The sequence below is a fragment of the Qipengyuania algicola genome (genome assembly GCF_042492175.1).
GTDB lineage: Bacteria > Pseudomonadota > Alphaproteobacteria > Sphingomonadales > Sphingomonadaceae > CAJXSN01.
The window spans coordinates 2,047,453-2,158,266 of record NZ_CP170453.1 but is presented as its reverse complement, the minus strand read 5'-3'; the positions used below and the strand labels follow the sequence as shown (position 1 = coordinate 2,158,266).

113 protein-coding genes and 1 other RNA gene (2 of these 114 cut by a window edge) are annotated in these 110,814 nt (G+C 63.1%); 59 read left to right on the top strand and 55 right to left on the bottom strand.

Annotated features, from left to right (window positions below; translation table 11 throughout):
• The 7 genes from ACFCW2_RS10225 to ACFCW2_RS10195 form a co-directional block, all read right to left on the bottom strand.
• Positions 1–2,455, bottom strand: partial view of an autotransporter domain-containing protein gene (locus ACFCW2_RS10225; protein WP_379546158.1) — the 5' portion only. 875 nt of this gene lie to the left of the window's left edge; 2,455 of the gene's 3,330 nt are visible here — the first part of the coding sequence; the start codon lies at positions 2,453–2,455; its stop codon lies beyond the left edge, outside the window.
• 200 nt (positions 2,456–2,655) lie between these two features.
• Entirely contained in the window at positions 2,656–3,330 is a 675-nt protein-coding gene (locus tag ACFCW2_RS10220; protein WP_379546157.1) for a retropepsin-like aspartic protease family protein, read from the bottom strand.
• Between the two features lie 89 nt (positions 3,331–3,419).
• Positions 3,420–4,367, bottom strand: coding sequence for an NAD(P)/FAD-dependent oxidoreductase (locus ACFCW2_RS10215; protein ID WP_379546156.1), 948 nt, complete (start codon positions 4,365–4,367; stop codon positions 3,420–3,422).
• Between the two features lie 3 nt (positions 4,368–4,370).
• Complete coding sequence (gene egtD, locus ACFCW2_RS10210) at positions 4,371–5,357, bottom strand: L-histidine N(alpha)-methyltransferase (RefSeq protein ID WP_379546155.1); 987 nt, start codon at positions 5,355–5,357, stop codon at positions 4,371–4,373.
• On the bottom strand, positions 5,357–6,613 hold the full coding sequence (gene egtB, locus ACFCW2_RS10205; RefSeq protein ID WP_379546153.1) for an ergothioneine biosynthesis protein EgtB: 1,257 nt from the start codon (positions 6,611–6,613) through the stop codon (positions 5,357–5,359). Before egtB ends, egtD begins: the two co-directional genes overlap by 1 nt.
• Positions 6,614–6,750: 137 nt before the next feature.
• Complete coding sequence (locus ACFCW2_RS10200; RefSeq protein ID WP_379546152.1) at positions 6,751–8,124, bottom strand: class II 3-deoxy-7-phosphoheptulonate synthase; 1,374 nt, start codon at positions 8,122–8,124, stop codon at positions 6,751–6,753.
• Between the two features lie 129 nt (positions 8,125–8,253).
• The gene (locus ACFCW2_RS10195; protein WP_379546151.1) at positions 8,254–11,205 is read right to left on the bottom strand and encodes a M16 family metallopeptidase; all 2,952 of its coding nucleotides are present in this window, start codon (positions 11,203–11,205) and stop codon (positions 8,254–8,256) included.
• Positions 11,206–11,285: 80 nt separating this feature from the next.
• On the opposite strand from ACFCW2_RS10195, the gene ACFCW2_RS10190 reads away from it, so the two are divergent.
• From ACFCW2_RS10190 to ACFCW2_RS10135, 12 genes are all read left to right on the top strand, one after another.
• On the top strand, positions 11,286–11,867 hold the full coding sequence (locus tag ACFCW2_RS10190; RefSeq protein ID WP_379546150.1) for a NifU family protein: 582 nt from the start codon (positions 11,286–11,288) through the stop codon (positions 11,865–11,867).
• A gap of 19 nt (positions 11,868–11,886) precedes the next feature.
• On the top strand, positions 11,887–12,495 hold the full coding sequence (locus ACFCW2_RS10185) for a malonic semialdehyde reductase (RefSeq protein WP_379546148.1): 609 nt from the start codon (positions 11,887–11,889) through the stop codon (positions 12,493–12,495).
• 31 nt (positions 12,496–12,526) lie between these two features.
• Entirely contained in the window at positions 12,527–13,225 is a 699-nt protein-coding gene (gene tsaB / locus ACFCW2_RS10180) for a tRNA (adenosine(37)-N6)-threonylcarbamoyltransferase complex dimerization subunit type 1 TsaB (RefSeq protein WP_379546147.1), read from the top strand.
• On the top strand, positions 13,222–13,677 hold the full coding sequence (locus ACFCW2_RS10175; protein WP_379546146.1) for a GNAT family N-acetyltransferase: 456 nt from the start codon (positions 13,222–13,224) through the stop codon (positions 13,675–13,677). Before tsaB ends, ACFCW2_RS10175 begins: the two co-directional genes overlap by 4 nt.
• Positions 13,678–13,835: 158 nt before the next feature.
• Entirely contained in the window at positions 13,836–14,273 is a 438-nt protein-coding gene (locus ACFCW2_RS10170) for a MucR family transcriptional regulator (protein ID WP_379546145.1), read from the top strand.
• A gap of 134 nt (positions 14,274–14,407) precedes the next feature.
• On the top strand, positions 14,408–14,830 hold the full coding sequence (locus ACFCW2_RS10165; RefSeq protein WP_379546144.1) for a Fur family transcriptional regulator: 423 nt from the start codon (positions 14,408–14,410) through the stop codon (positions 14,828–14,830).
• Positions 14,820–15,755 (top strand): lysophospholipid acyltransferase family protein, encoded by a 936-nt coding sequence (locus tag ACFCW2_RS10160; RefSeq protein ID WP_379546142.1) that lies wholly within the window; start codon positions 14,820–14,822, stop codon positions 15,753–15,755. The genes ACFCW2_RS10165 and ACFCW2_RS10160 overlap by 11 nt, the downstream gene beginning before the upstream one ends.
• A 35-nt stretch (positions 15,756–15,790) precedes the next feature.
• Complete coding sequence (miaB, locus tag ACFCW2_RS10155) at positions 15,791–17,155, top strand: tRNA (N6-isopentenyl adenosine(37)-C2)-methylthiotransferase MiaB (protein ID WP_379546141.1); 1,365 nt, start codon at positions 15,791–15,793, stop codon at positions 17,153–17,155.
• A gap of 117 nt (positions 17,156–17,272) precedes the next feature.
• Positions 17,273–18,307, top strand: coding sequence for a PhoH family protein (locus ACFCW2_RS10150; RefSeq protein ID WP_379548969.1), 1,035 nt, complete (start codon positions 17,273–17,275; stop codon positions 18,305–18,307).
• Complete coding sequence (gene ybeY / locus ACFCW2_RS10145) at positions 18,308–18,796, top strand: rRNA maturation RNase YbeY (RefSeq protein ID WP_379546140.1); 489 nt, start codon at positions 18,308–18,310, stop codon at positions 18,794–18,796. It begins immediately after the preceding gene.
• 17 nt (positions 18,797–18,813) lie between these two features.
• Complete coding sequence (locus ACFCW2_RS10140; RefSeq protein ID WP_379546139.1) at positions 18,814–19,743, top strand: hemolysin family protein; 930 nt, start codon at positions 18,814–18,816, stop codon at positions 19,741–19,743.
• A gap of 74 nt (positions 19,744–19,817) precedes the next feature.
• Positions 19,818–20,702: a LysR substrate-binding domain-containing protein gene (locus ACFCW2_RS10135; RefSeq protein WP_379546137.1), complete on the top strand. Its 885-nt coding sequence runs from the start codon at positions 19,818–19,820 to the stop codon at positions 20,700–20,702.
• Here the strand turns inward: ACFCW2_RS10135 and ACFCW2_RS10130 are convergent.
• The 4 genes from ACFCW2_RS10130 to ACFCW2_RS10115 form a co-directional block, all read right to left on the bottom strand.
• Positions 20,638–21,606 carry an alpha/beta hydrolase family protein gene (locus ACFCW2_RS10130; RefSeq protein ID WP_379546136.1) on the bottom strand — a complete coding sequence of 323 codons (969 nt, stop codon included), beginning with the start codon at positions 21,604–21,606 and terminating at the stop codon, positions 20,638–20,640. The two genes, ACFCW2_RS10135 and ACFCW2_RS10130, sit on opposite strands and share 65 nt — an antisense overlap.
• 127 nt (positions 21,607–21,733) lie before the next feature.
• Positions 21,734–22,612 (bottom strand): hypothetical protein, encoded by an 879-nt coding sequence (locus ACFCW2_RS10125; protein ID WP_379546134.1) that lies wholly within the window; start codon positions 22,610–22,612, stop codon positions 21,734–21,736.
• Positions 22,613–22,677: 65 nt separating this feature from the next.
• On the bottom strand, positions 22,678–23,790 hold the full coding sequence (locus ACFCW2_RS10120; RefSeq protein WP_379546132.1) for an acyltransferase family protein: 1,113 nt from the start codon (positions 23,788–23,790) through the stop codon (positions 22,678–22,680).
• Positions 23,791–23,798: 8 nt separating this feature from the next.
• Positions 23,799–24,260: a peptidylprolyl isomerase gene (locus ACFCW2_RS10115; RefSeq protein WP_379546130.1), complete on the bottom strand. Its 462-nt coding sequence runs from the start codon at positions 24,258–24,260 to the stop codon at positions 23,799–23,801.
• A gap of 133 nt (positions 24,261–24,393) precedes the next feature.
• Here ACFCW2_RS10115 and mgtE point away from each other — a divergent pair, with 133 nt between their 5' ends.
• The 3 genes from mgtE to ACFCW2_RS10100 are packed head-to-tail and all read left to right on the top strand — an operon-like array spanning position 24,394 to position 27,076.
• On the top strand, positions 24,394–25,857 hold the full coding sequence (mgtE, locus tag ACFCW2_RS10110; RefSeq protein ID WP_379546128.1) for a magnesium transporter: 1,464 nt from the start codon (positions 24,394–24,396) through the stop codon (positions 25,855–25,857).
• A 38-nt stretch (positions 25,858–25,895) separates the two neighbouring features.
• Positions 25,896–26,654, top strand: a complete 759-nt coding sequence (locus ACFCW2_RS10105) for an SDR family oxidoreductase (RefSeq protein WP_379546127.1) — start codon at positions 25,896–25,898, stop codon at positions 26,652–26,654.
• Between the two features lie 32 nt (positions 26,655–26,686).
• The gene (locus ACFCW2_RS10100; RefSeq protein WP_379546125.1) at positions 26,687–27,076 is read left to right on the top strand and encodes a DUF1489 family protein; all 390 of its coding nucleotides are present in this window, start codon (positions 26,687–26,689) and stop codon (positions 27,074–27,076) included.
• 7 nt (positions 27,077–27,083) lie between these two features.
• On the opposite strand, the gene ACFCW2_RS10095 is transcribed toward ACFCW2_RS10100, so the two are convergent.
• Genes ACFCW2_RS10095 through ACFCW2_RS10080 form a run of 4 tightly spaced genes read right to left on the bottom strand, consistent with a single transcriptional unit; the run spans position 27,084 to position 30,844 of the window.
• A complete protein-coding gene (locus tag ACFCW2_RS10095; RefSeq protein WP_379546123.1) occupies positions 27,084–27,899 on the bottom strand; it encodes an SDR family NAD(P)-dependent oxidoreductase in 816 nt (271 codons plus the stop codon).
• Positions 27,896–28,585, bottom strand: a complete 690-nt coding sequence (locus tag ACFCW2_RS10090; RefSeq protein WP_379546121.1) for a DsbA family oxidoreductase — start codon at positions 28,583–28,585, stop codon at positions 27,896–27,898. The genes ACFCW2_RS10095 and ACFCW2_RS10090 overlap by 4 nt, the downstream gene beginning before the upstream one ends.
• Before the next feature lie 14 nt (positions 28,586–28,599).
• Complete coding sequence (nudC, locus tag ACFCW2_RS10085) at positions 28,600–29,511, bottom strand: NAD(+) diphosphatase (RefSeq protein WP_379546119.1); 912 nt, start codon at positions 29,509–29,511, stop codon at positions 28,600–28,602.
• A complete protein-coding gene (locus tag ACFCW2_RS10080) occupies positions 29,504–30,844 on the bottom strand; it encodes a serine hydrolase domain-containing protein (protein WP_379546117.1) in 1,341 nt (446 codons plus the stop codon). The genes nudC and ACFCW2_RS10080 overlap by 8 nt, the downstream gene beginning before the upstream one ends.
• A 105-nt stretch (positions 30,845–30,949) precedes the next feature.
• Between ACFCW2_RS10080 and ACFCW2_RS10075 the strand changes: the two genes are divergently transcribed.
• Entirely contained in the window at positions 30,950–31,174 is a 225-nt protein-coding gene (locus ACFCW2_RS10075) for a hypothetical protein (protein WP_379546116.1), read from the top strand.
• Between the two features lie 17 nt (positions 31,175–31,191).
• On the opposite strand, the gene ACFCW2_RS10070 is transcribed toward ACFCW2_RS10075, so the two are convergent.
• Complete coding sequence (locus ACFCW2_RS10070; RefSeq protein ID WP_379546115.1) at positions 31,192–32,232, bottom strand: A/G-specific adenine glycosylase; 1,041 nt, start codon at positions 32,230–32,232, stop codon at positions 31,192–31,194.
• Positions 32,233–32,261: 29 nt separating this feature from the next.
• Here ACFCW2_RS10070 and ACFCW2_RS10065 point away from each other — a divergent pair, with 29 nt between their 5' ends.
• The 4 genes from ACFCW2_RS10065 (at position 32,262) to ACFCW2_RS10050 (ending at position 37,889) form a co-directional block, all read left to right on the top strand.
• Positions 32,262–32,834 (top strand): DUF721 domain-containing protein, encoded by a 573-nt coding sequence (locus ACFCW2_RS10065; RefSeq protein WP_379546113.1) that lies wholly within the window; start codon positions 32,262–32,264, stop codon positions 32,832–32,834.
• On the top strand, positions 32,831–33,580 hold the full coding sequence (locus ACFCW2_RS10060; RefSeq protein WP_379546111.1) for a DsbA family protein: 750 nt from the start codon (positions 32,831–32,833) through the stop codon (positions 33,578–33,580). Before ACFCW2_RS10065 ends, ACFCW2_RS10060 begins: the two co-directional genes overlap by 4 nt.
• 124 nt (positions 33,581–33,704) lie before the next feature.
• A complete protein-coding gene (locus ACFCW2_RS10055) occupies positions 33,705–34,457 on the top strand; it encodes a thioredoxin domain-containing protein (protein ID WP_379546109.1) in 753 nt (250 codons plus the stop codon).
• 9 nt (positions 34,458–34,466) lie between these two features.
• Positions 34,467–37,889, top strand: a complete 3,423-nt coding sequence (locus ACFCW2_RS10050; RefSeq protein ID WP_379546107.1) for an AAA family ATPase — start codon at positions 34,467–34,469, stop codon at positions 37,887–37,889.
• 32 nt (positions 37,890–37,921) lie between these two features.
• Here ACFCW2_RS10050 and ACFCW2_RS10045 read toward each other — a convergent pair whose 3' ends face one another.
• The 5 genes from ACFCW2_RS10045 to rpmF form a co-directional block, all read right to left on the bottom strand.
• Complete coding sequence (locus tag ACFCW2_RS10045; RefSeq protein WP_379546105.1) at positions 37,922–38,494, bottom strand: MerR family transcriptional regulator; 573 nt, start codon at positions 38,492–38,494, stop codon at positions 37,922–37,924.
• A 4-nt stretch (positions 38,495–38,498) separates the two neighbouring features.
• Positions 38,499–38,798: an integration host factor subunit alpha gene (locus ACFCW2_RS10040; RefSeq protein WP_379546103.1), complete on the bottom strand. Its 300-nt coding sequence runs from the start codon at positions 38,796–38,798 to the stop codon at positions 38,499–38,501.
• 128 nt (positions 38,799–38,926) lie between these two features.
• Positions 38,927–39,892: a beta-ketoacyl-ACP synthase III gene (locus ACFCW2_RS10035; RefSeq protein ID WP_379546101.1), complete on the bottom strand. Its 966-nt coding sequence runs from the start codon at positions 39,890–39,892 to the stop codon at positions 38,927–38,929.
• The gene (gene plsX / locus ACFCW2_RS10030; RefSeq protein WP_379546099.1) at positions 39,889–40,974 is read right to left on the bottom strand and encodes a phosphate acyltransferase PlsX; all 1,086 of its coding nucleotides are present in this window, start codon (positions 40,972–40,974) and stop codon (positions 39,889–39,891) included. Before plsX ends, ACFCW2_RS10035 begins: the two co-directional genes overlap by 4 nt.
• 48 nt (positions 40,975–41,022) lie before the next feature.
• On the bottom strand, positions 41,023–41,202 hold the full coding sequence (gene rpmF, locus ACFCW2_RS10025) for a 50S ribosomal protein L32 (protein WP_379546097.1): 180 nt from the start codon (positions 41,200–41,202) through the stop codon (positions 41,023–41,025).
• Positions 41,203–41,404: 202 nt separating this feature from the next.
• Between rpmF and ACFCW2_RS10020 the strand changes: the two genes are divergently transcribed.
• Positions 41,405–41,803 carry an MAPEG family protein gene (locus tag ACFCW2_RS10020; RefSeq protein ID WP_379546095.1) on the top strand — a complete coding sequence of 133 codons (399 nt, stop codon included), beginning with the start codon at positions 41,405–41,407 and terminating at the stop codon, positions 41,801–41,803.
• Between the two features lie 165 nt (positions 41,804–41,968).
• On the opposite strand, the gene ACFCW2_RS10015 is transcribed toward ACFCW2_RS10020, so the two are convergent.
• Together ACFCW2_RS10015 and ACFCW2_RS10010 are read right to left on the bottom strand one after the other, a co-directional pair.
• Positions 41,969–42,610, bottom strand: a complete 642-nt coding sequence (locus tag ACFCW2_RS10015; protein WP_379548968.1) for an MBL fold metallo-hydrolase — start codon at positions 42,608–42,610, stop codon at positions 41,969–41,971.
• A gap of 62 nt (positions 42,611–42,672) precedes the next feature.
• A complete protein-coding gene (locus tag ACFCW2_RS10010) occupies positions 42,673–43,356 on the bottom strand; it encodes a LexA family transcriptional regulator (RefSeq protein WP_379546093.1) in 684 nt (227 codons plus the stop codon).
• A 98-nt stretch (positions 43,357–43,454) separates the two neighbouring features.
• Between ACFCW2_RS10010 and ACFCW2_RS10005 the strand changes: the two genes are divergently transcribed.
• Both ACFCW2_RS10005 and ACFCW2_RS10000 read left to right on the top strand, forming a co-directional pair.
• The gene (locus tag ACFCW2_RS10005) at positions 43,455–43,643 is read left to right on the top strand and encodes a hypothetical protein (RefSeq protein WP_379546091.1); all 189 of its coding nucleotides are present in this window, start codon (positions 43,455–43,457) and stop codon (positions 43,641–43,643) included.
• On the top strand, positions 43,633–44,001 hold the full coding sequence (locus tag ACFCW2_RS10000; RefSeq protein ID WP_379546089.1) for a hypothetical protein: 369 nt from the start codon (positions 43,633–43,635) through the stop codon (positions 43,999–44,001). Before ACFCW2_RS10005 ends, ACFCW2_RS10000 begins: the two co-directional genes overlap by 11 nt.
• Positions 44,002–44,004: 3 nt before the next feature.
• Here the strand turns inward: ACFCW2_RS10000 and ACFCW2_RS09995 are convergent, their stop codons facing one another.
• The 3 genes from ACFCW2_RS09995 to cysS are packed head-to-tail and all read right to left on the bottom strand — an operon-like array spanning position 44,005 to position 46,772.
• The gene (locus ACFCW2_RS09995) at positions 44,005–44,943 is read right to left on the bottom strand and encodes a D-2-hydroxyacid dehydrogenase (RefSeq protein ID WP_379546087.1); all 939 of its coding nucleotides are present in this window, start codon (positions 44,941–44,943) and stop codon (positions 44,005–44,007) included.
• Between the two features lie 10 nt (positions 44,944–44,953).
• Positions 44,954–45,310: a hypothetical protein gene (locus ACFCW2_RS09990; RefSeq protein WP_379546085.1), complete on the bottom strand. Its 357-nt coding sequence runs from the start codon at positions 45,308–45,310 to the stop codon at positions 44,954–44,956.
• 31 nt (positions 45,311–45,341) lie between these two features.
• The gene (gene cysS, locus ACFCW2_RS09985) at positions 45,342–46,772 is read right to left on the bottom strand and encodes a cysteine--tRNA ligase (protein WP_379546083.1); all 1,431 of its coding nucleotides are present in this window, start codon (positions 46,770–46,772) and stop codon (positions 45,342–45,344) included.
• A 104-nt stretch (positions 46,773–46,876) separates the two neighbouring features.
• Between cysS and ACFCW2_RS09980 the strand changes: the two genes are divergently transcribed.
• Positions 46,877–47,419, top strand: a complete 543-nt coding sequence (locus ACFCW2_RS09980; RefSeq protein ID WP_379546081.1) for a hypothetical protein — start codon at positions 46,877–46,879, stop codon at positions 47,417–47,419.
• Between the two features lie 57 nt (positions 47,420–47,476).
• Here the strand turns inward: ACFCW2_RS09980 and ACFCW2_RS09975 are convergent, their stop codons facing one another.
• The 5 genes from ACFCW2_RS09975 to ACFCW2_RS09955 all read right to left on the bottom strand — a co-directional run bounded on the left by ACFCW2_RS09975 (position 47,477) and on the right by ACFCW2_RS09955 (position 51,858).
• Complete coding sequence (locus ACFCW2_RS09975; protein ID WP_379546079.1) at positions 47,477–48,139, bottom strand: nitroreductase; 663 nt, start codon at positions 48,137–48,139, stop codon at positions 47,477–47,479.
• Positions 48,140–48,292: 153 nt separating this feature from the next.
• Entirely contained in the window at positions 48,293–48,565 is a 273-nt protein-coding gene (locus tag ACFCW2_RS09970; protein WP_379546077.1) for a hypothetical protein, read from the bottom strand.
• A 27-nt stretch (positions 48,566–48,592) separates the two neighbouring features.
• Positions 48,593–50,410, bottom strand: a complete 1,818-nt coding sequence (gene cobT / locus ACFCW2_RS09965; protein ID WP_379546075.1) for a cobaltochelatase subunit CobT — start codon at positions 50,408–50,410, stop codon at positions 48,593–48,595.
• A 7-nt stretch (positions 50,411–50,417) separates the two neighbouring features.
• Positions 50,418–51,071, bottom strand: a complete 654-nt coding sequence (gene fsa / locus ACFCW2_RS09960) for a fructose-6-phosphate aldolase (protein ID WP_379546073.1) — start codon at positions 51,069–51,071, stop codon at positions 50,418–50,420.
• A gap of 88 nt (positions 51,072–51,159) precedes the next feature.
• Positions 51,160–51,858 carry a DUF4197 domain-containing protein gene (locus ACFCW2_RS09955; RefSeq protein WP_379546071.1) on the bottom strand — a complete coding sequence of 233 codons (699 nt, stop codon included), beginning with the start codon at positions 51,856–51,858 and terminating at the stop codon, positions 51,160–51,162.
• Positions 51,859–51,913: 55 nt separating this feature from the next.
• On the opposite strand from ACFCW2_RS09955, the gene ACFCW2_RS09950 reads away from it, so the two are divergent.
• From ACFCW2_RS09950 to ACFCW2_RS09935, 4 genes are all read left to right on the top strand, one after another.
• Complete coding sequence (locus tag ACFCW2_RS09950) at positions 51,914–54,079, top strand: primosomal protein N' (RefSeq protein WP_379546069.1); 2,166 nt, start codon at positions 51,914–51,916, stop codon at positions 54,077–54,079.
• An 11-nt stretch (positions 54,080–54,090) separates the two neighbouring features.
• The gene (locus ACFCW2_RS09945) at positions 54,091–54,732 is read left to right on the top strand and encodes a glutathione S-transferase family protein (RefSeq protein ID WP_379546067.1); all 642 of its coding nucleotides are present in this window, start codon (positions 54,091–54,093) and stop codon (positions 54,730–54,732) included.
• Positions 54,733–54,818: 86 nt separating this feature from the next.
• Positions 54,819–55,478: a hypothetical protein gene (locus tag ACFCW2_RS09940; RefSeq protein ID WP_379546065.1), complete on the top strand. Its 660-nt coding sequence runs from the start codon at positions 54,819–54,821 to the stop codon at positions 55,476–55,478.
• Positions 55,479–55,546: 68 nt separating this feature from the next.
• Positions 55,547–57,115, top strand: a complete 1,569-nt coding sequence (locus ACFCW2_RS09935) for a cryptochrome/photolyase family protein (protein WP_379546063.1) — start codon at positions 55,547–55,549, stop codon at positions 57,113–57,115.
• Here ACFCW2_RS09935 and ACFCW2_RS09930 read toward each other — a convergent pair.
• The 3 genes from ACFCW2_RS09930 to ada all read right to left on the bottom strand — a co-directional run bounded on the left by ACFCW2_RS09930 (position 57,112) and on the right by ada (position 59,389).
• Complete coding sequence (locus ACFCW2_RS09930) at positions 57,112–57,858, bottom strand: isocitrate lyase/PEP mutase family protein (protein WP_379546061.1); 747 nt, start codon at positions 57,856–57,858, stop codon at positions 57,112–57,114. The genes ACFCW2_RS09935 and ACFCW2_RS09930 overlap by 4 nt on opposite strands.
• A gap of 113 nt (positions 57,859–57,971) precedes the next feature.
• On the bottom strand, positions 57,972–58,358 hold the full coding sequence (locus ACFCW2_RS09925; protein ID WP_379546059.1) for a nuclear transport factor 2 family protein: 387 nt from the start codon (positions 58,356–58,358) through the stop codon (positions 57,972–57,974).
• Complete coding sequence (gene ada, locus ACFCW2_RS09920) at positions 58,355–59,389, bottom strand: bifunctional DNA-binding transcriptional regulator/O6-methylguanine-DNA methyltransferase Ada (protein ID WP_379546057.1); 1,035 nt, start codon at positions 59,387–59,389, stop codon at positions 58,355–58,357. The genes ACFCW2_RS09925 and ada overlap by 4 nt, the downstream gene beginning before the upstream one ends.
• Positions 59,390–59,469: 80 nt before the next feature.
• On the opposite strand from ada, the gene ACFCW2_RS09915 reads away from it, so the two are divergent.
• Positions 59,470–61,137 (top strand): trypsin-like peptidase domain-containing protein, encoded by a 1,668-nt coding sequence (locus tag ACFCW2_RS09915; RefSeq protein WP_379546055.1) that lies wholly within the window; start codon positions 59,470–59,472, stop codon positions 61,135–61,137.
• A gap of 270 nt (positions 61,138–61,407) precedes the next feature.
• Here the strand turns inward: ACFCW2_RS09915 and ACFCW2_RS09910 are convergent, their stop codons facing one another.
• Positions 61,408–62,238 carry a TauD/TfdA dioxygenase family protein gene (locus tag ACFCW2_RS09910; protein WP_379546053.1) on the bottom strand — a complete coding sequence of 277 codons (831 nt, stop codon included), beginning with the start codon at positions 62,236–62,238 and terminating at the stop codon, positions 61,408–61,410.
• A gap of 195 nt (positions 62,239–62,433) precedes the next feature.
• Here ACFCW2_RS09910 and ACFCW2_RS09905 point away from each other — a divergent pair, with 195 nt between their 5' ends.
• The 8 genes from ACFCW2_RS09905 (at position 62,434) to ACFCW2_RS09870 (ending at position 69,850) form a co-directional block, all read left to right on the top strand.
• Positions 62,434–62,988 (top strand): F0F1 ATP synthase subunit delta, encoded by a 555-nt coding sequence (locus tag ACFCW2_RS09905; protein WP_379546051.1) that lies wholly within the window; start codon positions 62,434–62,436, stop codon positions 62,986–62,988.
• A gap of 11 nt (positions 62,989–62,999) precedes the next feature.
• Positions 63,000–64,529, top strand: coding sequence for a F0F1 ATP synthase subunit alpha (gene atpA / locus ACFCW2_RS09900; protein ID WP_379546049.1), 1,530 nt, complete (start codon positions 63,000–63,002; stop codon positions 64,527–64,529).
• A 122-nt stretch (positions 64,530–64,651) separates the two neighbouring features.
• On the top strand, positions 64,652–65,521 hold the full coding sequence (locus ACFCW2_RS09895; protein WP_379546047.1) for a F0F1 ATP synthase subunit gamma: 870 nt from the start codon (positions 64,652–64,654) through the stop codon (positions 65,519–65,521).
• 45 nt (positions 65,522–65,566) lie between these two features.
• The gene (locus tag ACFCW2_RS09890; protein ID WP_379546045.1) at positions 65,567–65,926 is read left to right on the top strand and encodes a hypothetical protein; all 360 of its coding nucleotides are present in this window, start codon (positions 65,567–65,569) and stop codon (positions 65,924–65,926) included.
• A gap of 19 nt (positions 65,927–65,945) precedes the next feature.
• Positions 65,946–67,403 (top strand): F0F1 ATP synthase subunit beta, encoded by a 1,458-nt coding sequence (gene atpD / locus ACFCW2_RS09885; protein ID WP_379546043.1) that lies wholly within the window; start codon positions 65,946–65,948, stop codon positions 67,401–67,403.
• Between the two features lie 144 nt (positions 67,404–67,547).
• Positions 67,548–67,817 (top strand): ATP synthase F1 subunit epsilon, encoded by a 270-nt coding sequence (locus ACFCW2_RS09880; protein ID WP_379546041.1) that lies wholly within the window; start codon positions 67,548–67,550, stop codon positions 67,815–67,817.
• Complete coding sequence (locus ACFCW2_RS09875) at positions 67,814–69,133, top strand: O-antigen ligase family protein (protein ID WP_379546039.1); 1,320 nt, start codon at positions 67,814–67,816, stop codon at positions 69,131–69,133. Before ACFCW2_RS09880 ends, ACFCW2_RS09875 begins: the two co-directional genes overlap by 4 nt.
• A gap of 9 nt (positions 69,134–69,142) precedes the next feature.
• Positions 69,143–69,850, top strand: coding sequence for a glutathione S-transferase family protein (locus tag ACFCW2_RS09870; RefSeq protein ID WP_379546037.1), 708 nt, complete (start codon positions 69,143–69,145; stop codon positions 69,848–69,850).
• A gap of 31 nt (positions 69,851–69,881) precedes the next feature.
• Here ACFCW2_RS09870 and ACFCW2_RS09865 read toward each other — a convergent pair whose 3' ends face one another.
• Together ACFCW2_RS09865 and glmU are read right to left on the bottom strand one after the other, a co-directional pair.
• On the bottom strand, positions 69,882–70,508 hold the full coding sequence (locus ACFCW2_RS09865; protein WP_379546035.1) for a hypothetical protein: 627 nt from the start codon (positions 70,506–70,508) through the stop codon (positions 69,882–69,884).
• Complete coding sequence (gene glmU, locus ACFCW2_RS09860) at positions 70,505–71,866, bottom strand: bifunctional UDP-N-acetylglucosamine diphosphorylase/glucosamine-1-phosphate N-acetyltransferase GlmU (protein WP_379546033.1); 1,362 nt, start codon at positions 71,864–71,866, stop codon at positions 70,505–70,507. Before glmU ends, ACFCW2_RS09865 begins: the two co-directional genes overlap by 4 nt.
• An 86-nt stretch (positions 71,867–71,952) precedes the next feature.
• Here glmU and ACFCW2_RS09855 point away from each other — a divergent pair, with 86 nt between their 5' ends.
• The 3 genes from ACFCW2_RS09855 to ACFCW2_RS09845 all read left to right on the top strand — a co-directional run bounded on the left by ACFCW2_RS09855 (position 71,953) and on the right by ACFCW2_RS09845 (position 74,936).
• On the top strand, positions 71,953–72,633 hold the full coding sequence (locus ACFCW2_RS09855) for an HAD-IA family hydrolase (protein WP_379546031.1): 681 nt from the start codon (positions 71,953–71,955) through the stop codon (positions 72,631–72,633).
• A 149-nt stretch (positions 72,634–72,782) separates the two neighbouring features.
• On the top strand, positions 72,783–73,712 hold the full coding sequence (locus tag ACFCW2_RS09850) for an SDR family NAD(P)-dependent oxidoreductase (RefSeq protein WP_379546029.1): 930 nt from the start codon (positions 72,783–72,785) through the stop codon (positions 73,710–73,712).
• 84 nt (positions 73,713–73,796) lie between these two features.
• On the top strand, positions 73,797–74,936 hold the full coding sequence (locus tag ACFCW2_RS09845; protein WP_379546028.1) for a hypothetical protein: 1,140 nt from the start codon (positions 73,797–73,799) through the stop codon (positions 74,934–74,936).
• Between the two features lie 168 nt (positions 74,937–75,104).
• Here ACFCW2_RS09845 and ACFCW2_RS09840 read toward each other — a convergent pair whose 3' ends face one another.
• The 4 genes from ACFCW2_RS09840 to ACFCW2_RS09825 are packed head-to-tail and all read right to left on the bottom strand — an operon-like array spanning position 75,105 to position 78,181.
• Positions 75,105–75,470 (bottom strand): DUF2794 domain-containing protein, encoded by a 366-nt coding sequence (locus ACFCW2_RS09840; RefSeq protein WP_379546026.1) that lies wholly within the window; start codon positions 75,468–75,470, stop codon positions 75,105–75,107.
• Positions 75,470–76,201 (bottom strand): serine O-acetyltransferase EpsC, encoded by a 732-nt coding sequence (epsC, locus tag ACFCW2_RS09835; protein WP_379546024.1) that lies wholly within the window; start codon positions 76,199–76,201, stop codon positions 75,470–75,472. The genes ACFCW2_RS09840 and epsC overlap by 1 nt, the downstream gene beginning before the upstream one ends.
• A gap of 52 nt (positions 76,202–76,253) precedes the next feature.
• Complete coding sequence (locus tag ACFCW2_RS09830; RefSeq protein ID WP_379546022.1) at positions 76,254–76,871, bottom strand: ATPase; 618 nt, start codon at positions 76,869–76,871, stop codon at positions 76,254–76,256.
• A 17-nt stretch (positions 76,872–76,888) separates the two neighbouring features.
• Positions 76,889–78,181, bottom strand: a complete 1,293-nt coding sequence (locus ACFCW2_RS09825) for a heavy-metal-associated domain-containing protein (protein ID WP_379546020.1) — start codon at positions 78,179–78,181, stop codon at positions 76,889–76,891.
• A 69-nt stretch (positions 78,182–78,250) separates the two neighbouring features.
• On the opposite strand from ACFCW2_RS09825, the gene purM reads away from it, so the two are divergent.
• The 3 genes from purM (at position 78,251) to ACFCW2_RS09810 (ending at position 81,092) form a co-directional block, all read left to right on the top strand.
• Positions 78,251–79,369: a phosphoribosylformylglycinamidine cyclo-ligase gene (purM, locus tag ACFCW2_RS09820; RefSeq protein WP_379546018.1), complete on the top strand. Its 1,119-nt coding sequence runs from the start codon at positions 78,251–78,253 to the stop codon at positions 79,367–79,369.
• Positions 79,370–79,418: 49 nt separating this feature from the next.
• Positions 79,419–80,330, top strand: a complete 912-nt coding sequence (locus ACFCW2_RS09815; RefSeq protein ID WP_379548967.1) for a formyltransferase family protein — start codon at positions 79,419–79,421, stop codon at positions 80,328–80,330.
• Positions 80,331–80,453: 123 nt separating this feature from the next.
• Positions 80,454–81,092, top strand: coding sequence for an NAD(P)H-dependent oxidoreductase (locus ACFCW2_RS09810; RefSeq protein WP_379546016.1), 639 nt, complete (start codon positions 80,454–80,456; stop codon positions 81,090–81,092).
• 122 nt (positions 81,093–81,214) lie between these two features.
• Here ACFCW2_RS09810 and ndk read toward each other — a convergent pair whose 3' ends face one another.
• The 5 genes from ndk to ACFCW2_RS09785 all read right to left on the bottom strand — a co-directional run bounded on the left by ndk (position 81,215) and on the right by ACFCW2_RS09785 (position 84,433).
• A complete protein-coding gene (gene ndk, locus ACFCW2_RS09805) occupies positions 81,215–81,637 on the bottom strand; it encodes a nucleoside-diphosphate kinase (RefSeq protein ID WP_379546014.1) in 423 nt (140 codons plus the stop codon).
• Between the two features lie 108 nt (positions 81,638–81,745).
• Complete coding sequence (locus tag ACFCW2_RS09800; protein WP_379546012.1) at positions 81,746–82,333, bottom strand: hypothetical protein; 588 nt, start codon at positions 82,331–82,333, stop codon at positions 81,746–81,748.
• Between the two features lie 8 nt (positions 82,334–82,341).
• Positions 82,342–82,779 (bottom strand): DNA polymerase III subunit chi, encoded by a 438-nt coding sequence (locus ACFCW2_RS09795; RefSeq protein WP_379546010.1) that lies wholly within the window; start codon positions 82,777–82,779, stop codon positions 82,342–82,344.
• Entirely contained in the window at positions 82,776–82,928 is a 153-nt protein-coding gene (locus ACFCW2_RS09790; RefSeq protein ID WP_425589487.1) for a DUF2256 domain-containing protein, read from the bottom strand. Before ACFCW2_RS09790 ends, ACFCW2_RS09795 begins: the two co-directional genes overlap by 4 nt.
• A gap of 44 nt (positions 82,929–82,972) precedes the next feature.
• Positions 82,973–84,433, bottom strand: a complete 1,461-nt coding sequence (locus ACFCW2_RS09785) for a leucyl aminopeptidase (protein ID WP_379546008.1) — start codon at positions 84,431–84,433, stop codon at positions 82,973–82,975.
• A gap of 138 nt (positions 84,434–84,571) precedes the next feature.
• Between ACFCW2_RS09785 and ACFCW2_RS09780 the strand changes: the two genes are divergently transcribed.
• The 4 genes from ACFCW2_RS09780 (at position 84,572) to rsmA (ending at position 90,483) form a co-directional block, all read left to right on the top strand.
• Positions 84,572–87,007: an LPS-assembly protein LptD gene (locus ACFCW2_RS09780; RefSeq protein WP_379546006.1), complete on the top strand. Its 2,436-nt coding sequence runs from the start codon at positions 84,572–84,574 to the stop codon at positions 87,005–87,007.
• A gap of 168 nt (positions 87,008–87,175) precedes the next feature.
• Positions 87,176–88,528 (top strand): peptidylprolyl isomerase, encoded by a 1,353-nt coding sequence (locus ACFCW2_RS09775; RefSeq protein ID WP_379546005.1) that lies wholly within the window; start codon positions 87,176–87,178, stop codon positions 88,526–88,528.
• 24 nt (positions 88,529–88,552) lie between these two features.
• Entirely contained in the window at positions 88,553–89,554 is a 1,002-nt protein-coding gene (gene pdxA / locus ACFCW2_RS09770; protein ID WP_379546004.1) for a 4-hydroxythreonine-4-phosphate dehydrogenase PdxA, read from the top strand.
• A 107-nt stretch (positions 89,555–89,661) separates the two neighbouring features.
• A complete protein-coding gene (gene rsmA / locus ACFCW2_RS09765) occupies positions 89,662–90,483 on the top strand; it encodes a 16S rRNA (adenine(1518)-N(6)/adenine(1519)-N(6))-dimethyltransferase RsmA (RefSeq protein WP_379548965.1) in 822 nt (273 codons plus the stop codon).
• 186 nt (positions 90,484–90,669) lie between these two features.
• Here the strand turns inward: rsmA and ACFCW2_RS09760 are convergent, their stop codons facing one another.
• Complete coding sequence (locus tag ACFCW2_RS09760; protein WP_379546002.1) at positions 90,670–92,769, bottom strand: malate synthase G; 2,100 nt, start codon at positions 92,767–92,769, stop codon at positions 90,670–90,672.
• A 150-nt stretch (positions 92,770–92,919) separates the two neighbouring features.
• Between ACFCW2_RS09760 and ACFCW2_RS09755 the strand changes: the two genes are divergently transcribed.
• From ACFCW2_RS09755 to ACFCW2_RS09740, 4 genes are all read left to right on the top strand, one after another.
• A complete protein-coding gene (locus tag ACFCW2_RS09755) occupies positions 92,920–94,131 on the top strand; it encodes a hydrolase (protein WP_379546001.1) in 1,212 nt (403 codons plus the stop codon).
• On the top strand, positions 94,128–95,141 hold the full coding sequence (locus ACFCW2_RS09750) for an arginine N-succinyltransferase (RefSeq protein ID WP_379545999.1): 1,014 nt from the start codon (positions 94,128–94,130) through the stop codon (positions 95,139–95,141). The genes ACFCW2_RS09755 and ACFCW2_RS09750 overlap by 4 nt, the downstream gene beginning before the upstream one ends.
• Before the next feature lie 114 nt (positions 95,142–95,255).
• Positions 95,256–96,503 carry an N-succinylarginine dihydrolase gene (locus ACFCW2_RS09745; protein WP_379545997.1) on the top strand — a complete coding sequence of 416 codons (1,248 nt, stop codon included), beginning with the start codon at positions 95,256–95,258 and terminating at the stop codon, positions 96,501–96,503.
• A 147-nt stretch (positions 96,504–96,650) separates the two neighbouring features.
• Positions 96,651–96,899, top strand: a complete 249-nt coding sequence (locus ACFCW2_RS09740; RefSeq protein WP_379545995.1) for a hypothetical protein — start codon at positions 96,651–96,653, stop codon at positions 96,897–96,899.
• A 252-nt stretch (positions 96,900–97,151) separates the two neighbouring features.
• Here the strand turns inward: ACFCW2_RS09740 and ssrA are convergent.
• Positions 97,152–97,495, bottom strand: a transfer-messenger RNA (tmRNA) gene (ssrA, locus tag ACFCW2_RS09735).
• A gap of 399 nt (positions 97,496–97,894) precedes the next feature.
• The gene (gene mscL, locus ACFCW2_RS09730) at positions 97,895–98,314 is read right to left on the bottom strand and encodes a large conductance mechanosensitive channel protein MscL (protein WP_379545993.1); all 420 of its coding nucleotides are present in this window, start codon (positions 98,312–98,314) and stop codon (positions 97,895–97,897) included.
• A gap of 184 nt (positions 98,315–98,498) precedes the next feature.
• On the opposite strand from mscL, the gene ACFCW2_RS09725 reads away from it, so the two are divergent.
• The 5 genes from ACFCW2_RS09725 to ACFCW2_RS09705 all read left to right on the top strand — a co-directional run bounded on the left by ACFCW2_RS09725 (position 98,499) and on the right by ACFCW2_RS09705 (position 102,157).
• Entirely contained in the window at positions 98,499–99,104 is a 606-nt protein-coding gene (locus ACFCW2_RS09725) for a LemA family protein (RefSeq protein ID WP_379545992.1), read from the top strand.
• Positions 99,101–99,913, top strand: coding sequence for a TPM domain-containing protein (locus ACFCW2_RS09720; protein ID WP_379548964.1), 813 nt, complete (start codon positions 99,101–99,103; stop codon positions 99,911–99,913). Before ACFCW2_RS09725 ends, ACFCW2_RS09720 begins: the two co-directional genes overlap by 4 nt.
• Positions 99,914–100,588 carry a TPM domain-containing protein gene (locus ACFCW2_RS09715; protein ID WP_379545990.1) on the top strand — a complete coding sequence of 225 codons (675 nt, stop codon included), beginning with the start codon at positions 99,914–99,916 and terminating at the stop codon, positions 100,586–100,588.
• 170 nt (positions 100,589–100,758) lie between these two features.
• Positions 100,759–101,331, top strand: coding sequence for an NUDIX hydrolase (locus ACFCW2_RS09710; protein WP_379545988.1), 573 nt, complete (start codon positions 100,759–100,761; stop codon positions 101,329–101,331).
• A 31-nt stretch (positions 101,332–101,362) separates the two neighbouring features.
• Positions 101,363–102,157 carry an SDR family oxidoreductase gene (locus tag ACFCW2_RS09705; RefSeq protein ID WP_379545986.1) on the top strand — a complete coding sequence of 265 codons (795 nt, stop codon included), beginning with the start codon at positions 101,363–101,365 and terminating at the stop codon, positions 102,155–102,157.
• 210 nt (positions 102,158–102,367) lie between these two features.
• Here ACFCW2_RS09705 and ACFCW2_RS09700 read toward each other — a convergent pair whose 3' ends face one another.
• From ACFCW2_RS09700 to ACFCW2_RS09690, 3 genes are read right to left on the bottom strand one after another with little or no spacing between them, the layout of a single operon-like run.
• Complete coding sequence (locus ACFCW2_RS09700) at positions 102,368–102,607, bottom strand: PspC domain-containing protein (protein ID WP_379545984.1); 240 nt, start codon at positions 102,605–102,607, stop codon at positions 102,368–102,370.
• Positions 102,604–102,741, bottom strand: coding sequence for an enoyl-CoA hydratase (locus tag ACFCW2_RS09695; RefSeq protein WP_379545983.1), 138 nt, complete (start codon positions 102,739–102,741; stop codon positions 102,604–102,606). Before ACFCW2_RS09695 ends, ACFCW2_RS09700 begins: the two co-directional genes overlap by 4 nt.
• Positions 102,742–102,786: 45 nt before the next feature.
• On the bottom strand, positions 102,787–102,897 hold the full coding sequence (locus ACFCW2_RS09690; RefSeq protein WP_379545982.1) for a recombination protein F: 111 nt from the start codon (positions 102,895–102,897) through the stop codon (positions 102,787–102,789).
• Between the two features lie 235 nt (positions 102,898–103,132).
• Between ACFCW2_RS09690 and recF the strand changes: the two genes are divergently transcribed.
• On the top strand, positions 103,133–104,218 hold the full coding sequence (gene recF / locus ACFCW2_RS09685) for a DNA replication/repair protein RecF (protein WP_379545981.1): 1,086 nt from the start codon (positions 103,133–103,135) through the stop codon (positions 104,216–104,218).
• 139 nt (positions 104,219–104,357) lie between these two features.
• On the opposite strand, the gene ACFCW2_RS09680 is transcribed toward recF, so the two are convergent.
• Entirely contained in the window at positions 104,358–105,098 is a 741-nt protein-coding gene (locus ACFCW2_RS09680; RefSeq protein ID WP_379545980.1) for an arylesterase, read from the bottom strand.
• Positions 105,099–105,148: 50 nt separating this feature from the next.
• On the opposite strand from ACFCW2_RS09680, the gene ACFCW2_RS09675 reads away from it, so the two are divergent.
• Positions 105,149–105,862, top strand: coding sequence for an ABC transporter ATP-binding protein (locus ACFCW2_RS09675; RefSeq protein WP_379548963.1), 714 nt, complete (start codon positions 105,149–105,151; stop codon positions 105,860–105,862).
• On the top strand, positions 105,862–108,396 hold the full coding sequence (locus ACFCW2_RS09670) for an ABC transporter permease (protein ID WP_379545979.1): 2,535 nt from the start codon (positions 105,862–105,864) through the stop codon (positions 108,394–108,396). Before ACFCW2_RS09675 ends, ACFCW2_RS09670 begins: the two co-directional genes overlap by 1 nt.
• Before the next feature lie 4 nt (positions 108,397–108,400).
• Here ACFCW2_RS09670 and ACFCW2_RS09665 read toward each other — a convergent pair whose 3' ends face one another.
• Together ACFCW2_RS09665 and ACFCW2_RS09660 are read right to left on the bottom strand one after the other, a co-directional pair.
• A complete protein-coding gene (locus tag ACFCW2_RS09665; protein ID WP_379545978.1) occupies positions 108,401–108,955 on the bottom strand; it encodes an MOSC domain-containing protein in 555 nt (184 codons plus the stop codon).
• A 107-nt stretch (positions 108,956–109,062) separates the two neighbouring features.
• A protein-coding gene (locus ACFCW2_RS09660) for a TonB-dependent receptor (RefSeq protein ID WP_379545976.1) crosses the window boundary here: on the bottom strand, positions 109,063–110,814 show its 3' portion. The gene runs 876 nt beyond the window's last position; 1,752 of the gene's 2,628 nt are visible here — the last part of the coding sequence; the start codon falls outside the window, past its right edge; its stop codon occupies positions 109,063–109,065.

The following is a 110,814-nucleotide window of genomic DNA, read 5'->3' as shown; positions in this document are numbered from 1 at the left end:
CCGCAACACCCAGGCGGGTGCCCACCGACGCGCTCTCATACGAACCGTTGATCGCAGCACGCGGTGTGCCGGTGATCGAAAGCGATCCGCCAGCAGCATTGCCCATCAGCGACAGACGATCCGTCACGCCCAGCGTCAATGCACGGCTCTGACGCTCCTGCATCGTCGATCCCTCGCTGTTAAAGCTCGGGGCAAACGACGTAAGCGTGCTGGCCAGCGTGTACGGGTCCATCAGATCGACGCTGCCGAAGACATTCGACAGATTGTCATATCCGCCCGCCGCACGGATCTCGTCGAGACCCTTTGCAAACGAGTTCGCGATGGCCGCGTCGCCTGCGGACAGAGACGGGGTCGCCGTGCCCACGAAGTTCAGCAGGCTACCTGCTTCCAGCGTCACGCGGACGGTGTTGGCAAAGTAATCGACATTCGCGCCGAGGTTGCCGAGCAGGCTGACCACTTCGCCGAATTCACCGATCACACCGTCACGGGCGCGGGCAATAACGAAGCTCTGACCGTCAACCGGCTTGGCTGCAGCCGCCGGACGCCGGATGAACAGTGTACCACCATCGGTCGGAGTGCTCGACAGCGACAATGCGCCGAGGACACGGATCGAGTCGTTCATCGTATCGTTGACATCGACCGAGAAAACGCTGGCCGAGGTCAGGATCAGGTTCCCGTCGAAGACGAGATTGCCGTAAGCGGCGGTACCGCCTCCGTTGAAGAACGGATCGCGTGTGCCCGGAGCAAGCAGTGCTGCGCCGACAGTCGAGAATGCTGCCTGGAAACGACCGGTTCCGTTGACCACGCCGGCGCCGAACAGGAAGTCATTCGCCGAGATCACACCCTGGTTCGACGTGATGCCGCCGATTTGCGTGTAATCGCCGAGGATCGACAGGTTACCCATCGAGCGAACCAGCAGTTCTGCCTCACCCCCGATGTTAAACTTGTCGATTTCGTAGGACGAGCGGACCGAAGTCGCACCCGCCTGATCCAGCGTCACTTCGAAATACTGCGGACGCACACCATTGGCAGGATCGGCCGAGATGTTGTTCGGCACAAAATTCGTTGTTCCCGGGCCGTTGCGGACCTTCAGGAACGTGCCGTCGGCAACCACCTGCGCGACGGCATCGAAGGTGCCGCATGTGCTGAGGAAACAAACGTCGCCCCAATTGCCGCCATCACCGCTGATCTCCGCACCTAGGGTAGAAGGTACGCCGTTGACCAGATCGCCATCGATCTCGACCATGTAGGACGGATCGAGCTGACGGACCCAGTGACGGCTGTCGCTCCAGTTACCATCGCCGCCCTTGGTGGTGGCAAAGGTGTATGGGTTATTGGCGACGATAACCTGCCAGAAGGTGTGGAGCGGCTGATAGAAGCTGACCGTACCGAAGCTGCTGAAGACCTGTGCGCCAAAGAAGCGCGAGCCGCCCGACAGGACGCCGGCCACTACTGGGGTATCCCACTTCTGGTCGACGATCAGCGGACCACCGGAGTCGCCGCCCGCGGTCGAAGATTCGCGCGGAAGCGGAACGTCGTCGGCACCCCAGATACCAAAATCAAATTGGCCAAGGCTCGGATCGTAGGGTCGCTGGTCGGAGAAGCTGGTCCAGTACAGTTCCTGCGGAAGATCGCCGAACGGCTGCCCAAACAGGAACGTGTTGCGATCATCGAACGAGCCGAGGAACGAGACGAAGTTCTCACCAGCGCGGCGACGCCAGTCGATGCCCTGTGTATCACCGTCGAAGCCATTACCCGAACGACCATAACCGGTCACCGTGACATGCTCCTGACCGCTCAACGGCGTGAACAACAGCGCCCACTTCGGAATATCGAACGCCGGAGTATCCAGCGTAGCAATCGCGATATCGGCCTGAAGGAAACCAAAGCTACCCTCTGCGAGCGAACGCTCGTCATACCAGATGTGCTCAACGTTATAGACGTTCTGGTCAGTGAGCGTCTGACTGCCAGCATTCAGATAGCCAATAAAGCTGCCAAGCGTGTCATCGTTGAAGCCAAAAGCAATGTCGGTGCCGCCGGTCGGGTTGCCGTAACTGTCAGCGGCGCGGCTGTTCACGCAGTGAGCAGCGAAGATAACCATACGCGGGTTGACAAGCGAACCCGTGCAAAGACCGAAGCCGCCAGTGGGGCTCGCAGCCAGCATCTGGCCGATGCCGTTTACGCCAGTGTTGTCGAGCACGCCGGCGGGCGCCGGCAGGTTCGGATCGATAACGCCGGGAACGACCTTACGATAGTTCTCGACCTGGAAATCGGTTGCCTGTGCACCAGTATCGAAAACCGGTTGGGCAGGTGTGTTCACGACCGATGCCTGATCAGGCGCGATGCGGAACTGGCTTTCGTCAACTTCCTGAGCAAGTGCAGGTGCAGTTACGGTAATTGCCGCGACGGAAGTGGCGGCAAGGAGGCTACGGCGCAGCCCGGTGGCAGTCATCATCTGATATTCCCCTAATATTCAACTTGCCAAACCATCCGCTTCCGACGACTCGGCAAGACCCAAGGACGTTCACCTTACGGTTTATTCATCTTTTGGAAAGCCCCTCGAACAGCAATTTCTTGCAAAAGTAGTGTGCTAGTTATCGTTTTGTTGCGCTGCACAAATTTTCCGCATGTGCGAACGTCGCGGGAGCAGCGCTGCTAAACCCCGGTGACCAGCTCCGGCTGAGGGTTGTTGGGAGTCAGGATCAGGACGTTATCCTCTACCCGCCAGCCGGCCAACCTGCTCAGCAGGTTCATGCCGATGACATTGGTTTCACCCAGATTGGGCGCGATCACGGCATCCAGCCCGCTTGCAGCGACATTGCCGAAGCGCATTTCATCGATACTGGTCATCGACACAGTGATCGTGCCATTGGCTGTCGTCATCTGGACCGGCAGGCGCTGACGGTTCGGCTCCAGCCCTGCCGCCTCTGCTGTTGCCTGCGATATGGCCGTCAGCGTGGCCCCGGTATCGACCAGAAAATCGGCCTCCACGCCGTTGACCTGCGCCGTCAGCCAGAAATGGCCATCCTGCGCCAGCGGGACCCGCGTCTCCTCCCCCACAACCGTCTGTTCGGGCAGGCCCATGCCCGGCATGGCAATATCCAGCCGGGGATCGAGCCGGGCAACCTGCAGAACAACGGTGACCAGCACCCCTACCAGCACCAGCGTGCTGCCGGTGCGGACCAGTCTGCCGAGCGGGATCTGCCGACGGATCATCACCGCGCCCAGCCAGCCCACCAGCATCGCGCCCACCGCCAACATGAGCAGCTGGGATTGCGGGATAGCCGCAATTTGCTCGGCGGCACTATCGAATAGGGCTTTCAAATCCATCGCCCACGCATCCTAATCGCCGAGGTCTGGCGTATTCATGAATGATGTCGCCCACATTTGAGTGCCTGATGTACGAAAGTGCGTGCCACTTAACCCTCGATCGTCCGCGCCAAACTATCGCCGGAAACCCACGCGCCTTCGACACGCGGATTGGCTAGCCAGTCACCGCAAACACCCAGGCCTTTGTCCTTGTCCCATAGCATAGGCGAGGCGTTGCCTCCGTTTGCGGGCTTCTCCGCCATGGCATAGCGCCAGCGATGGGCTGCGCTATGCACGGGAACGCGCTTGGGAATCCCTGCCAACTCGCAGAACCGCGCCAGCAAAGCGACGGCGGCGGTTTCGGGGGCGAGCTCCAGAAATGTCTGCGACCATTGCGGCGAGGCGTGGATAACCCAGTGCTCGCCAGCGTCCCGTCCCGGCTTGGACGCGCCGCGCGCCGCCCATGCAATGTCGCTGTCTTGAAACACGTCGTTCAAAGGAAGCTTCTCTGCAAAGCTCGCCATCAGTGCCCAGCAGGGCTGCGATGTGCTTGCCGCGGCTTGCCCGGACCAGTCGGGGGCCGCTTCCGCCAGAAGATCGGCGGCCTGCTCGGCGGGAATGGCGACGACGACCTGCGCGAATTGCTCCGCCGGGCGGTCGCCCTCGAAGCTCAACTGCCAACATATGTCATTGCGTGAGAGCGTTTGAACGCGGGTGCCCCAATGCACTTTCAGCGCCTCGGCCATACGTCGGAGCGGCGCATTCATGCCGGGCGTGCCAACCAAAGCCTCCTTGCCGGCCGCCGGCCACGATGCGACCGCGCCGGCTTTCCGCCAATTGGCAACTGCCTCAATAAAAGCGGGATCACGCACTGTGAAATATTGCGCTCCGTGATCGAAACGCACGGTTTTCCCGTTTACCTCCGCCCGCCGCGTGGCCATCCGTCCGCCGGGACCGCGCCCTTTGTCGAACAGAACGACGGAGCGACCGCTCGCGGCCAAACGTGTGGCGCAGGCGAGTCCGGCCATGCCGGCACCAATGATCGCAATATCGCTCATGGCCTAGGGCGCTGTGCGCGGGATGGTGGCTTCGGCCAGCACGACGCTGAACCGTTCACCGCTGTCGAGCCAACGCTGCACCGGGGTCCAGCCGCCCGCCAGCAGAAGCGTGTTGGCGCTGCGGCGCTTGAATTTGTGGCTGTTCTCTGTGTGGATCGTCTCGCCCTTCACCATGGTAAAGCCCTCACCTGCGACTTCGAAGGACAGGTCGCCTTGTGCGACCAGATGCATTTCGATCCGCGCGAAATCGTCATTCCAGCGCGCTTCGTGAGAAAAGCTGCCTACCGGGATGGTGCCGCCCAGTTCCCGATTGATCCGGCGCGCCAAATTGAGATTGAATTCGGCCGTTACACCGGCCGCATCGTCGTAGGCCGCCTCCAGAACGGCGCGGTCTTTCACCAGATCCATCCCGATCAGCAATTGTGAGCCCTCGCCCAATGTCTCGCGCATCGTCCGCAGCAGATCGACCGCCGTGCGCGGGACCATATTGCCGATGGTCGAGCCGGGAAAGAAGCCAAGCTTGGGTATATCCGCCACGGCTTCTGGCAGTTCCACGCGGCGCATGAAGTCGGCCTCCACCGGATAGACCGGCAGGCTGGGAAACTTGGCCGACAGATCGGCAGCAGCAGCGCGCAGGAAGTCTCCTGCAATGTCGAGCGGTACGTAAGCAGCCGGGTCAATCGCTTCCAGCAAAAGCGGTGTTTTGACCGAGGAACCGCTGCCAAACTCCACCACTGCTCGCCCCGGCCCGATAGAAGCGGCGAATTCAGCACCACGCGCTTCCAGAATCTCCCGCTCGCTGCGCGTGGGATAGTATTCCGGAACCTTAGTAATATCTTCGAACAATTGCGAACCCGCATCGTCATACAGCCACCGCGCAGGCAGTGCCTTGGGGTTCTGGCGCAGACCCTCCAGCACGTCGGCACGAAAAGCGCGGTCGATGCCGTGATCGTCCCTATCAACCAGTTTCAGTCCGGAATTCTCGGCCATCAAATATCCTTTGCCAGCCTCAGGCCCGTGAACTGCCAGCGCTGGTGGGGGTAGAAAAAATTGCGATAGGAGGCACGGCTGTGCCCGCGCACCGTGGCGCAGCTGGCGCCCTTCAGCACGAACTGCCCGCTCATGAATTTGCCATTGTACTCGCCGACCGCGCCGGATGCAGGCTCGAAACGCGGGTAAGGCAGATAGGCACTGCGGGTGAATTGCCAGCAATCGCCGAACAGGTCGGCCGTCCCGGTCGGCGCGACCGGCCCGGCATGATCAAGCTGGTTGCCCGCTGCCGGATCGTGCGCTTGTGCTTCGTCCGGCTGCTGACCTCGCGCGATGGCTTCCCACTCGAACTCGGTCGGCAGACGCGCATCTGCCCAAGTGGCAAAGGCGTCGGCCTCGTAATAGGAGATATGGGTGACAGGCGCATACGGATCCCGTTCCTGCCAGCCCTGCAGAGTAAAGTGCTCGTCTCCGCGCCAATAGTCGGGTGAGGCGATGCGGTTTTCCTGCACCCAGCCCCATCCATCAGACAGCCACAAGGCCGCATTCTCATATCCGCCATCGGCGATGAACGCGCTCCACTCGGCATTCGTGACCAGAGTGTCGGCCAAGGCAAACGGTTCCAGCAGGACGCGGTGCCGAGGCCCTTCACAATCAAAGGCGAAACCGTCTCCATCATGCCCGATCAGCGCGATGCCGCCGGGATGTTCGTGCCAGCCGCGTTCCCGCTCAGTGGAAGCAGGCGGCGTCCCTTCCCACATCGCCGCACCCAGTGGATTGCGGGACAGCGCGTGCTTGATATCGGTCAGCAGCAATTCCTGATGCTGTTGCTCATGCGCAAAGCCCAGTTCGATCAGCGGGGCGAGCTCCTCCCGCTGAAACAAGGGCTGCATGGCCGCGTCGACATGAGCGCGCCAGTCGAGGATGTCTTGCAGGGTTGGGCGCGACAGCATCCCGCGGGCAAACCGGGCAATCCGCTCCCCTTCAGCCTCGTAATAGGAATTGAAAACGAACGGCCAGTCCTCGTTGTACAGCGCGTATCCGTCCAGATGATCGCGCAGCAGGAACGTCTCCCAGAACCACGTGACGTGCGCCAGATGCCACTTCGCTGGCGAGGCATCTTCCATCGACTGGATGGTCGCATCGCTTTCCGAAAGGGGCGCCGCCAGCGCCTCGGTCAGCGCGCGGGTGGAGCGGTATTTCCCGACAAGATCGGGGCCCGCCTCGTGAAACGGGCGGGCGGCTGTGGCAGTCATCGCTAGACCCTTCATCGGCGACCGGTCGAGGCACAACCATGAACGAGCCTGCCCGATAAGGAAAGGGGGCCTAAGGATGCATCCCCTGCCCGCCCCACTTGCGAGAAACGTGCTTTAAGCCACTGCTTTTCCAGTGCTCAGGCGGCGTCGGCCTGCGCTTCGCTCGCCGCCATCTTGAGCATGTCGGCAATGCTGAATGCCAGTTCGATCGACTGCGCCGCGTTGAGGCGCGGGTCGCAATGCGTGTGATAGCGGTCGTTCAAACCGGCATCTGTGATTGCCACGGCTCCGCCGACGCATTCGGTCACATCCTGCCCGGTCATTTCCAGATGGATACCGCCAGCATGGGTGCCTTCCGCGCGGTGGACGGCGAAGAAGCCGCGCACTTCTGCCTGTATCCGGTCGAAGGGCCGCGTTTTGTAGCCGCTGTCCGCCTTCACCACATTGCCGTGCATCGGGTCGCAGCTCCAGACCACCGGATGCCCTTCACGCTGCACAGCGCGCACGAGGCGCGGGAGGCCGGCCTCCACCTTATCGTGTCCGAAGCGGCTGATCAGCGTGATGCGACCCGGCTCGCGCGCAGGGTTGAGCGTGTCGAGCAATTTCAGCAGGTCGTCGGGCTCCAGCGAAGGGCCGCATTTCATTCCCAGCGGATTGCCCACGCCGCGCGCGAATTCGATATGCGCACTGCCCTCGAACCGCGTCCGGTCGCCGATCCACAGCATATGCGCGCTGCAATCGTACCAGTCGCCGGTCAGCGAATCGCGCCGCGCCATCGCCTGCTCGTAAGGCAGCAGCAGCGCCTCGTGGCTGGTGTAGAAACTGGTGCCCTGCAGCTGCGGCACGGTGGCCGGATCGATCCCGCAGGCTTCCATGAAATCGAGCGACTCCGAAATCCGGTCGGCTGTCTCGGCAAACCGGTCGGCCCAGGGGGAGCGGCCCATGAAATCGAGCGTCCACTGGTGGACCTGACGCAGATTGGCATAGCCACCGCCTGCAAAGGCCCGCAGCAGGTTCAGTGTGCTTGCCGATTGCAGATATGCCTTGACCATCCGCTCGGGATCGTTGCGGCGCCGGGCCGGATCGAACTCGATGCCGTTAACGTTATCGCCGAAATAGCTCGGCAACGTCACAGACCCCTGCGTTTCCGTATCCGAACTGCGCGGCTTGGCGAACTGCCCCGCCATGCGCCCAACCTTCACCACCGGCAGTTTGCCCGCAAAGGTCAGCACCACCGCCATCTGCAGGATCACGCGGAAGGTATCGCGGATATTGTTGGGGTGAAATTCGGCAAAGCTTTCCGCGCAATCGCCGCCTTGCAGCAGAAACGCCTCACCCGCAGCCACCTCAGCCAGATCGTTCTTCAGCGCGCGCGCTTCACCGGCAAAGACCAGCGGTGGATAATCCTTCAGCGTCGCCTCGGCTGCGGCCAAAGCGTCGGCATCTTCATATTTGGGAAGATGCCGTGCCTCGTGCGATTTCCAGCTGTCGGGGGACCAATTCTGCGCCATTGTCTGCCAATCTTGTCTTGTGTGCAATCGCAGCATTACCGCCCCCGCCCCCGATAGGGCAAGCGAAGGAATGGTTTAGCGGCGGCTTATCTGGCTACGGACTGTAGGCCAGACCCAAGAAGCATCAGCTTACCTGCCGGAGGTAGCGCTTACAGCTGAGGCGCTGCCTGCCTCGGCCAGATCCTGTCCTTCCGGAATAGCGGCCACCCGGTAGCCTTCACGGCCGCCGAAATATTTCGCGGCGAGGCCCTGCATTACTTCGGGCGTGGTGCGCGAATAATCGGTCAGCAGCGTGCCGAGCGAGCGAAGCCTTTCGACATCGCGGCTCGCACCCTCCAGCTGGAAAAGCCAGAACATATTGCCCGTACTGGCCCGCGTGATCAACTGGCGCAGCGGCTCTGTCACGCGTGCCAGCTCGTCAGCATCGGGCGGATTCGCCACCAGATCGGCGGCGATCTTATCGGCAGCGGTGAAGAAAGTCGGGACATCTTCCGGCTTCAGCTGGGCAACCGCGATAATCCGTCCGCCCTCCTCCATATCAACGGGCCAGGTGGAACGAACCTGCGGGGCATAGCTGGCCCCGGCCCGCTCGCGCATCTCGTCCATCAGGCGGTTGTTGAACACCGATGTCAGAATTTCGAGCTGGCGCGATTCGCGCAGGCCCGCAACACCAGCCCCGCTGGGCCAGGCGATAACCGCAGCTGCCTGATTGGCGTCACCGCGATGGCGCAGCACAGTGGTCTCGCCCGCTTCGGGGAAGTCGGAGCCGCGTGCCGCCACCTCTGCCGGGATCGGCTCGCGTTCGGGCAAGGCGCCGAAGGTGGTGCGCAGCGCTGTGACCGTTTCGTCGCGGTCGAACTCGCCGAAAATCAGCAACTCAATAGGGCCTTGCTTCAGCAGGGGCTCCCATACCTCGCGGAAACCTTCGGGAGATGTGCCTTCCAGCGCAGCAGGATCGGGCGTGGCGAAGCGCGGGTCGCGCCCCCGCAGCAGATATTCCAGATCGCGGCCGAGCAATCCGCCGGGACTGGTGGAATAGGTATCATAGGCCAGCCGCGAGGCTGCGCGCGAGCGGTTCACCGGATTGGCATCCCAGCGCGGATCGCCCAGTTTTGCCGCAAACAGATAGAGCTGGTCGGCCAGATCCTCGCCCCGCGTCTGGGCGGAGAAGGAGAACACGGCGTCCTCGATGGCGAAGTCGAAGCCCAACTTGCGGCCTGTCGCCAGCCGGTCCAGATCTTCCTGCCCGACATTGCCGAAGCCACTGCCGACCAGCGCCATTTCGCCCAGGCCCACATAGGGCGCGTCCTCGGCATCGAAGGCGCGGTAGCCTGCGCCGAAGCGGACTTTCATGGTCACACGGCCCGGCTCCGCATCATTGGGCCACAGCAATGCGGTAACACCGTTGGAAAGCTCGATCCGCTCAATATCGAGCACGCCCAGATCCTTCGAACTCACCACCACGCCCGGTTCGCCCAAGGGGGGAAGATCGTCGAAACTGATCGTGTTCTCGGCCAGACGCGCGCTGCTATCGGCAGCGGCATCCATCAGCAGTGCGGTCTGCACCGCCGCGCTGTCTGCCTCGCCAACCGATGGTGTTACATAGACCGAGCGCAGCACAGTCCCTGCGAACAGCGCCTTGGTCCGGGCCAGAACCGCTTCCGGCGTGACGCGCGGTTTCATGTCGCGGAAGACCTTCAGCACCGTGTCGGGCGAGGCCGTGGTCTCACGGATATCGACCGCCTGCACGATGTTGTCCGCCAGCCGCGATCCGGGAGCGACGTCCTGCTCCGCAACCATGGCCACGAACGCGACCTCGAACTCGGCATATTCGCGGGCGATTTCTTCTTCGCTCGGCGCAGTAGTGGTGGCATCGGCAATCACCGATCGGACATCCGCCAGCGCTGCTTTCCAGTCCTCGCTCAAGGGGGCGAAGGAGACGAACGTTGCATCGGATGTGCGGCTGACATCGTCCTGCTGAACCTGTGCGTAGAGATAGGAGCCGCCGCCGCGGGCGCGCGCTTCCAGACGCCGGTTGATGAGCGCCTGTGCAAGGCCATCCATCAGCAGACCTTCATTGTAGACGATCGTGTCGTTCACCGGCCGCCACGGCCGCGCGATTGTGTAGGTGAAAGAGCGCGGAAGATCGGGTTCGACGAGCACGGTGGTCTCCCCCACCGCCGGCGAACCGGTTGAGCCTTCGGGCGCCACAGGGTCGCCGAAATCGGGCGCAGGTTCGGGCGCGCCCTCCCCTTGCCAGTCACCAAAATACTTCTCGATCAGTCCGGCGAACACTTCGCGATCCGCGTCGCCCGCGACGGAGATCACCACATTTTCGGGACGATACCAGCGCTTGTGGAAAGCCTGCACGGCTTCAGGCGTCGCGCCGATCAAAGTGGATTCGATACCGATCGGCGAGCGTGTCGCCAGCCGTTGTCCGGCGAAAAACGTCTCGCGCGTCGCTTCGGCCACACGCTGCCCCGCCCCGCCGCGTTCGCGCTTCTCAGCCAGCACGATGGGCACTTCGGCTTCCAGATTGCGCGCCTGCAGCACCGGCTCGCGGATCATGCCCGAAAGCAGCTTGAAGCTCTCTTCCAGCTTGGCCGGGCTCGCGCCGGGCAGGTCCAGCTTATAAACCGTGTGCGTTGGGCTGGTTTCGGCATTGGTGTCGCTGCCAAAGGTCGCGCCCAGCCGCTGCCAGGTGGGAATTGCCTCGGCAAATCCGAGATATTTGCTCTCCCGGAAAAGCAGATGCTCCAGCAAATGGGCAAAGCCTTGCTCGTCATCCCGTTCGTGCAAGGACCCGGCGTCAATACGGATACGGATGCTCACCTGATCGGGCGGCACCCCGTTGCTGCGCACGGCATAGCGCAGGCCGTTATTCATATCGCCGAACAGCCATTCGCGGTCGACGGGCACATCGCTGCCTTGATAGAGCCACGGAACCTCGTTTTCCCCCTGCGCGGCCTGAGGCGCGGGAACAGGCGATGCAGCCACATCTTGCGCCATCATGGGTGACGCCAGAAGTGTGACAGGCAGAACGAAAGCAAAGGGCCGTGCGGCGCGCAAAAGGAAGCTCATAGACACAGGTATAGACAGCAAAGGGGTGAAGCACGAGTGAATAGCTTGTCCCTCGCCCCTGCCGCCCCTACATTTGGTGCATGTTCATCGAAACCGAGACCACGCCCAATCCCTCCACGCTCAAGTTCCTGCCACAGCAGCAGGTGATGGAGGCCGGTACCCGCGAGTTTACTTCGCCCGAGGCAGCCGAGGCTAGCCCGCTGGCGCAGGCAATCTTCGATACCGGCGAAGTGACCAATGTGATGTTCGGCGGCGATTTCGTCTCGGTCTCCGCCGCGCCGGGCGTCAACTGGACCGAACTCAAGCCGCAGATCGTGGCGATCCTGCTCGACCATTTCGTCAGCCATGCGCCGCTGTTTGCTGCAGGCACCGCAGGCGGTATTTCGGTGCCGCCTGAAGAAGATGCGATGGTGGTCGAAGATGATCCGGCCAATGCAGATATCGTCGCGCAGATCCACGAGCTGCTGGAAACCCGCGTGCGCCCTGCTGTGGCCAGCGACGGTGGCGACATTGCCTATCGCGGGTTTAAGGATGGGATCGTCTATCTGGGCATGCAGGGCGCCTGCGCCGGATGCCCCAGCTCCACCGCCACGCTGAAGCACGGCATCGAAGGTTTGCTGAAACATTATGTGCCGGAGGTCGTTGAAGTCCGCGCAGCATAAATTTCTCAGCGGAGTTCCAATGACCAAGCAATATCACGACAACGTCCTGCCAGGCGAAGCTCTCGACCAGATTTTCCGCGATGCACGGACCTATAATGGCTGGCTTGATAAACCTGTTTCGCAGGACCAGATCGAAGCGATCTATGACCTGATGAAGATGGCCCCCACCTCTGCGAATATGCAGCCGGGCCGGTTTGTGTGGGTCACCAGTCACGAGCAAAAGGACAGACTGGCCGAGCTGGCCTCCGACGGTAACAAAGACAAAGTGCGCGCCGCACCGGTCACCGTCATCATCGGCTACGACATCGATTTCCACGAGGAACTGCCCTGGCTGTTCCCCCATACCGACGCCAAAAGCTGGTTCGAGGGCGACGAAGAAGGCCGCAAGGAAGGCGCGTTTCGTAACTCGGCTTTGCAGGGTGCTTACCTCATCCTGGCCGCGCGTTCGATCGGGCTCGATTGCGGACCTATGTCGGGCGTCGATCTGGACGGCGTGACGAAGGAATTCTTCGCCGATCAACCTCGCGTGAAGGCCGACTGGATTTGCTCCATCGGCTATGGCGACAAGACTACGATTTTCGACCGCAGCCCGCGTCCCGATTTTGCGAAGTTCAACACAGTCGTCTGAGGTTTCGCACCTGAAACCTTGAGCGAAACGCATGGGTGAGGCATCTGGCCTCCCCATGCCGACCGCTGCCCCTGCCCCCCTTAACAGAACGCTGGTGATCGAATGCGCTACCGAAGCGTGCTCGGTCGCTTTGTTCGAAGGCGACACACTGCGCCTGGTCGATGCGCGGCATGAGGTGCTGGGGCGCGGCCATGCCGAACGGCTGATCCCGATGATCGCCGAATTGCCGGAGAAAGGCCGCGCGGGACATATTTGTGTCTCGCTTGGCCCCGGCAGCTTTACCGGCGTGCGGATCGGGATCGCAGCGGCCCGGGCATTGGGCATCGCTTGGGGTGCGCGCGTCACCGGCTACCCAACCCTCGCCCTGATCGCAGCCGGAGCGCAATCGGGAAGCCGCCCTGTCACCGTCTGCATGGAAGGCGGACACTCGCAGTGGTTCATCCAGAATTTCGATGGTCACGGCGGAGCGCAGGACCTTGTGCAGTCATTGCCCTACCCCGAAGCGGCCAAAGCCTGCCGCCACCCGGTCATTGCCGGCAACCGCGCAGCGGCACTCGCGCAATTGCTGGAGGACGGGCGAGAGGTCATCGAAATTTCTGCCGACGCTCGGCACTTTCCTTTTCTTCACCATAACACACTGACCGATGACCTGACGCCGCTCTATGGACGCGCACCCGATGCAAAACCTGCCAACACGCCCGCATCCCAACCGCAGAAGCCAACCCAATGATCGATCCACTCGACACGATCATGCACATCATGGCCGCCAGTTTCGATCCCGCTTGGGGCGAGGCATGGAACAGGGCGCAGATCGCATCCTCTCTCGATATGCCCGGCACGCATATCGCCATGCTGAGCGCTGACGGATCGGCGCCCACGGAGACCACTCCGGCGGTGTGCTTCGCGATGACCCGGGCGGCCCCGGGAGAAGAAGAACTGCTCCTCATTGCCGTGCTGCCTGACCACAGAAAAGCGGGCCTTGGCAAACGGTTACTTCTACTTATTGCCGAAAGTGCGCGGGAACGCGGAGCGGAGCGAATGTTCCTCGAAATGCGCGAGAACAATCCCGCTGCCAGCCTGTATCGCGCGGTCGGATACAAACCAATCGGAAGACGCAAAGCCTATTATAAGGTGGCGGATGGCAGCAGGCTGGACGCGATTACTTTCGCCAAGACTCTGTAGCGCACACAATCCAATGGAAATCGACTGTTAAACAGTTGGTATGAAAGGCGCGCATATTGCAACCGAGCGCCATTTGTATCATGGGCCGAAGCCGGAGCGCACGGACAATAGCCGGTGCTCTAATAAAAACAAAAGTCGATCGCAAAAAGGAAAGAACCATGGACGCTATCGAATTCGATATGTCTGAAACCCTCATCACCCTCACTTCCGACATCGTTGCTGCCCATGTCAGCAACAACAATGTCGATGTAGAAGATGTGCCGGTATTGATTACCACAGTCCACGCCGCGCTTGCCGGCCTCGAAGGCGGCGCGGAAGCGCAGGAAGAGACGCCAGAGCCGGCCGTTTCCATCCGCGCCTCGCAGAAGAAAGACCATCTCGTCTGTCTCGACTGCGGCAAGAAGATGAAGATGCTGAAGCGTCATTTGATGACCGAACATGGTCTGACCATCGACGAATATCGTGCGCGCTGGGGTCTGTCGGCAGACTATCCCATGGTCGCCCCGGATTACGCCGAGACCCGCCGCGATCTGGCCAAGAAAATCGGCCTTGGCCGCAAGCCGGGACAGAAGCGCGGCCGCCAGAAGAAGGCCTGAGCCAACTAATACCTGTGCCTGATCGGGTGATGACAGCTCGCTCGTTATGCACATTAGGTTGAGAGAGGCGCTCCGCCCCGTTAAGGGTCGGGGCGTCTTTCGTTTTTGCCGCCCTGACAACCAGAGAGAGTTTCTTGCCCGACCGCATCGATCTTGAGCAATTGTGTGCCGATAAGGGTCTGCGCATTACCGAGCAGAGGCGCGTCATCGCGCGCGTCCTGTCCGATAGCGACGATCATCCCGATGTGGAATTGCTGCACAGCCGGGCGAGCGCGATCGATCCCAAGATCAGCATCGCCACGGTCTATCGCACCGTCCGACTGTTCGAAGAGGCAGGCATCCTCGACCGCCACGATTTCGGCGATGGACGCGCCCGTTACGAGCCCGCACCCGAGGCGCATCATGACCATCTGATTGATGTCGAAACCGGCAATGTGGTCGAATTTGTCGATCCGGAGCTCGAAGCATTGCAGAAACAGATCGCCGAGAAACTGGGCTATCGCCTCGTCGATCACCGGATGGAACTTTACGGCGTCCGTCTCGAACGTGACGACTGAGACCGATTCTACGGCGCGGCCCGATGCGGGCTACGATTCGCGCAAAGACCCGCTCGGCCACGAATGGCGCCACCGGGCGGCCGCAGCCAAGGGCGTGCCCACGCCGCTGAACTTCATGGAATGGGTGCGGTTCGTCACCCGGCTGACGCTGATCGTCCTGTCGATGTTCGTCTTCGTTCCGCTACATTACGCCTACCGCCTGTTCAAATACGGCTCGCCCTTCCCGATGTGGTTTCTGGGAACAGCGGCGCGCATTTCCGGCGCAAAGGTGAAGGTGCACGGCACACCGCTGCGGCGCGACGTGTTCTTCATATCGAACCACGTGTCCTGGCTCGATATCCTCTCGCTGGCGGGGGCGAGCGGCACGGCCTTTGTCGCCAAGCAGGAACTCAGCGAAGTGCCGGTGATCGGCTGGCTGTGCAGCCTGAACCGCACGGTCTTCGTGAAACGCGAGAATCGACTCGGCGTGGCCGAGCAGATCAACGCCCTGCGCGAGGCTCTGATGGACAATTGGTCCGTCACCGTTTTCCCCGAAGGCACGACCACCGACGGTCATTCGCTCCTGCCGTTCAAGTCCAGCATGCTCAGCGTGCTGGAGCCGCCTCCGCCGGGCGTGATGGTCCAGCCGGTGGTGATCGATTATGGCCCGGTCGCGGAATGGCTTGGTTGGATCGACAATGAAGGCGGGGTCAACAATTTCAAACGCGTGCTCAGCCGCAAGGGCACGTTCGATCTCAACCTGCATTATCTCGATCCGTTCAGCCCGGAAGACCATCGCGGGCGCAAAGCCATCGCCGCCAAGGCACGCGAGATGATCGAGACGCGCCTTGAGCAATGCCTCGGCCACCCGGTCCGCCCTTTCAAATTCAATGTCGAACCTATCCGCTACAGCGCACCGAAGGTCACCGATAAGCAGACGCATTGAAGCGGGGCGCGCATTCGACTAGACGCGGCGCGCCCATGAAACCGACAACAGAACCCCGCACTCCGCCGAACACCGCGCCCAAGACCTACCGGGTCAAGAGCTTCGGCTGTCAGATGAACGTCTATGATGGCGAGCGGATGGCCGAGCTGCTGGATGAGAAAGGCATCACGCCTGCGCCCGAAGGTGAGGACGCCGATCTGGTGGTGCTCAACACCTGCCACATCCGCGAGCGGGCGGCGGAGAAGATCTACTCCGACATTGGCCGCCTGACCAAGGGCAAGACGCAAGAGAAAGCCCCGATGATCGCGGTGGCAGGCTGCGTGGCCCAAGCCGAGGGCGAAGAGATCATGAAGCGTGCGCCAGCCGTCTCCATGGTCGTCGGTCCGCAAGCCTATCACCGCCTGCCCGATATGCTCGACAAGGCGGTAGCGGGCGAGCGCGCAACCGATACCGACATGCCGCCCATTGCCAAATTCGATGCGCTGCCCAAACGCCGCAAGAGCGCGCCGACCGCGTTTCTGACTGTGCAGGAAGGGTGCGACAAGTTCTGCACCTATTGTGTGGTGCCCTATACGCGCGGCATGGAAATTTCACGGCCTTACAGTGATTTGGTGCGCGAAGCTCAGGGATTGGTCGAGGCAGGCGCAAAAGAAATCACCCTGCTGGGGCAGAATGTCAGCGCTTGGTCTGGCGAGGATGAAAAGGGTCGCGCTGTCGGCCTCGCCGGCCTGATTCGCGCGCTCGACCGGGTCGATGGATTGGAGCGGATCCGCTACACCACCAGCCACCCGGCGGACATGGATGACGATTTGATTTCAGCCCATGGCGAAGTCGCCAAGCTGATGCCCTATCTCCATTTGCCCGTGCAATCGGGCAATGACCGCGTGCTGAAGGCCATGAATCGCAGCCACACGGCGGACAGCTATTTACGGCTGCTTGAGCGCTTTCGCGCCGCCCGTCCCGATCTCGCGATCAGTGGGGACTTCATCGTCGGCTTTCCGGGCGAGACCGAGGCCGAATTCGAGGATACGCTGCGCATCGTAGACGCGGTGCGGTATGCCCACGCTTTCAGCTTCAAATACTCCCCCCGCCCCGGCACGCCCGCCGCGACGATGGAGGACCAGGTGCCGCTGGAAGTGATGGACGAGCGCTTGCAACGCCTTCAGGCCGGCATCGGCCGCCACCAGCTCGCCTTCAACGAAGCCAGCGTCGGCAAGACTTGCGAAGTGCTGATCGAGCGCAAGGGCAAGCTGCCCGGCCAGTGGCTCGGCAAAACCCCGTGGCTGCAGAGCGCTTGGTTTGAAGGCGACTATGCGCTGGGCGATCTGGTGACAGTGGAACTGGTCGAGGCCAATCCCAATTCCCTCGCCGCGCGGCCGCTGGTGAAAGTAACTGCCTGACGCGCCTTTATGACGGCCGCATGACTTTCCCCAGCCCCGAACACTGCGCGCGCTTGCCAGCCGCTGAGGAGCGCTTACATTCAGACGGAAGCAATGAAAGGACCGCGCCAGACCTGTATGGGCCGAAAACCGACACCAGCCGCCGATCCGGTGCTCTCACCAGATCCTGTCCCCAACCGCGAAATTCGCCGCGCCCGCGTGGAGGTGTCGTTCGACAACCAGTCGCTGCTCGGGGCCCTGTACGGCCAGTTCGATGCCAATCTGGTGCAGGTGGAAAACCGGCTGGGCGTATTCATTTCGGCACGCGGAGACCTGCTGGAAATCGAAGGGCCGGAAGACGCCGTGGCCCGCGCGCGCGAAGTCCTGAAAACCATGTATGACCGGCTGGCGCTGGGTCAGGATCTGGACGGCAGCGCTATCGAGGCGCTGATCGCCATGTCGAACGAGCCGACGCTGGAGGGTATCATCTCAGGTAAGGCGAACGACAAGGCGCCGATCATGATCCGCACGCGGCGCAAGACCATCGTCCCGCGCAGTGCAAAGCAGATCGACTATATGCGCAGTCTCGCGCGCGATGACATTATCTTTGCTCTGGGCCCGGCGGGCACCGGCAAGACTTATCTGGCAGTCGCGCAGGCCGTCGCGCAGCTGATCACGGGCAGCGTGCAGCGCCTGATCCTCTCGCGCCCCGCCGTCGAGGCGGGCGAGAAGCTGGGCTTCTTGCCCGGCGATATGAAGGACAAGGTCGATCCCTATCTGCGGCCGCTGTATGATGCGCTGTATGATTGCATGCCGCCCGAACAGGTGGAGCGCCGGATCGCCAGCGGCGAGATCGAGATCGCGCCCATCGCCTTCATGCGCGGGCGCACTCTGGCCGATGCGTTTGTCATTCTGGACGAGGCACAGAACACCACTCGCGAACAGATGAAAATGTTCCTCACCCGTTTTGGCCAGAACAGCCGGATGGTGGTGTGCGGTGACCCGAAGCAGGTCGACATCCCCGGCGGAGACCGGATGAGCGGACTGGCCGATGCGGTCGAAAAACTGGAAGATGTGGAAGGCTTCGGCACCATCCGCTTCGGCGCAGCAGATGTGGTGCGCCACCCGATCGTGGGCCGCATTGTAGAGGCCTATGAAGGGCCGATCGAGTAAGTGAACCTCGAAGTCGATATCGAGCACTGGCCAGGCGAAAACTGGCCAGAGCTAGCCGCGCGCGCTGCTGACGCTGCAACTTCTGTCGAGCAGGCACTTGGCAACCCGCGACTGGAGGCGAGCCTGCTTTTCACCTCCGACGCCGAGGTCCATACGCTCAACCGCGAATGGCGCGAGCGGGACAGGCCGACCAATGTGCTGTCTTTTCCGATGCTTGAGCGCGATAGTTTGCTGGCATTGTCAGAACAGGGCCCGCCCGTCATGCTCGGTGACATCGCGCTCGCCCATGAAACTTGCGCGCGCGAAGCGGCGGAAAAAGGCATTTCGCTGGCGGATCACGCGGCGCATCTGATTGTTCATGGCCTGCTCCATCTGGCCGGGCACGACCATGTGGAGAGCGATGCGCAGGCCGAGGCTATGGAAAAAATGGAGATCGCCGCGCTTGCACAAATGGGGTTGCCGGACCCATATGGGGATCGCAACATTTAGGAGTGCATTGCAGGGCCATGCCCGACACCGAAAACGAGAAGCCCTCCGGCGCCGGAGAATCGGAGAGTAGCAGCGGGCTGTGGCCCGCTTTCCGCAGATTTCTGGGCGCCGATGTCAGCGAACGCTCGCTTCGCGAACAGCTCGAAGACACAATCGACCAGCACGAGGACGAGACCCCGTCCGACGAGACGGAACCGTCCAATGGCGACCTTTCGGGCGTCGAGCGGCAGATGCTGCGCAATCTCCTCCATTTCAGCGAGCATGACGCGGATGACGTCGCAGTGCCGCGCGGCGAAATCGTCGCGGTGGAGGCAACTGCCTCATGGACCGATCTGGTCGCGGTCTTTTCCGAAAACGGACATTCCCGCCTGCCCGTCTATCGCGGCCAGTTGGATGACGTGATCGGCATGATCCATATCAAGGACGTGTTCCCGTTCCTCGCCAACGGGAAAACGCCACCCGAGGACTGGACGGTGCTGATGCGCCAGCCGCTCTACGTGCCGCAAGCGCGCGGGGCGCTCGACGTGCTCGCCGATATGCGCACGCGCAGGACGCATCTTGCCATCGTGGTCGACGAGTTCTCCGGCACTGACGGCCTGATTACAATCGAGGATCTGGTCGAAGAAATCGTTGGCGATATCGAGGACGAGCATGACGAGGCTCCCGTCGAGCTGATCGTGCCCATTGGCGACGGCATGTGGGACTGCGATGCCCGCGCGGAACTGGACGATGTCGCCGAACAGCTCGATCCGCGGCTGGCCGAGGTCGAGGAAGCGGTCGATACGCTGGGCGGTCTGGCTTTCGTTTTGGCAGAGCAGGTGCCACCCGTGGGCATGGTGGTGGAGCACCCCAGCGGCTGGCGGATCGAAGTGCTGGCCGGGGACGAGACTCATGTCACTCGCGTCCGCCTGCACAGCCCCAAAGAGTCCGATGTAGGCGAGGAATAGCGCGGGCGAACAAACCAGCTACACCCCCTTAATGCCCGCTCGACAAGTTTTCGCAGGACTTTAAAACAACCGCCATGGCTCTTCGCCGTCTTCCTCCCCTTCGCGCTCTGGAAGCGTTCATGCGCACCGTGCGCCTCGGCTCCGCGCGCGCTGCGGCAGAGGAGCTGGGCCTCAGCCCCAGTGCGCTCAGCCGCCGGATTGCCAATCTGGAGGAATTTGTCGGCAAGAAACTGTTCACCCGCGCGCGGCAGGCAATGCAGCTGACCGATGAAGGGCACGCTTTTTATGAAGCGGTGGCCCCGCAATTCGAAGCGCTGGCCCGCGCGGTGGAGGGACAATCGGACAATATGTCGCTGCTCCGCCTGCATCTGGGTGTCCTGCCGCTGTTCGGCAGCCAGCGCCTGTTTCCGCATTTGGGCGAGCTGAGGCGCCTGCATCCGCTGCTGCATATCGACATCGATACCGGCGCGCATCTGGAGGACCGGGTGGGCGATACGCTGGATGCGGCAATTATCCTGTCGCGCGGACCGGAAAAGGGACTGCATGCCGTCCGGCTCGATGAAAACATGGTCCATGCAATCACCAGCCGCGAACTGGCCGAGGGATTGAGCAGCACACCAAGCGAAGAGCAGCTATCCAAACAGACTTTCCTGATCCACAACGAGCTGCCCGAAAGCTTCACCGCGTGGAAGGAAGAGCTTGGGATGCGCGATCTGGAGCCCGCGGCCATCGACCATTACGATTCCGGGCAATTGATGCTGGAAGCCGCCGCGCAGGGTCTGGGCATCGCCATCATGCATGACGATCACCGCCGCCGGGCCGCAGATCCGCGCCTGACCGACCTGTTCGATGTCGAGGTGGAAAGCCCCTACAGCTATTGGTTCGTGTGCAAACCTACTGCACTGGAAGAGCGCCCGGTGCGGCTTTTCCACGACTGGCTGGTGAAGGCGGGGCTTTGAGGCTGTCACACCCGACAAAGCCATCTTCAAAACGTGTCATGACGCCGGGATGGCCCAACCTTTCTTTGATCTCGCCGTTCTCGTCGAGCAAGCAGTAGGCATTTACCCGAGGCGGCTTAATGTCGTTGAGTTCGTAGCTCGCATAGGCGACTTCGTCTTCAAAGGCTGCGATCCACGTCAGGCACTCGGCCAGAGCACGCATATAGTGATCGTTGGCTGGCCGCACGCCTGCATTGCAGTTGATCACCATCCCGTCATGGATCGGCATCTGTCGAAACCTGCGCAGGCCGCGCAAGATCTCGCCCCTTTCTCCGATGGCAACCCTTCTGGCCTCGCCAGTTGCCTCTTGCCTCGTAAAACGCGGCGACGCGTTAAACACAAATGCTCGGACGTTGCGCCTGATAGCAACCTCCATAGCCAACGCTCCGCCCAAGGAGTGCCCGGTAACGATAATTCGGGGGTCGGACCAGCCTTGCTCGACAAGCTCCCTTTTCACGGTATCATACAGGTCCAGCGCCTCCCTGCGCTGCGTGTCACCGATATTACCGTAGAACCAGTCGTTTACATGTGAGAATTCAGTTCCTCTGAAAGCGATTACCGTCTCGACGAATTCTTCACCATCTTTCCGTTCGAAAATGGCATAGGACATTCCTGAGGAATATTTGACTTCGGGCCGACGGACAGTCACGCCGCTCGGCAGGGTGAAATACCTATCCTCATCACGGTCGTAAGCGTTCTCTGCATACTGCGCATATTGCCATGCGTCCTTCGCGAGCTCGGTCGTGAAGGTGCACCAACCACCGGTATTATCGAGGCAGGGTGTGCGTGCCTGATTGAAATTGGTCGCAAGGCATCCACCCAGAAGCGTCGAACATAGTGCTGCCAATACCGCGCGGCCCATCATTATGCATTCTCCCCGAAGCATATTCCGCGATCGAAATACGAGCGTAGTGCAAAGCAGGTTCGGCGGCAACTTATCCGGATTTTGCGGGTAGCTTGCGCGACCACGGCCCCACTAATGGTCTGGCGACTTAGGCGCCGCCCTTGGGAGCGTGGGCGCATATTCCCCCACCCGTGCTCCGTCCCGGATGCATCTTGTCCGGTTCTCCGCATTCGATTTCCGGTTTGGTGATACCGTTTGGTGCAAGGGCCTTGAACGCGGCCTCGTCTTCGTAGGCTGCGATCCAGGTAAGGCAGTCGGCCAGTTTGCGGATCGAATGCTTTTCACCTGCGCTGGCGGACGGGCTGCAATTGATGACCACCGCCTCGGATGCCGGCGGCGCCTTGTACCGGCGCAGAACGCGCAGGAACTCGCCGCGTTCGGTTATCGCCAGCCGGTTCCTATCGTTTTGCCTCGGATCGCCGCTGAAGAAGGGCGAGGTGTTGAATACAAACGCGCGAACCTCCGGATGGTCGATCGAGATCTGGGTGGCCAGCGCCCCGCCCAGCGAGTGGCCGGTCGTCTCTATAAGTACATCGGCATAACCTTCGGCATCGAGCGCGGCGCGTTCTGCCTGATACACCGCCCGTGCCCGCTCCCGCTGCCCATCCCCCAGAGACCCGGAAAAGATGTCCGAAGTGGACCCGAACTCGGTTCCGCGAAAAGCAATGACGCGGGCCTTCAAGATACGCTGACGCCCGCGCACTTCATGCCGATCGAATACGGCATAGGCGAGCCCGCTATCGTCATTGCCCGCCTGCTCGCGTTCCAGAAAGGCATAGGGCAGGTCGGTGTACGTGTCCTCGTCGACATAGGCGTTGGAGGACAGCATGGCGTAGGGATAAGCTTCGACTGCCGCCTCGCGTACGAAATCGCACCATCCGCCCGGCTCACTACGGCACGGGCTGCGCGACTGGGTTAGGTCGGGATAGGCGGTGACGCAGCTGGTCAGCAGCACGGGAGCAAGCACAACGAAGAGCGCCCTCCATCTATTATGCCGGGCTCTTACTCTGCCACTCTCCAATGCGCGCCCCGCTACCATTGTCTGCCCATTCCCTTGAAATCACGACCATCGGCCAGGTCCGCCACCTTGCGACCAAGCGCGATGCCGGGCCGCTCGATCAGGCGCAAGGTGCACCATGCAGCGCCGTAAGTCAGCGCCAGAACCAGCAGCGTCAGACCCAGCAATGCCGGGCCGCCCGCACCTCTTTCGAAAAGGCCGGTCCACGCCTCAAGAGCGCGGATCACAGCAAAGTGGCAGATATAGACGCTGTAAGCCACCGCGCCCAATGCGACCGCGATCCGGTTGGCGAACAAACCGCGCAGTTCCTTGGGGGCGAGCAGCAGCAGGCCGGCGAAGCCCAACCCGACAAGCGGCACAGCCGCCCCATAAGACAGCTCGAAGAATGGCCCGATCGCCGCCGCGCCGCCCAGCCCCGCAGCCAACATCAGGGCGCACAGGGCAAGCGGCGTCCGCCGCTCGGCATTGCCGAACAGAAAGTCCCGTTCGCGCGCAATGAAAAAAAGCGCGATCAGGAAGACCGGTAGATGCAGTATCGGCCAGAAAAACAGGAAGGTGCGCGGCATGACACCGCTTGCCAGCCACTCGGTGAGGGCCACTGCGGCCACGCAGGCCGCCAGAACATGCCACAGGCGCACCCTGCCCGACAGGTACAGCGGCACCAGCAGCGGGGCGACGGCGTAGAATGTCATCTCCACCGCAATCGACCAGCCGCCGGGCACAATGGAGTTGATTGCCGGAGGCACAAATCCATGCAGGAATAGCGCATTTGCCCCCGCGCCCAGCACCCATTTCCACACCGTCATTGGTTCCCCAGCAGGGGCCAGCCACATCAGCGCGCCGTAAAACAATATCGCCGCATAATAGAGCGGCGCAATCCGGAACGCGCGCCGGACATACCATCCCGCCACCGGAGGCCGCCGAGCCAAAGTCAGGGTAATCGTGGCGGCGCTGATCACGAAGAACAGCTGCACACCGTACCGCCCGAACTCGCTCAGCGGAACGAGCCAACCTGTGAGATTGCCGCGCGCCTGCATCGCCGCGCCGACATGGATCAGGGCCACCAGCCCGATGGCCCAGGCACGCATGCCATCGAGCCAGTCGAGCCGGTTTGCCCCGTCTTTCATGCTTTGGCTTAGCTGACGGTCGCTTTCACGATCTTGCCTGGGCTTGCCGGCGGCTCACCCTTGGGCAGCGCATCGACATGCTCCATGCCGCTCGTCACCTGGCCCCACACGGTGTATTGTCCGTCGAGGAACTCGGTGTCGCCAAAGCAGATGAAGAACTGGCTGTTGGCGCTGTCGGGCATCTGGCTTCGAGCCATAGAACAGGTGCCGCGCACATGCGGCTCCGCGTTGAACTCTGCCTTCAGATCGGGCTTGTCGCTCCCGCCCATTCCGGTGCCGGTGGGGTCGCCGCCCTGCGCCATGAAACCGTCGATCACGCGGTGGAAAATCACGCCGTCGTAAAAGCCTTCGCTCGCCAGTGTGCTGATCCGCTCGACATGGCCGGGGGCCAGATCGGGGCGCAGCTTGATGACGACATCGCCGCCCTTTCCGTCGCCGCAATCGAGGGTAAATGTCAGTGTATCGGCCATTGGTATTTCTCCTGAATTTCGGGAATTGGCGCTGGCTATAGTCACGCACAGCCCGGCCCGCCACCCCTGCCCTGCTTGCGCACACGGTTTATGGCCGCTTGCTTTTGCCGCTTCGCCGCCTAGAGCGTGCCCTATGACCCAGCCCGGCCCTCTCGACGACGATCTGCTGCTGGCCGATGCGCCGGAGGAGCACGACGCGCATGAGGAAGGCGGCAGGCCCGACGACCGGATCGATGACGAGCGCCACGACGAGGAAAACCGGCTGAAGCCCGAATATGTCCGCGCGGTAGAAGACGCGCTGGAGGCGGATGATCGCAGCGCCGTCTACGATCTGGTCGAGCCGCTGCACCCGGCCGACATTGCCGACTTGCTGGAATTGTTCGAGCGCGACGACAGGATGAAGCTGGTCACCGCGATCAGCGATCTGATGTCCAGCGATGTGGTCGCCGAACTCAACGACTTTGTCCGCGAAGACATGATGGAAGCGCTGCCGGCCGATGCGGTGGCGCAGATTGCCGAGCAGCTCGATACCGACGACGCCGTCCAGCTGATCGAGGATCTCGACGCGCCGGACCAGCGGGCCATTCTGGCCGAAATGGACGCCGAAGACCGCGCGGCCATCGAAAGCGCGCTGTCTTATCCGGAAGAAACCGCCGGACGCCTGATGCAGCGCGAATTCGTCGCGGTGCCGGAGCATCTGAGCGTCGGCGATCTGATCGACATTTTGCGCGAAGATGAAGAGCTGCCGACCGAGTTCTTCGAGATTTTCGTCGTCGATGCGGCGCATCATCCCGTGGGCACCTGCAATTTGTCCTGGATCTTGCGCACGCCCCGCTCTGTGGCGCTCAGCGATGTGATGAAGCGCGACCAGACCCTGATCCCCGTTTCGATGGATCAGGAAGAGGTCGCGCTGATGTTCCAGAAATACGCGCTGATCTCTGCCGCCGTAGTGGACGAGGACGAGCGGCTGGTCGGGCAGATGACCGTCGATGATATCGTCCACATTATCGCCGAGGAAGCGGGCGAGGATGCCCTGCTGATGTCGGGCGCGGGCGACGGCGATATCAACGAGCCACTGCGCGATGCATACTCCGCCCGCGTCCGCTGGCTGATTGCCAATCTGGGCACCGCGCTTGTCGCTTCGCTGATTATTGCCGCCTTCGGTGCCGCGATCGAGAAGCTGGTTGCGCTCGCCGTGCTGATGCCGATTGTCGCCAGCATCGGCGGCAATGCCGGCACGCAGACCATGGCCGTCACCGTCCGTGCCATAGCCATGAACCAGCTGACCCGGGCCAACACGACGCGCATATTGTGGCGCGAAATGCGGGTCGCGATCCTGAACGGGGTGACCATTGCGGTGCTGATCGGGCTGGCCACGGCGGCAATCTTCACCCCGATGCTGGGCGGCGTAATCGCGCTCGCGATGGTCATCAATGTCATCACTGCGGGCCTCGCTGGCGTGCTGGTTCCGGTGATTTTCGACCGGCTGGACACTGACCCGGCCGTCGCCAGCAGCGTGTTCGTGACCATGATCACGGATTCCATGGGCTTCTTCGCCTTCCTAGGTTTGGCAGTGGCGAGCGGTCTGGTCGGCTGATAGCGCGCCTCCCGATGGCATAATCGGGGAGACGGACAATGGCGCGCACGCAGGACAAGATCGTATTGCTCACAGGAGGGGCCATGGGCCTCGGCAAGGCGGCGGCGCAGGCCTTGCTGGCCGAAGGCGCCACCGTCATCATCAGCGATTACAACGCCGAAGCGGGGCAGGCCGCCGCCGACGAGCTGGGCGAGCGCTGCACCTTCATCGAGCAGGACGTGACCGACTGGGACCGTTGGCAGGACGTCATCGCGCAGGTAGAGCAGGAGCACGGGCGGCTTGATGTGCTGGTCAACAATGCCGCCATCACCGTGTTCGGCTCCATCGCCGATCTCTCGGTCGAGGATTTCCGGCGCTGCTACACGGTCGATGTCGATTCGATCTTCATGGGCTGCAAGGCCGCCCTGCCCCTGATGGCGAAAACCGGCGGGTCGATTGTCAATTTCTCCTCCGCCGCGGGCAACAAGGCCAATGCCGATCTCGCCGCATACAGCAGCGCCAAGGCGGCGATCCCGATGCTGACCAAATCCATCGCTCTTTGGTGCGCGCGGGAGAAGAACGCCGTGCGGGTCAATTGCGTCCAGCCCGGCACCATCCTGACCCCCAATGTCGAGAGCGTCATCGCCGGTACGCCCGATCCCGACGCGACGCGCGTGGCGTTCGGGCTGGCCCAGCCGGTCGGCCATATGGGCGAGGTGGAGGACATCGCCCATCTGGTGGTCTATCTCGCCTCGGAGGAAAGCAAGTTCGCCACCGGCGCGGCCTTCATCGTGGATGGCGGGCTCTCTATCGCTTGATTTGCCGCGCCAATGCGCCACATCGGTAGTCCATGCCGCTCCACCTGACCAAGATCGCCTTTGGGGCGCAAAGCTATGGCGATATCGAGAGCTGGTATGCGAACCGCCGCAGCCCCAACCTCACCACCCGCTATCGCCCCACGCGGTGGGAGGAATGCATCGGCGGATCGCTCTACTGGATTCACCAGCACGCCATCGTCGCCCGCAGCGAAATCCTCGGCTTCTCCGAGACCAAGACAGGCCGCTGGTCGATTGATCTGGAACCGCGCCTTGTCCGCGTGCAGCCCGTGCCCAAACGCGCGCATCAGGGCTGGCGCTACCTGAAAATAGACCCGCCCCGCGATCTGGAAGAGGGCGAGGATATCGGTGACGTCCTGCCCGGCAAGCTGATGGGCAAATTGCAGCGGCTGGGGCTGGTCTAGCTCCCGGTCAACCCTTGGGCCTGTTAGCCTCGATCATGGCACGCACATCATATTCGTCGACACCGCCCGCGTTCTCACCCAGCGCATCATACGCCGCTGCCAATGCATCCATCCGTTCTGCGATATGGCGCCGGTTCGATTTGTGGCTGACTACGAAACGGGCATTGCCCAGCAGTTGGGGGACAACAATCGCAGCATAATCATCGGCCACCATACCGTGGCGCATGAATTTGTCCTGTCCGATGCCGGTATAGACCCAGCCGGGGATGATCGTGCCGACATGGAGTTGCGGCGGAACATCCTCGCGCAGGCTCTCGGTCATTCCCAGCACGGCATGTTTGGCAGCGACATAAGTGCCCATGCGAGGTGCGGCGCAGAAGAAGCTGTTTTCACTGGCAGTATTGTAGAGCGCGCTGGGGATTTCTTGCTGCGCAAGGCGTCGTGCGAACACCTGCGAACCATAGAACGCACCCCAGAAATTGACGTCGAAATGGGCTCGCGCTTCATCCGGATCGATATCCCACAAGCGCCCTGACGGCCCGCCAACGCCTGCATTGTTCAGCACCAGATCCACGCGGCCTTTCCAACCAAAGGCGACGTTGGCCAGCGCCTCGACTTGCGACAAATCGGATACATCGCAGACATGCGTCAGCGCACGATCACCGAGCGGGCCGGCCGCGGCCTCCAGCGTGGATTGTTCGCGGTCGGCAAGGACTGCAAAGCCGCCCAAGGCAATTAGTCGCTTGCCAATCGCCAGACCGATGCCTGACGCACCGCCGGTGATGACGGCGACCTTGCCAGCGAAGTCGCCTTCCCCACTCACCCCGCCGTTTTCTCCGCCACCCGTCTGAGCGCGGTGACATACGCTTCGGGGGGCTGGGCGCCGGGGACCATGAATTTGTTCGCGATCACCATGGCGGGGACGCCCGTGATGTTGGCGTCCCAGGCCTGCCGTTCCTCGGCGCGGACGCGGGCGGCGGTGGCGTCGTCGTTTAATGCGGCGAGTGCTTCTTCGCGGGTCAGGCCCACATCGGCGGCGATATCGAGCAGCACGTCGCGTTCGCCGATCCGGCGGCGCTGGTTGAAATGGGCCTTGAACAAAGCGAGCTTCAATTCGGTCTGCTTGGCCGCGCCTTTATTCTCCAGCGTCCACACCAGCAGACGGTGCGCGGCGAAGGTGTTCCACATCATCGCGGGCGGTGCGGGGTCTTCGTCGCCGTCGTAATCGAGGCTGACTTTCGCGATGTCAGCAGCCTGCTTCATCTGGCCCTGCACGCCCTTCGATTCCTCGATGCTGCGGCCATATTTGCGGGCAATGTGCGCGGTGCGGTCCTCGCCCGTCTCGGCCATGTCGGGGTTCAGCTCGAAGGCATGCCAGCGGATATCCGCCTCGATCTCGCCGTCCAGTTGCTCCAGCGCCTGGCTCAGGTTCCCCCAGCCGACCAGGCACCACGGGCACATCACGTCGGACCAGATATCGATGGTCATTGTGCGGGCTGCATCCGTCATACGCGTCGTCCTAACTATTCCTGTTCGAGCCACCAGTGCAGCAGATTATAAGCGATGGCCTGCGGGGGCGGAGCATTGAACAGCGCGCCTTCGCCCTTGTCCATCGCGGCCTGAACCTGCGCGCGGGTGAAGAACTGCACATCCTCCAGTTCGCTGGTGTCGACCGTGATTTCGCCCGGCTCGGCCAGTGCGTGGCAGCCGATCATCAGCTGGCTGGGGAACGGCCATGGCTGGCTGGCGATGTAGCTGACGTCTTTCACCACGATGCCGGATTCCTCCAGCACTTCGCGCGCGACGCCTTCTTCGATGCTTTCGCCCGGCTCCACGAAGCCCGCTAGCGCCGAATAGGCTTTCTCTGGCCAGCCCTTGCCGCGGCCCAGCATCAATTCGCCATCCCGCTCCACCAGCATGATGGTGACGGGATCGGTGCGCGGGAAATGCTGGGTGCCGCAGCCGCCTGCGTCCGCCGCGCAGTCGCGCTGCCAGCCGCCTTTGGCGATTGTGGTCGGCTTGCCGCATTGCGCGCAGAAGCGGTGGCGCGCGTGCCAGTTCACGATGCTGCGCGCGCTGCCGTAAATCGCGAGATCGTCGGCAGAGAGCGCGGTCATCGCGGCCCAAACGCGCGGATTGTTGATCCGTGGGCCGATATCGCCTTGTTCGGGCACGGCTACGAAGCAGGGTTTTGCGGGGCCGTCTCCCATGTGGTCCAGCCCAAGAAACACCAGCTCCGCATCTTCCGGCGCGTCGGCCAGCGAGCCCCATAGCAGCCCGCCCGCATCGTCCATCTGCGGCATCAGCTCATCCAGCGCGAGCAGCCGCGCCTTCCAGTTCATCATCCCGGCAATGGCGTCCGGATCGGCGCGCAGATTGTCCGCCCGGTCCAGCCGTGATCCGGCGAAGGCGATCGGCTTGGTTGGTTTACTCACCGGTCGCAGCGCCGCCCATCATCGCGGCCATATCGGCGCGCACCAGTTCGGGGAACTTGTTCTGGATCGGGTAGCTGTCGCTGGGCATGTACTGGGTATAAAGCTGGGCGCGCAGGCCGCTCTTGAAATCGCAGAACGCGGCGGTTCCAGCCGCCCCGCCCCAGCCAAACGCACTATCGGTCACGCGGCCACCGGCGCCAAAGCCCTGGCCTTCGATCCATGTGCCTGCGGTCTCGACGGTCGATGGCAGAATGTTGCGCGCGCCGACCCGCACGGCCAGCTCGCCCATCACGCGCTTGCCCTCGATCTTGCCGTAGCCGAGCAGCATCCGCAGGAAACGGTCGTAATCGCGCGGGGAACTGACCAGGCCTGCCCCGCCAAAGGCGAAGGCCGGCTCGTCGAGATAGATCGACGCCGCCGCCGGATCGATGGGCAGCGGGGTGCCGTTGAGAATGCCGTAATTGGTGGTGAAGCGGCCCACCTCGCTACTCGGCACAGTGAAATAGGTGCTGGTCATGCCCGCAGGCGTGAAGATGTTGTCCTGAAGGAACGTTGGAAAATCGGTGCCGCTGGCGACCTCGATCACCCGGCCCAGCAGATCGAGGCTGACCGAATAGCTCCATTTGGTGCCGGGCTGCAGCACCAGCGGCACCTCCGCCAGACGGTCGGCGAAATTGGCGAGGCCTTCGACCGGCTTGCTGCGCCCGAGGCCAGGGATGGGAATGCGGCTGACTTGTCCGGGGACCAGCCCCAGCCGCTCATACTCGTCCTTGATAGGGCCCTTCTGGATGATGCCATAGCCCAGCCCCGCCGTATGGGTCAGCAATTGGCGAATGGTGATCGGGCGCTCCGCCGGGACGACGTCGGTGATCGACCCGTCATAGGTCTTCTGCACCATCATATCGGCATAGGCGGGCAGAATGTCGGCCAGCGGCTGATCGAGGCCGAGCTTGCCGTCGTCGATCAGCATCATGGTCGCCATGCCGGTGACGGGCTTGGTCATGGAATAGATGCGGTAGAGGCTGTCGGCATCGGCCATCGCGGGCTGGCCAATCGTCAGCTTGCCCCCGCCCACGATTTGCAGCGCATCGGACGTGCCCCAGCCGAATGTCGCCAGCATATTGGCGACCTTGCCCTCGGCGACGTAGCCGGTGACTTCCTTCGTCACCCCGGGCCACGCCATGGAATGCGCAGCCGCCCCACCGTGGTTATGCGCAAGAGCAGCACGGCCCAGCGGCATCCCGGCGAGCATGGCACCTGCACCCGCCAGCGCGCCGCCACGCAGCAGTCCGCGGCGGCTGATATTCGCTTCTTCGAAAGTCCGGTAAGCCATGGGTCATCCTCTTTATGAAATTCTGTTTGACGGGTTCCTGCGGCAAGCGGGATGAACGGTCAATTGCCTCTTGTAAATCGCCGGTGTCATAGCCATATAACACACATGGGAAACTTAGTTGCTATACTGCTGGGCATCATCGTTCTGCCTATCGTCATTCTGGGCACCATTCCGTTCCTCGGCTGGGCCAACTGGCTTGCGCTGCCGCTGATCGCGGCGGGCATTGTCGCGGGGCAATTGTCCTCCAGCGGCAATGGCGGACGCAATTTCTGCATCGTGGTCGGGATTATCGCGGCTGTCCGCCTGAGCTTGGGTGGCGGCATCATCTGATCGCCTAGCGCGCCAGTTTAGCGTGCGCGCGCCAGCCTGGCCGCCTTGGCAAACAGTGTAGGCAAGCCCGCCTCGTCCAGCTGATTGATCGGCCACCACTGGCCCTCGCCATCGGGTTGAACACGGGTTCGCTGCGCCGCCACATCGAGTTCCAGAGTGGCATGGGTGAAGGTGTGGCGGACCAGCCCCAGCGTCTCCCACTCGCCCTCCAGCGGGGCCTCCCCCGAACCGTCGCTTTGCGCGCTCCACCCGTCATCGGGCAGTGAGCGCATTCCGGCCAGCATTCCGCTGCCCGGCCGCGCCACCAGCCACACAGAGCCCTCACGCTCGATCCAGAACGCGCGGCCTTTGCGTTGCGGCTTGACCTTTTTGGGCGGCTTGACCGGCAGACGTTCCGGGTCCGCCGTGCGACCTGCGCAATGCTCCGCCAGTGGGCACAGCAGACATTTCGGAGCCTTCGCGGTGCACAGGCTGCTGCCCAGATCCATCATGGCTTGTGCGAAATCGCCTGCACGGTTCTCCGGCGTTACGGCGTCCATACCGGTGCGGATTGCCTTGCGCGCCCCCGGCAAAGGCTCCTCTATCGCAAACAACCGCGCCACCACCCGCTCCACATTGGCATCCACCACCACCGCGCGCCGCCCGAAGGCAATCGCGGCGATGGCGGCAGCGGTGTAGTCGCCCACGCCGGGCAGCGCGCGCAAACCCTCCTCGGTATCAGGAAAACCGCCCAGCCCGGCCACAGCCTTCGCCGCCTTCACCAGATTGCGGGCCCGCGAATAATACCCCAGCCCCGCCCACGCGGCCATCACGTCTTCTTCCGGCGCGGCGGCCAGATCGGTGACGGTTGGCCATGTGCCGGTGAACTTCGCAAAATAGGGCTTCACCGCAGCGACCGTCGTTTGCTGCAACATCACTTCGGACAGCCACACACGATACGGATCGGGCGCAGGCTGACCGGGCAAGGCTCTCCACGGCAGATCACGCGCATGGCTGTCGTACCATTCCAGCAGGTCGCCAGAGATGTGCGAAGGATCGGGTTTGGCGGTGGCAGTCACGCTGCGCCTATGGCATGGCTGCCCCCACGATGGAACGGGACCAAAATACCAGTGGCAAGAAGCCTGCGAAACGGCCCGCAAAGCCGCGCGGTAAGGCTAAGCCTTACGAGCGCCCACGCGGCCGCGGTGCAAAAGCCATCGGCGACCTGACCCCGCAAGTCGGGCGCACAGCATTCCGCCGCTTCGGCTTCGTCCAGTCCAGCATCGTTACCCGCTGGCCGGAGATCGTCGGAGACCGGCATGCCGAGGTCAGCTCACCCGAAGCCATCCGCTTCCCGCCCGGCGAGCGGGCCGAGGGTATTTTGCAATTGGTGGTCCTGCCCGCCCATGCGCCGATCATCCAGCACGTCATCCCGGAAATCATCGAGCGGGTGAACCGCTTCTTCGGCTATAATGCCGTGTCGCGGGTGAAAATCCGGCAAGGCAAGGTTCAGCCACCTTCCGCCACGGAAAAACCGAAAGCGCCGCCGTCGCTTAAGCCCATTCCGATGGAGCTGGGCGACAGTCTGCGCGATGTGGGCGACCCGGAATTGCGCGCTGTGCTGGAAGGTTTGGCACGCAGCATGGGCAAGAATGATCCTTCGGAGACGGACAAGACATGAAAATTTCGCGCAAACTCGGCGCTTCCCTGCTGGCAATCTCGGCCATCGCGATTGTGGGTGCGGGCAAGAACTGGATCACGCAGATCGAGCGCGGAGCGGCGTTTCATACAGTGGGCAGCCCCGACGCCGCGCTGACCGTGGCGGATTTCAGCAGCTACACCTGCTCCCATTGCGGCAATTTCGCGCGCACCGGCGGCGAGGTGATGAAGCTGGCCTATGTCGGCCCGGGCAAGACCAGAGTCGAAATCCGCCATGTCATTCGCAATCCCATCGACCTGACCGCCACACTGGCGGCATGGTGCGGACCGAAAGAGAAATTCCTCGGCAATCATGCGGCGATCATGTTCGCGCAGGATGACTGGCTGGAAAAGGCCGGAAGCGCCACGCAGAGCCAGCAGCAGCGCTGGGCCACCGGGCCGATTCCGGGCCGGATGCGCGCCATCGCCAGTGATCTGGGGTTCTACGAAATATTCGAACAGCGCGGCTATGATCGCCCAACGCTCGACCAATGCCTCGCCGATACCCAGATGATGGACACTCTGATCGGCGCGACCATGGCCGATGCGGAAACCTATGGCATTCGCGGCACGCCCAGCTTCGCCATCGACGGAAAGCTGCTTGATGCGACGCATAGCTGGGAAAGCCTGCAGCCGCAGATTCAGGCGGGTCTCAACGCGCATGACGCAGCCAATGCTGGCCTCGATGCCGAAAGCACCGTTGGCGACAGCGCATTTTCGCTTGATTGAGCATTCCGCGCGCAGGTAATCCCACATCGCAATTGCATTTACGGCTGTGGAAACACCGCCCCGCCCCATCCCCAGCGCCGCTGCACTGGTTTAGCCTGATCTGACAGACCAAGAGGTTCCTTCGATGTTTTCCAAATCTGCACGCCGTTTCGGCCCCGCTCTCGCCCTTCCGCTCGCGCTGGCTCTGGCAGCATGTGGCGACAGCGCCGACGATGCAGCTGTGGTTTCCAGCGAGCCGATTGCGAACATCGCCGCGCCGGAAGGCCAGAGCTGGAGCGAGATGGTTCAGGTGACAGAGGCTGACGGCTATCTGGTCGGCAACCCGGATGCTCCGATCAAGCTGATGGAATATGCCTCGCTCACTTGCGGCGCCTGCGCCAATTTTACGCAGACGGCAGCGGAAGAGATCAAGACCGAATATGTCGATACGGGCCGCGTCTCTTACGAACTGCGCAACCAGATCCACAACGGGATCGACCTGACGATGGCGGCGTTGGTCCGCTGCGGCAGCCCCGAAAGCTTCCACCCGCTGTCCGAACAGGTGTGGCTGAACTTCGATGAAGTGATGGGCACCGCGCAGCAGGGCGGCCAGGCTATGGAAGCCGCCATGGCGCGACCGGAGAACGAGCGTTTTGTCGCTGTGGCAGAGGCCACCGGCTTGCTTGATTTCTTCGCCGCACGCGGGCTCAGCCGGGATCAGGCGCGCCAGTGTCTGGCCGATAGCGGCAGCGTGACCGCAATTGCCGAACGCTCCAACGCCCAATCGGCAGAGCTGGATGTCGCCGGCACGCCGACGTTCTTCATCAATGGCCGTCAGCTTGATGCCAAGAATTGGGACCAGCTGGAAGTCGCCTTGCAAGAAGCCGGGGCCCGCTAAGATACGCCGATGCAGATACGCAGGCTCAAGCTCAGTGGTTTCAAGAGCTTTGTCGAGCCTGCCGAATTGCGTGTCGAGCCCGGACTGACCGGCGTTGTCGGCCCCAATGGTTGCGGAAAATCCAACCTGCTGGAGGCAATCCGCTGGGTCATGGGCGAAAACTCGCCCAAGTCCATGCGCAGCGGCGGGATGGAAGATGTCATCTTCGCCGGGACCGAAACGCGGCCCCAGCGCGATTTTGCCGAAGTCGTCCTCAATGCGCTGGACGATGATGGCGAGGAACTGGATGTCACCCGCCGGATAGAGCGCGGCGCAGGCAGCGCCTACCGCGTCAATGGCCACGATGTGCGGGCGAAGGACGTCGCGCTGACCTTTGCCGATGCCGCTACTGGCGCGCATTCGCCTGCTCTGGTGAGCCAGGGCAAGATCGCGCAGGTTATCGCGGCCAAGCCTGCCCAGCGCCGCCAGATGCTGGAGGAAGCAGCGGGCATCGCCGGGCTGCATGTCCGGCGCCGCGATGCCGAAAGCAAATTGCGCCAGACCGAGGCGAATCTCGCGCGGCTGGAAGACCTGATGGCGGGTCTCGACACCCAGATCGCCAGCCTGCGCCGTCAGGCGAAACAGGCGGAGCGCTACAAAAAGCTGTCAGACCAGATCGCCGTGGCGGAAGGCCGCGTGCTGTTTGCGCGCTGGCGCGATGCGGCTGCGGCGGCGGAGGCAGCTACCGCTCAGGCACGCGAAGCGGACGCGCAGGTTGCCGCGCTCAAAACGGCGGCAGACGCAGCGCAGAAGGACCAGCGTGCGGCGGCAGAGGCGTTGGCCGAAGCGCGCGACGAACTGGCCGACCGGCGCGACGATGCCACAGCCCACGGCCATCGGATGGCGGCCCTGACCACACAATTGGAAGCCGCCGAGCAGCGGCTCGCCGATCTCGATCGCCAGCGCGAACGGCTGGAGGAAGATCGCGGCGAGGCCGACCGTCTGACCCGCGATGCTGCCGAAGCTCTGGCGCGATTGGAGAAAGAGCTGGGTGCGGGCGAGAAAGCGCTGGCCGATGATGAAGCACGACGCCCCGCCCTCGCCGCCAAGCTTGACGACACCGAGCGTGCCGGGCGGGCAGGCGAACTGGCGCTGGCCAAGGCGACGGCGGACCATGCCGGGGTCGAGGCCGAATGGCGGGTGGCCGCGGCGGCCATCGAACAGGCCAAAGCGCGGCTGGCGCGCGTGGCGCAGGAAAGCCAGCGGCAGGCTGAGATGCGCGCTGCCCTCGCCGATGGCGACGACCCCGAAGCTGCAGTGGCTGCGGCGCGCGAGGCTTCGGAGACCGCGACCGCCGAACTGGAGCGTCTCCGCGCTGCACTGGAAGTGGATCGCGAGCGCAAGGAGACGCTGCAGAACGCGCGGGACGAGGCGGCCAATGCCCTGTCCGCCGCGCAGGCCGATCTGGCGGGGATAGAGCGCGAATATCAGGCGCTGGAGCGCGACCGGGCCGCGCGCGAGAAACAGGCGAAGGGCCGCACCGGGCTTCCTGCCGCGCTGGACAAGGTGCGCGTGGCTCCAGGCTATGAACGCGCGCTCGCCGCTGTGCTGGGCCGCGATGCGAAGGCGCCGCTGGGCCGGCCCGAAGGCGATCCGGAAGGGCGGTTCTGGACCGGCAGCGGCGCGCCTGCACAGGTTGCGGATTCGCTCGCCAGACACGTCACCGATTGCCCGCGACAGCTCGCCGCGCGGCTGGCGCTGGTCCATGTGGTGGAGGCCGATGACGGGCGCGACCTTGCCCCTGGCGAGTGGCTGGTGACAAATGCTGGGGCTCTGCGCCGCTGGGACGGGCTGGTCGCGCGCGGGCAAGGGTCCGCCGAAGCGGCCCGGATGGAGGCGGCAAACCGGCTGGCTGCATTAGAAGCTGAACTCCCCGCCTTGCGAGCCGCGCGCGATACAGCGCAGGCTAGGCAGGCCTCGGCGCAAAGCGAGCTCGCAACCTTGCAACAATCGCTGATCGCTTCGGAACGCGGAGTCGGGCAGGCTGCGGAGGCGGAACGGCAGGCCTTTCGCGCTCTCGATCAGGCCGAAGCCGCGCGCGAGCGAATGGCTTCGCGGCTTGCCGAGCTGGAGAGCGCGGCAACCGATCTGGCCGAGCAGCGCGAGCAAGCGGAGAGTGAACTCACCGCCGCCAAGGCCGCACAAACCGCCCTGCCCGATCCCGCCACTGGCCGCGCCAGGCTGGAAGCCGCGCAGGCCAAAAACGAAGCCGCCCGGTCGGCCATGCAGGCCGCCACTGCTGAACTCGCCGCACATGATCAGGGCCTGGCCGTCGCACGCGAGCGGGTTTCCGCCCAGCGCAGCGACATGGCCAATTGGCAGGCGCGTTCGGGAGAGGCGGCGCAGCGCCTGTCCGGCATGGAACAGCGCTTCGAAGAAGTGGCGCAGGAACGCGCCGTCATCGCGGCCAAGCCCGAGGGGCTGATGCGCGAAATCGAGCAGGGCGATGCGGTCCGCGCACGCCTCGCCGAAGCGCTGGCCGAGGCGGAAGGCGTAGTCGCCACCGCCGAGGAAGCGGCCCAATCCGCCGACGCCGCCATTGCCGAAGCTGGCGAAGCGCTCGCCACCGCCCGCGAAACCCGCGCCGGACTTGCCGCACGGGCGGAGAACGAGGAAAGCCGCCGCAGCGATATGGCGCGGCAATCGGGCGAGCGTTTTGGCTGCCCTCCGCCGCTGCTTTCGGACAAGCTTGGCTTTAACACCGAGGAAGTCGGCCCGCAGGAACGCGAAGGCGAGGAAATGGATCGCCTCTCCGCCAGCCGCGAGCGGATCGGCCCGGTCAATCTGGTCGCTGCGGAGGAGCTGGAGCGGATCGAAAGCGAGCACGGCGCAAATGCTGCCGAGCAGGAAGAACTGGCCGAAGCGGTCAATCGCCTGCGCGGCAGCATCGGGAGCCTCAACCGCGAGGGCCGCGAGCGGCTGCGCACGGCCTTCGAGCAGGTCGACACCCATTTCCGCCGTCTCTTCACCAAGCTGTTCGAAGGCGGGCGCGCGCATCTGGCGCTGATCGACAGCGATGATCCGCTGGAGGCTGGCCTCGAGATTTACGCCCAGCCACCGGGCAAGAAATTGCAATCGCTCACTCTGCTATCGGGCGGCGAGCAGGCCCTGACCGCCATCGCGCTGATCTTTGCGCTGTTCCTGACCAACCCCGCCCCCATCTGCGTGCTGGACGAGGTCGACGCGCCGCTGGACGATGCGAATATCGACCGCTTCTGCGACCTGCTCGACGCGATGGTCCGCGAGACAGACACCCGCTATCTGATTGTGACGCACAATGCCGTGACTATGAGCCGCATGCACCGGCTGTTCGGCGTGACGATGGTGGAGCAAGGCGTGAGCCGTCTGGTGAGCGTCAATCTGGGCGAAGCAGAGTTGATGGCGGCGGAATAGCGCCGCCTTTCCGGACGATAGCTACACCGCGATCATGCCGCGATGGCCGCTTCCAGCCGCGCACGGATATCGCGCAATTCGGCAACAACCTCCGATACCCGCGTGTCTGTATTGGCGGCGGCAGAACGTGGCGCGCGTTCGATAGCCCCTTCGGAAAATTCCAGCGGGGTATCCGGCACCGGAGCAGGCTCGGTCTCGGCAGAAGGCGAGATGGCCTCCGGCAATGCCGCTTCTTCTATCGTGTCCTCAGGCTCGGCCACAGTTTCGGAATCATGCTCGGCGAGAACCTCGTCCTGAACCTCAGGCTCTCCGGTGCCCTCTCTGTCCGAAACTTCCGCCAATTCTGCCCGTCCTTCTTCGATTGCCGCGCGCGCGCCCTTGATGGTGTAGCCTTCCACATTGACGAGGCGGTTGATCGTTTCGATCAGCGCGACATCTTCGGGGCGGTAATAGCGGCGATTGCCACTGCGTTTCAGCGGTTCAAGCATGGGGAATTGCTCTTCCCAATACCGCAGCACATGGGGTTTGATATCCAGCGCATTCCCGACTTCGCCAATCGTGCGGAGAGCCCCCGCATCCTTACCGTCACCGAATTGCGCCGCCATCACATTATCCCCTCGCTATGCGTTCCTTCAGCAGCTGGCTTGCGCGGAAGGTCATCACCCGCCTTGGCGTAATCGGCACTTCTACCCCGGTCTTGGGGTTGCGGCCGATCCGCTCTTTCTTGTCACGCAGAATGAAGCTGCCAAACCCTGAAATCTTGACGTTCTGGCCATCTTTCATGGCCGAGCACATATGCTCCAGAATCGACTCGACCAGATCGAGCGATTCAGCACGGCTGAAGCCCATCTTGCGGTTAATCGTTTCCGCCAAATCCGCACGGGTCAAAGTTCCCACCGAACGCGCCATGCCAATCTCCTATCACACCGGTGCGACCCGAATGTGTTGCAGTGCCAAAAAACCTAACCTTTTCTGTGTTTCGACGCAATGCCGCCGCGGTTACGCCGCTGGAAAAAGCAAGCGCGCCGGGGATAGGGTCACAACCGCATCAGGCTGGCACCCCAGGTAAAGCCGCCGCCCATCGCTTCGAACATGACCAGCGAACCGTCCTGAATCCGCCCGTCGCGCCGCGCCGTATCGAACGCCAGAGGCACAGAGGCGGCTGATGTATTGGCGTGGCTGTCGACCGTTACGATGACCTTTTCCGCTGGCAATCCCAGCTTGCGCGCGGTTGCGTCCAGAATGCGGGCATTGGCCTGATGAGGCACGACCCAGTCGATATCTTCTGCCGAAATGCCTGCATCTTCAATCACTTCGCGCAGGACACTGGCCAGATTGACCACCGCATGGCGGAACACCTCGGGCCCCCTCATGCGCAGATGGCCGACCGTCTGCGTGGTCGAGGGCCCGCCATCGACATAGAGCAAATCGTGCTGGGCACCGTCGGCATGCAGGCGCGAGGTGATGAGGCCCCGGTCGCTTTCCTCGCCCTCCTCGGCCTCCAGCACCATGGCCCCGGCCCCGTCCCCGAACAGCACGCAGGTGGTCCGGTCTTCCCAGTCGAGAATGCGGCTAAAAGTTTCCGCCCCGATCACCAGAGCGCGCGTCGCCATGCCGGTCTTGAGCAGCGAATCGGCTGTGGCCAGCGCATAGAGAAACCCCGAGCACACCGCCTGCACATCGAAAGCGATACCGCCGGTGCAACCGAGTGCCGCTTGCACTTTCGTCGCGGTGGCGGGGAATGTGTTGTCGGGTGTGGCCGTGGCCAGGATGATCAGATCGATCTCGGCCGCGTCCATTCCGGCATCGGCCAGAGCCGCACGCGAGGCTTCTATCGCGAGGCTGGCGGTGGTCTCCCCCTCCCCCGCGATATAGCGCTGGCGAATGCCGGTACGCTCGACGATCCATTCGTCACTCGTGTCGACGGTTTCCGCCAGCTTCGCATTCGGGACGACCCGTACCGGAAGCGCGGAGCCGCTGCCGCGAAACACGGAGCGGATCATGAAGTGCTTTCGCCCGAAACGGGATCGGCTTCCGGCTGGGCGGGTGCCGTTCCGGCCCACATGCGCGCATCGAGCTCGCCCAGATCATGCGAGATCCGCTCGGTCAGCTTGTTCTCCAACAGCCGCGCCGCGACAGCGACCGCATTGGCCACCCCGTCAGCCGAAGCGCTGCCATGGCTTTTCACCACCACACCGTTCAGGCCGAGGAAAACCGCGCCGTTGTGCTGGTTCGGGTCGAGATGATGGCGGAGCAATTCGGTCGCCGGGCGCGAGACCAGAAACCCGATCTTCGAGCGCAGAGAGCTTGTGAATGCACTCTTCAGCAAGTCGGTAACGAAGCGCGCAGCGCCTTCGATGGCCTTCAACGCAATATTGCCGGAGAACCCGTCGGTCACCACCACATCCACTTCGCCGCGGTTGATCTTGTCGCTCTCGATAAAGCCGTCGAAGCTCATATCGAGTGCGCTCGCATCCTGCAGCTGGGTAGCGGCATCGCGCAGCGCGTCGGTGCCCTTGATATCCTCGGTGCCGATATTCAGCAGGCGGACGCGCGGCTTCTGACGACCCGTCAGGATGCGCGAATAGGCCGCGCCCATCACGGCAAACTGGACCAGATTGCGGGTATCGGCTTCGGTATTCGCGCCGAGGTCCAGCATGACCACGTCGTCTTCTTCGAGCGTGGGCATGACCCCTGCCAGCGCCGGGCGGTCAATCCCCGGCATTGTGCGCAGGGCCAGCTTGCTCATCGCCATCAGCGCGCCGGTATTGCCGGCGCTGACAGCGGCGCCGGCATCGCCCTGCTTTACCGCATTGACGGCCAGACCCATGCTGGTGGTTTTGGCGCGGCGGAGGGCCTGGGTCGGCTTCTCGTCGCCGCCCACCACATCGTCGCAGTGAAGGATTTCGCTGGCCGAGCGCAGATTGGGATGCGCCTTCAACGCTTCCTCGATCCGGGCGCTGTCACCGACCAGCAGGAACTGGAACTTGTCGTGGCGACGGCGGGCCTCTGCCGCGCCGTCGATCATCACGCGCACGCCCTCATCGCCGCCCATCGCATCTACGGCGATACGCGGCAGGGTCATGACACTCTCCAATTAACCGTGATACCAGGCCTGCATCGCAGACACTAATTACATGCTGGGCGCGATGACTTCACGGCCATTGTAAAAACCGCAATGCGGGCAAAGATTGTGCGGACGCTTCAGCTCGCCGCAATTGTTGCACTCGTGATGTGCCTCAACCTTCAGCGAATCATGCGCGCGCCGATTGCCACGGCGATGGGGGGAAACTTTTCTTTTTGGGACAGCCATCGTGGCACCGTTCCTAAAATTATCAAACTGTTGCGGGGCCGTATCTAGGCGAAGGCTCGCACGGGCACAACCGGTAAGGGAAGCGCAAGGGCGGGACCGTCGATCTGGCGGCGAAGGCGCGGCCTATATGCAGGTTTGCCGCGCGTTGCAACCACTGTGCGTAGTCTCTAGGCGGCGTGGACGAAACAAAGGGGAAATACCGATGGGCTTTATCTTGCCGACGACACTGGCTCTGGTGGCAGCCGCCGCCCTCACCAATATCTGGCTCAGCATCCGGATCGGGGCTATCCGCCGGGCGCACAGCATCTCTGTCGGCGATGGCGGAAACGAGGCACTCTCCCGGCGAATGCGCGCCCAACTCAACTTTGCCGAGAACACACCCATCGTCCTGATTCTGGTCGCGGCCATCGAATTGACGGCCAAGGGCGGCCTGTGGCTGCCATGGGTGGCGTTGATCTACGCCGTGGGCCGCGTGCTCCACGGTTTCGGCATGGATGGCGGCGGCCTGTCATGGGGCCGGACGGTCGGCACAATCGTCACGCTGCTGGTCCAGCTCGGGCTGGCCATTTTCGCTGCGCTGGTGGCGATGCGGGTGATTTAGTTTTTTCTGACCTGACGGTCAGTTAGGCCGACACATCCGTGTCGACCTCGGCACCAGCCCGTCTCCCCCTCCCAACCACCCGATCATTCTCCGATACGGTATCGGGTGGCTGGGAGGGGGAGACGGGCTGGTGCCGCAAGGATCGGACGGATGTCCGATCCGCACCTAAGAAAGCGCATAATCGCTTACGAATGCATTGGTCTTGCGTTCCTGACCGAACGTGCTGGTCGGGCCATGGCCGGGGATGAACGTCACGTCATCGCCGAGCGGCCAGAGCTTTTGGGTGATCGCGTCGATCAAATCTTGATGATTGCCCATCGGGAAATCGGTGCGACCGATGCTGCCCTGAAAGATGACGTCGCCGACAATCGCGAATTTGCTGGGCCGGTGGAAGAAGACGACATGGCCGGGCGTGTGGCCGGGGCAGTGGACGACTTCCAGCTCCAGCTTGCCGACGGTCACGGTGTCGCCGTCGTCCAGCCAGCGGTCCGGCTCGAACACTTCGCCGCGAATGCCATATTTCGCGCCGTCTTCGGCCAGCCGGTCGATCCAGAAGCGGTCGGCCTCGTGCGGGCCTTCGATTTCTAGGCCCAGTTCTTTCGCCAAAATGCCTGCCTCGCCGCAATGGTCGATATGGCCGTGAGTGATGAGGATCTTCTCCAACTCGACGCCGGTTTTCGCGACGCCTGCCTTCAGCTTGTCGAGATCGCCACCCGGATCGATCAGCGCGCCCCTATTGGTGGCGGTGCACCAGATCAGCGAACAGTTCTGCTGCAGGGGCGTGACGGGAATGATGCCCGCTTTCATCGGGGGCGTTGCTTTGTCGGTCATGGCGAAGGATGTGGCGGTTCACCGCGCAGCGCGCAAGGTCATATCCGCCCGCTCTTCCACACGACCCGGCCGATCACTTCCACCTCGTCCAGCGCGACCTCTACCGGCGGGTAGGTGAGGTTCTGGCTGAGTAGCGTCAGCCGCCCTGCCCCCGGCTGCGCCACTCGCTTGATCATCAGCGTGTCGCCCAGCCGCACGACATAGACCCCGTCACGTAACGGGCGCGGTGTGCGGTCGACCAGCACCTCGTCGCCCGCCCGCAGCAGTGGCTCCATGCTGTCGCCCTCCACCGACACGGCGCTGAGCATCTTGGGATCAAGCCCGTTATCGCGCAGCCACCGGCCGGAGAAACCGAAATTGTCGAAGGGCGTCTCGCCAGCGGCAAATTGCCCTGGCCCGGCGGAGACCATCACCGGCAGGCGCGGCACGGCGATGAAATCATCATCGCGCAAATTGCTGGGCCTCGTATAGGATTTTTCCTCCACGCCACCCGACTCCGCGCCCAGCTCGCCTTCCGGAACACCGAAAAACTCGGCCAGTTTGCGCCGGTCACCCTCCTCCAGCTTCTTCGGGCTACCTTTGCGAATAAACTGTTGCAAGTAGCTGGTATTACGGCCGATGAACTCGGAGAGCGACGAAAGACTCGCCCCGCGCGCTTCTGCCAGCTCCAGCAAGCGGGCGCGCGGATCACCTTTATCGGGGTCATAGGATGGTGTGGCCATTTATCCTTCCTACACGAAAGATTTTTCCTAGACAAGTTGGATTTGAACAGCGACGACTCGGATCAAGGACAGCGAATCGAACCCCAATTGAGGCCCCTATGCTCATCCGACGAATCGAAAAATTTCTGCGCGAAACCGATATGCCGCCGACCAAATTCGGGCGGCTTGCAGCACAGGACCCGCGCTTTGTGCTCGACCTGCGCAATGGCCGCGAACCACGTCCGCTGATGGAAATGCGGTGCGACAGTTTCATCCGCGGATACCGGGAGGGTAGCCATGCAGCATGAAGTCATTGTGCAAGCCGCTTCGGCTCCCCCGCCCCTCACCGCGCGCCGCACGCTGTCCGACCGCCTGCGCGAAGCCGTGCTGGCGTTGGCGGATGGTGAGGGCGAAGTCACCGCGCATCACGAGAAAGCATGGGCCAGCATCACCTTTGCCGGCACGCGCCATACTCTGGGCCTTGTCTTCGAGGGGGCAGAAGCGGTGGAGGCCGGTGAGCGACTGATCGCAGACCTGCCCGATCACGAATTCGCCATCCCACGTCAGCTGGTCGCTGATGCCACGATCACCGCGGTGGAAAGCACCCTGTTGCCCGCAGCGCGCATGGAAGTGGCGTGCGAGTTGCTGCTGCTGGAGGATGCCTGAGGCTTAGTAGCCCAGCGCCAAGTCCATTTGCGGCTCGACCGGTTCGCCGCGTTTCCAGCGGTCCAGATTCTCCACGAACCGGTCGACGCTGCGCTGGAACATTTTCGTCTGCGCGCGGCCCGACAGGTGCATGGTGATCTGGGCGTTATCGAGCGACCAGAGCGGGTGCCCTTCGGGCAGCGGTTCGGGAGTGGTCACATCCAGCAACGCGGCTTCGATGCTTTTCGTCTCCAGCGCTGCGACCAGCGCCTCCTGATCAACCACGTCCCCGCGCGCGACGTTCACCAGCACGGCGGTTTCCTTCATGGCCGCAAGCTCGTCCGCCCCGATCATGCCGCGCGTTTCGTCGGTGGCGGGCACGGCCAGAATGACCCAGTCGAATTCGCCCAAACGCGCGCGCCATTCGTCCGGTTTCAGAGCGCCGTCCGCGCCGGAGCGGCGCACCGGTACGACCTCCATGTCGAACGCCTCCAGCCGGGTTTTCGCCAGACTGCCGATCGCGCCCATGCCGAGCAGCAGCACTTTCTCGCCCGACAATTCGCGCTTGCCGGGGCTGTCGAGCAGCCACTCCTGCCGGTCCTGCGCGCGCACCACTTCGCGGTATCCTTTGGCATGGGAGAGCATCAGCATGACGATGTATTCGGCGATGGTGATCGCGTTGATCCCCACACCATTGGTCACCGTCACCCCGCGCTCGATCATCAAATCATGCGGCAGGAAATCGAGCCCGGCATAGATGGAGTTCATCCATTTGAGCTTCTCCGCCGCTTTGACCATCGCGATCATCGGCTCTTTCTCGTTCATATCGAACCAGCCGATCTCGGCCTCGGGCGCGACCTTCAGCGCGTCTTCCTTCGTCATGAACCACATGGGTTCCACCCATTCAGGCAGGCGCGGTTCGAGCATGGGACGGATGAGGCCGGAAAAAGCTGCTTTGGTCATGCGCCGGTCCTTAGGCGCGGAATGCGGACCATGCCACTGCCAGTAATACCGGCAAGCCTGCGAGATCGACCAGCGCGATCCTGCGCAAGGGTGCGGGCGACCCGGCGGAGAAATACAGGATTAGGAAGCTCAGCATCGAGATACCGACCACGATCACTGCCAGCCGCCGTCCCTCCGGCACGAAAGCAGCAAACACGCAAGCCGCGAATACTGCGAGGAACAGCGCCGCGCGGTGCTGCATCAACAGGAAGAGCGGGTTGTCAGCGCTAATACCGTAAAGCGTTGTCAGGCTCGCCGGCCTGAAAAATGCCAAGGCTGGCAATGCATGAACTGCGGCAAGGACGAGCCAGAGGATAGGTTGCATCATGCAACTGGAGTAATCCTCTAACCTGTATTGGTCAAACGTCCAGCTTCCAGTCCCAGCCCAGCGGGTCGCCGTCCATCAGCTCCACGCCTTTCGCGGCGAGGCTCTCGCGGATGGCGTCGGACGTCGCGAAGTCCTTGGCCGCCTTGGCCTCCTTGCGGCGCAAGATTTCCGCTTCGATCTCCGCTTCGATGAGCTCCGCAATGGCGGGGCGGATGCGCAAGTCCTGGCGCGAAAGCGTATCGAGCTTCAGGCCAAGGACGGCGTCCATGTCTTCCATCACGGTGCGCTTTGCTCCAGCGTCGATCTTCTTCGTCGACAGCACATCTTCCAATGCCGTCAGGGCGACGGCGGTGTTCAGGTCATCCGCCATCGCAGCAGCGAATTTTTCGCGGGCCGGGGCGAGTTTGGGATGGCCCGCGTCGCCGCCAGGCTCTTGCGGCAATCTCTCTGCCGCCATCACCAGACGCTTCAACCGGGTCAGCGCCGCGCCCAGCCCTTCCCACGTAAACTCCAACTCGCTGCGGTAATGCGCCTGCAGGCACAACATCCGGTAGGCGAGCGGGTGGTAGCCGCGATCAACCAGCGTTTGCAGGATCAAGAAGTCGCCGGTGGACTTGGACATCTTTCCGCGCCGGTCGACGAGGAAATTGTTGTGCATCCAGATGTTTGCGCCCGATTTCTCGGAGCAATTATGCGCCTGGTTCTGCGCGATCTCGTTGGGGTGATGAATCTCGCGGTGGTCGATCCCGCCGGTGTGAATGTCGAACGGATGGCCGAGCAATTCGGCGCTCATCACGCTGCATTCGATATGCCAGCCGGGCGCGCCCTTGCCCCAAGGCGAGTCCCATTCCATCTGCCGGTCCTCGCCCGGAGGCGTGGTGCGCCAGATCGCGAAGTCGGCGGCGTTGCGCTTGCCCTCGACCGTCTCGATCCGCGCCTCACCATCCTCCGTAACAGCGCGCGCCAGCCGCCCATATTCATGCACGGTCGAGACATCGAAATAGAGCCCGCTGTCCAAGCGGTAGCAATGCTTCTCCTCGATTCCCTGGCCCCACTCGATCATCGCTTTGACATAGTCGGTCGCGCGCGGATGCTGCACCGGGCGCACATTCAGCCGCGCCAGATCGTCCTCGAACACCTGCTGGTAATGGCGGGCAATATCCCATGCGCTCTTGCCTGCACTGGCGGCGGCCTTCTCCATTTTGTCATCGCCCGCGTCGGCATCGCTGGTCAGGTGGCCGACATCGGTGATGTTGATGACGTGGGACAGCTCATACCCCGCCCAGCTCAGCGTGCGGCCCAGCGTATCGGCGAAGATATAGGCCCGCATATTGCCGACATGCTGGTAATTATAGACCGTCGGACCGCAGGTATAGACGCGCGCCTCCCCGTCATGGATCGGCTGGAATTCCTCCAGACTGCGGGTGAGCGAATTGAAGAGTTTTAGTGGTCGCGTCGTCATGCTGCGGGCCATGAAACATGCATGCAAAACAAGCAACGTGCCAAAGCAATTGCGTTTGGGCATAGTGGCCCGCGATTCGGGTCGCACCGGAAGGGGGAACATTGATGAAAATGCAAACACGTCTGGCACTTGCAGCCGGTCTCACACTAGGACTGGCGGCCTGCGGAGGCGGCTCGGAAGAAGCAGACGAAGAGGCGATGAAGGCCGAGATTACCAAGCAGGTAAAGGCCGATCTGGAAGCCGAAGCCAAAGCCGAAGAAGACGCTGCAGCCGCCGCGAAGAAGGCCGACGAGGAAAAGGCCGCGACCGAAGCCGCAGCGAAAAAGGCTGCCGAGGAGAAGCTCGCCGCCGCAGAAGCCGCCAAATGGCGCGACGTGAACTGCTCGATCTCGGAAGGCGATATCGGTTACGACGGGCCGTGCCAGTTCAAGGCCGAAGGCGGTGGATCATTCACGGTCAGGCGCAAGAACGGCGAGACCTTCATCGGGGATATGACGCAGGCCTCTCTTGCGCTCTCGTCCGGCGGTCAGGCGCAGATGCGCACGCTGAACAAGGATGGCAGTCGCTCATCCTGGGTCCCGGCCGAGCGTCTCGAGTTCGACAAGGCCTGTTGGGAAGGCGACTATCTGGTCGTCTGCGCCGACTAGCACCGATGTGTGCGCGGGAGGGGTGCGATGGCCACCCCTCCCCGCCCTATCGGCGCATTATTCCCAGCCGAGAAACTTGACCTGCTCGTCCAGCGGCACACGCTCGCGCTCGAAGGTGTTGAGCGGCGCATCTGCGTCGCGGTAGCCGATGGCCATGCCGCAGAAGACCATATAGCGGTCATGGTCGAGGCCGAGGAAGTCGCGGATCGTGTTGGGGTAGAGCCCCATGAATTCCTGGAAGCAGCTGTCGAGCCCTTCCTCGCGCAGCAACAGGGCGATGGTCTGGAGCCACATGCCGGTGTCCGACCACTGCGCCTCCTTCATCAGCCGCGGGAAATAGCACAGCAGCAGTGCGGGCGCATCGAAGCTGGTGACATTGCGGCCCATCGCCGCCATGCGCCCCGCCTTGTCCTCCCGCGCAATGCTCATCGCGCCGAACATGCCCTTCGACACCGCATCGAGCCGCTTCTTGTAGGCCTCTTCCTGCCCCGGCGCCGTCCAGTCATATTCCGCCTGTTGCGGCCCGTCGGCCTGCATCTTCGCCTGCAAATCCTTGAGCGGCTGACCGGTCAGGATCGACGCCTCCCACGGCTGGTAATTGCACCCCGAAGCCGCCCACCGCGCGATGTCCATGACCTGGCGGATGGTGTCGAGCTCGACCGGCTGGTCGGTAAAGGCCCGCACAGAGCGGCGGGTGGTGACAGCTTCGGTGACGTTCATCCTCGCCACACTAGCAAGCCTCGTGATGTTTTCAAAGCAGAGGAAGCGGAGCTAGCGCACAGAACTACAAGCACGGCTAAAATCGCCGATCTTCAAAATTTGAGAAGGATGAATCAATAAACGCCTGGGAATTCAAAGCCGCAAGTGGCCGACTCAATTGAATAAACCAAAGATTATTCTCCCAAATCCATAGGCTGCTACCCCCCAGATCAAGCTGCTCAAAAGATATCTGATCGTATTGTTGAAAAAAGACACGTGATGACGTTCACCCTCAGGGATACGCAGGTCGTCCGCTCGCTGGCGACAAATCTGCGTTTCATCCCAGCCGACGGCGATCGAAATGAAAACAATGAGGATGAATATCGGCCAAAATTGAAACCAGCCTGCTGGAATCGCAAAAAGAGTCAGTGCGGCAGATATGGACATGAGGATTTCGGTTCGGCCCATCGTCAATCAGTCCACCTCGAATAAATCCGCCAGTTGCTCGATGATCGTCCCGCCCAGCTGCTCGACATCCATGATCGTCACCGAGCGCCTGTAATAGCGCGTCACATCATGGCCGATGCCGATGGCCGCCAGTTGCACGGGTGACTGCTTCTCGATCCATTCGATGACCTTGCGCAGGTGCGATTCCAGATAGCCGGCGCTGTTGACGCTCAGTGTGCTGTCGTCGACCGGCGCGCCGTCGCTGATCACCATCAGGATGCGGCGGTCTTCGGGGCGGGTGATCAGGCGGTCATGCGCCCAGAGCAGCGCCTCGCCGTCGATGTTTTCCTTCAGCAGCCCCTCGCGCATCATCAGGCCCAGATTGCGGCGCGCGCGGCGCCATGGCTCGTCGGCCTTTTTGTAAAGGATGTGGCGCAAATCATTGAGGCGGCCGGGATTTTGCGGTTTGCCATCGGCCAGCCACGCCTCGCGCGATTGGCCGCCCTTCCACGCGCGGGTGGTGAAACCGAGGATCTCGGTCTTCACGCCGCAGCGTTCCAGCGTGCGCGCCATGATATCCGCGCTAATCGCCGCAATGGAGATCGGCCGCCCACGCATCGAACCCGAATTGTCGATCAGCAGTGTGACGACCGTGTCCTTGAATTCGGTATCGCGCTCCGTCTTGTAGCTGAGCGACTGGCCCGGGCTGATGACGACACGGGCAAGGCGCGCTGCATCCAGCAGGCCTTCTTCCTGATCGAAATCCCAGCTGCGGTTTTGCTGCGCCATCAGGCGGCGCTGGAGCCGGTTGGCGAGCTTCGTCACCACCGATTGCAGGCCGGTCAGCTGGCTGTCGAGATAGGCGCGCAGGCGGTCCAGCTCCTCGCTGTCGCACAGCTCGGGCGCTTCGATCACCTCGTCATATTTGGTGGTGTAGGCGGTGTAATCGAAGCTGTCGGGGATATCGGTCCACGGGCGGTTCGGGCGGACGGGCTGCATGCCCTCCTCGCCCTCGTCGCCCAGCTCGCCGTCCTGCATGTCCTCGTCGCCGGACATTTCGGCTTCGCCTTCGCCGCTGTCTTCGCCCTCTTCCATGTCGCCGGCCATTTCCGCCGGATTGGGCTGGTCCTCGCCGCCGCTTTCCTCGTCGTCGCCTTCGTCCTCTTCCTCGCCCTCCTCGTCACCGTCATCATCGTCGGTGTCTTCGGGCGCATCTTGAGGGCGGGTCAGCTCGAGATGTTCGAGCATGTCGAGAGCAAGCGATTGAAAAGCTTTCTGGTCGCCGAGAATATCGGACAGGCCGGCGAAATCCTCGCCAACGCGTTCCTCAATAAATTCGCGGACCATGGCCACACCGGCCTGCGCGCGGTCCGGCACAGCCTGCCCGGTCAGCGCCTCGCGCAGCATCAGTGATACGGCGGTTTGCAGCGGAACTTCTGCCTCGCTCTGGGCGCGGGCGATGGGATCGGACGCGGTGCGCAGCTCCACAGCTGCATCAAGATTGGCGGCTATCCCGTTGAAACGATTGGAGCCCAGCGCCTCGTACCGCACCTGCTCCACCGCATCATACACCGCGCGGGCGATAGGCTCGGCGGGAGCCTGCCGCTGGTGAAGCGCTTCGTTGTGATGGCGCAGTTTCAGCGCGAAACTGTCGGCAAAGCCGCGTGCCTCGGTGGCCTGTTCGGCGGGCAGCGAGCGGCCCGGCAGCGGCACACGGAAATTGGCACCGGCAGAAGACGGGCTGTCGGCGCTCCACGCGACTTCAACTTCCGGTTCGCGCGCAATTGCCCGCGCGCCGCCGGTCAGGGCGCGTTTGAACTGGTCAAGGGGGGTTTCTTCCGACATGCGCGGTTTAAAGGATGCTCTGCCCCGTCGCTTCCCAATCCTTCAGGAAGCCTTCGATGCCCTTGTCGGTCAGCACATGATTGGCGAGCGCCATGATCACCTTGGGCGGCGCGGTCATCACATCCGCCCCGATCATCGCGCTGTCGAGCACATGGCCGACGTGGCGCACGCTGGCGACGAGGATTTCCGTCTCGAAGGCGTAATTGTCATAGATCTGGCGAATGTCGCGGATCAGATCCATGCCGTTGGTGCCATTGTCGTCATGACGGCCGACGAAAGGCGAGATGAAGGTCGCCCCCGCCTTCGCCGCGAGCAGGGCCTGATTGGCACTGAAGCACAGCGTGACATTGACCATCGTCCCGTCGCGGGTGAGCGCGTTGCAGGTCTTCAGCCCGTCAATCGTCAGTGGCACCTTGATGCAGACATTGTCGGCAATGGCGCGCAGCTTGTCGGCTTCCTTCATCATGGTCGCATGATCGAGCGCGACGACTTCCGCGCTGACCGGGCCGTCGGTGATTCCGCAGATTTCCTTCGTCACCTCGATGAAATCGCGGCCCGACTTGTGGATCAGCGACGGATTGGTCGTCACCCCGTCCAGCAGGCCGGTCTCCTCCAGCTCGCGAATGGCGTCGATTTCGGCGGTGTCGGCGAAGAATTTCATGTGGGCTCAAGCTCCGGTTGGCGATTCTGTGACTGCCTTAGCGGCGCGCATGGGCGCGGGCTAGATGGTCAAAAAGAGGAACGGCCCCCTAGAGGCGCGCGCCAAGACCGAACACACCGATCAAAAGGGGATCGTTGGTCGAGCGCGGGTTGGCACGGATAGCGGATTCCTCGCGGCCGATTTCGGTCCAGATCGCATTGTTGACACTGGTGCCGACGCGGCTGGCGACCCCCGCCACATCCACACCGGACACCGCATTGATCGCCTGCGCCACCAGCGGTTCCTGCGCGACACGCATGGCTTGGCCCAATTGCGGGACCATCGCGTCGATCAGTGTATTGCCCAGTTCCCCGCGAAGAAACGATGTGGCCGCCGTTGGCCCGCCCTGCACCAGAGCCGCAGCGCCTGCGATGCCGACCGTGCGCACGGCATCGGCCACCAGCGGTGCGGCCCGCTCGCTTGCACCCACGGCGAAGCCTGCAAATTCGCGCTCCAGCCGGGATTTGAACAGCGCCGAGGTGAGGATGCTGGCCAGCCCGCCGCCGCCAATCCCGGCAAAGCTGCCGAGGCCAAGCGTCGCAACCTGCTGGTCCCAATAGCCGCCATCGGCAGTCAGCCGGGCAAAGGCATTCTCGCTCGAGAGCAGCAGGATGCGCCGGATCGCATCGGTCAGGCCGAAACCGCCCAGCCCGCTGGCGCAGCCCGGCAGCAGGACTGCACCCGATGCCACGCCAACACCGCCCAGAAAGGTGCGCCGATTGGTCTGTTTGATCAGAAGTTCGGTCATTATTGCGGCTCCCTGCCTTGCCCCGCCGGTATGGCGGCCCTCATATGGCAAGCGCATGAACCGCGCCCGCCTCCTCGTCTTCAACGCCGCGCTTAATACGCTGGATTACCGCGTGCCGGAAGGGATGTCTGTGGTGCCCGGATCGGTCGTGGTCGCCCCGCTTGGCCCGCGCCAGATTGTCGGCATTGTATGGGAAGCGGAACGGCTGCCGTCCGAGCCGGTTCCGGATGCGAAATTGCGGCCGCTGCTGGAGGTTGTGCCGGTGCCGCCTCTGCGCACAGAACTGCGCCGCCTGATCGAGTGGACCGCCGATTATTACTGCGCCCCGATGAGCGCGGTGGCGCGCATGGTGCTGTCCAGCGGCGGGGCGATACGCGGGCCGGCCACCATGACCGAATACCGGCTGACCGGCGGAATGCCCGAACGGATGACTCCGCAGCGCGAACGCGCGATGGAACGGCTGGAGGGCGAGCAGGCCACTATCCGCGAACTGGCCGAGATGGCGGGTGTGAGCGACGGGGTTTTGCGCGGCCTCGTCAATCAGGGCGTGCTGGAGCCGGTGGTGGTGGATATCGACCGTCCCTACCCGCGCGCGCAGGCCGACCATGCCGAACCGATCCTCTCCGCCGACCAGACCGAAGTGGCAGACGAACTGGTCAAGGCGGTGGAGGCACAGGAATTTGCGCCCATCCTGCTCGACGGGGTGACCGGATCGGGCAAGACCGAAACCTATTTCGAGCCGATGGCCGCCGCCCTGCGCATGGACCGGCAAGTGCTGGTCCTGCTGCCGGAGATCGCCCTGACCGAGGCGTTTCTCCGCCGGTTCGAGGACCGCTTTGGGGCTGCTCCGATCGTGTGGCACTCCAGCCTCAAATCCACCGAGCGGCGGCGAGCCTGGCGGGCCATCGGATCGGGCGAGGCGCAAGTGGTGGTGGGCGCGCGCTCCGCCCTGTTCCTCCCCTACGCCAATTTGGGCCTGATCGTGGTGGACGAGGCGCACGAGATCAGCTTCAAACAAGACGACGGCGTGCGCTACAACGCCCGCGATGTAGCGGTGATGCGCGGGCACTTCGAAAAAATCCCGGTGGTGCTGGCCAGCGCCACGCCTGCGCTGGAAAGCCTGCAAATGGCCGAAAGCGGCACCTACCGGAAGCTGGAATTGCCCAGCCGTTTCGGCGGCGCGCAAATGCCCGATATCCAGCTGCTCGACCTGACGAGAGAACAGCCCGAGCGCGGCAAATGGCTCGCCCCGCGCCTCACCGAGCTTCTGACCGACCGGCTGGAAAAGGGCGAACAATCGCTGCTGTTCCTCAACAGGCGCGGCTATGCTCCGCTGACGCTATGCCGCAATTGCGGATACCGGTTTCAATGCCCCAATTGCAGCGCTTGGCTGGTCGAGCACCGTTTTACCCAGCGCCTCGCCTGCCACCACTGCGGCCACGACACCGCCCCGCCCGAAACCTGCCCCGATTGCGGGGAGCCCGATTGCATGGTCGCCTGCGGCCCGGGCGTGGAGCGGATCGCGGACGAGGTGAAAGAGTTGCTGCCCGAGGCGCGCGTGGCTCTGGTTACCAGCGACACACTGGGCAGCCCCGAACGCGCAGCAGAATTCGTCGCGCAGGCGGAGGGCGGCGCAATCGACATCATTGTCGGCACGCAATTGGTGACCAAGGGCTTCCACTTTCCCGAACTGACATTAGTGGGCGTGGTCGATGCCGATCTCGGACTGGAGGGCGGCGATCTGCGAGCCGCCGAGCGAACCTATCAGCAAGTCGCACAAGTTGCGGGCCGTGCCGGACGCGGGGCGAAGCCGGGCGAGGTTATCATCCAGACCCGCCACCCCGATGCGCCGGTTATAGCCGCGCTGGAGGCTGGCGACCGCGACGCATTCTACGCCGCCGAAACCGATGCCCGCCGCCATGCAGGGGCCCCGCCCTTTGGCCGCTGGGCCGCTATTATCGTGTCGAGCGAGGAAGAAATCGAAGCCCGTGATGCCGCCCGCATGATCGGCGACCGCCGGCCCAAACTGCCTGACATTTCCATCCTCGGCCCCGCGCCCGCCCCCATGGCACTGCTGCGGGGCCGCTACCGCTACCGCCTGCTCATCACCGCCCGCCGGTCCGCCAATCTGCAAGCAGCAATCCGCGACTGGCTCGGCCCGCTGGACTTCCCGCGCGGCGTGCGCGTAAGCGTCGACATCGACCCCTACAGTTTCGTCTAAAAGGAAATCCCATGACCCTGACCGTTCACCATCTCGGTATCTCCCAATCCGAACGCGTCGTCTGGCTGTGTGAGGAGCTTGGGATCGATTATGAGTTCAAGCGCTATGACCGCCGGGCCGACAACCGCCTCGCGCCCGACGAGCTGAAGGCGCTGCACCCTGCCGGCATGGCTCCGGTGATCCAAGACGGCGATCTGACATTGGCGGAGAGCGGCGCGATTTGCGAATATATCGACCGCAAATATGGTGCGGAAAAGCACTGCCCGCGCCCTGATAATCCCGACTTTGCCGACCATTTGTTCTGGTTCCATTACACCAACGGCACTTTCATGACGAACGGCATGATGCAGCTGATGCTGTCCATGGCCGATCCTCAGAACCCGATGCCCGGCGGCTTCGTGGCTGACCGCACAGCGAAGGCGTGGTCACAGGTCGAGCAGCGTCTTGGCGAAGCGGAGTTCTTTGGCGGATCGCAGCTGACGCTGGCGGATATCATGATGGTATATTGCCTGACCACCGCCCGCATGATGCGCGAGACAACGCTGGACGATGTGCCCAACACCAAGGCTTATCTCAAGCGGATCAGCGAGCGTCCGGCGTACCAGCGCATGTGGGCGAAGTGCGAGCCGGGCATGGAGCCGAACCTGACTTGATCGTCCTAACAGGCTTTGTCACTTGCCCCTATGGGTCGTTTCGCTAGCATCGCTGGCAGAACGACATATTCGGGGGAATTTCAGCAATGCCAATTGATCCAACGCGTTATCGCGCGCTTCTACCACTCACCGCGCTGGCGCTCGTCTTACCGGGCTGTTCGGCAGAACCTGTCGTGCTGGCCGAAGATGCTATCGAGGCAGCCAAGACCTGCTTCGCGGCCAAGGCTCTGGTGATGCGCGAGGGCAAGGGCGAGGACGACCCGATCACCTTCGACGAATATATGGAAACGCTGGAATATCCCTACGCCGCAGCCGCGCTGACCGAACCGTTCGACCTGGTCAATGCGGAGAAGGCGCTGGAGGGTATCGAGGCTGAGCTGGAGCGGGTCGGCGGGCTCGATTATGAAGGCGCGGTGGCGCTGTGCGATGCGCGGTTCGGCTTTGCGGAGGGCGGGAAGCCCGCCCTGCCCGAAGGCGATCTCGATGCGAAGCTCGCCTGCACTGCCGTGGGTGCGCTGGCCGGAGCCGAAGTCGAAGGCGGCAGCGAGGATCATGACACGCAGGCGGCCCGCTATTCGGCCCTCGCCGACCGGCTCGCCACCGATTTGGATACACAGCCCGAAATCATCGCTGCGAGCGAGGAAACGGTCGAAACGATGATGGAAGACCAGCTTGTCGTTGCACTCAAGCAAGGCCGCCCTCAGGCCTATCTGACCCAGTGCGAGGCGCGCTTTCCCGAAGCCTGAGCGAACCTCACCGCCGGTAAATTGAGAGGGGCGCGGCACCGGCTGCGCCCCTCATGCGTTGGGGCTCCATGAATGAAAGCCCGATCCTCGTCCCTATACTTGGCGACCAACTGACCCGTACCCTCCCCAGCCTTCGCGGGCGGACCAAGGACGACACGATCATCCTGATGATGGAGGTCTGGGACGAGGCAACCTACGTCAAACACCACAAGCAAAAGATCGTGCTGATCTTCTCCGCCATGCGCCACTTTGCCGCCGAGCTGGAGGACGCCGGGTGGAGCGTCGACTATGTGAAGCTGACGGACGACGACAACGCCGGCAGCTTCACCGGCGAAGTCGCCCGCGCGGTGGAACGCCATAGCCCACGCGCCATCCACGTGACCGAAGCGGGCGAATGGCGGGTGCAGCAGGCCATCGAGGAATGGCCGGACAAATTCGACTGCGATGTCGAGATCCTCGATGACGACCGTTTCGTCTGCGCACTCAGCGAATTCAACGAGTGGGCGGAGGGCCGCAAGACCTTGCGGATGGAGAACTTCTACCGCGAAATGCGCAAGAAGACCGGCCTGCTGATGACGGATGACGGGAAGCCGGAAGGTGGCGACTGGAATTACGACAGCGAGAACCGCAAGCCGCCCAAGGAAGGGCTCGACGTCCCGCCCCGCCCGCTGTTCGAACCCGACGATATCACGCAGGAATGCATCGCACTGGTGGAGGAGAAATTCTCCGACCATTTCGGCAGCATCGACAATTTCGGCTGGCCGGTGACGCGCGAACAGGCGGAGAAAGCCGCTGATGCCTTCTTTGCCGAGCGGATCGAAAAATTCGGCCCCTACCAGGACGCGATGGTCCACGGGTCGGATGACCTCTTTCACTCCATGCTCTCGACCAGCATCAATCTTGGCCTGCTCGATCCGCTGGAACTGTGCGAGCGGGCCGAGCAATCGCACAAAGACGGCAAGGCCCCCATTAACTCGGTCGAGGGCTTCATCCGGCAGCTGATCGGCTGGCGCGAATATGTGCGCGGGTTTTACTGGCGCTTCATGCCGGGGCTGGCGGAGGACAACGCGCTGGAGGCGACCCGCCCCCTGCCCGAATTTTACTGGACCGGCGAGACCGACATGCGCTGCCTGTCCGATTCAATTCGCTCCACGCATGACAACGCCCACGCCCACCACATCCAGCGGCTGATGGTGCTGGGCAATTTCGCACTGATTGCCGGGATCGAGCCCAAACCGGTGCAGGACTGGTATCTGGCGGTCTATGCCGACGCCTATGAATGGGTCGAACTGCCCAATGTCGCGGCAATGGTGCTCTATGCCGATGGCGGGAAACTGGCGACCAAGCCCTACGCCGCGAGCGGAAACTACATCAACAAAATGAGCAATTACTGCTCGGGCTGCAAATACTCGGTGTCGAAGAAAACCGGCGAAGGGGCGTGCCCTTTCAACGCCCTCTACTGGCACTTCATGGACCGCCACCGCGACCGACTGGAGAAAAACCCCCGCATCGGGCGGATCTACTCGAACTGGGACCGCATGGGCGAAGACCGGCAGGCGGAATATCTGGAAAGTGCCGAGGCGTTTCTCGACGGGCTGGAGCCGGCGCAGGACGGATGGGCGCGGGAAAAAAGCTAAGCCTCCAAGTGCGTTCGCGCTTCATCTGTCAGCATCTGCATCGCAGCCCGCCATGGGCCGGGACCATGGCTGATCCGCGCCACGCCCAGCGCACCCAAAGCAGCATTGCTGGCCATCCCGTCCAGCCGCATTATGTTCACCGGCAAGTCCACCGCATCGCAGAGGCTGCGTATCAAATCAGGATCGCTCAGGCCCGGTACAAACAAGCCGCCTGCTCCTGCATCCTTATAGTGTGCAGCTCGCTCGATGGCCTCCTCGACAAGTTCCTCGCGATTTGGGTCCTGTCCTGCCATCAGCGGCCCAAGGAACAGATCGGTGCGCGCATTCACGAAAAGGCCTGCATCAGACACGGCACGGATTCGGTCGCATTGTTCAGAAACCTCACGCAGTTCCTCGGTGCCGATAACTCGATCTTCGAGATTGCAACCAATGGCACCTGCATCGCGCAGCTGGACGGCGTTCTGCACGAGTCCTTCCAGATCGCTGGCATAGCCGGTTTCAATATCCACCGTCAGCGGTAGATCGATTGCACCTGCAATTTGCCGGACTGTCGTCAATAGCGCGTCGAACGGCATTTGCTCACCGTCATCAAAACCCTGTGCTCCGGCGAGAGAAAGACTACCGGTGGCGATCGCCTTCGCCCCCGCCTCGGCCACTGCGCGGGCGCTTCCCGCATCCCATATGTTGAACAGCACCAAGGGTTCGGCTGCCCTGTGATGCGCCGCGAAATCATCTCTGGTCATGTTGTCATTTTCCTTCGATTTTGAGCAATTCACTCAATCATTTGGTGCCAAACCAGTGGCAGTGTTGAGAGTCCGATTTGGCCTTCCGGCATCAGACAGATCACCTCCACCCACTAACCACCCAACGCCGCAAACAGCTTCGCGCCGACTCGGCTGTCCATATATTCGCGCATCACGGTGATCTTGCCGACCGCCACTTCGGCCACGACGCACAGCATCAGGTCGAGCTTTGATCCATCGGGCAACGTTCCGCGCACCGCGTGTTCTTCTACAAAGCCCGTTTCTGTCGCCGACCGGGCGATTTCTTCGTAGCGAAAGTCCGGCACAGCCTTCTTCACGGCTGCGGAGAATTTCAGCAGCGTATCGCGGTCCGCCCATGGGCCTCCGTTCTGGTTGCCTTTGAAATTGTCGGCGCAGCATTCGCGCGCCGCCTCCGTGTCCCCGGCTTCGAAGGCACCGAACAGTTTTATCGCCAGTTCGGTGCTGGTTGGTTCGCTCACGTCGCCTTCTCCCGCTTCAACAATTCGCTTTTGATATCCGTCCCGTAGGCATAGCCGCCCAGTCCGCCATCGGCGGCAATCACGCGGTGGCAGGGGATTAGCACGGCGATGTTGTTCGCGCCGTTTGCGCTGCCCACCGCGCGGCTGGCTTTGGGATTGCCGAGCATCGCGGCCTGCTGTCCATAGGATCGCGTTTCGCCCGGCGGAATGGCGCGCAAGGCCTGCCAGCAGCGCTGCTGGAATGCGGTCCCCTTTACGTCCAGCGGAATGTCTGCGCCTGTGTCGGGATGTTCGACCGCCGCTGTCACCTGTTCGAACAAGGCGCGGAAATCCTCGCCGCCATCGCGTAATTCGGCCTTGGGGAAGCGCGCCCGCAAGTCCTCCTCGCCTTCGTTGAAGCTGAGGCAGCACACGCCGATTTCGGTGGCCGCGACCAGCATCGGGCCCAGGCTGGTCTCGATCACCGACCAGTGGATTGTGCGGCCCTTCCCGCCGTCCTTCCAGTCGCTTGCGGTCATACCCATCTTGTCCTCCATCGCCGCGTAAAACCGGCTCGGCGCTTCATAGCCTGCATCGTAGATTGCGTCGCTGACCCGGTCGGCCTGCCCCAGCGCATCCTTCGCCCGCTCCTCGCGCAAGGCCCGTGAATAGGCCGCCGGGGACAGCCCAGTGGCGCGTTTGAACACGCGCTGGAAATGGCTGGGGGAATACGCGGTGAGATCGGCCAGCTCCTCCAGTGTCGGGCGGCCCTCGCTTGCCTTGATCGCGCTGATCGCCGTCAGAACCGCTGCCTCGTCCCGCGACACATCGTCGGGCAGGCATCGTTTGCAAGGCCGCAGGCCCGCCGCGCGAGCCTCCACTCCGCTGGTGAAAAAGCGGACATTCCGCCGCGCAGGATGCCGCGCGGCGCAGCTGGGGCGGCAGTAAATGCCGGTGGTCAGCACGCCGGTGACGAACCGCCCGTCATGGCTGCGGTCGCGCCGCATCACGGCGTCCCAGCGTTCGGCATCGAGAGAGGTCACTGTGTCCATGCAGGGTGCGATAGCCTTTCCCACGCCGTGCCGCATCCCGAACCTTGCGGTCAAACCCCGCGCGCGGCAAAGAATGCGCCATGATGCGCGCTCTCCTCCTGCTCCCGTCCCTATTATTGGCCCTGCTCGCGGCCCTGACGTTCGCGCCCCCCGCCCACGCGGAGCCCGCGGATATCGACGCGGCCGCGCGCGGCGTAGTGCGGGTGGTGATCCTGGAGCCTGCGACGCCCGCTCTAATGGATTTCGGACTGGAAGATGGCGACGAGGGGAGCGCCGCCGAGCCGCCCGCGCCCCGCCCCATCAGCCACGGCACTGGCTTTGCCGTCAGCCCCACGCAAATCGTCACCAACGCCCATGTCGTGATGCAGGCCCGGTCGGACGACCGCCTGCGGATCGGGATCGTGCCCGGCGACGGGGCGGAGAGCACTTATGCCCGGCTGGTGCAATTCAGCCCGCGCGCCGATCTGGCGCTGATCGAGATTACCGGCGATCTGCGCCTGCCGCCGCTCACGCTGGCTGGACAACGCCCCAGCGGCGGCGAAGCGACCGCTGTCGGCTATCCGATGAATGTCGACCGGGCGCAGGGTCTGGAAATCGGCGACATCATCCGCAGCCAGCCTGCGGTGAAGAGCCGGGGGTTCCTGTCCGGCGAGCGCCCCAGCCGCGAGTTCGACACGCTGCTGCACACAGCGCCCATTGCGCGGGGCAATTCGGGCGGGCCGTTGCTGGACGGATGCGGACGCGTGCTGGGCGTCAACAGCTTTGGCGCGGACAGCGAAGGCGCGGATGCGGAGTTCTATTTCGCCGTGTCGAACCGCGAACTGCTGCCGTTTCTGGAAGCCGCCGACATCACTCCGCGCGTCAATGCCGGTCCGTGCCGCAGTCTGGCCGAGCTGGATGCCGACGAACGCGAGCGGCTGGAGCGCGAGCAGGCCGCAGCGCAAGCCGAACTGGCAGGCCGCAGCGAAGCCCAGCGCGAGAAGCTGGCCCGCGCGCAATTGGAGGCAGAGCAATCGGTGCAGGCCGAGCGAGAGAACCGCATGGCGCTGGCGCTGGTCGCACTGCTGGCCGCGCTGGTCTGCGCCTTTATCGCCTGGCAACGCTGGTCGCGGGATCAGGCCGACGACGAGCCAGAGGATCTGGAGGGCGAGGAGGATGTCTACGCGCCCCCTGCCCGCGACGGCGTGATGATTGCGCTGGCGGTGGCATCGGTGGCGCTGGCGCTGGGCGCGGTGGCGCTGTTCCTGACGCGCCCCGGGCTCGATGCAATAGACCGGCGGGTGGCTGCTGTGATGGCGGAGCCGGAGGAAGACGGCGCGGCTGGCGAAGCGGAAATGGCAGGCACGTTGACCCTATCCTGTCGCCTGCAACCCGAACGCAGCCGGATTACCGGCGACCCAGCCCAGACGGTCGATTTCGAGTGGACGCCCGATGGCTGCGTCAATGGCCGCACGCAATATGGCTCTGCAGCAGGAGACTGGAGCCGTGTATTCGTGCCCAACGAGGAAGCGGTTGTCTCGATCAACCGCTACGCGCCCGACAGCCGGACCTACACGGTCGATCGCTACCTTCTGGGACGCACCGCCATGAGCGCGGCGCGGGAAGCCAGAGGCGCCTACACCCCGCCTTCGTGCGAAAGTGACGATGCCGCATCGAAGCTGGGCGATCTGCAAGGCGCGGTACTGAGCAAACTGCCCGACAGCCCGAACGAGCGGCTGGTTTATGCGTGCGAGGTTATTGGCAAGTGATCTAGGCAGTTGAGCGGCCACACTGGTCCACCCAGTCCCGACCATATCCTGACCTCTATTTCGTCATTGCGAGGAGCCGCAGGCGACGCTGCAATCCAGGGTTGGCGCCCGCGACTCTGGATTGCTTCGCTTCGCTCGCAATGACGAGAAATTGGGGGAAGTTGGACATTCTAACGGTCCGCCAAGACGGACCGCAAAGCGCGACCGCGCGTCGCGGCTACTGCCGCGCCCCCTCGGAGCGGCGGCGCAGCCGCTTAGCGTGAGAGCGAGCTACGCCGCCAGCGCCTCGCCCGACAGCGTGATCCGGTGCATCTCGCGGCGGTGGCCGGCATAGTCGTTGATTGCGTTGTGCCACGTCGTCCGGTTGTCCCAGATCGCCACCGTTCCCGGCTTCCATTGCAGGCGGCAGGTGTTGTCCGCCGCGAGCGCCGCGTCGAGCAGGCGTTGCAGCAGCGGCAGACTTTCCTCGCGCGTCTGGCCCACGAAATGGATGGTGAAACCGCCATTCACATAGAGCAGTTTGCGGCCCGTATGCGGGTGGCGGATCACCACGGGGTGCACCGCGCCGGTTTTCAGATCCTGACCGCGCAGGTTCTTCCCCATGTCGGTCTGCGCGTAGAGGCCACCCTCCTTGTACACATGGTCGGCAGTGTGGAAGGCTTCCAGCCCTTCGATCTCTTCCTTCAGATCATCGGGCAGCGCGTCATAGGCTGCGCCCATATGCGCCCATTCGGTGTCCCCGCCGCTGGGCGGCAGATCGCGCGCAACCAGCACCGATCCCATGGCCGGGATCTGGTCATAGGAATGATCTGTATGCCACGCGCCCCCGATATTGGTGGATTCGTCGGCTTCCTTCTTCACCAGAGCGATTTCGGGAAAGTCGGTGTTGAGCGGGAAGTAATTGTTCACATCGACCCCGCCCCAGCGATGACCGAATTCGATATGATCCTTCGGCGAAAAATCCTGATCGCGGAAAACGGCCACGCCGTGCTCGTAAATGGTCGCGCGGATCGCATCCATCACCTCGCCATCTGCCTCGGCCAACTGGATGCCGCTCACCTCGACGCCGCATTTCGCGCTCATGGGTGTCAGCTTCATCATCTCTCTCCTGCTACGTTCTTTTGCGTAAGCGTCTAATCCATTCGCCGCGAAACGGAAAGAGGATTGCCGCTCACCGCTTGCATCGCGGTGGGGTGGCTGCTAGGCGCGCGCCAGCTTTGCAAGGGTGCTGTTTCAGTGCCCTAGCGCCAAGCGCCCGCATTATTATCCCCCGCTCACCCGAGAGGACTTCGCCCAGTGGAGATTTCCGCCGGTATTCAGGCTAGCTTGCCAGGCCGTTACGCTTCTGCGCTGTTCGATCTGGCAGCAGAAGGCGGCGTGGTCACCGCCGTAGAGACCGATCTTGAAACGCTCGATTCTGCCCTTGCCGAATCGGGTGAATTGCAGGCCGTCACCAATAACCCCGAACTCAGCCGCGCCCAGCAGGGCGCTGCGATTGACGGTGTTGCCGGTGTGCTCGGCCTGTCGGACCTGACCAAGAATTTTCTCGGTGTGCTGGCGCAGAACCGCCGCTTGTCCGCCCTGCCCGGCATGATCCGCGCCTTCCGCGCGATTGCCGCTGCGCAGCGCGGCGAACTGACCGCCGAGGTTACCAGCGCCCACGCGCTGAGCGAAGAGCAGCTGGAAAAGCTGCGCCAGAAACTCACTGCCCGCGAGGGCCGGACCGTCAAGCTGTCGCACAGCGTCGATCCGGACCTTCTGGGCGGTCTCGTCGTTACATTGGGGTCGAAGCGCATTGACGGCTCGATCCGCACCCGTCTCAATTCTCTTGCAAATGCCATGAAGGCCTAAAGGACTAACCCATGGAAATCCGCGCCGCAGAAATCTCTAAGGTCATCAAGGACCAGATCGCCAATTTCGGCACCCAGGCCGAAGTCAGCGAAGTTGGCTCCGTTCTCTCGGTGGGTGATGGTATCGCCCGCATTCACGGCCTCGACAATGTGCAGGCTGGTGAGATGGTCGAGTTTGCCAACGGTGTGCAGGGCATGGCCCTGAACCTGGAAGCCGACAATGTCGGTGTCGTGATCTTCGGCTCCGACGCCGAGATTAAAGAAGGCGACAGCGTCAAGCGGACCGAAACGATTGTGGACGTTCCCGTCGGCAAGGCTCTGCTGGGCCGTGTGGTCGATGCCTTGGGCAACCCGATCGACGGCAAGGGCCCGATCGAAACGACCGAGCGCAGCCGCGTCGAAGTCAAAGCGCCGGGCATCATCCCGCGTAAATCGGTCGACGAGCCGGTGCAGTCGGGCCTGAAGGCCATCGACGCCCTCGTCCCTGTTGGCCGCGGCCAGCGCGAACTGATCATCGGTGACCGCCAGACGGGTAAGTCCGCAGTCGCCATCGACACCTTCATCAACCAGAAGGAAGCGCATCAGGGCGACGACGAAAAAGAAAAGCTCTACTGCATCTATGTCGCCGTCGGCCAGAAGCGCTCGACCGTGGCGCAGATCGTGAAGAGCCTCGAAGAGAACGGCGCGATGGAATACTCCATCGTTGTGGCCGCCACCGCTTCCGAGCCTGCACCGCTGCAGTACCTCGCGCCCTACACCGGCTGCGCGATGGGCGAATATTTCCGCGACAACGGCATGCACGCCGTGATCGTGTATGACGATCTTTCCAAGCAGGCCGTGGCTTACCGCCAGATGTCCCTGCTGCTGCGTCGTCCTCCGGGCCGTGAAGCCTATCCGGGTGACGTTTTCTATCTGCACTCTCGCCTGCTCGAGCGTGCCGCGAAAATGAATGACGAGAATGGCGGCGGCTCGCTGACCGCATTGCCGATCATCGAAACGCAGGCCGGTGACGTGTCGGCCTATATTCCGACCAACGTGATTTCGATCACCGACGGCCAGATTTTCCTCGAGACGGACCTGTTCTATCAGGGCATCCGTCCGGCCATTAACGTGGGCCTCTCGGTCTCCCGTGTGGGCGGTGCCGCCCAGACGAAGGCGATGAAGAAGGTCTCCGGTTCGATCAAGCTGGAGCTGGCTCAGTACCGCGAAATGGCGGCGTTTGCCCAGTTCGGCTCGGACCTCGATGCCTCGACCCAGAAACTGCTCAATCGCGGTGCGCGTCTGACGGAACTGCTGAAGCAGGCCCAGTTCAGCCCGATGCCGTTCGAAGAGCAGACCGTGTCGATCTTCGCCGGTACCAATGGCTATCTCGACGATATCGCCGTGGACCGCGTAAACGAATACGAAGCTGCCATGCTCAGCTTCATGCGCAACGAGCACAAGAGCGTGCTGGACGACATCCGCACGAGCAAGAAGTTCGAAGGCGACACCAAGGACGCAACGGTCAAGGCGCTCGACGCTTTTGCCAAGCAATTTGCGTAAGTAGAAAACACAGGAACCAACCTCCGTCATCCCCGCGAAAGCGGGGACCCAGAGCAAAGTAGCACACAGTTACCCTAGGTTCCCGCCTTCGCGGGAATGACGGACAGGAAGGAAACGGAAGAGTGGCTTCACTCAAGGAACTGAAAGATCGGATCGGGTCGGTTAAGTCGACCCAGAAGATCACCAAGGCCAAGCAGATGGTCGCCGCGGCGAAATTGCGCCGTGCGCAGGCTGCTGCCGAGGCTGCACGTCCCTATGCGGACCGGCTGGGTGACGTCATGGCGTCGATCGCTGGCAAGGTCAGCGGTGACAGCGCGCCCAAACTGCTCGCCGGAACCGGCAGTGACCAGCGTCACCTGCTGGTGGTGGTCAACACCGACAAGGGCCTGTGCGGCGGTCTCAACGCCAACATCGTCAAAGCTGCCAAGCTGAAGGCGAAGGACCTCCTCGCCGCCGGCAAGCAGGTCGAATTCTATCTCGTCGGCAAAAAAGGCCGCGCACCGATCAAGCGCGACTATGCCGACAAGATCACCGCAGGTTTCGACACCAGCACAGTCAAGCTGCCCGGGTTCGAAGAAGCCGAAGCGATTGCGACCGAGCTGCTGGAAATGTTCGAAGACGGGAAGTTCGATGTCGCGCATCTGGTGTACCCGACCTTCAAGTCGGCACTGGCGCAGGACCCGACGGTCGATCAGCTGATCCCCGTCCCCGCCCCCGAAACCGCTGCCGACAGCGATGCCGTGGTGGAATACGAGCCGGGCGAGGAAGAAATCCTCGAAGAACTACTTCCGCGCTATGTGAAGACGCAGGTTTTCGGCGCGCTGCTGGAGCGGGAAGCCTCCGAGCATGGTGCCTCCATGACCGCGATGGACAACGCCACCCGCAATGCGGGCGAACTGATCCAGTCGCTCAACATCGAATATAACCGCCGCCGTCAGGCCGCGATCACCACCGAACTGATTGAAATTATTGCTGGTGCGGAAGCACTGTAGCAACAACGAAAAGCTGGTGCGGAAGCACTGTAAGGAATTGAAAAAGTGAAGAAGTTTGCCATCATCCTGCCCGCAATCGCACTGCTCGCCGCATGCGGTGAAGAGCCCGCTGCCGAGCCGGAAGCCGTTGCGGCGCCAGAGCCGGTTGTCGAATTGCCCGCTCCGGACGAAGCGAAGTTTACCGAAGTATTCGCGGCAACATGCGAAGGCGCAGAACCCGTCAGCACCGCCATCTGCAAGAGCGCGCTGGGTTCCGAAACCGTCACGTGCGAATTTGGTCTCGGCGAAGACGAATATATGCGTCACGAAGCACCGCTGACGAAAAACGAAGAGGGCACCGACTGGGTCCTCGGCAACGCTGAAGCCATTTGCACCGAACACGGTGCCCACCACGTAGATTCTTGAGCCAGTAGGACACCACATCATGGCCACCGCACCCGTACTCAACCAAACCACCAATGGCACGATTGCCCAGGTCATCGGCGCTGTCGTTGACGTGCAGTTCCCCGGTGAACTGCCCGCAATTCTGACCGCGCTCGAAACGAAGAACGGCGACAACACGCTGGTTCTCGAAGTGGCGCAGCACCTTGGTGAAAACACCGTTCGTACCATCGCCATGGACGCCACCGAAGGCCTCGTGCGCGGCAGCGAAGTGATCAACACCGGCGCGCAGATCAGCGTGCCTGTCGGCCCGAAAACACTCGGCCGGATCATGAACGTCACCGGCGAAGCGATTGACGAGCGCGGCCCTGTGGGCGCGGACAAGTCCATGCCGATCCACGCAGAGGCCCCCGCCTTTGTCGACCAGTCGACTGAAGCGGCCATTCTGGTCACCGGCATCAAGGTGATCGACCTCCTCGCTCCTTACGCAAAGGGCGGCAAGATCGGCCTGTTCGGCGGTGCCGGCGTGGGCAAGACGGTTCTTATTCAGGAACTGATCAACAACATCGCGAAGGGTCACGGCGGCGTGTCCGTGTTCGCCGGCGTGGGTGAGCGTACCCGCGAAGGTAACGACCTTTATCACGAATTCCTCGACGCAGGCGTTATCGCCAAGAACGATGCTGGCGAAGCCATTTCCGATGGTTCGAAAGTGGCCCTCGTCTTCGGCCAGATGAACGAGCCTCCGGGCGCGCGTGCCCGCGTTGCTCTGTCGGGTCTGACCATGGCGGAATATTTCCGCGATGAAGAAGGCCAGGACGTTCTGTTCTTCGTCGACAACATCTTCCGCTTCACGCAGGCCGGTTCCGAAGTGTCCGCTCTGCTGGGTCGTATTCCTTCCGCAGTGGGCTATCAGCCGACCCTGTCGACCGACATGGGTAATCTGCAGGAGCGTATTACCTCCACCAACAAGGGCTCGATCACCTCGGTGCAGGCCATCTACGTTCCCGCAGATGACTTGACCGACCCTGCCCCTGCCACCTCGTTTGCCCATTTGGACGCAACCACCACGCTGAACCGCGCGATTTCGGAGCTGGGCATCTACCCGGCTGTTGACCCGCTCGATTCCACCAGCCGCGTGCTGGAGCCCCGCGTTGTTGGCCAAGAGCACTACGAAACGGCGCGTAAGGTTCAGGAAACTCTGCAGAAGTACAAGTCGCTGCAGGACATCATCGCCATTCTGGGCATGGACGAGCTGTCCGAAGAAGATAAGCTCACCGTCGCCCGTGCGCGCAAGATCCAGAAGTTCCTCAGCCAGCCATTCCACGTGGCCGAAGTCTTCACCAACATTCCGGGCGAGTTCGTCCAACTGGAAGACACCATCGCCAGCTTCAAGGCGGTTGTGGACGGCGAGTACGACCACCTGCCCGAAAGCGCCTTCTACATGGTCGGCGGCATCGATCAGGTCGTTGCCAAAGCCCAGAAGATGGCTGACGAAGCGTAATTGAACTCCCCTCCCCTCGGGGAGGGGTTGGGGGTGGGGGCACGGCCTCTTTAAGGTCGCCCACCCTCCCCGCTGCGACTAGCGAGCATGCTCGCAAGTCTCACTGCCCCTCCCGCGAGCGGGATGGGATAAGGTAAGAGAAACATGGCACTGCATTTCGAACTCGTCACACCGGCCAAGCAGGTCCGTTCCGAAGACGTCCACATGGTCGTCGTGCCCGGCGCGGAAGGTGATTTCGGCGTGCTGGAAGGCCACGCGCCCTTCATGTCCGTGATCCGCGACGGCGCTGTGCAGGTCTACAAGACCGAAGGCAGCGCGCCCGAGGAAATCGAAGTGCGCGGCGGCTTTGCCGAGGTTGGCGATAACGGGCTGACGGTTCTGGCCGAGCATGCCACGGACGCTGCTGGCGAATGACGGGCGATCAGCGGGGATCGCCAGGCGCCAGCCTGAATACCCCGCACTTTGACCACTCCGGCAAGGGTGCCGATGGTCTCTCCCTCACTGCGAAGATCGCCCTCGCGCTGGTTGCCCTTTGTGCACCGGTGTTCGCAGCGCTGACCTTCGAACTCGATTTCACGATGAACCCAACCCGCAGCCTTTCGCTGCCGGTGCTGGCCATCGAACTCGCCCTGATCGTCATCGCGCGGATTGATGGGTTCCGGTTCGTGCCCGCGCTACGGGCAATGCCGCGCGGGGTTCTGATAGCTCTGAGCGTCTGGGCGGTCGGCGGAACACTGGCGAGCGTCATGGCGGCCAACCCTTCTCCTGCGCGGATATTCTTCGCCTTCTCCCTTCTGCATGTGCTGCTGGCAATTGCCCTGTGGGACCGATTTTCGAGCAGCTGGAAAGCGCAACGCCGCGTCTTCCTCGCAGCTTTGACCGGCAGCCTGCTGGTCTATGTCGCCATCACGCAGGTGGTGACAGCAGTGCTCTACACCAGCACGGTTTTCAACTGGGACCAGTTCGGCGTCGGCGTCGTCAATATCCGCCATCTGGGCTTTTACGGCGTGGCATTGGCAGGCCTCGGCATGGGATATGTCGCCAGCCGCCAGATGCAAGGCCGCTGGTGGCCCGGCCTGCTGGTGGCGGCGACCGGTTTCTATTTCGTCGCATGGACCGGCGGGCGCTCGCCTTTTCTCTCGGTCTTCGTCACGCTGTTTCTGCTGGTCGCCATCATGGGGCCGGGCGCGCGTCTAAAGGTCACCGGGGCGCTTCTGGCTGTGGCTGCGCTGGTGATGCCCGTCTCGCTGGTGACCGCCCCGCCCAACCCGCTTTACGGGCTGGAGAGCATCATCGGGCGCGTGACACCCGAAGCCGAAGCTCCCCCGGACCAGAATTCGGTCAGCCACCGCACGGAGATCTGGGCCGATACGCTGGAGAAAGTAATTGAGCGCCCGGTCATCGGCCACGGCCAGTCCAACTGGAGCAAGCAGGTGGAATCCTCGCGCGGCCAGCACGCCCATCCGCACAATCTGGTGATGCAGGTGCTGTATGATTGGGGGCTTGTCGGCGCGCTCGCATTGCTGGCGCTCGGTCTGATGGCGCTGTGGCGCGTGCCCCGCTGGATTGCCCATCGGCGTGATCTCGCTTTGCCCGCAATAGGCGGGATTGCCTGCCTGCTGGTCATGTCGATGGCGGACGGCCCGTTCTTCTTCGCCTTCCCGCAATTCGTGGTGGCGGTGTGTGTGGCGGTGCTGGCGTCTCTCGACTTGGAGGCAGAGCGCGGATAATCTCGCGCCATGCTCAAAGCATATCACCTGCCGGGACGCTGGGGATTACCATCGGTCAGCCCGTTTTGCCTGAAACTCGACGCGGTGCTTCGCATGGCGCATGTCGAGCATCAATCGCTCACCGCATCCACTCCGTTTGGCGGCCCCAAGAAGAAGGCTCCATGGATCGAGCATGACGGGCGCAAGATTGGCGATTCGTCCCTGATCATCGACTATCTCAAAGACCGCTTCGCCGTGGACATCGATGCGCATCTTACTGAAGAAGAGCGCGGATTGGCCACGGCGACGGGCCGGATGGTCGAGGAAAACCTCTATTGGGCGATGGTGTATGACCGGTGGCAGCGTCCCGAAAACTGGCCAATCCTCAAGCAGTCGGTGCTGGGCGATATTCCTGCTCCTGCGCGCGCCATTATCGCTCCGATCGCGCGGCGCGGCGTAGCCAAACAATTGCAGGGGCACGGCATGGGCCTGCATTCTCCGCAGGAAATCGAGGCCATTGCCCAGCGCGACATTACCGCGCTTGCCGCGATATTGGGGAACAAGGACTGGTTCTTCGGCGGCGCGCCGGGACTGGCCGATGCTACGGTCTACTCGCTGCTCGCGAATATTCTGCACGTGCCGTTCGACAGCCCGATGAAGGACATGATCACGCAGCACCCTGCATTGCCCGCTTTTGTCGATCGGTTCCGGGCGAAAGTCTATCCCGACGCGGGGTGACCTTCAATTCGACCCCCGGCGTCGGGGCAGCCTACCCCTCGTAAAACAATTCGCTGGCCACGCCGCCATAGTTTTCACCCGCGCCGACATCGACCGCTGACGGCGAGCCTGCGATGCATGTCCTTTTGCCGATTGTCTCGCCGCCACGCACGACCATCACACCGTCGGTGATCTCAGGGTTGTTCGGTTCGCCGGGTTCGAAATTGGTGCGCACGATGCGGCTGAACACGATGTAGCGCGTGTCGCCATTGCTGAACGCGATCTGCGCTTCGCCGCCGCCCGAATAGGGCACGCTGGCGAACTTCCCGTTGTCGAGAGTGATCTCGGCCACTTCGTTGCCGAAGCGGTATTGGGCATTCCCGTCCTTGCCGCAGACAGCGATCTGCTTGCCGCCCTTGTCATCGCAGGAGAAGAGAGTTTCCTCGCCCTCCTGGCACGCTACCGGCTGCGCTATGTCGTCTTCCCGCCCTGAGTCGCCCGCACCGTCGGTCGAATCGTCAGTGGCCTCGTCTGTGGCTTCATCAGGAGTTCCATCCGCTTCCGAACCATCCTCGACAACTGCCAGCTCGGGCGAACCCAAAACCGATTCGCTATCGGTCACGTCCCCGCCGCAGGCCGCCAGAGCCAGCACGCTGACCATTGCAAATGCCGTTCTCATTTCTTGTCCCCTGCTGCTGCCTTCTTCTTTTTCATCGTGTCGTGGAAGCGGTCGGCCCAGCCAGGCTTCACCGATTGCTCCGAGCGTTCCATTCTGAGCTCGCCATCACCCACATCGCGGGTAACGGTGCTGCCCGCTGCGACAATCGCATCTGCGCCGATATTCACCGGTGCGACCAGCGCGCTGTTCGATCCGATAAAGGCCCGCTCGCCGATCACGGTCTGGTATTTGAAGTAGCCATCGTAATTGCAGGTAATCGTGCCTGCGCCGATGTTTGCGCCCGCGCCCACCTCGGCATCGCCCAGATAGGTCAGGTGGTTGGCCTTCGCGCCCTCGCCCAGAACGGCCTTTTTCATCTCGACGAAATTGCCGATCTTCGCGCCCTTCTTCAGCACCGCGCCGGGGCGCAGACGGGCATAGGGGCCGACTTCGCAGCCCTCGCCCAGCGTCGCGCCTTCCAGATGGCTAAAAGCGCGGATGGTGCAACCATCGGCCACGCTAACGCCGGGGCCGAACACCACGTTTGGCTCCACCACCACATCACGGCCCAGCTGCGTATCGTAGCTGAAGAACACCGTTTCGGGCGCTTTCAACGTTACCCCATCGGCCATCGCGTCTTCACGGCGCAGTTCCTGCCACTGGGCCTCGGCCCGGGCGAGCTCGCTGCGGCTGTTGATGCCCTGCACTTCATCGGGAGCATCGGTGGTCACAGCAGCGCAAGTGCGCCCGTCAGCCAATGCGATATTGACGATGTCGGGCAGGTAGTATTCGCCCTGCGCATTGTCGTTGGTCACCCGGTCGAGCAGCGCAAACAGCTCGTCCGCCTTCGCTGCCATCAGGCCGGAATTGCACAGCGTGCAGGCGCGCTCTGCCTCGTCCGCGTCCTTGTATTCCACCATCTTGGAGATGCGGCCCTCGGCGTCGGTCAGCACGCGGCCATAGGCGCCTGCATCCTCCGGCTCGAAGCCCAGCACCACAGCAGCAGGGGCATCGTCCTGCTCCAGCCGGTCAAGCATCGCCTGCATCGTTTCGGGCCGCACAAAGGGCACATCGCCATACATCACCAGCACTGCGCCGGTGAAGCCTGTCAGCGCCTCGCGCGCCTGCTGCACCGCGTGACCCGTGCCGTGCTGAGGTTCCTGCAAACAGGTTTTGGCGCTGTCACCGAGCGCTGCCTCCAGCTGCTCGCGCCCGGCGCCAACCACCACCACCTTGTGCGCGGGCGACAGCGCATCCACGGATGCCATCAAATGATGGAGCATGGAGAGCCCGGCAATCGGGTGCAGCACCTTGTGCAAATCGCTTTTCATGCGGGTGCCCTTGCCCGCGGCAAGGATGACGGCGGCAAAATCAGTCATGCGAACTCCTGTTATGCGCCCCCTTTGCCACCCTTTCCTTGCGGTTTGAAGTCGCTTGCGGCACGTCGCCCCACATGACCGCGCACATGACCGATATTCCCTTCACCGCCATTGGCTTCGATCTCGATGGGACGCTGCTCGATACCTTCCGCGATCTGGGCGAGGCGGTGAACCACGCGCTGAAGCTGGGCGGGTTCGATCCGGTGCCGGTGGACAGCAGCAAGGATCTTATCGGCGGGGGCGCGAAGATCATGCTCAGCCGCGCAGTCGATGCGCAGGGCGGGATGCCGCGCGACGATTTCCATGCGCTGTATAAGCAGATGCTGGCCTATTATTCGCAGCACAACGCGGTCCATTCGCGGCCCTATCCCGGCGTGATCGAGGCGCTCGACCAACTCGCCGCGCAGGGTGTGAAAATGGCGGTTGTCACCAACAAGTTCGAAGAGTTCGCGCGCAGCGTGCTGACCCAGCTGGACCTCGCCGACCGCTTCGTGACGATCATCGGCGGGGACACGATGGGCAAGGGAAATGCCAAGCCTGCGCCGGACCCGGTGATCGAGGCGCGCAAAAGATGCGAAGCGGCAGGCGCAAACGGCCGCTTCGCCTTCGTCGGCGACAGCACCTATGACGTGAACGCCGCAAAGGCCGCTGGCGTGCCGGTGGTCGCGGCGGCCTATGGCTATTGCGACAAGCCCCCGCACGAGCTGGGCGCGGACGCGGTTATCGAACGATTCGATCAATTGTTGCCTGCGCTCGCAGCAATGTAACAACGCAGATGCGCCCTGCCCTTACGGCACTGGGCATTGGCCTCTCCCCTGTTGCAACGCACCATAATACCTGCCACCCAGCGCGGGATTGACGGACACGTAAGGCTCCGTCTTCGGATATTTTCATTACCCATTGCGGAGAGAAACCCATGACCATTTCCTTCAAAGATAAAGTCGCCATCGTCACCGGTGCGGGCGGCGGCCTTGGCCGTGAATATGCCCTCGAACTCGCCCGCCGCGGCGCGAAAGTTGTCGTCAACGATCTGGGCGGCGCACGCGACGGCACCGGCTCCTCCGATGCAGCAGCCGAAGTGGTTGCGGAAATCGAGAAAATGGGCGGCGAGGCGATGGCCAATGGCGGCAGTGTCACCGAATACGACCAGATGGAAAAGATGGTCGCCGACGCCAAACAGAAATGGGGCGGCGTCCATGTGCTGATCAACAATGCCGGCGTCCTGCGCGACAAGAGCTTCGTGAAGATGACGCCGGAAGACTTCGAATTCGTGGTCAAAGTCCACCTGACCGGCAGTGCGTTCGCCACCAAGGCGTGCTGGGAAACCTTCCGCGAGCAGGCCTATGGCCGCGTTCTGATGACCGCCAGCAGCACCGGCCTGTTCGGCAATTTCGGCCAGGCAAATTACGGCGCAGCCAAGCTGGGCCTCGCCGGCCTGACCAAGACGCTGCAGATCGAAGGCGCGAAATACAACATCAAGGTCAACACGCTCTCGCCCGTCGCCGGCACGCGTATGACGGAAGACCTGTTTCCCGAAGAAGCGTTCAAGCTGTTCGCCCCTGAAAACGTTGCCCCGGCAGCTGTATTTCTGGTCAGCGAAGATGCCCCGTCCAACGCCATCGTCGGCGCAGGCGCAGGCGGTTTCCACTCGGCCTGGACCGTGATGAACGATGCCGTCTGGCTACCCGAGGACCAGCGCACGGTCGAAGGCTTCGCGGAAGCCTGGGACAAGATCAGCGACTTCTCCAATCTGGTCGCTCCGCAGTCCGGCTCCGAGCAGTCGGGCGCCATTCTGACCGCAATGCAGAAAGTGACCGGCACCGGCCCCGACAGCGCGCGGGGCTAACGCTTTCAACGCAGCCTCGCAGGCTGTGTTGACAGACTAACACACAAGGCCCATCCCTCGCGTCGAACCGAGGGGTGGGCCTTTATGTATTCGCAGGACGAGATCAATTCGGCAGTGGCCGCTGGAGTGATGACACAGGAGGCGGCCGACGCTCTGCGCGCCCATGCCGAAGCCATCCGCGCGCGGCCCGTCACCGACGAAGAGCATTTTCGCCTCGTCAACAGCTTCAACGATATTTTCGTGGCGATCGGAATCGTGATCCTGCTGGTCGCGGCGGGCGCCATCGGGCAAGCGATCAGCGAAGCGATTTTGCCCGCTCCCAGTTGGCCAAGCGGCAATGTGGCAGACGAGGAATATGCAAGGATCACCGCCGATTATTACAGATCCGATGGCCTCGAACTGGCGCTAGCGGGAGTGTTCGTCGCCGCCGCCAGCTGGCCCCTTGCCGAATTTTTCACCGGCAAACGGCGTATGGCGCTGCCGAGCATCCTGTTGCTGGTGGCGTTTGTCGGCGCGGTTTTCACCGCATCGTTTGGCACCGGCCAGTTCCTTTCCCATTCGAACGAAGACGCAGCTGCCGCTGTGTTTGTCCTCGGCAGCGGATTGATAGCGCTGGCTGCCGCGTGGCTTCACTGGCGGCGCTTCAAAGTGCCGATCACGGTTGCAGCAGGAGCAGCAGCGCTCGCGGTGAGTTTCCTCGGCCTGATCGGGCTGGTGCTGGAATTGACGCTCGAGGTCCAAGGAGACGACTGGATGCTGCCCGTCATATTTGTCGCCGGCGTGGCAATCTTTATCGCCGCGATGCGCTGGGACATGAGCGACCCGACCCGCGAAACCCGCCGGGCCGATGTGGCGTTTTGGCTGCATCTGCTGGCCGCGCCGATGATCGCGCATCCCGTGTTCACGGCGACGGGCGTGATCGATAACAACGCCGATGTCGGCGTGTTCGGCGCTCTGGCAGTGGTCGCGATCTATATCGTCTTCGGGCTGGTCGCGTTGGCCATTGACCGGCGCGCCCTGTTGGTCTCCGCGCTGATCTACGTGCTGGCCGCGCTCGCTTTCCTGTTCGACCAGTTTGGCGCGGTGGAGCTGACCTTCGCGCTCACAGCACTGGTCATCGGCTCGGCCTTGCTCACCCTCTCGGCCTATTGGAGCCCGATCAGGCGCACGATTGTAGGAGGGTTGCCGGGGAATTTGCAGGCGAAACTGCCAGCTATTGCGTGATCGCCAGAACACCGTTCGCCCTGAGCGGTGTTGCTGCGCAACAGCTGCGCTTCCGAAGGGCTGCTTTACTTTTGGCTGTGCGCTAGAAGAGAAGGACAATCGTTGGGCTTTGCCCAGCTTCGCTGCCGACAAGCTCAGGATGAGCGGGAATAGGGTTTTGGCCAAGACCTAACCCTCCACCGCCTTCACCAGCCGCCGTTCCATCGGGGCGAGCACGCCTTGCAGTTCATGTCCGCGCTTCAGCACTTGCCCATGTTCGCCGAACAGCGTCCACATGCCCTGCCTTCCCCTGAGCGACGGGCGTTTCTCCACCCGTGCCTGCGGGCGCTCGGCGGCGCGGCGGAACGCGGCAAACACCGCTGCATCCTTGGTGAATTCCATGGCGTAGTCGCGCCATTCGCCTGCCGCGACCATGCGGCCATACAGGTCCATAATGCGCTGCAATTCCTCGCGCGCAAAGCCGACCTGATCCGCGCGGTTTTGCGGGAAGGCGACAACGGAACCTGTTTGCGACGCGCCGGGGCTGGACACCATCAGTCGGCAGTTCCGCTGCGGCGCTCACCAGCACCACCGGTCAAAGGCAGCTGCCCCGCCTTCAGCGCTTCAAGCTCCGCCTTCAATGTTTCAAGATCGGCCTCCAGCGCCTGCACCCGGCGCGTGCCCTCAGCGACTTTCTCGCCAAACTGCTCCTCGCAAGGATCATCGCACGGTGTCCCGTAGGGCAGGAACTCCTTCAGCCAATCCTCTGCCGGGACCAGCGTGCTGCGCGCCTTCAGCCCGATCATCGTCGCACCTTCGGGCACTTCGTCGGTCACCACGGCATTCGCGCCGATGCGGGCGCGCTTGCCCACCATAATCGGGCCGATGACCTGCGCGCCAGAGCCGATGATCACATTGTCCCCGATGGTCGGGTGGCGTTTGCCGCCCACGCCGTTGGTCGGGTTGGTCCCGCCCAGCGTCACGCATTGATAGATAGTCACGTCATCGCCGATCACCGCCGTCTCCCCGATGACGGTGAAGCCATGGTCGATGAAGAAGTTCTTCCCGATTTTCGCGCCCGGATGGATGTCGATAGCGGTCAGAAACCGCGAAAAATGGTTCACGAAGCGGGCGAGGAAATACATCTTCGCCTCGAACAGCCAATGCGCCACGCGGTGGAGGCCCAGTGCCAGCACGCCGGGATACAGCAGGATTTCCCAGCGCGAGCGCGGGGCCGGATCGCGCGCACGAACCGAGTCGAGATAGGATGTCAGACCTCTGAGCATGGGCACCTCACGAAGCTGAATCTCCCACTTTTGCGTGTGATACGCAAGTTTGTCACAGCAGCCGCGCCTGTTCCGGGCCCTGTACAGCGTCCAGCGCATCGCGCCAGATACCCATGGTCGGCGCGGTCTTGCGTTCAAGACTTAGCCGGTCGATTGCCGCCACCACCCGCTCGATTTCAGCGAAACTGCGGGTAATGCGCGGCACCAGATAGGTAAGCGCGCCTTCGCCCAGCGCAAGGCCGCGCTGGCTGGCGTGAATCTCAATGAGGTCGGCCAGCATCGCATCATCGGGCTGCCCGATCTGCAGATGGAGCGCCGCGCCCAGCCGCGAACGCAGGTCGGGCAGAGTGATCTCCCACTCCTCCCCGTCCGCGATCAGCAGCAGCTTCTCGCCTTGCTCCTGCGCCCGGTTCCAGCGGTGAAACAGGTCGGTCTCGTCCCAACCGTCCGCCCCGTCGATCACCACCCCGCCGCTTTGCGCAAACCAGCGGCCCAGCAGCGATTTGCCGGAGCGCGGCGGGCCGGTCAGGATCGCTGTGCCGAACGGCCATGGCGAGGGATCGGCCAGAGCCTCCGCCGCGCGCTGGTTCGCCGGGCCAAGGGCAATGCGCGCAGGCTCGCCCTCGCTCTGGAGCGACAGGGGCAGCGCAATTTGCGTATGCTGGGCCACAGGCGACGCCTCTGCGCCTAGCGACTGATGGCGAGCGCGTTGCTCCCCTGCCGCACAGTGAACCCGCGTGCGGCCAGCGCCTGCGCCAGTTCCGACAGCGAACCGCCATAGGTCACGCTCATCACCGAGGTACCGCCAATCGCTAGCGAGGATGTTGCCGCGCCGCGCACCCCGGGTGTGGAGCGAACAGCGGCCAGCGTCCCGTCAATCGTGCTGGCATCAGGCGTGGCGAACTGGACCACGAAAGAGGAGACTACGACCGGCGCGGCGGTGGGTGCGGCGGTCGGCTGCGCGGTTGGCTCGGCGGGACGCGCGGCTGCATCGCGCTCCGCCTGCTCGGCCCGGCGCTGCGCTGCAGCAGCCGCTTCGGCCTGCCGGCCTGCGTCGATCAGGCGCTGGATCGCCGGGTCGATGCTGCCACCCGACTGGTTGAGCGTGGGGTCGGGCTTCAATCGCCCATCCGCCAGCGCGGCCTCGTAAATCGTGTCGAACCGCTCGATTGCCTTGTTGTACATCGCGGGAATCTGGCGCGGATTGGCAACGCGCAGGGTGAACCCGTCGAGATAGGTGTTGTCCGGACCGTAGCGGGCAATGAACCGCGCCGTCACCGGGCCGCCGGGATATTCGTGGTCCAGCTTCGCAATCGCGACAATCACATCGGACGCACCGAACTGGTTCAGGATATTGCGCCACCATGCGCGGCTGCGGCGATTGATCTGGCCCGCCGTCACCAGCAGCGAATCGCCGCCCGCGCCGGACGGGCGCACATAGTCGATCTTGCTGGAACCGGCCTGATACTCGGCCCACGCGCGCTGCCAGTCATTGCGCTGCTCGTAAATCAGCTGCGTTCCGCCGGTGACGGTCAGCGGCACCAGCAGCATCGGCGCAGAGCGCGCGCGCTGTCCGCCACGGCCGAGATAGCCGCCAGCTCGCGCGCGGTCGAAAATGATCCCCAGCGTCGCGACATAGCGCCGCGGGCCAACCCGTTCCCGCTCGATCACCACGGCCGAAACCAGCGATTGCAGCTGGCCGTCCGAAAGCGACGGTCCGCCGATCTTGGCCCAGGCCTGCCGCTGCGCATCGCGCCAGCCTTTGGCCCGCGCGTCTTCCGGATTGCTGCCGCTGACATCGACCTCGATCCCGCCGACATCGATATCGGTGCTCGCCACCACGGCTGATATGCCCCGGTCGCCTTCCACCTGCGCGCCGACCATTGTCGGGCCTGCGATCAGGGCGAGCACGAGCGCCAAGGCCAAAGCAGCCAAAACGAGTGTCACGCGGACGGGCGGAAGAGAGAATTGCCGTGTCATGGGGAAAACCATGCGCCTTTTGCCGAAAGCCCCGTGCGATTCCAAGCGCGAATGCGTAAAGGCGTGGACATGACCGGGGAAGAAACAGACCGCACCGCCGAAAATGGCAGCTACACCTACGCGCAGGCGGGTGTCTCTATCGAAGCGGGCAATGCGCTGGTGAAGGCTATCGGCCCGCTGGTGAAGGCCACCGCGCGCCCCGGCGCAGACGCCGATATTGGCGGTTTCGGGGGCTTTTTCGATCCGAAAGCAGCGGGTTTCAAGGATCCGTTGCTGGTCGCCGCAAATGACGGTGTCGGCACAAAACTGAAACTCGCCATCGATCACGACCGGCACGAAGGCGTCGGCGTCGATCTGGTGGCGATGTGCGTTAACGATCTGATCGTTCAGGGCGCAGAGCCGCTGTTTTTCCTCGATTACTTCGCCACAGGCAAGCTGGAGAACGGCGTGGCCGAGCGCGTGGTCGCCAGCATTGCGGGCGGGTGCAAGGAATCGGGCTGCGCGCTGATCGGCGGCGAAACGGCGGAAATGCCCGGTATGTATGCCGCCGGAGACTATGATCTGGCGGGCTTCTGCGTCGGCGCGGTGGAGCGCGGCGAGCAGCTGACGGGCGAGAAAGTCGCGCCCGGCCATGTGCTGCTGGGCCTCGCGTCCTCCGGGGTCCATTCCAATGGCTTTTCGCTCGTCCGGCGGCTGGCGGCGGACAAGGGCTGGAAGCTGGACCGCCCCGCCCTGTTCGACAGTGATGTCCTGCTGATCGACGCGCTGCTGGCCCCGACGCGCATCTATGTCAGCAGCCTGCTGCCCGCCATTCGCGCAGGCGAAGTGGACGCGCTCGCGCACATCACCGGCGGCGGATTGCTGGAGAATATTCCCCGTGTGCTGCCCGATGGCGCGCATGCGGTGGTGCAGGCCGATGGCTGGGACCAGCCGCGCCTGATGGCGTTTCTGCAGGCGCAGGGCCAGATCGAGCCGGAAGAAATGGCACGCACCTTCAATTGCGGGGTCGGCATGGTGCTGGCGGTGACGCCGGAGAATGTCGACTCGGTGACACGGCGGCTGGAAGCGGCGGGCGAGACCGTGCTGCGTGTCGGCGAAGTGATCGCGGGCGACAAGGGCTGCACGGTGCGCGGGTCGCAGGGCACGTGGTCGGCCAAATCGGCTTGGGAAGCCACCCATCTTGGCTGACACGCCAAAAGCAAAGGTTGCCGTGCTGGTCTCCGGCACCGGCACCAATATGGCCGCGCTGCTGTACGCGAGCCGCCTGCCCGATGCCGCGTACGAGATTGTCTTGGTTGCCAGCAACGATCCGCAGGCAGGCGCGCTGGCGCTGGCCGAGGCGGAAGGCGTCCCGACCTTCGCGCTGAGCCACAAGGGCATGGACCGCGCCGACCACGATGCGGCGATGGACGCAGCGATCCGCAAGAGCGGTGCGGAATTTGTCGCGCTGGCCGGGTATATGCGCATTCTCGGCGATGAAATCGTCGGCCAATGGGCGGGCCGCATGCTCAATATCCACCCGTCCCTGCTGCCGCTCTACACCGGCCTGGAAACTCACAAGCGCGCCATCGAAGCGGGCGATAGTCATGGCGGCGCGTCGGTGCATCTGGTGATCCCCGAGCTCGATTCCGGCGAAGTGCTGGGGCAGGTCCGCGTGGCGATCCAGCCGGGCGACACCCCCGCCACGCTCGCAGAGCGGGTCAAGCTGGCCGAACACCAGCTCTACCCGCGCATCTTGGGCGACTATGTCTCGCGCGGATACGATTCCGACTATCTCTATGCCCGCGTGGCCGATCTGGCTCTGGCTCTGCCCGAAGCCGAGGAGAAGACCAGCCACGGTTCGCCAGGTTTCCGGACGGGCGGCAAGAGCGGCAAGTTCTTCGCCCATTTCAATGACCAGCACCACGGCGTGCCGCATATCTCCGTCCTCGCCAAAACCAGCGGTCAGGACGAGCTGCTGGACCTGATCGAGCGCGACCCCGACACATTCTACAAACCCGCCTATTACGGCGCGAGCGGCTGGGTCGGCATAATACTGAACCGGCCGGGATGCGACTGGGACCAGGTCGCCCACTGGCTGGAACGCAGCTGGGCAAGCGTCGCGCCGAAGCGGCTGACGAAACTGAGGGAAGCGGCGGCGGAGTTTTGAGGGCTGCTGGCGATTTGATCGCCGGCATCGTTCGCTTGTCCCCTTTCTCAAGCGAACATTGACGCAGGAATCCTTATCGGCCAGCTTCTTCCGGCCTCCCTCACAGTCAGGATTGCCAATCATATGCGCGTTCTTCTGCTTGATGGTCATCCTGACGAAGGTCGGTTTTCCTCGCACCTGCTCCAACAGTACGAGGACGCTCTGCCGGCAGGAACGACCACTGAGAGGATTGCGGTTCGAGACATGGATTTCTCGCCGATCTTGCGGTTCGGATATGCCAAACGCGTGGAGTGGGAGCCAGATGTTGCCAGTCTGGCGAAGCAAATTGATGAGTGCGATCACTTGGTGGTCAGCTTCCCGATGTGGTGGGGAAGCGAGCCTGCCGAACTCAAGGGTTTACTCGACCGTGTGCTCCTGCCCGGTTTCACATTTGCCTATCATTCCGACGACCCCTGGTGGGACAGGTACATGGAAGGGCGCTCTGCGGATGTGATCGCAACGATGGACACACCGCCATTCTTCTTGCGCCTTGGCTACGGCAATGCATTGATCAAACGATGGAAGCGCCAGATTCTCAGTTTCTGCGGTTTCAAGCCGGTGCGGTTTCTGGCTTGTGGGCCCATCAAGAATGGCAGTGCAGAGAAGCACGTCGGTAAATGGGAAAAGCAGATTCAGCGACTGGCTCAATCGATCCGGCCTGCGTCTGCGGACAAGAAGCAACTTCGTCTCAATAGCTTCCTCAATCGAAAGAGAGCTCGTTAGGCTTTCCGTTTCGACCAATAGTGGTGCGCCGGCCTAGCGCCCGCTTTCCACCCATCGCAGACACAAAAAAGGCCGCCGGATCGCTCCGACGGCCTTTTGTGTTCTTAGCGCTCAATCGCCGTTCAGCCGACGATTTCTTCCGGCTTGAAAAAGAAGTCGATTTCGATCTTCGCATTCTCTTCGCTGTCGCTGCCGTGGACGGTGTTTTCGCCGATCGACAGGGCGTGTTCCTTGCGGATGGTGCCGGGTGCGGCTTCTTCGGGGTTGGTTGCGCCCATGATGTCGCGGTTGCGGGTGACGGCGTCTTCGCCTTCCAGCACCTGCACGACCACCGGCTCGCTCATCATGAATTCGGTCAGCTCGCCGAAGAACGGACGCTCACTGTGCACAGCGTAGAAGCCTTCGGCCTGTTCCTTGGTCATGTGGATACGCTTGGAGGCGACGACGCGCAGGCCGGCTTCTTCCAGCATCTTGGTGACGGCGCCGGTCAGATTGCGGCGGGTGGCATCGGGCTTGATGATCGAAAAGGTGCGGGTAACCGCCATGAGTATTTCCTTCAGGTTTTTGTATGGGGAATTATGGCCTGCGCCCTTACTGGCATGGGCGATGGGCGGCAAGTCTTGTCAGCACGTACGCGTGACTAAGACGAGTTGCTAGGAAGCTGGTGCGGGATCGGCTGCCTTGCCGATGATGTAGAGCTGGACGGCGGTGGCGCTGCGGGTTTCCGGCGCGGCCTCGGCGCTTTCGTCTTCCTCCGCCTCATCTTCTGGCGGTGGAGGCGCGCGGGTGCCGTCCTCCAGAAACAGCGCCTTGGCGGCGTGCACGGTGATCCGGCTGCGATCCGGGCCGATAGCGATGTACGTGACTGCATCCTCTTCGCCCAAGTCGAGCGCCGGGTTCAAGCCAGCCTCGCCGGTGGCACCGCGATAAAATGCGGCGACATCTGCAGGCGACCGGTCGCTGGTCAGCTCGATCAACGCGATGCGCAGGCCGTCGGGGGATGCCACATGGGTTGCCAGCGTCACTTCTGCATCCGGCATAATCGGGATATCGACCGGCAGCGCAGCAGCAATCGCAGGGCCGGAAAGCATCGTCGCCTCCCCGCCCTCCACCGGCGCGCGGGCGGTGATGGTCCTTGCCTCGAGGTCTTCCTCGTAGGTGCCAGCCTCACCGCCTTCGCCAGCGCCGTCGCAGGCCGCCAGCATCAGGCCCGCCAAAAGGGGCACAGCGGCCGCGCGCATAAGGCGGCTTAACCGAGGCGTTGCCACCGGCCACCCTCCTGCTTGAGGAAATTCTTCTCCAGCCCTTCTTCCGCCGAGAACGCCTTCCACAATTCGCGCGCAGCCTGCCGCCGGTCCTCGCCGAACAGCAGCATCACCCGCTCGAACCCGCGCGCTTCCTCGCGCCAGATGCCGTCGGCCAGCATGGCAAAGGTTGCATCGTTGGCGCTCGTGGTCGTCTCGCCCAGCAGGATCGGCTGGCGCGCGGCGTTGCTGTCCGATGCGCCGCCATGGGCGAGGAAAGCGTCGCCCTCCCGCTCCCACAAGGCACGATCCAGTTTCGCGCGCAGATCGGAATCCTGCGCGGCAATGCTCAGCCGCTTGCCCGCCTCCAGCGTTTTGCGCGCCAGCAATGGGGCGACCGTTTCCACCGGATCGGCATCAAGCAGGTAGAAATCGACTCTCATGCCGACTGCTTAGACGACCGGCGGCAACGCTCGGAACAATATTGTACGTTGTCCCAATCGCGCTCCCATTTCTTGCGCCAATTAAACGGCAGCTCGCATTCCGCGCAAATCTTGCTCGGCAAGTCGCCCTTCTTGCGCATCTTAGCCATTCTTGCTGCCTACCGCTTCGCTACTTGAGGCACGGGATCGGTTTTCAGTTTTCCAGCGTGTCGCGCACGTAGCGATCGATCAGGCGCACCCCGTAACCGGTTGCGCCCTTGCCCCAGGTGCGGCCCGGTTTGTCGGCCCAGACCATCCCGGCAATATCGCAATGCGCCCACGGGCGATCATCGGTGATGAAGCGCTGCAGGAACTGCGCCGCCGTGATGGAGCCTGCCCCGCGCGGGCCGACATTCTTGATATCGGCAATCGGGCTGTCGATCAGCTTGTCGTATTCCGGGGTCAGCGGGAAACGCCACAGCTTGTCACCAACGGATTTGCCAGCCGCCAGCAGCTTGCCCGCCAGTTCGTCATCATTGGAGAATACCCCGCCATGTTCGCTGCCCAGCGCGATAATCATCGCGCCAGTCAGCGTAGCGAAATCAACGATGGCGACAGGATCGTATTCCTTCTGCGCCCAGTGCAGCGCATCGCACAGGACCAGGCGGCCTTCTGCGTCTGTGTTGATCACTTCGATGGTCTGGCCGGACATGCTGGTGACGACGTCACCGGGCAATTGCGCGCGGCCATCGGGCATGTTTTCGACCAGACCGACCACGCCGATCACATTCGCTTTCGCCTTGCGCTTGGCCATGGCGAGCATCGCGCCGGTGACAGCGCCCGAGCCGCCCATGTCCCACTTCATGTCTTCCATGCCGGCAGCAGGTTTCATGCTGATGCCGCCAGTGTCGAAGGTCACGCCCTTGCCGACAAACACCGTGGGCCGCTCGCCCGCGTCGCCGCCATTCCAGCGCATGGCAAGCAGGCGCGATTCGCGCTCCGACCCGCGCCCGACGCCGAGCAGAGCGCCCATGCCGAGCTTTTCCATATCGTTATCGTCGAGGATGGTCAGCTCGACGCCCGTGCCCTCGAATGCCGCTTGCGCCTTCTCGACGAAGCTGACGGGATAGACCTTGTTGGCCGGTTCGGTCACAAGCATGCGGGTGAACTCCACCCCGTCTGCAACAGCCGCGGCATCGGCCAGAGCGGCATCGCTGCCCTCCGGCGCGCCGACCACCACAACTTTGACGAGGGAGCGCTTCTGGTCCTTCTTCATCGTCGTGCGATGTTCGTCATAGCGCCAGCTGCGCAGACGCAGGCCGAGCAGCAATGCGCCCAATCCGGCAGCATCGATCGGCGATCCGCCCGCATCCAGCACCAGCGTGTCGACACCGCTGGCGAAATATTTTGCGCCCAGCGCCGAACCGGCTTTCTCCAGATTGCCCAGACGGTCCGCCGCATCGGCTTTGCCTGCACCGGCCAGCGCCAGCCGGACAACCTTGCCATCACGCTCCACAAAGCTTTCGAACACCTGCCCCGCACCGCCGCGGAACCGGGCTGCGGCTGCGCCTTCACTGACCGTGCGCTCCAGATCGCCGGGGATTGCACCGTGATCGACCACTTGAGTCAGCAGGGAAATGTCGTCGGGAAGCGTGTCGGCAAAGGTGATATTCATAAAAGCTCCGCAAGAGATCGAGATATGGGGCCAATTGGGATCAGCGATATGATGGCCCGACGCACGTCCAAACGCATAGTGGGGCGCACGGTTTCAAACCCGATTGCGATTAGGCGGGCACGGTGCGATAGGCAAGCCATGGTGCCACCCCACAGCCATCTGCCCCCATGCGAGAAACGCACCAGCCGCTTGTCGGGCCACGGGCTGGTGTCCGCCGGTCTTGCCGCAGGGCTCGCAGTCGCTCCGGTGACCGGCCTGTCAGCGCAAGAGGATGCGCAGCTGCCACCCGCAGACGAACTGGCCCCGGCCGGGCAGGATGCCGTCACAATTGCCCGCCTCCAGCCGGAAGACCCCGCGGCTGACTTGCCGCCCGTGCCCGAAGGCGAAGTGGCGTTCGAGGCGGACCGGGTCAGCTACAATTCCAACAATGACAGCGTCACCGCCACCGGCAGTGTGGTGGTCCGCAATGGAGTGCGCACCGTCACCGCCAGCGAGGTGGTGTGGAACCCCGATACCGGCGAAATCGTCGGGACGGGCGATGTCCTGCTGTCCGAAGGCGATCGCTCCGTGCGGGCCGACACGGTTATCTGGAACCGCAATACCGGCGCGATCACCGGCTCCGGCGATGTGCGCTTCGTTGATGAGGACGGCAACCAGCTCTACACCAGCCGGATAGAACTGACCGAGCAATTTCAGGCCGGGTCGATGGACGATCTGCTGCTGGCCCTGCGCGCCGGCGGGCGGCTTGCGGCCCGTTCCGGCGAGCGCGGGCAAGACGGATCGATTGTGCTGAACCGCGCGGCCTATAGCGGCTGCGCGGTGGTCGATCCCGATGGCTGCGACCGCAGGCCCAGCTGGCGGATAACCGCAGACGAAGTGATCTATTCCCCGCAGGATGACCGGATCCGGTTCTCCGGAGCGTATCTGGAACTCTTTGGCAGACGGCTTGTGCCCCTGCCCGGCCTTGCCGTGCGCACCGATGGCGGGCCTGTCAGCGGCTTTCTGGTGCCCGACCTGCGCATTTCGGAATCCAACGGGGTGGAGGTTTCGGGCAGCTACTACACTCGTCTCGCGCCCAATCGCGATGCCACGCTGACGGGGTATCTGTTCACCGAAGCCCCGCCGATGATCAGCGGCCAGTACCGCCAGATGAACGAGCGCGGCGCGTTTCAGGTGACCGGATACGGCACCTATAGCAGCCGCATTTCCGACTTCACCGGCGTGCCGACCAGCGAGAACGATCTGCGCGGCTATATCTATGCCAATGGCCGCGCCCAGTTCGATGAAAACTGGAGCCTGACAGGCTCCATCCGCGCTGCCAGCGACCGTACCTTCCTGCGCCGCTATGACATCAGCCGCGACGACCGGCTGCGCAGTCTGGTTGAAGTCGAGCGGATCGACCGCGACAGCTATTTGCAGATCGCCGGTTACGCCACGCAAACGCTCATTCTAGGCCGCGATCAGGGACAGGTGCCCCTCGCCCTGCCGGCGATCGATTACCGTCGCCGCCTGAAGGACCCGGTGCTGGGCGGGCGGGTCGAATTACAGGCCAATTCGCTCGCCATCTTCCGCGATCAGGGGCAGGACACGCAGCGGGCCTTCGTGCGCGCGCAGTGGGATATGAGCCGCCTGACCAAGATGGGCCAGGTCGTGCGCCTGACCACGCTGGCGCGCGGCGATGTCTATCACTCGGACGAGAATGCGCTCACCCCCTCGGTACTCTATCGCGGCGATCCGGGCTTTCAGGCCCGCGCCATCGGGCTGGCGGCGGTGGATGTGGAATGGCCGTTTGCAGGCGAGCTGCTGGGAGGAACACAGGTTCTGACCCCCCGCGTGCAAGTGGTTGCGAGCCCGGGCATCAAGAACCTCGCTGTCCCCAATGAGGATGCGCGCGCGATCGATCTTGAAGATTCCAACCTTTTCGCGCTCAACCGATTCCCCGGATATGACCGGATCGAAGACGGCGTGCGCATAACCTACGGGCTCGACTGGCAGCTCAACCGCCCGAACTGGCGCGTGAAAACCACGGTCGGCCAATCCTACCGGCTCGACAAGGACCGCGACATTCTGGTCGACGGGACCGGCCTGTCGGAGCGTCTGTCCGATGTGGTCGGGCGCACCGAGATAAGGTTCAAGGACTTCGTATCCTTCACCCACCGCTTCCGGCTGGACAAAGACAATCTGGCCGTGCGCCGGAACGAGGTCGACACCACTATCGGCACCCGCAAGACATATCTCGAGCTGGGCTATCTGCGGCTCAACCGCGACATCAGCGAATTCGGGCTGGAAGATCTGCAGGACCGCGAGGAACTGCGCGCCGCCGCGCGGGTCTCCTTCGCCAATTACTGGTCGGTCTTCGGATCGGGGATATTCAACCTGACCGACCGGAATGAAGACCCGACCTTCATTTCCGACGGGTTTCAGCCGATCCGCACCCGGCTGGGCGTGGCGTATAATGACGATTGTCTGGAAATGGGCCTGACCTGGCGGCGCGACTTTATCGATCAGGGCGATGCAGAGCGCGGCAACACTTTCCAGATCTATTTCAACATCAGCAATCTCGGCTTCCGCTAACGCCCCCTTACGAGCTATCCAAACGTGAATAGCCCCATCACAGCGATTGGCACGGCACGCGCCATCGGGTAACGGCATTGCAACGCTCAGATAAGGTTCAGCCGCTTTTCGCTAGGGGCAGACTTTATGGACAGGCCCGCTGTGCGGGCAGCATTATTCGGACGATTTATGACCACGACCTTCGCCAATCTCCTTTCCGCAGTGGCCGTTGCCAGCCTTGCCGCGACCCCCGTTGCGCTTCAGGCCCAGGCATCGGCTGTCGCCCCCACTGCCAACCCGCTCGGCCTGCCCGAGACGGTGCAGTTGCTGGGCCAGACCAACCCCAACAATCGCCGGGCAACCGCACGGGTCAATGGCGATGTCATCACCGGAACCGATGTCGACCACCGCGTCGCACTGGTTACCGCTGCCAATGGCAATGCCTCGGCCCTGTCGGGCGACGCATTGCGCCAGCTGCAAATGCAGGTGCTGCGCAATCTGATCGACGAGACATTGCAGATACAGGCTGCCGAAGCGCAGGAAATGCCCATCACCCAAGGCGAGATCGACCGCCAGTACCAGCGAGTCGCCGCGCAAAACTTCGGCACCGAAATCAACAAGATGGATGAGTATCTGACGGGCATCGGCTCGTCGGTGGCTTCGCTCAAGCGCCAGATCGAGGGCGAACTGGCCTGGTCGCGCCTGCTGCGCCGGAACGTCCAGCCCTTCATCAATGTCTCCGAAGAAGAGGTCGAGGACATGATGACGCGGATGGAAGCATCGCGCGGCACGGCCGAATACCGTCTCGGCGAAATCTATCTCTCGGCAACCGATGAAACCGCCGCTGCTGTCGAGCAGAACGGCGTGCGGATCATGGAACAGCTGCGCGATGGCGGCAGCTTTGTTGCTTATGCCCGCCAGTTTTCCGAAGCCTCCACCGCTGCCGTCGGCGGCGATCTCGGCTTTGTTCGTCTGGGCCAATTGCCCCCGGCTCTGGCGACCGTGGCGCAGGAAATGCAACCCGGCCAGCTGGTCGGCCCGATCCGCGTTCCAGGCGGATTTTCGCTGCTCTATCTGATCGACAAGAAGCAGGTGCTGACCGCCGATCCGCGCGACGCCATTCTCAGCCTGAAACAGATCGCCATCGATTTTCCCGAAGGCGTCTCTCAAGACGCGGCCAATTCCCGCGTCACGGCGTTTGGCGAAATGGTCAATTCGATCCGTGGCTGCGGCGATGCAGAACGCGCCGCTGCGACGGTGAATGCCGATGTCGTGACCAACGACCAGATCCGTGTCCGTTCTCTGCCGGAAGCGCTGCAATCCACATTGCTGGAATTGCAGGTGGGCCAATCGACCCCGCCCTTCGGTTCGGTGGAAGATGGCGTGCGCGTGCTGCTGCTGTGCGGCCGTGACGATCCGGAATCGACCAGCGGGCCGAGCCGCGACGAGATGATGGCGCAGCTGACCGAAGACCGTGTCGGCAAGCGCGCCCAGCGTTTCCTGCGCGATCTGCGCAACGACGCTTACATCCAGTACAACTGAGCCGCTGGCGGGCGCTAACCGGACATGGTGGCCCCGCTCGTGCTTTCGATAGGCGATCCCGCCGGAATCGGGCCGGAGCTGGCCGTGCTGGCATGGCATGCGCGCGAGCGCGAGAGCCTGCCAGCCTTCTACGCAGTGCACGGCGCCGGCGTATTGGAGGCTGCTGCCGAGAGGCTGGGCCTGCCACTCGAACTGGCAGCGATTGGCTCTGCGGACGAAGCGGCACAGGCATTTGCAACCGCGCTGCCGGTGATGGGCACAGAAAACGCGGCCTATGCACCGGGCGAACCGGAGCCCGAAGGCGCCAGACTGGCGCTTGCCTCACTGACCGACGCCACCGACGCGGCATTTCGCAGCGAGGCGTCGGGTGTGGTCACTCTGCCGATTGCGAAGGGGCTGCTGGCCGATATCGGCTTTGCTTTTCCGGGCCAGACCGAATTTCTCGCCGCCGCCTGCGGGCTGGAACCCGGCGCATCCGTGATGATGCTGGCCGGGCCCTCGCTCAAGGCCGTGCCGCTGACCGTGCATTGCGCTCTGGCCGATGTTCCTTCCCTGCTAAGCACCGAGCTGATCGTGCGGCGCGGGCAGACCGTGGCGCAGGCTTTGCAGCGCGATTACGGCATCACCGCCCCGCGCATCGCGGTCACTGCACTGAACCCGCATGCCAGCGAAAACGGCGCATTCGGCGATGAAGAAGCGCACATCATCGAGCCCGCCATCGCGCAGCTGCGCAGCGACGGGATCGACGCGACCGGCCCGCATCCCGCCGACGCGCTGTTCGCCCCCCGCACCCGCGCCAGCTTCGATGCGGCGCTATGCATGTATCACGATCAGGCGCTGATCCCGGTAAAGGCGCTCGATTTCGATTCCGGCGTCAATGTCACGCTGGGCCTGCCGATTGTCCGCACCAGCCCCGATCACGGCACCGCCTTCGATATCGCAGGCACCGGACGCGCCGATCCGGGCGCTACCATCGCCGCGATCCGCATGGCCGGCGAAATTGCCGCGCGGCGGGCGAAAGGTTGATGGAAGAAAGAAATCCGTTCGCCCTGAGCTTGTCGAGGGGCCGCTTTTTCTTCTAGCGCTGCGCCAGAAACGAAGGACAATCCTTCGACAAGCTCAGGATGAGCGGTTTGGTAGATTTACCCCCCCTTCGCGACGTCATCGCCCGCCATGGCCTGTCCGCGTCCAAGGCGCTGGGGCAGAACTTCCTGTTCGATGCGCAATTGCTGGACCGGATCGCCGCCATACCCGGCGATTTGCAAGGCAAGGCCGTGCTCGAGATCGGCCCCGGTCCCGGTGGGTTGACCCGCGCCTTGCTGAAAGCCGGCGCGAGGGTCACAGCCATCGAAATGGACACCCGCTGCCTGCCCGCCCTGGCGGAACTGGAGGAAGCCTTTCCCGGCCAGCTGACCGCGATCGAAGGCGATGCGATGAAGATCGACCACGGCGAGCTGATGGGCGGCGAGCCCTACGCCGTGGTCGCCAATCTGCCTTACAATGTCGGCACAGCGTTGTTCGTCAGCTGGCTCGGCGGTGAAGACTGGCCACCCCAATGGACCTCGCTCACCCTGATGTTCCAGCAAGAGGTGGCACAGCGGATCGTCTCCCGGCCCGGCACCTCTGCCTATGGACGGCTCGCCGTTCTGGCCCAGTGGCGCAGCACGGCGAGCCTCGCCATGAAGGTCCACCGCAGCGCCTTCACACCGCCGCCCAAGGTGATGAGCGCCATTGTCCATGTGACGCCGGACGCCATGCCCGCAGGCGTATCGGCCAGGACGCTCGAGCAAATCACCGCCGCAGCCTTCGGCCAGCGCCGCAAAATGCTCCGCCAGAGCCTCAAATCAGTGCCTGGCGCAGTTGCGGCCCTCGCCACTATCGGCGTGGACGAAACCCGCCGCGCGGAGACGCTGGGTGTGAGTGATTTTGTCGCGCTGGCACGGGCGCTGGGCTGACCTGGCCAAATGATCCTCAAGCTACGAAAAAAGGGGCCGGTCCAATGGTCAGCGGACCGGCCCTTTATAGGTGCCCGCCAGCGAATCTGGCAGGTGGGATCGCACCCAAGGGTCGTCACTCGGCGACCTAAGGTTCAATCCTCGTCAAAGTTTATACAATCACCCGCTCTCTCAGAGCCGCCTTCTTCAGCCTGCCTTCTTCTCTAGGCGCCATTGGTGCAGCAGCGGCTCGGTATAGCCGCTGGGTTGCTCCACGCCCTTGAATACCAGATCGCAGGCAGCCTTGAACGCCACGCCGTCCCAATTGCCGGTCATCGGTTCGTAGGTCGGATCACCGGCGTTCTGCTCGTCCACTTTGGCGGCCATGCGTTTCAGGCTGTCCATCACCTGGTCCTCGCTCGCCACGCCGTGGAGCAGCCAGTTGGCCATGTGTTGACTGGAAATGCGGAGCGTGGCGCGGTCTTCCATCAGGCCGACATCGTTGATGTCCGGCACTTTGGAGCAGCCCACACCTGCATCGATCCAGCGCACGACATAGCCGAGCAGGCCCTGCGCGTTGTTGTCGAGCTCCTCGCGCACTTCGTCTTCGGACCAGTTCGTGCCCTCGGCCAACGGAATGGCGAGCAGATCGTCCAGCCCGGCAATGTCGCCCAGCCCTTTCTGAATTTCGAACACGTCTTCACGGTGATAATGGATCGCGTGGAGCGTTGCGGCAGTGGGTGACGGCACCCATGCGGTGTTCGCCCCGGCGCGCAGATGGCCGATCTTCTCTTCCATCATCTGGCCCATCAGATCGGGCGCGGCCCACATGCCCTTGCCGATCTGCGCGCGGCCCGACAGGCCGTGCTTCAGCCCAATCCCGACATTGCGCGCCTCATACGCCTTCAGCCACGCACTGCCCTTCATCGCGCCTTTGCGCATCATCGGGCCAGCCTGCATCGAGGTGTGAATTTCGTCGCCCGTCCGGTCGAGGAAACCGGTGTTGATGAACACGATCCGGTCGCGAACGGCATGGATGCACGCCGCCAGATTGGCAGAAGTGCGCCGTTCCTCGTCCATCACGCCGACCTTGATCGTGTGCCGCTCCAGACCCAGCAAATTCTCGACCGCATCGAACAGATCATTGGTGAAGGCGCATTCTTCCGGCCCATGCATCTTGGGCTTCACGATGTAGATATTGCCGACCTTGCTGTTGCCGTATTTGGTCAGGCCGCGCACGTCCTGCGCGCTGATGGCGCTGGTCAGCACCGCGTCCATGATGCCCTCGGGAATCTCGCTTCCATCTTCCAGCTGGATTGCCGGATTGGTCATCAGGTGGCCGACATTGCGCACGAACAGCAGGCTGCGACCGGGAAGCGAATGCTCCGCCCCATCAGTGCCGGTGTAGCTCTTATCCCCATTCAGAGCGCGGGTGAGCGTCTTGCCGCCCTTGTCGAAGCTTTCCTGCAGATCGCCCCGGATCACGCCCAGCCAATTGGTGTAGGCGAGCAGTTTGTCCTCTGCATCCACCGCCGCAACGGAGTCCTCGCAATCGGCAATCGTGGTGAGCGCGGATTCCAGCACAACATCGCTGATGCCGCTAGGGTCCGTCTTGCCGATCGGGCTTTCGGAATCGAACTGCACTTCGATATGCAGGCCGTTGCTCTTGAACAGGCGGCCCTTCGCGGTCTGGCCGACATACTGGCTATCGTCCTTCAGCGGGATGCCGCCGCTGGGATCGCCCATCTCGGCCCAAGTTCCGCTCGCCAGAGGAACCGCTTCGTCCAGAAACGCCTTTGCCGCCGCGATCACCGCCGCGCCGCGTTCCTCGTCGTATCCGCCCGGCCGCGCGGGCGGCGCGTCCAGCGCATCGGTGCCGTAAAACGCATCATACAGACTGCCCCAGCGGGCATTGGCAGCGTTTAGCAGGAAACGCGCATTGAGAATCGGCACCACCAGCTGCGGCCCGGCCATGGTAGCAATCTCCGGATCGACCTTGTCCGTGCCGATGGTGAAATCGCCCGGTTCGGGGACGAGATAGCCGATCTCTTTCAGAAACGCAGTGTAGACGCCCGCATCATGCGGCTGGCCCCGGCGCTCTTTATGCCACGCGTCGATCTGCGATTGCAGGTCCTCGCGTTTGGCCAGCAGCGCGGCATTCACCGGCGCGTATTTATGCACCAGGTCGGAGAAGCCCTGCCAAAATGCATCGGCGTCCATCTTCAGCGGCGGCAGCACTTCGCTTTCGATGAAACCGGCCAGTGCGGGATCCACCTTCAGGCGGGCTTTGGGCGTATATTCGGACATGATTCCTCGCTCAGAATAACGGCATTTGAAGATGTCTGGGGAGGACGGGAGCGCCTATGCGACATGGCAGCGGCGTTTGCAACGCCCGGCAGGGGGCCGAATGCGCCAAGCGGGTTGGACAGGTGCCGCCCGCGCGCTAAGCGGTTTGATATGAAACCAATCGAAGGCCCTCTCAACCGCGTCGCACAGTCCATCGATGGCGCGCAAATGTTCGGCCAGGTGGAGCGGTGGGCGGGAATCAATTCCGGCACCGGTAATCTGGACGGATTGCGCGAAGTTGCGGGCCAATTGTCCGATGCCTTCTCGGCCCTGCCGGGCAACATCACGCTGGAAGAACCCGGCCCTGTCACCCAGGTCAGTGCCGAGGGGCAGGAAGTCGAAGTCGAATACGGCAAGCATCTGGTCTGCTGTGTCCGCCCGGAAGCCGAGCGCCGTTTCGTCCTGACCGGCCATATGGACACCGTGTTCCCCGCCGATCACCCGTTCCAAGCGCTGACATGGCTCGATGACGAGGTTCTGAACGGTCCCGGCACCGCCGATATGAAGGGCGGCATCGCCGTCATGCTCCATGCCCTGAAAGCGCTCGAGGGGCTCTCGGCGTGGCAGAAGGTCGGTTATGATGTGATGATCAATGCGGACGAGGAAACCGGATCGCTCTCTTCCGCCCCGCTGATCGAGCGGCTGGCCAAGGGCAAATACGCCGCGCTGACTTATGAACCCGCCGCCACGCCGGAGGGCACGCTGGCCCATGCGCGCGGCGGCAGCGGGAATTATTCGCTCACCGTCAAAGGCAAATCCGCGCATGCCGGGCGCAACCCGCGTGAGGGGCGCAATGCGATTGTCGCCGCCGCCGTGCTGGCTGTGCGTCTGAAGGATTTGCAGCGCGACGATATCAGCGTGAACCCGGCTAGAATCGAAGGCGGCGCGGCCAACAATGTGGTGCCCGATCACGCGGTCCTGCGCTTCAATATCCGCCCGAAAGAACCCGCTGCGGCGGAATGGTTCGCGAGTGAAATGAATGCCTTGCTGGGCGAAGTTCGGCAGGCCCACGAAGTCGACATCCACGTCCATGGCGGCATTACCCGCCCGCCCAAGCCGGTCGACCGCCGCGCGCAGAAACTGTTCGACATCGTGCGCGAATGCGGTGCCCAGCTGGGTCAGGACATCGACTGGCAATCCACCGGCGGGGTGTGCGATGGCAACAATATCGCCGCCACCGGCGTCCCCGTGGTGGACACGATGGGCGTGCGCGGCGGCAAAATTCACAGCCCCGACGAATTCATGATCGCCCCCTCGCTGGTCGAGCGGGCGCAGCTTTCCACCCTTGTCCTCCATCGCCTCGCCACAGGAGATGCGCTTTGAGTTTTCGCCTGCGCGCCAGCCGCCCCGACGATCTGGAACATCTCTATGAGATGGCCAAGCTGACAGGTGGCGGCTTCACCAATCTGCCGCCCGACCGCGATGCGCTGGGCGAGAAGCTGGAAACGAGCGCAAAGGCCTTTGCCAATACAGGCGAAGAGCTGGTCGACGAGACGTTCGTGCTGGTGCTGGAAAACACCGAAACCGGCGCGGTGCGCGGCACGTGTCAGCTGATGACGCAGGTCGGCCAGCAATGGCCGTTCTATTCCTATCGCACCAACACGCTGACCCAGTATTCGCAGGAGCTGGACCGTACGGTGCGGGCCGAAATGCTGAGCCTTTCGACCGATCTGGAAGGCTGCAGCGAAGTGGGCGGGCTGTTCCTCCACCCGAACGAGCGCGCGGGCGGGCTGGGCCTGCTGCTGGCGCGCAGCCGCTACCTGTTCATTGCCATGCACCGCGCGCGCTTTGCCGAGCGGGTGCTGGCCGAGCTGCGTGGGATTATCGACGACCGCGGCGGATCGCCATTTTGGGACGGAGTGGCTGGCCGCTTCTTCGGCATGAGCTTTCAGGAAGCGGACTATTTCAACGCCATCAACGGCAACCAGTTCATCGCCGATCTGATGCCCAAACATCCGGTCTATATCGCCATGCTGGACGATGATGCGCGCGATGTGATCGGCCTGCCCCACCCCACCGGCCGCGCGGCGATGCGGATGCTGGAGAAGGAGGGCTTCGCCTATGAAGGCTATGTCGACATCTTCGACGGTGGGCCGACCATGCTGGCGAAGACCGACAATGTTGTCAGCGTGAAGAACGCGGCGAAGGCTTCGGTGTCGGCGACGGACAATGACGGCGGCGAGAAGGTGCTGGTGGCGACCGGGCGGTTGGAGCAGTTCCGCTCCTGCTACGGCACCCGCACGCTGGACGGCGAGAGAGTGGCGATTGACGCAGGCGCTGCGGAAACGCTGGGCGTTGGTGTTGGCGATACGGTGTGGAGTGTGGGGCGGTAAACAACCATAATCCCGTTCGGGCTGAGCTTGTCGAAGCCCTGCCCTTTTTTCGGGTGCCGCGATAAAGTTTAGAACAGCCCTTCGACAGGCTCAGGGCGAACGGGAATTTTTGTTTTGCTTCAAGAAATCAACTTCGACGGCATCGTCGGCCCCAGCCACAATTACGCCGGGCTCAGCCTCGGCAACAAAGCGAGCGCCAACCACAAGGGCGATCCCAGCTATCCCCGCGCGGCGGCCTTGCAGGGCGTGGCAAAGATGCGCGGGAACATGGCGCGCGGATTGGCGCAGGGGTATCTGCTGCCCCTGCCCCGCCCGAATGACGCTCTGCTGCAGCGCATTGGCGCGGACGAGAACACCCCCGCGCAGCTGCGCGCCGCGGCATGGTCGGCCAGCTCCATGTGGACCGCCAATGCCGCGACGGTCTCTCCCGCTCCCGACACCGCCGATGGCCGCTGCCACCTGACGCCTGCCAATCTCGTCACCATGCTCCACCGCGGGCAGGAATGGCGCGACACGAAGGCACAGCTGGACATAGCCTTCGCCGATTCTGCGCATTTCACCGTGCACGATGCCGTTCCGCCCACCTTCGGCGATGAAGGCGCGGCCAACCATATGCGCCTCTGCGAAGGGCATGGCTCGGCAGGCGTCGAGGTGTTCGTCTATGGCAAGCCGGGCGGTAAATTCCCCGCCCGCCAGCACGAACAGGCCAGCCGCGCGGTTGCCCGGCTGCACGGGCTGGACCCGGCCAAATGTGTCTTCATCGAGCAGAACCCCGCCGCCATCGAGGCAGGCGCGTTCCACAATGATGTGGTGTCGGTGGCGAACGAGCGGGTGCTGTTCACCCACGCCGAAGCCTTCGCCGATCAGGCCGCCGCTTACGACGCGATCCGCGCGGCTTTCCCGGCACTGGAAGTGGTCGAGGTACCCGCCGATGCGGTCAGTCTGGCCGAGGCAATCAAGACCTATCTGTTCAACGCGCAATTGCTGACCCTGCCCGATCAAAGCATGGCACTGATCGTGCCCGAAGAATGCCGCGAGAGCCCGAGCGTCTGGGCATGGGCCGAGCGGTTGATGGCATCCAACGGCCCGATCCGGCAGGTCATCCCCGTCGATGTGCGCCAGTCCATGGCCAATGGCGGCGGCCCTGCCTGCTTGCGCCTGCGGGTCGTGGCGGACCCGGCCACAGTCGATCCCCGGTTCCTGCTGGACGAGGCGCGGGCGGACCTCATTGAGCACACCATCGCCGCCCATTGGCCCGAACAGATCGACCCCGCCGATATCGGCAGCGATACGCTTGCCACGCAGGTCCGCTCCGCCCGTCACGCGCTCCTGAGTGTGCTGGAACTGGACAGCCTCGCTTAAATCTCTGCATTTCCAGCGCACTCAAAGTTAACGCCCTTGCCCCCGCGTCGAGCAGGCTTACACTTGTTTACACGTTAACCACTGTGAAGCGCAGTAGGCCGCCACTGGCCCGATGATTGCAGAGGGAAACGTTAACGAGGGATTCGCATGTTGAAGAAGATTGGCCGCCTGTTTGTTATCAAGAACCGTTTCGAGGCGTATCTGATCATCTTCGCGCTGGCTCTGGGCGCGATGACGCGCGGCGCGCACTACACCATCGAATTTCCCGGCACCGGCGGATATCTGCTGTGGGCCGCAACCGCAGGCGCTGTGTTCATGGGCGGCGCGAAGATCCTCGACGCGCTCAAATACGAACGCGAACGCGAGGATGCGAAGCGTCTGGAGACGCATAAGTAGGTTTCGATACCCCGGCGCTTGCGGCACGAGGTCCCAGCTTTCGCGGGGATGGCGGGAGCCGGGGACGACTTTCTCGCGAAGAATTTTCCTGAGTTCGCGCCGAAAATGGCGTCGGCCGAGAACCGGCGCGCAGCGACCATGAAGGTCGTGAGCACCGGAAGCGCAGGACGATGCCGTTTGCAGGCCGAAATCAGTCAAATTATCGCGAGAAAAGGTGGAGAGATTCTGTTGCTACGTTCTCTCCGGACGCCCGGTATCCGCTTCTGTTGCCCGGTGGGTCCAACCGCGCTTTAGCTTTGTAAGATCAGGCCGTTAGGCCGTCAGGTTACGCAGCGATTGCGAGTGCTTCGTTATCGTTGGCACTTGTGTGTTTGAGCCTATTACGGGTTACTCAGCCCGGGTGAAAACACTGCCTTTCAACACACGTCGATCCTGGTTCGGCCCCATCAGGAAACCCTTGAAATAAAGGGCCTTTTGGTGGAGCCGCCGGGTACTGCCCCCGGGTCCGTTGCGTCTATTACACAGCATCATTTATCGCCATATCCGGCCGAAACCGGCAGGTCCTATATAGGCGCTTGGCTATTAATGTGAAGTGTAGGGGAGGAGCTTGGTGCTGACTGCCGGGGTAGGAGGGTGAATACTGCGCGCGGCGTGCTGTGGTTCCGGGCGGGTGTTTTTGTTTAGCCTCAAGCGCCGGCGGTCGCATTCGCTCCCTTAGGCTATCCTCGCTCTCACGCCCTTTGGGCGCGTCGCTGCGGGCGGCCGGTCGGCCTTTGTCGGTCGCTGGTCGCGACCGAGACAGCTCGAACGTCTATGTGTAGCGATGATATCGGCGCCGTCAGGCGACGACAGCGCGCGACCGCGCGCCGCCGCTTATGCGGCGAAGCAAGGGGGCCGGATGGCCCCCGCCCGCAGGGTCCAAAACAAAAAACCCTCAAACAAAAACGGGGGCAGGCTCACACCCACCCCCGTCTCAATCACAAGCCAAAGAAAACTTACTTCTTAAGCGCATCCCGGATTTCGGTCAGCAGCTCGATTTCGGTCGGACCGGCGGCTTCCTCTTCCTTCGGCTCTTCGAACTTCGCCTGCACCTTGTTGGCGTAGCGGACCAGCATGAAGATGATGAAGGCCAGGATCACGAAGTTGATGATCGAGGTCACGAACGCGCCCCATGCCAGCACGTTGGCTCCGGCCTCGCGCGCAGCTTCCAGCGACATGCCGGGCTCTACCTCGCCGCTCAGCACAACATATTTCGCGCTGAAATCGACATCGCCGAACACTGCGCCGACCAGCGGCATGATCATATCGTCGGTCAGCGACCCGACGATAACAGCAAATGCGCCTGCGATGATGACCGCAACGGCCAGTTCCATCACATTGCCCTTGGCGATAAAATCCTTGAATTCGGTAAGCATGGTTACGACCCCCTTTACTGTGTTTCTCCGCGCCCTTTGCCACCGGTTTCGCCGCAGGGGAAGCCCTCAAAGTATGGCTGCGCCGCCTTGCATTGGGTGCGGGGTGTGCTAACTTGGCAATACAGGTCCGGGGAGCCATGCAATGCGCGCCACCGGAACAGATTTTCGAGAGGACTTAACACAGATGAATTTTGCCCGCATCCGCAACGCCTTTGTGCTCGCCGCCGCCACGCTCGGCCTCGCTTCGTGCGGGATCAACTCCGTCCCCACGGCAGAAGAAAACGCCAAGGCAAAATGGGCCGATGTGGAGGCCCAGTTCCAGCGCCGGGCGAACCTTATTCCCAACCTAGTCGAGGTGGCGCAGGGCGCTGCCGAAAACGAGCGCGGCATTCTGACCGAAGTGACCGAAGCCCGGGCAAAAGCCACCAGCGTCAATATCGACGCCGATCAGCTGGGCGATCCCGAAGCGATGGCGCAATTCCAGCAGGCACAGGGTCAGCTGGGTCAGGGCCTTGGCCGTTTGCTCGCCAGCTTCGAAGCCTATCCGCAGATCACCTCCAGCCAGAACTTCCTCGCGCTGCAAAGCCAGCTGGAAGGCACCGAAAACCGCATCGCCGTCGCCATCCGCGACTACAACGAAGCAGTGCGCAATTATAACACCACGATCCGCACCTTCCCCGAAACGATCGGCGCAAACCTGATCCACGGCGCGGAACCGCTGGTGCCCTACGAAGCCGCCACCGAAGGCGCCGAAGTAGCCCCCACCATCGACATGACCGACGGCAACTGAGCGCGGTGCTGCGCCAGCTGACTATTTGGGCGGCGCTGTTTGCTGCCATTCTTGCTACGCCCCTATCGGCTCAGGAGTTTCCCGAGCTGACGGGCCGCGTGGTGGATGCGGCGAATATCATTCCCGATGGCGAGGAAGCCGCGCTGGTTCAGCGGTTGGAGCAGCTGGAGGCGCAGTCGCAGCGGCAGTTGGTTGTCGCGACGGTGCCCTCGCTTCAGGACTACGACATTGCCGATTACGGATACCGGCTGGGCCGCGAATGGGAGCTCGGCGATGCGGAGCGCAATGACGGGGCGATCCTGTTGGTCGCTCCCAACGAGCGCAAGGTGCGCATCGAAGTGGGCTACGGGCTGGAAGGCATCATGACCGATGCGCTGTCCTCCATCATCATCCAGAACGACATCCTCCCGCGCTTCCGCGACAATGATTATCCCGGCGGCATTCTGGCGGGGACCCAGGCCATTGCCACCCAGCTGGAACTGCCCGCCGATCAGGCCGTGCAGGTCGCGCGGGAAGCGGGTGAGGCACGCGAGAGCGAAGGCGGCTTCCCCATTGGCAGTATCATCTGGCTGGGTTTCATGTTCTTCTTCTTCATCCTCCCGATGTTCGGCAAAGGCCGGCGCTATCGCAGCGGTCGGGGTGTCGTCGGCGACATCATCCTGTGGGAAGCGGGTAAAGCGATTGCGCGCGGCGCGAGCGGCGGTGGCAGCAGCTGGGGCGGCGGTGGTTTCGGGGGCGGCGGTTTCGGCGGCGGCTTCTCCGGCGGCGGCGGCAGCTTCGGTGGCGGCGGCGCGAGCGGGGGCTGGTAAATGGCCTATTTGAGCAAGCAGGAACACGCACAGGTTTCCGAGGCGGTCGCGGCAGCAGAGCTGACCACGTCGGGCGAAATCGTCACCGTGCTGGCCGACCGCAGCGACGGATACACCGATGTGGTGCTGTGGTATGCCGTTGCCCTCGCCTTCACCGCAATGAGCGTGTTCGCTTTCCTGCCGCAGCCTTTCATGAATTTCTGGGACACGCTGGTGGGCGGCTGGATGGATGACTGGACTACCGGCGAACTCGCCAGCATGACCATCGCGCTCGGCCTTGGCACATTCGTGGTCAGCTATCTGGTGCTGTCATGGGATGTGATGCGATTTCTGTGCATCCCCGCCCCTGTCAAAACCACCCGCGTCCATGCCGCCGCCGTGCGCCATTTCAAGGTGGGTGCGGAGCGCCGCACCCATGGCCGCACCGGCGTGCTGCTGTATCTCTCCATGCGCGAGCACCGGGCGGAAATCGTTGCCGATGAACCGATTGCAGAACTGGTTTCAGCCGAAGTCTGGGGCGAAGCGATGGCCGATATGCTGGTGGAAATCCGCCAGGGCCGGATCGCCGAGGGGCTGGTTGTCGGGATTGCCGATGTCGGCAAGGTGTTGTCCGAACACTTCCCCCGCGCCGAGGATGACGAGAACGAGCTGCCTGACAGGCTGATCGAACTTTAACAGCTGGTCTATTCAGAGCGCCGTTCGTCCTGAGCCTGTCGAAGGACTTTACCGCCACTTGCCTATTGCCCCCTGCCCTCTTGCCCCCCTTTGTGACCCGCCCCTTGACCCGTTCGCCCTGAGCCTGTCGAAGGGCCCTTCCACAGAAGCGCAGCACGAACGGATTTTCAGTGACTCATAGCAATTCCCCAGCCCGCGACGCGGATGCGGACAAGCCCGAAGAGATTGTCTGGCAGGGCAAATTCATCACCGCCAAGACCCGTGGCCGCTGGGAATATGCGGGCCGTGCGCGGGGCATCCGTGCCGCTGCCATTGTCGCCATCGACGATGCCGCCGATGGCAAGCATGTGCTGCTGGTGGAGCAATACCGCGTGCCCCTAGGCCGGTTCAGTCTGGAGATCCCCGCTGGCCTGATCGGCGATGAAGATGGCGGCGAAGGCGAAGCGCCCGAGACCGCCGCCGCGCGCGAACTGGAAGAAGAAACCGGCTACCGCGCAGGGCACATGGTGTCGCTGGGCGAATATTATTCCAGCCCCGGCATGGTCTCCGAAAGCTTCAGCCTGATGCGCGCCAGCGAGCTGACCAAAGTATCCGATGGCGGCGGCGTCGAGGGCGAGGATATCGCCGTGCACCGCGTGAAACTGGCCGAGCTGGACACATTTGTTGCCGCCAAACGTGCGGAAAATGTTGCCATCGACGTGCGGATCGCCATGCTGCTGGCCACACAAAATCTGATCGCCTGAACGGCGCATTTCACTTCACGGGAGAATAACAATGGCAGGCACCAAACAGGGCCGCGTTGCAGGCAAACTCGCACTGGTCACAGGCGCGGCGCAGGGATTGGGCGCGGCGCATTCGATGCTGCTGGCACAGGAAGGCGCGCGGGTGCTGTGCACCGACCGCAATGGCGAAGGCGCGCAGGAAACAGCCGACGGCATCAACGCCGCGCTGGGCGCAGGCACGGCCTTTGCCGTCACTCACGATGTGACCGATCCGGGCGAATGGGAAGCAGCCGTGGGCGCCGCGCGCGAGCATCTGGGCGGGCTGAATGTGCTGGTCAACAATGCCGGGATCGGCGTTGCGGGCAATATCGAGACCTGCACCTTCGAAGACTGGAAGAAGTGCTTCTCCGTCAATGTCGATTCGATCTTTCACGGCTGTCAGAAGGCCCTGCCCCTGATGCGCGAGCATGCGCCCGGCTCGATCATCAACATCTCCAGCATCGCGGGACTGATCGCCAGCGACACGATGCCGGCCTATAATTCGTCGAAAGCGGCGGTGTGGATGCTGAGCAAATCCATCGCCCTGCACTGCGCGAAGAACAACATGCAAATCCGCTCGAACTCGGTGCACCCGACCTTTGTGGATACGCCGATCCTCGATGGTACGGCGCAGCATCACAATATCGAAAAAGGCGTGTTGCTGGAAAAACTGGCGCGGCAAATCCCGCTGAAATTCGTCGGCGAACCGAACGACATCGCCAATGCGGTGCTCTATCTGGCGAGCGACGAGAGCCGGTTCATGACCGGCGCAGAGCTGAAACTGGATGGCGGTATCAGCGCGATGTGATCTCTCGCGGCGTAATCGCTGCGCGATCGCCTCCGAGGGGCGGCCATTCGGCCGGCGGGCGGTCGCCCTTTGTCGACCTGCGTTCGATGGGGTTGCGCCTGCCTGTTTGCGCCGGGCAAAAAGAGAGGGGCCGCTTGGGCCCCTCCCGGTTTTCTTCGATTGTGAGGCGCGGCTGCCCTGAAAACCGGGTCAGCTACAAAGTGCCGCGCTTCAATCTGCGATCAGTGCAATCGCGATGTAGACCAGGATCAGCGATCCGAAGCCGATGATGGTGCCTGCTGCGAAGCCGAGACGGACCCAGAAGGCGTCGACATCGAAGTAGTTGGCAATCCCGCCGCATACACCAGCCAGTTTGGCATCGCGCTTGTCGAGGCGGAAGCTCTTGCCCAGACCGTGGTCCGAACCGATCACCGGACCATCGACATTGTTCTTGCGTTCGATCTTGCTCATGCGATCACCGGTGCGATGGAGTTGGCGAGCGAGGGGGACGCGGGGATAATGGCGTAGGCCATCAGGGCACCGGTCACTGCGAGGGAGCCAAGTCCTGCGAAAAGCTGGGAGCTCCAGTTGGAAAGGCGGTTCATTGGTAATTCTCCTGTTCGGGTTGGTTGGAATTGATCGTCTGGGGATCAGACGAACATTGCAGGGCTGCCGGGAACGATAGCGGCGGCGAAGACAACTGCGGAAACGGCGACCGAGAAAACGGCGGCGGCGAAGCGGTTGGAAGCGAAGACAGACATTGAATTTTCCTTTCTGTGGTTCCCGTCAGGACCATCCCGCCGGGTTGCCCATACCTTTGCATCAGCTGTGCCAGTTTTGAAAAACGGCAGAATTCTCCCGTTTTCGACTTAATACCAATATGAACGAATGTTCAGAAATCCCATGGATTGGGAAATTTCCCCAACATTCGGTTTCAGCTTTTCTGCCTGTTTCGATGGCGCTTGAAATGGGGGCGCGTTAGGAGCGGCTGCGCCCATGACAATCGCCCGCATCGCCCTTTCCGATTTCCGCAATCACCGCGCCTCGGCCTTGGAAGAGACCGCGCGGTTCAACCTGCTGGTGGGCGAAAACGGCGCGGGCAAGACCAATATATTGGAGGCGCTGTCCTTCCTCGCCCCTGGCCGCGGTTTGCGGCGCGCTCCGCTGACCGATGTCGCGCGCAGCGGCGGTTCGGGCGGTTTTGCGATCTCTGCCACACTGAACCCGGCCGATGGCGGGGAGCCGGTGCAACTAGGCACCGCGACCGCGCCGGAGCGCCCCGGCAGGCGGCGCGTGCGGATCAACGGAGCAGAAGCCAGCGCGATCGGACTGGGGGAATGGCTCGCCCTATCATGGCTGACCCCGGCGATGGACGGGCTGTTCACCGCCAGTGCCGGCGAGCGGCGGCGTTTTATGGACCGGCTGGCCACTGCGCTCGATCCTGCCCATGCCCGCGCCGCCAGCCGTTACGAAGCAGCGCTGAGAGAGCGCAACCGCCTGCTGTCGGACGAACGCGAGCCGGAGGCCGCGTGGCTCGACGGGATCGAAGTGCAACTGGCCGAACAAGGCGCGGCGCTGGCGCAGGGCCGCGCGCGTCTGGTGGGCATGGTCGGCGAGGCGCTCGCGATGACGCCAGATGCGCCCTTTGCGAAGCCTCTGCTGGCCCTTCAGGCGGGCGGACCGCTTGAACGCGAGGCCTTGGCTGAGGCCCTGCGCGAGGGCCGGATGCGCGAGCGCCGCGCCGGGCGCACGCTCACAGGCCCGCACCGCGACGAATTGCTGGTCAGCATGGCGGCCAAGGACCAGCCCGCCGCCCTGTGCTCCACCGGTGAGCAGAAGGCGATGCTGATCGCCATCATCCTCGCGCATGCCGAGCTCGCCGCGCGCGGACGCGCCGGTGTGCTGCTGCTGGACGAAGTGGCCGCGCATCTCGACCCCGTGCGGCGAGAAGCCTTGTTCGACCGCCTGCGCAGCGGCGGGGCGCAAGCGTGGCTGACCGCGACGGAGGCCGAACCCTTCGATGCCATTCGCGCCGAGGCGGCGGTGTGGCGGGTTTCTGACGGGGTGCTGGAGCGGGTTTAGGGCTGCGGAAGCCCACCCCGGTTCGCTAGGCTCTCTTCGTTCGCCAACCTGCACCTCCCCTCCCGCATGCGGGAGGGGCAGCGAGACTTGGCAGCTTGCTGCCTAGTCGCAGCGGGGTGGGCTTCGGAGCCCTCAATTCTCACTCCGCTGGCAAAGCCGCCGCAACATCGTCCACTGTGCCCTTCACCAGCAACTCGATCCCCTCCACCGTCGGGTGAATACGGTCGGACTGGATAAGCTCGGGCTGCATCGCCACTTCGGCGATCCAGTTCTCCACCAGCTTGACCCCGTATTCCTGGGCCAGCGAGCTGTAGAGGCCGTTGAACTCGGCCAGAAACTCCGGCCCGACATTGGGCGGGGCCTGCATCCCCATCAGCAGCACGTCGATTCCGCGCGCCTGCGCCGTCTCGATCATCGCCGCCAGATTGGCGCGCGTTTCCGCCGGGTCCAGCCCGCGCAGCAGATCGTTGCCGCCCAGTTCCAGCACCAGCAGATCGGGCGTCTCTTCCTGCGCGTTCAGCGTAAACTCAAAGCGTTGACGCCCCGCCGCGCTGGTATCGCCGGAGACCCCGGCATTGATCACCCGCGCATTGACCCCGGCCTCGCGCAACGCGACCTCCAGCTTGGCCGGATAGCTGTCATCCTTGGGCACATTATAGCCTGCGAACAAGCTGTCTCCGAAGGCGAGAATATCGCGCTGCTGACCGGATACGGGAACCGCAGGCTCTGCTGCGGCATTATCCTGTGTCTGCTCCTCTGTTGGCGGCACAGGTGCCTGCGCATCGCAGGCGCCGAGGCCCAGACAGGCGGCCATTGCAACAATAATCGACGAACGACGAAGAAGGCTCGACATGGTGGTATCTCGGACAGGTTGTTCCATACAGGCTCCTATGGCACTGCCACGCCGTGACCACTAGCCCCCAAGACAGCATGGCCGCCGCCGGACGCACAGCCTCCGGTACCGCCATCTCCGCCCGCAATCTCACCCTTACTCTGGGCCAGGACAAGCATCCGGTCGAGATCCTGAAAGGTATCGATCTCGATATCGCGCCGGGAGAGGTTCTCGCGCTGCTCGGCCCATCGGGCTCGGGCAAGAGCTCGCTGATGGCGGTGCTCTCCGGGCTGGAGCGGGCCACATCGGGCACGCTGCAAGTTGCAGGCGCGGATTTCTCCGGCATGGACGAGGACGGACTGGCGCAGGCACGGCGCGGGCGGATTGGCATCGTGCTGCAGGCCTTCCACCTGCTCCCGACCATGACCGCATCCGAGAATGTTGCCACGCCGATGGAGCTGGCCGGGATCGAGGGCGCGCGTGCACGGGCGCAGGACGAGCTGACAGCGGTCGGCCTCGGCCACCGGCTGGACCACTACCCCACCCAGCTCTCGGGCGGCGAGCAGCAGCGCGTGGCCATTGCCCGCGCCCTCGCCCCGCGCCCCGATCTGATTTTCGCCGACGAACCCACCGGCAATCTGGACGCCGCCACCGGTGCAGAGATTATCGAAGTGCTGTTCGGCCGCCGCGAGGAAACCGGTGCGACGCTGGTCATCATCACGCACGATCCCTCGCTGGCCGAACGCTGCGACCGGATCATCACGCTCGGCGATGGCAAGATTGCCACCGACACTTTGACTGATCTCGCATAATGAGCGCAGCTGCTGCCACCGACGGTCTCTCATGGGGCACGGCATGGAAGCTGGCCCGGCGCGAGCTGAACCTGCGTTTCAAGGGCCTGCGTCTGCTGCTGGTCTGCCTGTTTCTCGGCACCGGAGCGCTGGCCGCCATCGGCACGCTGACCGGCGCGATCGAGGGCGAGCTGGCCGATCGCGGACAGACCCTGCTGGGCGGTGATCTGGAAGTCGAGATCTGGCAGCGCTCCCCGAGCGAGGAGGAGATGGCGGCGCTGGAGGCCTATGGCAGGCTTTCGAGCGGCACACGGCTGCAGGTTGTCGCCCGCAATGGCGAGAATACCGCACCGGTGGGCCTGAAAGCTGTCGACGAGGCTTACCCGCTCTATGGCGAGCTTACGCTGGGCGACGGGCGCTCCGTCGGCGCTCCGCCACCGGGAGAGGCATGGCTGGGTCAGGGGGCGCTGGATCGGCTGGATATCGGTGTGGGTGACGCTTTCACTGTGGGCACCGCAACGCTGACCGTCGGCGGCGTGATCGACAACGAGCCCGACAAATTGAGCGAAGGATTCCAGCTTGGCCCCACCATCATCGTTGCCGAGAATGTGCCGGCCGAGGCGGGCCTGCTGCAACCGGGTGCGATGTATCAGAGCAAGACCCGCATCGCCTTTGACGGGGAGCAAGACCCGGAGGCGGTGGAAGAAGCGCTGACCGAACAATTCCCGCTCGCCGGGTTCGATTTCCGCGACCGTGACCGGGCGAGCCCCGGCGCAGACCGGTTTGTCGGGCGGATGGGCGAGTTTCTGACATTGGTCGGATTGGCCGCGCTGGTGATTGCCGGGATCGGGATCGGCGGCGGGGTGTCGTCCTATCTGGAGGCGCGGCGATCCAGCATCGCGACCCTGAAAGTGCTCGGCGCGACGAGCCGGGACATTACCCGCATCTATGGCTTGCAGATTGCTCTGGCCGCGCTGGTGGGCAGTGTAGCGGGCCTTGCAGCAGGTCTCGCAGTAACACCGCTGCTGGCGGTCGCGCTGGACGGGTTGCTGCCCGTGAACACCGGATTTGTATTGGAACCGGGCGCGCTCATTCTGGCCAGTGCCTACGGCCTGCTGGTCGCACTGGTCTTTGCTGCGACCCCGCTTCTGCGCGCGCGCCGGTTTCCCGCCATGGCGCTGATGCGGGCGCGTGTGGCTCCGCTGGCCAAGGACGGGGTAGCGATTGCGTGGGTCGGCGGCGGGCTGGTGGCGATTGTCGCCCTCGCTTTGCTGACATCGCGGCAGCCCCTGCTTGCGGGCGGGTTCCTCGCCGGAGCAGCCGGAATGCTGGTGCTGCTGGCGGCTCTGGGCCTCGGCATCCGCTGGCTCGCGCGCAAGGCCCCACGTCCCTCCAATCCGCTGCTGCGCAATGCGCTGGCCAATCTGCACCGCCCCGGCGCGGCGACCGGGGCACTGGTGACGGCGCTCGGCTTCGGCCTCAGCGCGTTTGTCCTGCTGGCCGCAATCCAGAGCGCCATCGACGGCAACATCCAGAGCCGCGTTCCGGCCGAAGCGCCCGACTATTTCGTGCTCGACATCCCGCGCGATCAGGCCGACGATTTCCGCACGCTGGTGCAGGCCGAAGACAGCGACGCGATGATCCGCACCGTCCCCGCCCTGCGCGGCTCGGTGACCGCCTACGGGCCGGAGGACAACCAGACCCGCGTTGCCGATCTGGAAGAAATCCCCGACGGCGCTTGGGCTCTGCGCGGCGAACGCGGACTGACCTACGCGGCGGAAATCCCGCCGGGCAACACCATTACCGAAGGCCAATGGTGGGGCCCTGAATGGACGGGCGAGCCGCTGGTCAGCGTGGACGAGGAATTCGCCGCCTCCATCGACATGCAGATCGGGGACACGATCACCATTGCTCTGCTGGGCGTGGAGCGCACCGCGCGGGTCGCCAATCTGCGGCGGATCGACTGGGAAAGCATGGGCTTCAATTACGTCTTCGTGTTCAGCCCGAATGCGCTGGAAGACGCCCCGCACAATCTCGCCGCGACGATCGAATTGCCCAATGTGGACGACACCGGCCCACTGCTGCGCGCGCTGGTCCAGCGCTTCCCCTCCAGCTCGGTAATCGAGGTCGGGCAGGTTCTAGTGCAGGCGCGCGAGATATTGGGGCAAGTGGGCCTCGCGACGCTGGCCGCGGCGTCTGTCGCCGTATTGGCGGGCCTTGCGGTGCTGCTCGGCGCAATCGCTGCGGCCCGCGCTGCGCGGACTTACGACACGGTGGTGCTGCGCGTTCTGGGCGCGAGCCGCAGGCAGGTGCTGCTGATGCAGTTCCTCGAATACGCGCTGCTGGCGTTGGTGCTGGCGGTCGTCGCACTAGCGATCGGCAGCGGACTGGCGTGGCTGGTGGTGACGCAGCTGTTCGAGTTCGACTGGCTGCCCGATTGGGGCGTGGTCCTCGCCGTGCTGGGCGCAGGGCTGGCGCTGGTGGTGGGCTTCGCGCTCCTCGGCTCGCTGCCGCTACTCAAGGCAAAACCGGCACAGGCGCTCAGGTCGCTCTAGGGGCCTAGACCCTGTCCAGCGGCACATGCGGCGCTGGTGGATGGTAAACACCCACAGCATCACCTGTGCGAACCTCACCGCCTGCCAGAACCACGCCCATGATTCCCGCACGGCGGATGATTGAGCCCTGATCGCTCTTTGATACGACCTCTTGCAGCAGTCCGCTGCGATAGCTCTCTATCTGGGCGCACGGGTTGCGCAGGCCTGTGATCTGCACCTGCGCCTCAGGCCCCAGATGCAGAACCGTATCACGCGGCAAGGCGAGCAAGTCGATCCCGCTGGTGAGGATATTTTCGCCCAGTCCTCCGGGCGGCACATCGAAGCCCTTGCCCGCCAGCTCGGCAAGCAGTTCCTGAGCGATCAGATGCACCTGCCTGAGATTGGGCTGTGACGGGTCGGCGGCGACGCGCGAGCGGTGTTTGACCGTCACGCCGCAATGGGCATCACCCTCGACCCCGAGCCCTTCGAGCAGCATCAGGCGGTCGGTCGTCGCTTTCGAGAAGCCGTGGGCCGAGCTTGTGGCCAGCGAAACGACTGTCCCTGATCCGGCCTTCTGCATACCGCCCCCTGTCAGGATCCTAAACGCCCCGCCCTGAAACGAAAAAGGCCAAAGAAAAGGGGAGCCGAAGCCCCCCTTCCCCGTCCAAGCTCGTGAGAGCAAGCCTGTTAGAAGCGGAAACGAACCAGACCGCCATAGGTGCGCGGCGCGCTCGGGTAGCCCGAGACCGTACCGGCCTGCGCCACACCATCGAACACCGTGGTGATGAACTGGTCGTTCAGCAGGTTGCGGGCCCACAGGCCGACTTCCAGACCATTGTCCAGTGCCAACGTCGTCGACAGATTGACGAGGTTCACCGAGCGGCGGAACAACTGCGTGTTGCCCAGAGCAGCGTTGAACGTCGGCAGGCCGTTGTTGATGTTGGTTTCGCTCTCGTGGTTGTAATCGATACGGGTCGTCAGCGTGTTGCCGCTCATACCGAACTCGTGGGTATAGGTTGCCGAAGTCGCAATCGCGATTTCCGGAATACCTGCCGGCTTCACGCCCGTAAGGTCGCCCAGAACACTACCCGTGAAGCTGTCGAACAGGGGATCGAGGTAGGTCATGGCAAAGGTCAGCACTAGACCGTCGGTGGGGTTGATCGAGCTATCCAGTTCGAAACCCTGAACCGACTGCTTACCCGCATTGCGCAGAGCAAAGCCGGTGCCGGTGAAGGCGAGGCTCTGGAAGCCTTCGATGCTCTGATCGAAGAATGCCAGATTGACATTCAGTCCGTCCCACTGGCCCTTGAAGCCGAGTTCGAACACAGTCGCCTCTTCCGGACCGGCAAAGCGCGAACCGCTGCTGAGGTTTGGCAGGGCCAGACCAGCATCGAGGATCGGCGAGGACGGTGCCAGAATGGTCGAACCGCGCGGACCGGCAACGAAGTCCGTATTGAGCGGACGCGAATCGCGCGAAAGGTTGACCGAGCTCGCTTTGAAGCCGGTGGCGTAGCTGCCGTAGATGTTGATCGACGGCGACACTTCGTAAGCGATCCGTGCCAGATACGTGAACTTGTCGTCACGAGTCCGGCCATCCTCGACGGCGTTGGGGATCGTCAGGAATGGCGGCTGGAACTGGAACGGCTGCAGAGCGAGCAGAGGGTTCTGGTTCCCATCCACAGCTGCTCCGGCGATTGCGCCGAAAATCGGTGCAGTCTGGGGATTGCTGGCGAAGCCGCTGATGACTGCCGGTGTCACCTGGCTGGGTGCAATTTGCAACGCTTGGGCGATGCCGCCGACGATGAACGCATCAACCAGATTGACACTGGCAAGCGGATCGAAGCTCTGCTGGGCAAGAGCGAAATCCTTCTTGTCGTCGGTGTAGTTGAACCCGCCGGTCACGACGAGGCCGTCGATCGGTTCGAAATCGACCGTACCGAAGATCGACCAAGCCTGGTTATCCATCGAGAACTGCTCGGCCGTGAGAAGCGGCTGGCGGAAGATGCTTTCTTGAGGAAGGCCAAGAGCCGCTTCCACACCGTTAAATACGCTGGGCGCGCCGGTGAGAACATCGACCGGGTTGCCGCCGGCGAGAAGTTCGAACACGTCGCGAATCTGCGTGCCGTTGCCGATCTCGCTATCCTGCGTGATGCTTTCGTCGAAGAAGAAACCGCCGAGCAGGAAGTTGATCGGGCCGTCGAAATCGGACGCCACCCGGAATTCCTGCGTAAAGGTCTGGACGCTTTGGTCGCGCGTTTCAGTCGCAAGGTCGGCGCTGCTGTAATCGATGTCCGAAAGGAAGAAGTTATCCAGTTCACGATAGGCGGTGATCGAGGTGAACGACAAGGCACCAAGCTCGAGATCGGCCTGGATCGAACCGCCGTAATTGGTGATCTGGTTCGACGGCACAAAGTTCAGGAACGCATCGTAACCGAAGAA

What these genes read in the sequence shown, in the direction of transcription:
- ACFCW2_RS10220 (WP_379546157.1), bottom strand. Translation starts at nt 3,330, where the DNA reads ATGGATTTGAAAGCCCTATTCGATAGTGCCGCCGAGCAAATTGCGGCT.
- ACFCW2_RS10215 (WP_379546156.1), bottom strand. Translation starts at nt 4,367, where the DNA reads ATGAGCGATATTGCGATCATTGGTGCCGGCATGGCCGGACTCGCCTGC.
- egtD (WP_379546155.1), bottom strand. Translation starts at nt 5,357, where the DNA reads ATGGCCGAGAATTCCGGACTGAAACTGGTTGATAGGGACGATCACGGC.
- egtB (WP_379546153.1), bottom strand. Translation starts at nt 6,613, where the DNA reads ATGACTGCCACAGCCGCCCGCCCGTTTCACGAGGCGGGCCCCGATCTT.
- ACFCW2_RS10200 (WP_379546152.1), bottom strand. Translation starts at nt 8,124, where the DNA reads ATGGCGCAGAATTGGTCCCCCGACAGCTGGAAATCGCACGAGGCACGG.
- ACFCW2_RS10195 (WP_379546151.1), bottom strand. Translation starts at nt 11,205, where the DNA reads ATGAGCTTCCTTTTGCGCGCCGCACGGCCCTTTGCTTTCGTTCTGCCT.
- ACFCW2_RS10190 (WP_379546150.1), top strand. Translation starts at nt 11,286, where the DNA reads ATGTTCATCGAAACCGAGACCACGCCCAATCCCTCCACGCTCAAGTTC.
- ACFCW2_RS10185 (WP_379546148.1), top strand. Translation starts at nt 11,887, where the DNA reads ATGACCAAGCAATATCACGACAACGTCCTGCCAGGCGAAGCTCTCGAC.
- tsaB (WP_379546147.1), top strand. Translation starts at nt 12,527, where the DNA reads ATGGGTGAGGCATCTGGCCTCCCCATGCCGACCGCTGCCCCTGCCCCC.
- ACFCW2_RS10175 (WP_379546146.1), top strand. Translation starts at nt 13,222, where the DNA reads ATGATCGATCCACTCGACACGATCATGCACATCATGGCCGCCAGTTTC.
- ACFCW2_RS10170 (WP_379546145.1), top strand. Translation starts at nt 13,836, where the DNA reads ATGGACGCTATCGAATTCGATATGTCTGAAACCCTCATCACCCTCACT.
- miaB (WP_379546141.1), top strand. Translation starts at nt 15,791, where the DNA reads ATGAAACCGACAACAGAACCCCGCACTCCGCCGAACACCGCGCCCAAG.
- ACFCW2_RS10150 (WP_379548969.1), top strand. Translation starts at nt 17,273, where the DNA reads ATGGGCCGAAAACCGACACCAGCCGCCGATCCGGTGCTCTCACCAGAT.
- ACFCW2_RS10140 (WP_379546139.1), top strand. Translation starts at nt 18,814, where the DNA reads ATGCCCGACACCGAAAACGAGAAGCCCTCCGGCGCCGGAGAATCGGAG.
- ACFCW2_RS10135 (WP_379546137.1), top strand. Translation starts at nt 19,818, where the DNA reads ATGGCTCTTCGCCGTCTTCCTCCCCTTCGCGCTCTGGAAGCGTTCATG.
- ACFCW2_RS10130 (WP_379546136.1), bottom strand. Translation starts at nt 21,606, where the DNA reads ATGATGGGCCGCGCGGTATTGGCAGCACTATGTTCGACGCTTCTGGGT.
- ACFCW2_RS10120 (WP_379546132.1), bottom strand. Translation starts at nt 23,790, where the DNA reads ATGAAAGACGGGGCAAACCGGCTCGACTGGCTCGATGGCATGCGTGCC.
- ACFCW2_RS10115 (WP_379546130.1), bottom strand. Translation starts at nt 24,260, where the DNA reads ATGGCCGATACACTGACATTTACCCTCGATTGCGGCGACGGAAAGGGC.
- mgtE (WP_379546128.1), top strand. Translation starts at nt 24,394, where the DNA reads ATGACCCAGCCCGGCCCTCTCGACGACGATCTGCTGCTGGCCGATGCG.
- ACFCW2_RS10105 (WP_379546127.1), top strand. Translation starts at nt 25,896, where the DNA reads ATGGCGCGCACGCAGGACAAGATCGTATTGCTCACAGGAGGGGCCATG.
- ACFCW2_RS10100 (WP_379546125.1), top strand. Translation starts at nt 26,687, where the DNA reads ATGCCGCTCCACCTGACCAAGATCGCCTTTGGGGCGCAAAGCTATGGC.
- ACFCW2_RS10090 (WP_379546121.1), bottom strand. Translation starts at nt 28,585, where the DNA reads ATGACGGATGCAGCCCGCACAATGACCATCGATATCTGGTCCGACGTG.
- ACFCW2_RS10080 (WP_379546117.1), bottom strand. Translation starts at nt 30,844, where the DNA reads ATGGCTTACCGGACTTTCGAAGAAGCGAATATCAGCCGCCGCGGACTG.
- ACFCW2_RS10075 (WP_379546116.1), top strand. Translation starts at nt 30,950, where the DNA reads ATGGGAAACTTAGTTGCTATACTGCTGGGCATCATCGTTCTGCCTATC.
- ACFCW2_RS10065 (WP_379546113.1), top strand. Translation starts at nt 32,262, where the DNA reads ATGGAACGGGACCAAAATACCAGTGGCAAGAAGCCTGCGAAACGGCCC.
- ACFCW2_RS10060 (WP_379546111.1), top strand. Translation starts at nt 32,831, where the DNA reads ATGAAAATTTCGCGCAAACTCGGCGCTTCCCTGCTGGCAATCTCGGCC.
- ACFCW2_RS10055 (WP_379546109.1), top strand. Translation starts at nt 33,705, where the DNA reads ATGTTTTCCAAATCTGCACGCCGTTTCGGCCCCGCTCTCGCCCTTCCG.
- ACFCW2_RS10050 (WP_379546107.1), top strand. Translation starts at nt 34,467, where the DNA reads ATGCAGATACGCAGGCTCAAGCTCAGTGGTTTCAAGAGCTTTGTCGAG.
- ACFCW2_RS10045 (WP_379546105.1), bottom strand. Translation starts at nt 38,494, where the DNA reads ATGGCGGCGCAATTCGGTGACGGTAAGGATGCGGGGGCTCTCCGCACG.
- ACFCW2_RS10040 (WP_379546103.1), bottom strand. Translation starts at nt 38,798, where the DNA reads ATGGCGCGTTCGGTGGGAACTTTGACCCGTGCGGATTTGGCGGAAACG.
- ACFCW2_RS10035 (WP_379546101.1), bottom strand. Translation starts at nt 39,892, where the DNA reads ATGATCCGCTCCGTGTTTCGCGGCAGCGGCTCCGCGCTTCCGGTACGG.
- plsX (WP_379546099.1), bottom strand. Translation starts at nt 40,974, where the DNA reads ATGACCCTGCCGCGTATCGCCGTAGATGCGATGGGCGGCGATGAGGGC.
- rpmF (WP_379546097.1), bottom strand. Translation starts at nt 41,202, where the DNA reads ATGGCTGTCCCAAAAAGAAAAGTTTCCCCCCATCGCCGTGGCAATCGG.
- ACFCW2_RS10020 (WP_379546095.1), top strand. Translation starts at nt 41,405, where the DNA reads ATGGGCTTTATCTTGCCGACGACACTGGCTCTGGTGGCAGCCGCCGCC.
- ACFCW2_RS10015 (WP_379548968.1), bottom strand. Translation starts at nt 42,610, where the DNA reads ATGAAAGCGGGCATCATTCCCGTCACGCCCCTGCAGCAGAACTGTTCG.
- ACFCW2_RS10010 (WP_379546093.1), bottom strand. Translation starts at nt 43,356, where the DNA reads ATGGCCACACCATCCTATGACCCCGATAAAGGTGATCCGCGCGCCCGC.
- ACFCW2_RS10005 (WP_379546091.1), top strand. Translation starts at nt 43,455, where the DNA reads ATGCTCATCCGACGAATCGAAAAATTTCTGCGCGAAACCGATATGCCG.
- ACFCW2_RS10000 (WP_379546089.1), top strand. Translation starts at nt 43,633, where the DNA reads ATGCAGCATGAAGTCATTGTGCAAGCCGCTTCGGCTCCCCCGCCCCTC.
- ACFCW2_RS09995 (WP_379546087.1), bottom strand. Translation starts at nt 44,943, where the DNA reads ATGACCAAAGCAGCTTTTTCCGGCCTCATCCGTCCCATGCTCGAACCG.
- ACFCW2_RS09990 (WP_379546085.1), bottom strand. Translation starts at nt 45,310, where the DNA reads ATGATGCAACCTATCCTCTGGCTCGTCCTTGCCGCAGTTCATGCATTG.
- cysS (WP_379546083.1), bottom strand. Translation starts at nt 46,772, where the DNA reads ATGACGACGCGACCACTAAAACTCTTCAATTCGCTCACCCGCAGTCTG.
- ACFCW2_RS09980 (WP_379546081.1), top strand. Translation starts at nt 46,877, where the DNA reads ATGAAAATGCAAACACGTCTGGCACTTGCAGCCGGTCTCACACTAGGA.
- ACFCW2_RS09975 (WP_379546079.1), bottom strand. Translation starts at nt 48,139, where the DNA reads ATGAACGTCACCGAAGCTGTCACCACCCGCCGCTCTGTGCGGGCCTTT.
- ACFCW2_RS09970 (WP_379546077.1), bottom strand. Translation starts at nt 48,565, where the DNA reads ATGTCCATATCTGCCGCACTGACTCTTTTTGCGATTCCAGCAGGCTGG.
- cobT (WP_379546075.1), bottom strand. Translation starts at nt 50,410, where the DNA reads ATGTCGGAAGAAACCCCCCTTGACCAGTTCAAACGCGCCCTGACCGGC.
- fsa (WP_379546073.1), bottom strand. Translation starts at nt 51,071, where the DNA reads ATGAAATTCTTCGCCGACACCGCCGAAATCGACGCCATTCGCGAGCTG.
- ACFCW2_RS09955 (WP_379546071.1), bottom strand. Translation starts at nt 51,858, where the DNA reads ATGACCGAACTTCTGATCAAACAGACCAATCGGCGCACCTTTCTGGGC.
- ACFCW2_RS09950 (WP_379546069.1), top strand. Translation starts at nt 51,914, where the DNA reads ATGAACCGCGCCCGCCTCCTCGTCTTCAACGCCGCGCTTAATACGCTG.
- ACFCW2_RS09945 (WP_379546067.1), top strand. Translation starts at nt 54,091, where the DNA reads ATGACCCTGACCGTTCACCATCTCGGTATCTCCCAATCCGAACGCGTC.
- ACFCW2_RS09940 (WP_379546065.1), top strand. Translation starts at nt 54,819, where the DNA reads ATGCCAATTGATCCAACGCGTTATCGCGCGCTTCTACCACTCACCGCG.
- ACFCW2_RS09935 (WP_379546063.1), top strand. Translation starts at nt 55,547, where the DNA reads ATGAATGAAAGCCCGATCCTCGTCCCTATACTTGGCGACCAACTGACC.
- ACFCW2_RS09930 (WP_379546061.1), bottom strand. Translation starts at nt 57,858, where the DNA reads ATGACCAGAGATGATTTCGCGGCGCATCACAGGGCAGCCGAACCCTTG.
- ada (WP_379546057.1), bottom strand. Translation starts at nt 59,389, where the DNA reads ATGGACACAGTGACCTCTCTCGATGCCGAACGCTGGGACGCCGTGATG.
- ACFCW2_RS09915 (WP_379546055.1), top strand. Translation starts at nt 59,470, where the DNA reads ATGATGCGCGCTCTCCTCCTGCTCCCGTCCCTATTATTGGCCCTGCTC.
- ACFCW2_RS09910 (WP_379546053.1), bottom strand. Translation starts at nt 62,238, where the DNA reads ATGATGAAGCTGACACCCATGAGCGCGAAATGCGGCGTCGAGGTGAGC.
- atpA (WP_379546049.1), top strand. Translation starts at nt 63,000, where the DNA reads ATGGAAATCCGCGCCGCAGAAATCTCTAAGGTCATCAAGGACCAGATC.
- atpD (WP_379546043.1), top strand. Translation starts at nt 65,946, where the DNA reads ATGGCCACCGCACCCGTACTCAACCAAACCACCAATGGCACGATTGCC.
- ACFCW2_RS09880 (WP_379546041.1), top strand. Translation starts at nt 67,548, where the DNA reads ATGGCACTGCATTTCGAACTCGTCACACCGGCCAAGCAGGTCCGTTCC.
- ACFCW2_RS09875 (WP_379546039.1), top strand. Translation starts at nt 67,814, where the DNA reads ATGACGGGCGATCAGCGGGGATCGCCAGGCGCCAGCCTGAATACCCCG.
- ACFCW2_RS09870 (WP_379546037.1), top strand. Translation starts at nt 69,143, where the DNA reads ATGCTCAAAGCATATCACCTGCCGGGACGCTGGGGATTACCATCGGTC.
- ACFCW2_RS09865 (WP_379546035.1), bottom strand. Translation starts at nt 70,508, where the DNA reads ATGAGAACGGCATTTGCAATGGTCAGCGTGCTGGCTCTGGCGGCCTGC.
- glmU (WP_379546033.1), bottom strand. Translation starts at nt 71,866, where the DNA reads ATGACTGATTTTGCCGCCGTCATCCTTGCCGCGGGCAAGGGCACCCGC.
- ACFCW2_RS09855 (WP_379546031.1), top strand. Translation starts at nt 71,953, where the DNA reads ATGACCGATATTCCCTTCACCGCCATTGGCTTCGATCTCGATGGGACG.
- ACFCW2_RS09850 (WP_379546029.1), top strand. Translation starts at nt 72,783, where the DNA reads ATGACCATTTCCTTCAAAGATAAAGTCGCCATCGTCACCGGTGCGGGC.
- ACFCW2_RS09845 (WP_379546028.1), top strand. Translation starts at nt 73,797, where the DNA reads ATGTATTCGCAGGACGAGATCAATTCGGCAGTGGCCGCTGGAGTGATG.
- ACFCW2_RS09840 (WP_379546026.1), bottom strand. Translation starts at nt 75,470, where the DNA reads ATGGTGTCCAGCCCCGGCGCGTCGCAAACAGGTTCCGTTGTCGCCTTC.
- epsC (WP_379546024.1), bottom strand. Translation starts at nt 76,201, where the DNA reads ATGCTCAGAGGTCTGACATCCTATCTCGACTCGGTTCGTGCGCGCGAT.
- ACFCW2_RS09825 (WP_379546020.1), bottom strand. Translation starts at nt 78,181, where the DNA reads ATGACACGGCAATTCTCTCTTCCGCCCGTCCGCGTGACACTCGTTTTG.
- purM (WP_379546018.1), top strand. Translation starts at nt 78,251, where the DNA reads ATGACCGGGGAAGAAACAGACCGCACCGCCGAAAATGGCAGCTACACC.
- ACFCW2_RS09815 (WP_379548967.1), top strand. Translation starts at nt 79,419, where the DNA reads ATGGCCGCGCTGCTGTACGCGAGCCGCCTGCCCGATGCCGCGTACGAG.
- ACFCW2_RS09810 (WP_379546016.1), top strand. Translation starts at nt 80,454, where the DNA reads ATGCGCGTTCTTCTGCTTGATGGTCATCCTGACGAAGGTCGGTTTTCC.
- ndk (WP_379546014.1), bottom strand. Translation starts at nt 81,637, where the DNA reads ATGGCGGTTACCCGCACCTTTTCGATCATCAAGCCCGATGCCACCCGC.
- ACFCW2_RS09800 (WP_379546012.1), bottom strand. Translation starts at nt 82,333, where the DNA reads ATGCGCGCGGCCGCTGTGCCCCTTTTGGCGGGCCTGATGCTGGCGGCC.
- ACFCW2_RS09795 (WP_379546010.1), bottom strand. Translation starts at nt 82,779, where the DNA reads ATGAGAGTCGATTTCTACCTGCTTGATGCCGATCCGGTGGAAACGGTC.
- ACFCW2_RS09790 (WP_425589487.1), bottom strand. Translation starts at nt 82,928, where the DNA reads ATGGCTAAGATGCGCAAGAAGGGCGACTTGCCGAGCAAGATTTGCGCG.
- ACFCW2_RS09785 (WP_379546008.1), bottom strand. Translation starts at nt 84,433, where the DNA reads ATGAATATCACCTTTGCCGACACGCTTCCCGACGACATTTCCCTGCTG.
- ACFCW2_RS09780 (WP_379546006.1), top strand. Translation starts at nt 84,572, where the DNA reads ATGGTGCCACCCCACAGCCATCTGCCCCCATGCGAGAAACGCACCAGC.
- ACFCW2_RS09775 (WP_379546005.1), top strand. Translation starts at nt 87,176, where the DNA reads ATGACCACGACCTTCGCCAATCTCCTTTCCGCAGTGGCCGTTGCCAGC.
- pdxA (WP_379546004.1), top strand. Translation starts at nt 88,553, where the DNA reads ATGGTGGCCCCGCTCGTGCTTTCGATAGGCGATCCCGCCGGAATCGGG.
- ACFCW2_RS09760 (WP_379546002.1), bottom strand. Translation starts at nt 92,769, where the DNA reads ATGTCCGAATATACGCCCAAAGCCCGCCTGAAGGTGGATCCCGCACTG.
- ACFCW2_RS09755 (WP_379546001.1), top strand. Translation starts at nt 92,920, where the DNA reads ATGAAACCAATCGAAGGCCCTCTCAACCGCGTCGCACAGTCCATCGAT.
- ACFCW2_RS09740 (WP_379545995.1), top strand. Translation starts at nt 96,651, where the DNA reads ATGTTGAAGAAGATTGGCCGCCTGTTTGTTATCAAGAACCGTTTCGAG.
- mscL (WP_379545993.1), bottom strand. Translation starts at nt 98,314, where the DNA reads ATGCTTACCGAATTCAAGGATTTTATCGCCAAGGGCAATGTGATGGAA.
- ACFCW2_RS09725 (WP_379545992.1), top strand. Translation starts at nt 98,499, where the DNA reads ATGAATTTTGCCCGCATCCGCAACGCCTTTGTGCTCGCCGCCGCCACG.
- ACFCW2_RS09715 (WP_379545990.1), top strand. Translation starts at nt 99,914, where the DNA reads ATGGCCTATTTGAGCAAGCAGGAACACGCACAGGTTTCCGAGGCGGTC.
- ACFCW2_RS09705 (WP_379545986.1), top strand. Translation starts at nt 101,363, where the DNA reads ATGGCAGGCACCAAACAGGGCCGCGTTGCAGGCAAACTCGCACTGGTC.
- ACFCW2_RS09700 (WP_379545984.1), bottom strand. Translation starts at nt 102,607, where the DNA reads ATGAGCAAGATCGAACGCAAGAACAATGTCGATGGTCCGGTGATCGGT.
- ACFCW2_RS09695 (WP_379545983.1), bottom strand. Translation starts at nt 102,741, where the DNA reads ATGAACCGCCTTTCCAACTGGAGCTCCCAGCTTTTCGCAGGACTTGGC.
- ACFCW2_RS09690 (WP_379545982.1), bottom strand. Translation starts at nt 102,897, where the DNA reads ATGTCTGTCTTCGCTTCCAACCGCTTCGCCGCCGCCGTTTTCTCGGTC.
- recF (WP_379545981.1), top strand. Translation starts at nt 103,133, where the DNA reads ATGACAATCGCCCGCATCGCCCTTTCCGATTTCCGCAATCACCGCGCC.
- ACFCW2_RS09680 (WP_379545980.1), bottom strand. Translation starts at nt 105,098, where the DNA reads ATGGAACAACCTGTCCGAGATACCACCATGTCGAGCCTTCTTCGTCGT.
- ACFCW2_RS09675 (WP_379548963.1), top strand. Translation starts at nt 105,149, where the DNA reads ATGGCCGCCGCCGGACGCACAGCCTCCGGTACCGCCATCTCCGCCCGC.
- ACFCW2_RS09670 (WP_379545979.1), top strand. Translation starts at nt 105,862, where the DNA reads ATGAGCGCAGCTGCTGCCACCGACGGTCTCTCATGGGGCACGGCATGG.
- ACFCW2_RS09665 (WP_379545978.1), bottom strand. Translation starts at nt 108,955, where the DNA reads ATGCAGAAGGCCGGATCAGGGACAGTCGTTTCGCTGGCCACAAGCTCG.